Here is a 115343-nt window from a genome sequence, read left to right as displayed (position 1 = left end):
GAAAAAAAGACGAAAACATAAATCCATCGGCGACAGAGTGTTTGACGGCACGCTTTATACTCTGCTGACCGCATTAACCTTGGTGTGTTTTTATCCGATCCTGCATATCCTGTTTGCTTCCGTCAGCGACCCCGGTATGTTGATTGCTCATAAAGGGATTTTGCTGAAACCGCTGGGGTTCACTTTGGATGGCTATAAGCTGGTGTTTAAAGATAACAGTCTGATCAACGGCTATAAAAACACGATTATATATGTAGGGTTAGGCACATTAGTCAACATGATCATGACCATTCTGGGAGCTTATGTATTGTCCAGACGAGGTTTGTATTTTAAAAACTTCATCATGATCCTGATTACAATCACCATGTTCTTTGGTGGCGGGTTGATTCCTTGGTTCTTATTAATGAAGGATATTGGCTTGTACAATAATTTGTGGGCCATGATTTTGCCAAGTGCTTTAAGTACATGGAACATTATTATTTTACGAACTAGCTTTCAAGCCATTCCGCAGGAATTGGAAGAGGCGGCTACTATTGACGGGGCAAGTCAGGCCCATATTTTAACGAATGTGATTCTACCGCTGTCCAAAGCTACGCTGGCCGTAATCTTTTTATACTATTTAGTGGGGAACTGGAACTCATGGTTTAATGCGATGGTGTTGTTGAAGGACAGACAGCTGTTCCCGCTGCAGCTATTAATGAAGGAAATATTAGTAGCTAATGATGCAACCGCAACCTCGATCGGCAGTGCAGGCGGGGTAGTCATCGATAGCGCCCAGAGCCAGACGGCTTTCCGCGAGCTGGTTAAGTATTGCGCGATTGTCGTTTCTACGCTTCCTATATTAATGGTATATCCTTTCTTGCAAAAATATTTTGTTAAAGGTGTTTACGTAGGTTCGATTAAAGGATAGCGGGCAAAAAAACAAGTTCATCTTATATAGAAATTATTTAATAGGAGTGAAGTACACCATGTTGACAGAAGCAAGCAGCACATCCGTTCCACGTCCAGAATATCCAAGACCCCAATTTGCCCGTAAGGATTGGCTTAGCCTAAATGGAGAATGGGATTTTACGTTTGATGATGAAGATGTCGGTGAGGAAGAACAATGGTATCGGGCGGACACAAAGGGTTTATTTTCACAGGTTATTCAAGTGCCCTTTGCGTTTCAGAGCAAGCTGAGCGGAATTGAAGATCCTTCATTTCATGATGTTGTGTGGTATAGAAGAACTTTCGAAGTTCCTGAGGGTTGGAACGGGAAGCGGATTGTCCTCCATTTCGGCGCCGTTGATTATTTGGCAAAGGTCTGGGTGAATGGTCAGCTGGTGGCCGTGCATGAAGGCGGACATACGCCATTTCAGGCCGATATCACTCCTTCGCTGATCAAAGGAAATAATACCATTATACTGCGCGCAGAGGATTTCAGCCGCGATGTCACCTTGCCGCGGGGCAAGCAATATTGGCTGGAGCAGTCTGCTGCCATCTTTTATACCCGCACAACCGGAATCTGGCAGAGTGTCTGGCTTGAACCGCTGTCTGCAGTGCATCTGAGTAAAACTATGATGACACCTGATATAGACCGCAATGAAATCCGGCTTCGGACCTTTCTGCAAGGATTTAAGTCTGCTGATCCGCTCAAGCTGCGCATAACGGTATCGTATGACGGTGAAGTGATCGCAGAGGATCAATATATGATCAAGAATGCAGAGCAGCTGCGGGCTATCGGCTTGGGGGATTTTGCGGATCATGGTCTTGGACGTTTATGGAGCCCTGAGCATCCGAATTTGTATGATATTCAATTCCAATTGCTTCGGAATGAGGAAGTAATTGATGAAGCGGCGAGTTATTTCGGCATGCGCAAGGTGTCGATTGAAAATGGCAAGCTATGCTTGAATAACCGCCCATATTTCCAGAGACTGGTGCTGGATCAGGGGTACTTCCCTGACGGGATACTAACCGCACCTACAGACGAAGAGCTGAAACGTGATGCCCAGCTGACGAAGGAAATGGGCTTTAACGGGGTGAGGAAACATCAGAAGACAGAAGATCCCCGGTTCCTGTATTGGTGTGATAAGCTCGGCCTGCTGGTATGGAGTGAGGCAGCCAATGCTTACGAATATTCCGAGGAGTATGTCCGCCGCTTCACGAAGGAATGGCAGGAGATCATCGAGCGCGACTATAACCATCCTTGTATCGTGACCTGGGTTCCGCTTAATGAGAGTTGGGGGGTTCCCAATGTCCAGATTGATACACGCCAGCAGCAGCACGGATTGGCAATGTATCATTTAACGAAATCCTTGGATGAGATGAGACCTGTTGTGTATAACGATGGGTGGGAGCATATGACTACAGATTTGGTGACTATTCATGACTATGAGAGCCATCAGGAAGTGCTGGAGGATAGATACGCCACGGCTGAATCTTCTGTAAATGCGATGCCGGCCAACCGCAAAATATTTGTCGGTGGAGCTTCGTATCAAGGCCAGCCGATTCTCGTATCCGAGTTTGGTGGAATTGCCTTCAAGAAAAGTGAGTGGGAGGGCTGGGGTTATTCTGGGGCAGAGAACGAAGAGGATTTCCTGATGAAGCTCAAGGCTGTGGTTGACCCGATGTTCACTTCCCCGGTGATCCAAGGTTATTGCTATACCCAGCTGACGGATGTCGAGCAGGAAATCAACGGACTGCTCACCTATGATAGACAGCCCAAAGCTCCGCTTGAAGCGATCCGCAACATCATGATGCATATCAAATAAATAACATTTATTAAAAGGAGTTACACCATGACACAACAAGCAACGCTTCCGCGTCCTGAATATCCCCGCCCTGACTTTGTTCGACCAGAGTGGATCAATCTGAACGGCCAGTGGCAATTCGAAATTGATCATGGCAAAAGTGGGAAGGAACGCGGATACCCTGTTAACGAACATAATCTCTCAGGGACAATTACTGTGCCCTTCTGTCCGGAAAGCAGGCTGTCCGGCGTAGAATACAAAGATTTTATGGCTGCTGTATGGTATAAAAGGGAGTTTACCGTGCCGGAGAACTGGACAAATGGCAGAGTTATCCTTCATTTTGGCGCCGTTGATTATATGGCGGAGGTCTGGGTGAACGGCGTATCCGTAGGTACGCATCGCGGAGGATATACTCCGTTTAGCTTTGATATTACTTCTAATCTTTTAGCGGGCGGTAATGTGATTACTGTATATGCTGAAGACGACGTTCGATCGGGGCGACAGCCGCGGGGCAAGCAGAGTGAACAGTTTCATTCGCACGGCTGCGACTATACACGCACTACAGGAATCTGGCAGACGGTATGGCTTGAGCAAGTGCCTGAGACCTATCTGTCTAATCTGAAAGTTGTCGCTGATCCCGACAATGGCTGTGTGCACCTCGAAATGAAGGTACAAGGGAACGTTGCGGGGGACACGCTTAGCGCTACTGCTCTTTATGGCGGCAAACCCGTCGGGGACAGCAGTGTGATTGTTTCCGGGCCCTCTATAAAACTTACGATTCCACTGTCAGAGATTCACTTATGGGAAGTTGGAAACGCCAGATTGTATGACCTGAAGTTATCCTTGCATTGTCAGGGACGGGAGAGTGATGTGGTCCATTCTTATTTTGGACTCCGCACGGTACGACTGGATGGGATGGCATTCCGGATCAATGGGAAATCCTTATTTCAGCGGTTAGTACTGGATCAAGGTTTTTATCCGGAGGGAATCTATACCGCTCCTACTGATGAAGATCTGCGCAGAGACATCGAAATCTCAATGGGGCTTGGCTTCAATGGCGCAAGACTTCACGAGAAGATCTTTGAGCCGCGTTATCTTTATTGGGCTGACCAATTAGGTTATCTTGTCTGGGGAGAACATGCCAATTGGGGGCTGAATATTACTGGAGCGGATAGCCTGTCTCACTTCCTGCCGGAATGGCTCGAAGGTATGCAGCGTGATTTCAATCATCCCGCGCTGATCGGCTGGTGCCCTTTTAATGAGACCTGGGATCGGGACGGTGTGAAGCAGCATAACGCCGTGCTACAGATTGTTTACGACGTAACAAAACGTATGGATCCAACACGTCCCGTAATTGATACAAGCGGTAACTTCCATGTGGCTACAGATATCTTCGATCTTCATGACTATGACCAGAATCCGCAGACGTTCCGGGACAGATATGAACCTATGAAGCATGGCGGTCAAGTATTCAATACCTTCCCGGATCGCCAAACGTATGAAGGTCAACCTTACTTCATCAGCGAGTATGGCGGAATTTGGTGGAACCCACAGCAGAAAGATGAAAAATCATGGGGGTATGGGGACAGACCGACCTCAGAGCAAATGTTTATCGAACGCTACGAGGGGTTGACGAATGTTCTATTAGATCATCCGCTGATGTTTGGATTCTGCTATACCCAGCTGTACGATGTGGAGCAGGAAGTTAATGGACTGTATACTTATGACAGACAGCCGAAGTTCGATCCTGAGCGTATCCGCCGCATCAATGCGCGTAAGGCTGCAATTGAAGATTAGAGGCGCTACGTAACTATTCATTCGAAAGGAATGTGATAGATTATGAAAGTGAATTTCCGGCAAAAATGTCTGGTAGCCTTAAGTGTTCTTCTTATTCTTCCAATGGGGAAGGTGACCTTAGCTGTCTCTGATCATAATGACTTTTACAACGTGGTTATGCAGGACGGGGCGGACCCATGGGTGTATAAACATACAGATGGCTTCTATTATTTCACCAAAACAACAGGTGGCAATGTTACTCTCTGGAAGTCAGCCCAGTTGACCACTATTGATGCAGCGCCTACTAAAGTTGTCAACACGGGCGGTAGCGGCATCTGGGCGCCTGAGCTACATTATATAAACGGAGCTTGGTATATCTACTATGCGATGGACGACGGAGATAACGTAAACCACCGCATGTATGTAATGGAGAACACAGCGGCAGACCCGATGCAGGGAACTTGGCAGTACAAAGGCCAGATCACAGATTCAAGCAATAAGTGGGCTATAGACGGTACTGTGCTGCAAGTGAACGGCGAGCTGTATTTTATCTGGTCCGGCTGGGAGGGGAATGTTAATGTGCGGCAGAATCTCTATATCGCGCATATGAGTAATCCCTGGACCATTGATTCCGAACGCGTAGAGATTTCAAGACCAACGTATAGCTGGGAAACGATTCATTCCCCAAATGTGAATGAAGGACCGCAGGTGATTATAAATGGAGAAGTCATTAGTTTGGTCTACTCGGCAAGTGGAAGCTGGACCAATGATTATTGTCTGGGACTGATCACCGCAGACATCTCCAGTGATCTGTTGAATCCGGCATCATGGAATAAACGCAATCAGCCTATCTTTTCCTCAGGCAATGGACTTTACGGACCTGGACACCATTCGTTTACTAAGTCTCCTGACGGCCAAGAGGATTGGATCATGTACCATGTCGCCAAATACAACAACGCTGGCTGGAACCGCGAGGTACGGATGCAGAAATTCAGCTGGAATGCTGATCATACACCTAATCTGGGCATTCCCGTTGACCCTAATCTTCCTATAACTTTGCCTTCAGGTGAAAACATGCATACCCGCTACGAAGCGGAAAAAGGGACATTTGGCGGCGATGCCTATGCCTCTTCGAGTCCCAAGGGCTCGGGTGGGCTTAAGGCGGGTCATATTGATACACCGGACAGTTACGTAGAATTTTCGGTTGATGCGGCAGCCGCAGGCGAGTATATTCTTTTGGCTCGAACGGCGAATGGAACGGCTGGCGGGAATTGGTCGAATTTTCAGCTTAGTGTCAATGCAGGACCTTCCGGACCATTCTATATCACCAATAAAGGGTGGGAGAATTGGGGGCTGTCCACAGCCCGGATTCAACTGAAAGCAGGCATGAACAAGCTTCGTTTTACCAAAGGCGAAGGTTACGGAGAAATTGATTTCATTGATATTAAGCCATTGTGAATCGAACAAACCTAAGAGACCTACGAGATGGCTTCCGGTTTTCCGGAGGTCATTTCTAGGTGAAAGGGCCTGTAGTTGTAATTGTTTTTCATCTCATTAAGAAGTAAGATTAGGATAATTATTAGGATACAAGGAGAGCTGATTTGTGCTGGAACTTAGCTTAAACGACCCGGAAAAATTAGTCACAGTAACGCATGCTTTATCAACCCGTTCTAGGGTTGATATACTTCGGCTCTTAAACTCCAAAAACTTAAATATTATTGAAATCGCTGAGAGGCTGAAGCTTCCAGTGTCGACGGTAGCAAGCAATATTAAAGTATTAGAAGCAGCAGAGTTAATTCATACAGAATTGCTTCCGGCTTCACGCGGGGCGATGAAAGTTTGCAGCCGGAATTATGATGATCTTCATATTGCCTTGAATTTAAAAGAGCCGATGCCAAAGGGATTAACTCATGTCTATGAAGTAGAGATGCCGATCGGTCATTATAGCGACTGTGAGGTATCTCCTACTTGCGGAATGGCTAATAGCGAGGGTCTTATTATCAAAGAAGATGAACCGTCGAGCTTTTATCACCCTAAACATGTCAACGCTCAGCTGATCTGGCTCCGCAAAGGATTCCTGGAATATTTGCTGCCTATGGATATCCCCTCCGGAGCACAAATTGAATCGCTGGAATTATCCATGGAGATCTGTTCGGAAGCTCCGAATTATGACCAGAACTGGCCTTCGAACATTTCCGTGTGGGTGAATGGATCGGAGATTGGCATGTGGACCAGTCCCGGTGATTTCGGTGACCGGCGGGGCAAGCTGAATCCGAACTGGTGGTGGGATGGATCCACACAATACGGGTTTCTCAAGACCTGGCGTGTTGACCATGAAAAGACGACACTTGATATGGAGAAGGTGTCGAATGTTTCCTTAAATGATCTTCTGATTAACCGGAGCCCCAAATTGCGGCTGCGCATTGGAATCAATCCCGATGCAGTTCATCAAGGCGGACTTAACCTGTTCGGGCGTCAGTTTGGCGATTATGAACAACATATTATGATGAAGGTGAAATATACCATGGACCAGGATGAAGTAGAACTTTAGCTTAGGAGATGGATAAAGCAAGGCGGTGCCTCGGAAACGAATCTTCGTATCCAGGGAACCGCCTTGCTTTGTTTGTTCTGGATGTAAAATCAGAGTGTGCGGCGTAGGGCGGCACGCTGAAGGGTGATCATCCAGTCAACGGACGGCTCAACCAGCGGGTGAAAGAGCCGTTTAACTGACGGCTGAGCCAGCAATACGGTGAATAATACGGCGGTGAGCAGCAGGACTACTGCCCCAGCAGCATTGCCAATATAGGTGTAAATCCCAGAAACGGCAGCCAGACGAACGATAAAACCATGAAGCAGGAAGACATACAACGTGCGGCGTCCCCAGTCGGTCATGCGGCTCGCTCCGTAAGGTACAAGACCGAGGAAAGCGAGTGAAGCGACAATTTGTAGTCCGTACAGTCCCAGGCGGTATACGCCTGCATACCATACATTGGCATCAAGCTGCATATAGGTCATGTTGCCATATAACCAGCCAAAGGGAAATCCTGCTCCCCATGTAGCCATGATGGCAAGGAGTAGAACGGAGGCTGCTGCTGCAAAGATTTTGATATATTTCTGATAGAGCTTGACGAAGGTTTCGAAGGAGAAATGATAGCCGATAATGAAAAAAGGCAAATATACAAAGGTACGGCTGATGCTAAACCATACACCGTCCAGCTGGAGATATCCCACAGCCACCCCCGCTGTTACAGCGAAGAGGAGCTTAGCGGTTATTGACCATCTGCTCATTCCGAGCATCAGGAGGCGCCAGCAGGCATGACTGGCCAGAAACCATAGGAGCAGATAGGGTGCGAAAATGGAATGCTGGATGTTGCTTACATGAAAGAGGGAAACGTCGAGTGCGGAATATAAGCTTTGAAAAATGAGGTATTGCAATCCAATTTGCAGCAGCATTTTGCGGCCGGTAGTTCCGGCAAGGCTTTTTCTGGCGAAATAGCCGGTCACAAGTACGAATAGTGGCATGTGAAAGCTGAAAATCCACATATATAATCCGTGTATTCCACTCATTTTGTTAATCAGAGGTTCAATTGCATTACCGGCAAAAACAGTGATAATAAGCATAAAACGCAGGTTGAGAAAAAAGGTTTCTCCGCGCGTTTCCAGCGAGTTTTCCCCTACCATGATTTAGCCTCCAAATTATGCTGTATGCAAATTAATTTAATTTTAAAATACTAGATTTTCTTTGATTTAATTGTGAATTAAGTCACAATAGAAAGCGTTATCATGTGTGCGAAATGTGGCGATGTGTTGAAGGTTGTTAGAATAGAGGGATTCCACTATAATTTTTATATGCATTAACATCTGGGAGTGGAACATGTTGAAGAGAAGAATAACTAAGCGTCGCGTCGCTATTTTTGTATTGATTATTTTAGTTGTAGCCGGGTTGCTGTTATGGAAGTATTTAACGCCATATGCACCGGCTCAAGAAGCCGAAACCGCACTGATTTCAAGTGGTGGAGTTACCGTCGAACAGAATGATAATTGGATTTCGTTTGAACCTTCCATTACTAAAGGCGCCTCGATTATATTTTATCCTGGGGCTTTGGTTAAACCGGAAGCTTACTCCCCTCTTGCGAAGAGCGTCGCTGCTGCAGGGCATCCCTTCTACATCGCCAAAATGCCGTTTAATTTAGCCGTAACGAAGGGGGATGCCGCAGAAGAGATTATTCGTGTACATCCGAAGCAATCTTTTGTGCTGGGTGGACATTCACTTGGGGGTGTCATGGCCTCACGTTACGCAATTGAGCATACGGACCAGCTGGAAGGTGTATTTTTCTTAGCCTCTTATCCAGATGAAAAGGGCAGTCTACGAGAGACTACTTTGTCAGTGTTATCGGTTGTGGGTACTGAGGATCAAGTGATTGACAGAGACAGCTACAACAAAGGGCGCTCCTATCTGCCAGATAATACAGTTTATAGTTCAATTGTAGGTGGGAATCATGCGCAATTTGGCAGCTACGGGCCTCAGAAGGGGGACGGCGAAGCCACAATATCCGAGCAAGAGCAGCAGGGTCGCACAGTAAGTGCCCTGTTGGATTGGCTGGGAAATTTGAGGTAGTTACGGGTCATTCAACAGAGGGAGGAAACAATTCATGCCAGTATTACACATTAACGATGAATGCGTTCCCTGCTCTGGAATATTGTTTGATAAAGACGGGACATTACTCGATCTATTAGCCACCTGGGGGAATTGGGCGGAGCTTGTACTGCGCGGACTGGAAGATCAACTAGCGATCATGGGAGCGGGATTTATTGTAGAGCGCAGCAAGGTGCTGGGTACGCAACATGATCCGCAAGGGAAGTTAATAGGGTACGACCCGGCGGGGCCGCTTACTATGGCTACAGAGGAAGAAAGTTACGGTGTACTCGCGTGGCAGCTATATGCAGCAGGAGTTCCTTGGAATGAAGCGCTGACCCGTGTGAAAAGCATAACTAAAAACGCGATGTATGAATTACGCCGACGCCGTATGGCACAGCCTTTAGCGGGACTTCATTCTTTTTTGGAGCAATGCTCTGCGGCATCCCTTAAGCTTGGCGTGGTTACCTCCGACGGGGCAAAGACCACCGGTGAGCATTTGGAATGGCTTAATGTGGCAGGCTATTTTGATTCGGTAGTTACTAGGGACAGGGTAAAAAACGGAAAACCCGCTCCTGAAATGGCTGAATTGGCCTGCCGGGAGCTAGGGCTTTCGCCTGAAGAGACGATTATTATTGGGGACAGTAATGCCGATATGCAATTAGGTAAAGGTGCAGGGCTTCGCCTCGCAATTGGGATTTCCGCCAGTGGTGATGGGGAGCACCTTATAGACGCAGATGTAATCATTTCCGGTTTTAATGAGCTTCGGATCACTTACTGATCAGCTAATAAAAGGAAAGGATGTGCTACTTAGCATGGATCAATTGCAGACACTTGCTTCTTGGATCAAAGAAAGTGACAACATCGTTTTTTTCGGAGGGGCGGGTACGTCGACAGAGAGTGGAATTCCCGATTTCCGCTCCGCAGCTGGATTATATCAAACTCAGCACAATTCACCTTATCCACCTGAAGTGATGCTGAGCCGCACTTTTTTCATGTCCTCACCGGACATTTTTTTTGATTTTTACCGCAGTAAAATGATTCATCCAGAGGCCCGTCCGAATGGTGCGCACCAGCTACTAGCGGAATTGGAACAGCAGGGGAAGCTGAAGGCGGTGATTACGCAAAATATTGACGGCCTGCACCAGCAGGCGGGTAGCCGTAGTGTACTTGAGCTGCATGGTTCGATCCATCGCAACTATTGTATGGACTGCTCACGGTATTACGGGCTGGATCAACTGCTGGAAATGACTGAGATCGTTCCTCGCTGCCCGGAATGTGGCGGAATTATCAAGCCGGATGTGGTTTTATATGAAGAAGAATTGGATCATTCCGTGCTTATGGGCTCTGTCGCTGCGATTGCCTCTGCAGATATGCTTATTATTGGCGGAACCTCGCTAACGGTTCAGCCTGCGGCTAGTCTGGTGACTTATTTCCGGGGCAAACGTACGGTGCTGCTGAACGGAGATCCCACACCTTATGATGACCGGGCAGATCTGCTGATTACAGATCGAATTGGAAAAGTAATGGGCAGTGTCAAGGATCTATTAGGCTAGTAGGAAAAAGCTGTCCTTTGGTTTCTCTTGCCAGATTATTATTACGCTCAGAAGTTTAAAGATAAGGTAGGCTCACAACAGCGTGTAATGAGAGGCAGGGATAAGCAATGGTATATGTAGCAGACGATAAACGGTATGACAACATGCGTTATAATCGTTGCGGGAACTCAGGTCTCAAGCTCCCAGCAATCTCATTAGGATTATGGCAGAATTTTGGTGGGATCGATAATTACGAGAACGGCAGAGAAATGATCACTCGTGCTTTTGATCTTGGAATTACCCATTTTGATCTGGCCAACAACTATGGTCCACCAGCTGGTTCAGCAGAAGAGCTGTTCGGTAAAGTTCTCGCCAATGATATGTTTCCTTATCGTGATGAAATAGTGATCTCTACAAAAGCAGGGTATAACATGTGGCCCGGCCCTTATGGCGAATGGGGTTCGCGTAAATATATGCTGGCTAGTCTGGATCAGAGCCTGAAACGGCTAGGCCTAGATTATGTTGATATTTATTACTCTCATCGTCCAGACCCGGAAACACCGCTTGAAGAAACCATGCAGGCGCTGGATTATGCGGTACGTTCTGGCAAAGCTTTATATATAGGACTATCCAACTATAATGCGGAGCAGACGGCTGAAGCCCTCAGCATTCTAAAAAGCCTGGGCACACCGCTCTTAATCCATCAGCCTAGTTATTCTATGCTCGATCGTTGGATTGAGGGCGGCTTACAGGATGTACTGGAACAAAGTGGTGTAGGGAGCATCGCTTTTACACCCCTGGCTGAAGGTTTGTTAACCAACAAATACTTGAATGGTATTCCAGAGGGATCAAGGGCTGCCAAGCCGTCTGCCGCCTTGAATGAGAGCCGGATTACACCGGAGGTGCAGCGGAGGATTCGCGCACTTAATCAGCTTGCAGTTTCGCGAGGACAGAGTCTGGCTCAGTTTGCACTGGCTTGGACACTCCGGGGGGGCAAGGTTACTTCTGCCCTAATTGGAGCAAGCAGAGTGGATCAGATTGAAGAGAATATAGCTGCTTTAGCTAAGCCTGATTTCAGTCCAGAGGAGTTAGAGCGGATTGAAACGATTCTAAAGACAGAACTATAGCGTATTGAACACAGTAACAGCCCGGTTCCTTAAGTTAAGGAAGACGGGCTGTTGTTGTAAGGTGGATTTATAAATTAAAGGTCAAACTAACGTTCAGGTTTCTCTGCTTGTCTCGTTGTAGTCATCCGGTAAGCCGTCGGTGACTGGGCACAAAACCGTTTGAATTGGCGAGAGAAGTATAAAGCATCGGTGAGCCCCACGGATGCTGCTACCTGTTCCACGGACAGCTCCGGTCGTTCACGCAGCAGCTGTCTGGACTTTTCAATACGCAGCTTCAGCAAGTAGGTCACCGGAGATAATCCGGTCTCTTGCTTAAATACACGGGACAGGTAGGCTCGATTATAACCCAGCGTATCACACATTTGTTCAATAGAGACCGGGTGCGCATATTGAGAAGCCATATAGTGGATCATTTGCTTCACAGTACGCTTAACCTGTGATTCTGTTCCGGGAAGACGGGAGAAGGAAGAGAGCAAATCAGCTGCCTCGCCGACAATGAGATAGAGATACCCAAGCGAAGTCAGATGGGCACTTTCTTTGTTGGCGTTGAAGGCTTGCATGATGCTGGACAGGGCACCTGGAATGAGGCTTTCACCTGTTGTGGTCACCACGGGTTGTTGTGGTGTGAACCCCGTCTGCAGCACCAGATCGTCAGCTTCGCTGCCAGTAAATGCTGCCCAGCGATAGCACCAGGGCTGATCTTTATCAGAGACGTAACTGACTAATTGTCCCGGATGGATCAAGAAGCAGTCTCCTTTACCCAACTCATATTTATGATGTTCTGTACGGAAAACACCCGAGCCAGATTCTATGAAATGCAGCAAATAATAATCATAGATCTTGGGTCCAGCTTGATGCATGGGCAGTGTCTGACTCTGGCCGGCAAACAGTACATGAAGGTTCTGTTTATCGTAATACACGGGATTGGATCCTACGGAATAAGTATGCTCCATTTGGGACAGCCTTTCTTGTGTTAATGTCATTTAATGGATTATAGTTTAGAGAGTAACAGTAATATATGTAATTATTATATTATGGGAAGTCACATTTATCCATACATTACACACATGATTGCATTATCAGAGGATGAGTGAATCTATTATAATGAGTACATAAAGAACGCTTTACTAATTCCCACTGGCTGAAGCAGCGAAAGGATGGAGTGGTATTAATGAGCATGCAGGAACTTAACAACAAATTTATTGAAAAATATGGGGTGAGCGAGGAAGAGGCTAAGGTGTTTTATGCACCAGGTCGTGTCAATCTCATCGGAGAGCACTTGGATTATAACGGCGGATATGTACTTCCCGCAGCTTTGGAATTCGGTACAACGCTGATTGTGCGTCCACGTAGTGACAGCAAAGTGAATTTTGCATCGACTAATTTTCCTTACGAAGCTTCTATTGATTATAGCGAAATTGGCAAGTCCAAAACTGGTGAATGGATTGACTATCCGATTGGGGTAATGGTTGAGCTGGATAAGAAAAGCACCCCGGTATCCAAAGGGTACGATCTGCTGTTCCATGGCGATATTCCGAATGGAGCAGGCTTGTCCTCCTCGGCATCTCTTGAAGTCGTTACTGCTTATGCGTTCCTGACTCTCGAAGGCGGCGATACAGACACTGTTGAGATTGCACTTTTGTCCCAGCGTGCGGAGAATCAGTACGTAGGTGTAAACTCCGGAATTATGGATCAGTTCGCAGTTGCTAACGGCAAACGCGATCATGCAATCCTGCTGATGTGCGACACACTTGAGTACAATTTGGTACCATTCATCACAGGTTCATACAAATTGGTTATCGGCAACACGAACAAACGCAGAGGGCTTGTAGATTCCAAGTACAATGAACGTCGTCAGCAGTGTGATGAAGCATTGGCTATTTTGCAAAAAGAAGTGCCTTCGCTAGCTTATCTGGCACAGCTCAATCGTGAACAGTTCGAAGCACATCAAGATAAAATCACAGACGAAATTGTAAGACGCCGCGCTCGCCATGTCGTGGAAGAGAATCAACGCGTGCTGGATTCCGTTGAGGTATTAAAAAACAATGATCTGAAGCAGTTTGGACAGTTCATGAATGATTCGCATGCGTCCTTGCGCGATTTGTATGAAGTTAGCTGTGCAGAGCTTGATATTATGGTTGAAGAAGCTGGACGTATCCCAGGTACACTCGGTTCCCGTATGACTGGCGCGGGTTTCGGAGGTTGTACAGTATCTTTGGTACATGAAGATGATATAGAACGTTTTATTCGTGAAGTTGGTGAAGCCTATACCACAAGATCTGGTTTGGTTGGCGAGTTCTACGTTTGCGGCATCGGTAATGGTGTCCAAGAATTGAAGGGAGTGTAATCAGATGGCGATTTTAGTAACAGGTGGAGCAGGGTATATTGGGTCTCATACTGTAGCGGAGCTGCTGGATCGTGGCGAAGAAGTGGTGGTCATCGACAATCTGCTAACAGGGCATCGTGAGGCGTTGCTGGGTGGCAAGCTGTACGAAGGTGATCTGCGTGATAAAGAACTGCTGGGTAAGCTGTTCGCTGAAAATGAGATTGAAGCGGTTATCCATTTTGCCGCAAGCTCGCTGGTCGGAGAAAGCATGAAGGACCCTGTAAAATATTACGACAACAATGTATATGGTACACAGTGTCTTTTGGAAGCTATGCAAAAAGCTGGCGTAAACAAGATCGTATTCTCGTCCACAGCTGCAACCTACGGCGAACCGGAAAAGGTGCCGATTGAAGAAACAGATCGCACTGAACCGGCCAATGTGTATGGAGAAACTAAGCTGACCATGGAACGGATGATGGCTTGGTTTGATAAAGTACTGGGCATCAAATATGTAGCATTGCGTTACTTCAATGCAGCTGGCGCACATGCCAGTGGCAAAATCGGTGAAGACCATCGTCCAGAAAGTCATTTGGTGCCGCTGGTATTGCAAACGGCTTTGAAGCAACGTGACAGTATCGCTGTTTTCGGAGATGACTATCCTACAGAAGACGGTACTTGTGTGCGCGACTACATCCATGTCAGCGATCTGGCTGACGCCCATGTCCGTGCGGTAACTTACCTGCGCAGCGGAAGCAGCAGCAATATTTTCAACCTGGGTAATGGACTTGGATTCTCGGTAAAACAGGTGATTGAAACGGCGAAGAAGGTTACTGGACTTGAAATTCCTGTAGTCATTCAAGAACGCCGTGCCGGCGATCCTGCTGTGCTGGTAGCTTCCTCCGACAAAGCGCGTAGCGTCCTTGGATGGAACCCGCAGCATGCAGATTTGGAAGATATCATTCAAAGTGCATGGAACTGGCACTCTGCCAATCCGCAAGGATACGGAGAATAAGGGACTTTAGGTTAGCTTATCTTGAACTTGAGACCCTACTTAAGGAGAATTAAAATGCACAACGAGAATAAGATTACGCCTGCTGGCCAGAAAGCATTACATGCGATTGAGCAGCTTGTTCTGTTCGCACTGCGCCAGCAGCTTATAGCTCCATCCGATGAAGATTATAGCCGTAATGTGCTGCTCGAACAGTTTGGTTTCAGTGAGCCGCTTGTAGGTGACATCGATCAAAGTGCATTGGAAGGGCCGCAGGCTCCACTCGATGCACTGATTGATTATGGTTTTGAAATCGGATTGATCCCAGAGAATAGTGACACTTACCGTGACTTGCTGGACGCCAAGATTATGGGACTTCTCATGGCCCGTCCTTCGGATGTAAATGCTGAATTCTATAGTCTGACTGCTGAAAAAGGCATCTCCGCGGCTACAGACCGTTTTTATAAATTGAGCATTGATTCGAACTATATTCGGATGGATCGGATCTCCAAGAATGTCTACTGGCTGCAGGATTCGCCGTACGGAGACATTGAAATGACGATCAATTTGTCCAAGCCTGAGAAAAATCCGAAGGAAATTGCGATGGCTCGGCTGCTCCCGCCGCCAGTCTATCCGAAATGTCTGCTGTGCCGTGAGAATGTAGGTTATGCCGGACGGATCAATCATCCGCCGCGCCAGAACCTGCGTATCATTCCGCTTAACCTGAATAATGAAAAATGGTTCTTCCAATACTCGCCATATGTTTATTACAATGAGCACTGCATTGTATTCCATCATGATCATGTGCCAATGAAGCTTACCAAGGATACCTTGAAGCGGCTGCTTAGCTTCGTGGAATCATTTCCGCATTATTTTATTGGCTCAAATGCAGACTTGCCGATTGTTGGCGGCTCTATTCTGACGCATGACCATTTTCAGGGCGGACGCCACACGTTCCCGATTCAAAAAGCGCCTAAGGAAGATACATTTACACATGCTTCTTATCCGGGTGTCAGCATTAATATCGTAAAATGGCCGATGTCCGTATTGCGCTTAAATGGTGAAGATCCTGCGGTTCTACTGGAATGCGGAAATGCGCTTTATGAAGCTTGGAAAGCCTACAGCGATCCAGAGGCGGAAGTGCTAGCCTTTAGTGAGGTTGACGGTGAAGTACAACCTCATAATACCGTTACTCCTATCGTCCGCCGGGCCGAGGACGGCAGCTTCGAGATGGATCTTGTGCTGCGGAATAACCGAACTAATGAGCAATATCCTGAAGGGATTTTTCATCCACACCGGGAAATGCATCATATCAAAAAAGAAAACATCGGCTTGATTGAAGTTATGGGACTGGCGATTCTTCCGGGCCGTTTGAAGGAAGAACTTGATTCCATCGCAGGTATTCTTGCAGGAGATCAAGCGCTGTTAGAAGCGGTGAAGAATGACCCTAGTCATTCTCTTGCGCAGCATGCGGCTTGGATTCAGGAGCTGGTGGAGCGATTCGGAACTGCACTGCAACACGAGGAAGCGCTCAAGATTGTGCAGAACGAAGTTGGCATCAAGTTTACGCATATTCTTGAACACGCTGGCGTTTACAAACGGACTCCAGAAGGTCAAGCGGCTTTCCGCCGTTTTGTAACTAGCTTCGGTGCTTTGTAGTAAGTGAATTTAGATTTAAGGATGTCCTCAAGCCTATGGGCTTGGGGCATCTTTTTTTATTCGGAATGACGAAATCCAGCCACCTAATTTGAATGCGGGTAACCAGAGGTTTATAATACGAAGGAGTAAGACATTATGAATTAACTACTGGAGGTTTACACATATGCGTAAATTTGAATTTTATAATCCTACCAAGCTGATTTTTGGACAGGGTACCCTTGAAGCCTTGAAGACGGAGGTTCCTAAGTACGGTAAAAATGTGCTTTTGATGTACGGTGGCGGCAGTATCAAGCGTAGCGGTTTGTACGATAAAGTAGTTGCTGAGCTGAGTTCAATAGGCGCTACAGTGACTGAACTCTCTGGAGTAGAACCCAATCCACGTCTTTCCACAGTACATAAAGGCGTAGAGCTGTGCCGGGAGCATAATATTGACCTTGTTCTCGCAGTAGGGGGCGGAAGCGTATTGGACTGCGCAAAAGCTGTTGCTGTTGGAGCGAAATATGATGGTGATATGTGGGACTTTGTAGAGCGTAAAGCAGCGGCCCAAGACGCGCTTCCACTGGGCACAGTGCTGACAATGGCTGCTACGGGATCTGAAATGAATAACGGCTCCGTAATCACAAACGAGGTTACTAAGGAAAAAATGGGCTGGGGCAGCGTGCATGCCTACCCGGCATTTTCGATTCTTGATCCAGAGAACACTTTTTCTCTGCCACGTGATCAGACCGTTTATGGCATGGTGGATATCATGTCACATGTTCTGGAGCACTATTTCCATACAGACGGCAATACACCGGTACAAGACGGTTTCTGTGAAACTTTGCTGCGCACTGTAATTGAAACCGCGCCGAAGCTTATCGAAGATCTGAATAACTACGAGCTGCGTGAGACCATCATGTACTGCGGTACGATGGCGCTTAACGGAATGGTCAGCATGGGTTTTGCCGGAGATTGGGCGACTCATAATATCGAGCATGCAGTATCGGCTGTATACGATATTCCGCATGGCGGAGGTTTGGCGATTTTGTTCCCGCAATGGATGAAATATAACCTCAGCACAAACCCTGCACGTTTCCGCAAGCTTGCGGTAAATGTGTTCGGAGTTGATCCTGCTGGCAAGACTGATGAAGAAATCGGGTTGGAGGGTATCGAGGCTCTGCGTAATTTCTGGGATTCCATCGGTGCTCCGAAGACACTTGGTGATTATGATATTGATGACAGCGAGATCGGCAGTATGGCTGACAAGGCTGTTCGTTTCGGAGCGTTTGGTAATTTCCGCAAGCTTGAGCGTGAAGATGTAGTTGAGATTTATAAAATGGCTTTGTAAGTAACTCTTCTACGGAAAGAGACCATTTGTCTTTATTCAAGAAGCCGCAATAGAATGTCAAAGAAGCGGATCCTCCGTTAATGGAGGATCCGCTTTTTTGTGTTTATGGTCTAGTGTGACTTGCTCCTCTTGCACAACTTCACTCGCCCACGTCCCAAGTTCCGCTACCGCCGACTGCGCCTCCTATGCTTCTGACCGTAAACTCCGCTGCCGCTGCCCGCGCCTCCGCTGCCGCTGACCGCGCCTCACTGCCGCTGATCGCACCTCAATGCCGTTGACCGTACCTCACTGCAGTTGGCCGCACCTCATCAATCACTGTTCGCACCCGTAATCTAATCCGTCGACCGTCCTCGGGAGTCTTACGGTCCCAGCTGACGTTATTTACGAATTTTCAGCCTTTTGAGCAAGTTTTCGGACACCAGAGACACTACAAATTTTGCTGTTTAGATTAAGTAACTTTCCAACAAAAATCAGCGCCTCAGCAACTATTGGACGGCTTTGAGAACAACCCCATCGTATGTAATAAAACAGTGTCAATGTGCGTATGCTTATCCTCTGAATGGAACTTATTTGGGTGAATATCCAAAGATTGTGAAACCAAGGACCTACTTTGTACGTTTAATGTAATATGACAGTCCTGATTGAAGACAGGAGGAAATAAAAATGCAAACGCTGTATTTAGGCTGCTTGGCGCTAGGCGTCATATTTGCCATAGTCAGCGTCCTGGTGGGCGATGTGATCGGAGATGCCTTGCATGGGGCCTTTGATTTCGTATCTGTAGATTTTCTGAATCCCACCGTGCTGGCAGGAGGAATAACCGTGTTCGGCGGAGCGGGCATTCTTCTAACCCGGTACAGCGCTCTGGAAGCTGGGGCGATCATTGCTTTGTCTTTGTTAGCCGCCGCTTTTTTGGGAGTACTTATGTATCTAGGGGTGGTTAAGCCCATGGAAAAAAGCGAAATGTCCAATGGTTTCTCAATGAGTGATCTGCCTGGTAAGATCGGGGAAATCACAATTCCTGTTCCCGCCACTGGTTATGGTGAGATTATGGTAAAGTTTGGCGCCGGCAATAGCCTGCATACGGCAGCAAGCTTTGATCATGAGCTGCTTCCGGCAGGGATTAAAGTTGTTGTAGTGGAGGTTAGAGAAGGCGTTGCATTGGTGTCAGAATTCGAAAAGAGAAGAGGAGTGGATCTTTAATGTTCGGTATTCCTGAGTATTTGTTAGTCCCTGCTGTTGTCGTTGCTGTTTTGTTTGTGCTAGGTATCGCATTCTGGGCACGTTACAAAACGGTTGGACCCGATGAAGGGATGATCGTAACGGGGTCGTTCTTAGGGAAAAATCATATTTCAGACGATGGTTCTGGTCGTAAAATAAAGATTGTACGCGGGGGCGGTGCCTTTATACTCCCAGTCTTTCAGAAGGCTGAATTTATGTCGCTTCTTTCTCATAAACTCGATGTGACGACCCCGGAAGTATACACCGAACAAGGGGTTCCGGTTATTGCCGACGGCGTAGCGATCATTAAAGTGGGTAGCTCAACGGAAGATGTGGCGACAGCTGCTGAGCAATTTATGGGCAAACCGATTGAAGCACTGAAGAGCGAAGCACAAGAAGTTCTTGAAGGTCATCTGCGGGCCATTCTCGGTTCGATGACCGTTGAGGAAGTATATCGTAACCGTGACCGCTTTGCGCAAGAGGTTCAAGGCGTGGCGGCACGTGATCTTAAGAAAATGGGTCTGCAAATTGTTTCCTTTACCATCAAGGATGTGCGAGACAAACATGGATATCTAGAGGCACTGGGTAAACCGCGGATAGCTGCTGTGAAGCGGGATGCAGAGATCGCTGAAGCAGAAGCAGTGCGGGATGCGAGAATTCAAAAGGCAAACGCAGAAGAGCAAGGGCAAAAAGCTGAGCTGCTGCGGGATACGAATATTGCCGAAGCCTCTAAGGAAAACCAGCTTAAGGTGGCTGCGTTTAAACGGGATCAGGATACAGCGAAAGCGGAAGCCGACCAGGCTTATCATATTCAAGAGGCACGTGCAAAGCAGACCGTTGTTGAAGAACAGATGAAGGTTGAGCTGGTACGTAAGGAACGTGAAATCGATTTGCAAGCCAAAGAAATTCAAGTTCGCGAGAAGCAGTATGATGCTGAAGTGAAGAAAAAAGCAGAAGCGGATCGTTATGCAGTAGAGCAAGCGGCGGAAGCCGATAAGGCGAAGAGAATGCGTGAGGCAGATGCCTTGCAATATAGTATTGAAACGCAAGCAAAAGCGACATCTGAGCAGAAGCGTCTTGAAGGTCAAGCGATGGCGGATGCAGAGCTGGCTAAAGGTACAGCGGATGCTGAGGTTATCCGGTTGCGCGGTCTAGCGGAAGCAGAAGCAAAAGAGAAACTGGCGGAAGCTTTCCAGAAATTCGGCGAAGCAGCGGTGCTCGACATCATCGTCAAAATGCTGCCTGATTTGGCTGGCCAAATTGCGAAGCCGCTGGCATCTATTGATAAACTTACCGTTGTAGATACCGGTAATGGGGAAGGTGCAGCCCGGGTCAGCAATTATGTGACTCAGCTAATGTCCACCGCTCCAGAGATGCTGAAGAGCGTCTCAGGGATTGATGTAGAGGCACTGATCAAGGGGCTGACCACTAAAGCTTCCGGAAGCAAAGGAGCATCAGTTACACCAACCGCACCAGTTGCCCCTGCAACTTATATTCAGCCATCAGTAACATCCAGTGCAGCCAGCGAGACTTTAACTTCTCTGCCTGAACAAAAGGAAAAATAGTTTAATGCAAATTATATTGATTTAATTTACTTAAGGTATGACTGGCAAAGCTGCTGGTCATACCTTAATCTTTATGTTTTGATCTAAATCAGACAACATGATAAAAAGCTCCTGCGTTTACAGGTGATTTTTGATGAAGCTTATAGCTTATCGAAATACCATGGGAATTATTGTATAAATGGACATCGTCGCTTTCACTGGTGTTTAAAGATTTTTTCAGGTAAAATAAAAGCCTTTAAGGCTGTTCACTCTGATCTACTAGCTTAGTAAGGACACAGAGTGTTCTTCTAATATGCAATTCTTGGTGTTATGATGGTAGCAAAGCTTGTATTTATCGTACGATTTCTTATTGCGAATGCTGCTGGAAGTTAGGTGTTTAGAAATAAAAGAGGTGTCAAAAATGAGTAGCATAACAGTGGCGAAGGTGTTAAATAACAACGTTATCATTGCCCAGCATCCTCAATATTCTGAGGTTGTAGTTATCGGTAAAGGGATAGGGTTTAACCGCAAGCTGCGTGATCAGATTAATCTATCCTCCGTGGAGAAGATGTTTATTCTTCGTAGCCAGGAGGAGCAGGAACAATATAAACAGCTTCTTCCCCAAGTGGATGAGAAGTTGATTGAGGTCGTTCAAGAAATAGTATTACATATTATGCATTGTAACCGTCAGCCGCTTAATGAGCATATTCACATTGCACTTACCGACCATATTTCTTTTGCTATCCGTCGTTTTGAACAAGATATCCCAATTCATAATCCATTTTTGTATGAAACTAAGGAGATTTATCCTGAGGAATATAAGATGGCAGAATATGCGATTGGACGGATCAATGAGGCTATGGGCGTGGAATTGCCGGTGGATGAGATAGGTTTTGTGGCTCTTCATATTGTCAGCGCACTTAGTAATAGGCAAATTTCCGAGGTTAGACAACATTCTCTCTTGATTGGAGAGCTGGTTGGGTTAGTCGAGAATTATCTGGACTATCGAATCCCACGGGATTCACTTGATTACTCAAGACTGGTAACCCATCTGCGATTTGTTCTAGAAAGATTACGCCGTGGAGAGGCGGTACAAGAGACCTCAACCCTGGATGGACTCATGAAACGGGAGTATCCTGAGATGTATTCGTTGGCTTGGAAATTAACAAAAATTATCGAACAGCGTGTGCGAATTCCCGTGTATCAAGCTGAGGTAAGTTATTTGACGATTCACCTGCAGCGTATTGCCCAGAAAAAAGTGGACGAACAAGATATGGACAAGAATGGTGAAGCTCCTTAAAGTGCAAAAGTTGTAACAAATCATGGTTTCAAAAAAAACGCTTGCTACTTAAAAAAAACGATGCTACAATGTTCACTGTCATCAACAAAACAGAATATCGAGCGTGTAACTGATTCGATCAGGCATGAGTGAATTACAGTATTTTGGTTGTTAACCCCCTTCTTGGGGCAATCTAACGATAGCGTTAGATTACAACTTCTATACTGTGTTGCTCATGCCTTTTTTGGCATCTGTTTTAGTGAAATTAATGAAAGGAGTAACCTAAATGTTTAAAAAGTTGTTTGGTGTTTTACAAAGAGTTGGTAAAGCTCTGATGCTTCCAGTAGCTATTCTGCCTGCGGCAGGTTTGCTTCTTGGAATAGGAAACATGCTGGTAAACCCAGACTTCCTGCAATATGTTCCAGCACTGGAGAACCATGTTGTTCAGGCTGTTGCCAACGTATTGATGAATTCAGGACAAATTGTATTTGATAATCTAGCCTTACTCTTCGCGGTGGGGGTTGCGATAGGTTTAGCCGGGGGTGAAGGTGTTGCGGGTCTAGCTGCCATTATCGGTTTCCTCGTAATGAACATTACGATGGGTACAGTTATTGGTGTTAATGATTACGTTCTAAGCCAAGGCGACTTCTCGTATGCCAGCGTATTAGGGATTCCAACACTGCAAACAGGGGTGTTTGGAGGTATACTCGTCGGTATATTGGCTTCGGCCATGTACAAGCGATTCTTCAAAATTGAGCTTCCTTCTTACCTAGGTTTCTTCGCAGGTAAACGTTTCGTACCGATTATGACGGCGGTAACAGCTCTAATCTTGGGCTTGTTACTGACAATAGTATGGCCACCTATTCAACATGGTCTGAACTATGTGTCACAAAGTATGATTGATACGAACAAAACGCTTGCAGCGTTTATCTTCGGAACGATCGAACGTTCGCTCATTCCTTTTGGACTGCATCACATTTTCTACTCTCCATTCTGGTATGAATTTGGTACCTACGTTGATAAAGCTGGAGAATTGGTACGTGGTGACCAACGGATCTTCATGCAGCAGCTTCGCGATGGAGTAGACTTCACAGCAGGGACATTTACTACGGGTAAATATCCATTCATGATGTTTGGTCTTCCAGCAGCGGCTTTGGCTATCTATCATGAAGCTAAACCTCAGAATAAAAAGATCGTCGGAAGTTTGATGATTTCCGCGGCATTGACATCGTTCTTGACAGGGATTACTGAGCCGCTCGAATTCTCGTTCCTATTCGTGGCTCCATTGCTGTTCGCTGTACATGCTGTGTTTGCAGGTCTGTCCTTTATGACTATGCATATTCTTGATGTTAAAATCGGCATGACATTCTCGGGTGGTTTTATCGATTTTGTGCTCTTCGGTATTATCCCGAACCGTACAGCTTGGTGGCTGGTTATTCCGGTAGGTCTGGCCCTTGCCTTAATTTATTACTTCGGCTTCCGGTTTGTAATTCGGAAATTCAATCTTATGACACCGGGTCGTGAAGAAGATACGAATGAAGAAGAAGAAGTGAATACGGAGTCTGTCTCCAGAGCCGGTGATGATCTACCGCGGAACATTTTGTCCGCTCTAGGTGGTAAAGAAAACATCACTCATCTAGACGCTTGTATTACCCGCCTTCGTGTTGAAGTTAAAGATAAGGCAGGCGTAGACAAGAACCGTCTTAAGAAACTTGGTGCATCAGGTGTGCTGGAAGTGGGTAATAACGTTCAAGCGATTTTTGGCACACGTTCAGATACGATTAAATCGCAGATTCAAGATGTAATTAACGGAAAGACACCTGCGGCTTCAGCAGCTCCAGTAGTGGTTACTCCAGAGCCAGAAGAAGAACAACAGGCAGGTGAAGCTGGTGAAGCGATTATCAAGGAAGATATCGTATCTCCAGTAAACGGTGAATTGTTGGATATCACAGAGGTGCCAGATCCAGTATTCTCCCAAAAAATGACGGGCGACGGCTTCGCGTTTCTATCCGAAGATGGGAAAATTGCTTCACCGGTTTACGGTAAGGTATTTAACGTGTTCCCGAGCAAACATGCCATCGGTATTATGTCTGACGGAGGCAAGGAAGTGCTCGTTCATATTGGGGTTAATACGGTTAAGCTTAAAGGTCAAGGCTTCACGGTATTAGTTGAAGAAGGCGATCTTGTAGCGGCTGGGCAACCGATTATGGAAGTGGATTTAGAGTATGTAAAAGCACATGCACCTTCTGTAATCTCACCTGTTATTTTCTCGAATTTACCAGAAGGCTCTTCTGTAACATTGAAGAAGCCGGGTAAGGTTTCTATAGGAGACCAAGACATCATTACGATTCAGTAAAAGTGCAAGGGCCGATGCTTCTTTGTTCATACAAGGAAGCGAAGCTTTCACTATAAATTTAAAATACTCTAATAACAGAAAGCGAGTTGGATAATATTATGCAAAAAACATTCAGAATTGTCGATGAAGATGGAATTCACGCACGTCCAGCAACTGCCTTGGTAAATACAGCGACAAAATTCAAAGGTACAGAAGCATTTGCAGAAGCTAAAGGTAAAAAAGTAACTTTGAAATCCATTCTTGGCGTATTGTCATTGGGTCTTGAAGCTGGAGATACTTTGTCTTTGATTACTGAAGGAAGCGAAGAAGCAGAAGCTTTGAACGCTCTTCAAGAAGTAATGATTAAAGAAGGGCTAGGGGAAATCCATGAATAAGATTTCAGGAATCGCGGCTTCAGCAGGGATTGCAGTAGCCCGTGCTTTTATCCTGAAACATCCGGATTATACGATTACGAAGACAGGTATCAGTGATACTGAAGCAGAAGTCGCTAAGTTGAATGATGCACTCGCCAAATCAAGAGTGGAGCTGCAAACGATTAAAGAGCGTACTTTGGCAGAGCTGGGGGAGAAAAAGGCTGAGATTTTCGAATCACATCTGCTTATTCTTGATGACCCAGAGCTGATCAATCCTGTAATTGATAAAATCCGTGAGGAATCGGTTAACGCGGACTATGCGCTAAACGAAGTGGCTACGCAATTCATAGAGATGTTTGAAAATATGAAGAGTGCCTATCTGCAGGAACGTGCAGCTGACATGCGTGATGTTACCAAGCGCTTGCTGAACCACCTGCTGGGCATTCATTATGTAAGTCCTGCAGAAATCAGTGAAGAAGTAATCGTGATTGCTCAAGATCTAACACCATCGGATACAGCACAGCTTAATCGTAAGTTCGTTAAAGGCTTCACAACGAACATTGGTGGACGGACTTCTCACTCTGCAATTATGGCACGTTCTTTGGAAATTCCAGCGGTTGTTGGAACTAAAACGGTTCTATCAGAAGTGAATTCTGGCGATTTGGTGATTGTCGATGGTCTGAACGGAGACGTTCTGATCAATCCTAGCGAAGCTGAAGTGGAAGAGTACACTCGCAAGCAGGAAGCTTACGACTTGCAAATCGCAGAATGGAAGAAACTTCGCGACGAACCAACAGTATCAGCAGACGGTAAACATGTTGAGCTAGCTGCCAATATTGGTACACCAAATGATGTGAATGGTGTAATTGAGAATGGTGGCGAAGGTGTAGGTCTGTACCGCACTGAGTTCCTTTACATGGGTCGCGATAAGCTGCCTTCTGAGGAAATCCAATATAACGCCTACCGTACTGTACTTGAGAACATGAAGGGTAAGCCGGTAGTCGTACGTACCCTGGATATCGGTGGCGATAAAGAGCTGCCTTATCTGGACCTTCCGAAGGAAATGAATCCTTTCCTTGGTTTCCGTGCGATCCGTCTGTGCTTGGATCGTCAGGATATTTTCCGTACTCAACTACGCGCATTACTAAGAGCAAGTGTTCACGGGGATCTTCGCATTATGTTCCCTATGATAGCTACGCTTGGTGAATTCCGTGCTGCGCGTGATCTTTTGCTCGAAGAGAAAGCTAAGCTTCGGGAAGAAGGTAAGGAAGTATCAGACAACATTCAGCTCGGCATAATGGTTGAGATTCCATCAACTGCTGTACTGGCTGACCAGTTTGCTAAGGAAGTTGATTTCTTCAGTATCGGTACGAATGATCTTATTCAATATACAATGGCTGCTGACCGTATGAATGAACAGGTATCTTACCTGTATCAGCCTTACAATCCAGCCATCCTGCGTTTGGTCAAAAATGTAATTGATGCAGCCCATGCAGAAGGTAAATGGACAGGGATGTGTGGTGAAATGGCTGGTGACGCAACAGCTATTCCGCTGCTACTGGGTCTTGGTCTTGACGAATTCAGCATGAGTGCAACTTCCATTCTGCCAGCGCGCAGTCAAATTTCTAAATTGTCGGCTGCCGACATGAAGGATTTGGCTGCAAAAGCTTTGCAGCTTGGCACGGCTGAAGAAGTAGCTGCACTTGTTCAAAGTATCGCTAAGTAACTTTTTACGCATGCATTAATCCGTTTTAGCGTTCTACTGTTTTCCAACTACTATTGCCGACTTCCGATGGCTGGAGGTCGGCTTTTTTATGTTTTTTAATCTATAATTTACTTTAATTCGACCTCATTTACTGTTCACTGTTTATTTTCTTTATTGCGCAGATGTCTATACCGATAGTATTAGTAATGAGCATAAAGTCGATAAGGAACCCAAACCTATAAATATGTCGTACATATAATAGTAAGGATCCATAGAAAGTTTATACTCCATTTGCCGACTTGCAGCGCTGTGCAAGTATTAATATGTAATTAATTGGTAATATATGGACTTATAAGCAACCCCACAGGTTAGGTGGGGAGCCATAGGATGGTGTTAATTCATGAGTAAAAATTATATAAATGCAGAATTGATGATGGAAGTCTATGAGGGTAAGGATTTAGGCTTGACGTATTCAACGGAGTACAGTGTCTTTAAAGTCTGGGCACCTACGGCTCTTGCTGTGTCCCTTGTCCTGTACGAAACAGGTGGTTATCGACTGAATGCTGAGTCACATAAGAGTGTTGTGGACAGTGGTCGAATTGTATATATGCAGCGTAGTAATGGCGGAGTCTGGCAGACCAAGTTATCAGGTGATCTAAAAGGGAAATATTATATGTACCGTGCTGTTTTTGCAGATGGTAATGTGACAGAAGCAGTAGATCCTTATGCAACAGCCGTATCAGCTAATGGTTTAAGATCGGCAATCGTTAATTTGCAGGATACGAATCCAGAACATTGGGATCAGGATGTAGCGCCTCCGTTACAGCATCCTGCCGACGCAGTGATTTATGAACTGCATGTTCGTGACTTTTCCTCACATGAGAGCTCTGGTATGTATTATAAGGGTAAATTCAAAGCATTTACCGAATTTGGATTAAAGGATCCGGCAGGAAATACAGTGGGGATTGATCATCTGGCTGAATTAGGGATTACCCATGTTCATCTGATGCCGGTATTTGATTTTCAGACCGTGGATGAGCTGAAGGTGGTTAATCGGGGTTCCTCCATAGCTAATGTGGACTACAATTGGGGGTATGATCCCCAGCATTATAATGTACCTGAAGGATCTTACAGCACCGATCCTGCCAATCCTGGCTTGCGGATCCGTGAATTTAAAGAGATGGTGCAGGCCTTGCACAGCCGCGGGATCGCGGTAATTATGGATGTCGTTTACAACCACACTTATGCTGTGGAGAATGGACCTTTTGAGCCGCTTGTCCCAGATTATTTCTATCGCCGCGATTTTATGGGACGTTTGTCGAATGGCTCCGGGGTTGGCAATGAGCTGGCTACAGAACGTCCGATGGTCCGAAAATTTATTAAGGACTCCCTATCTTATTGGGCTGCGGAATATCATATCGATGGTTTCCGGTTTGATCTGATGGGTCTGATGGACAGTGTTACCATGCGGGAGATTACGGAAGAGCTCCGTCTAGAAGTGAATCCGAATCTGTTGCTTTACGGTGAACCTTGGACGGGTGGAGATTCTCCGCTGGCCACTAAAACGCTAAAAGGTGTACAACGGGGCAAGGGTTATGCTGTCTTCAACGATAACTTTCGTTCAGCGATCAAAGGGGATAGTGATGGCTTCGGAAGAGGGTTCGTGACAGGCGAATACGGCAAAGAAGGTGCTATTGCAGCCGGAATTAAAGGAGCAATTCATGAGTTTACGGACTCGCCTGTGGAATCTGTGAACTATGTAACTGCCCATGATAATTTGAATTTATGGGATAAGTTGCTTATCGTTCAAGGGGGGAGCCAGAAAGCTGATTTTCCGGTAATCGCCAACATGGATAACGAGGATCTGGAAGATGCAGTGGCCCTTGCCAATCCATACGTGAATGTAGATCCGGAGAACATTCTCGGTAATGAAACTGTACGTCGTTCCTTGCTTGCTAACGGAATTATTCTGACATCGCAAGGGATACCTTTCCTGCATGCTGGAGATGAGCTCCTGCGCAGTAAATTTGGAGATCATAACAGCTACCGAAGCGGTGACGCGATCAACTCGATCCGCTGGAATATGAAAAGCGTATTTAAGCCCGTATTTCAATATTATAAAGGCCTGATCGAGCTGCGGCGCACACATCCGGCATTTCGTCTGCATGGCCGCCAGGAAATTGAACGTTCGTTGGAATTTCTGCGATGTGATGGCGGAATAGTATCGTATCTTCTTAGAGGCCATGCAGGAGGCGATCTTTGGAACAATATAACCGTTATCTTCAATGCTAATAATGATCGAATGACGGTGGCTCTTACTGAGATTTCTAACGGGTGGAGTATAGTAGTAGACCATACCCATGCAGGTACAGAAGCCCTCCGCAGGATCGAAGGCAATGAGGTAGAGGTGGAAGGGTTGTCGATGATGGTCCTTTATGATGAATGTGGTGAGCCAGCCCCACGCTCTAAAATCATCGAAATACACTATGAACGCCCAGATCGGAATTACCAAGGCTGGAATCTTTGGGTTTGGGATACAGGAATCCAGGATGGACAATGCGATTTCCGTTATATGGAGAACGGGCGTGCAGTAGCCCGCATCGAAGTGCTGCCAGATACCCAATCCATCGGATATATTTTGCGGCTTAATGATTGGGAAGAAAAAGATGGAGACGGAGACCGCTTCATTGATTGTTCTACGAATGGAGAGTTAACCAAGGTCTTAGTCCGGGATCGTGAACAGGAGATTGATGGAATTTCAGAGGATCATCTTCGGTTAAGCAGTTAGTGGCAATACAAAAAAAAGCTGTTTCAGGGTTGATTGTATCCTGAGACAGCTTTTTATTTGGTTTTATGGTTTTACAATGGTCTGGTCAGCAAACTCTTCGTCCACAAGCTCATAGTAAAGATTGGCTTTATTGCCACCATGGTCTTTGGAGCGGTACATCGCCAAATCGGCGGCACGCAGCAGTTCATTGATACTGCTTCCATGTTCAGGAAATAAAGCTACTCCGATACTCGCGGAGGTGTGGAAGCTGGACCCGTTATCAACAGACCAAGACTTATTGAACAGTTTAAGTAACCGCTGCAGCGTTTCATCAAGCATCTCTGGAGAAGTGAATCGATGCAGTACAACTGCGAATTCATCTCCGCCGATCCGGAAGGCCTGACCTATTCCTTTGACTGTATGCTGAAGTTCACGGGAGAGGAGCTGAAGAAATTCGTCTCCAGCCAGATGGCCTAAGGTATCATTTAGCTGCTTGAATCTGTCACAATCCAGCAGGGCCAGTGCAATTTTTTGCTTCCGTTCTCCGGGTTGTGTGATAAGGTTCTCCATATACATTTTGAAATGAGCCCTGTTGGGAATCGCTGTTAAATGATCATAGAAGGCTAGCTTATGTAGTCGTTCTTCGTATTGTTTTCGCTGGGTAATTTCTCGAGATAACAGCATGAATTGTGCTGGGAATTTACGGCTGCCGAGAACAGGTGACACCTTAGTTTCAAGCCATACCCATTGGCCTTCTGCTCCGCGCATGCGCAGTTCTGAAATGCGCGGGGTTCCCTGAACCACGCTCTTTAATTTAGCCCAGGCAATCTCCGGTTCACGTATGTAGTTGGATAACGGATCTCCTTTTTTAGGCACATAGCCTAGAATACTGGAGTGTGAGGGGGAAGCGTATAGAATCAACCCGTTAGGATCCGTCAAAATAATGAAATCAGACATGGTTTCACCGATTAGCTGATAAAGTGTTTGTTCTTCCAGCATTTCATTCTGGAGCCAGATGATTTTGCGTCCAAGGTAAATAATGACCAGGAGAAACACAAGTAAGAGGAGCGAATATAGGGAGAACAAAGCGCTTTTTTTATCCTTAAAACCGTCCGTTACTTGCAAGGCGTAGTTGCCAATCAAGTCCTCTGCTTGATCGAGATATGCTCTAGCTTCATTGAATTGCGAGTTTAGGGTGAGCGCAGAATATGAATCCGGATTCCAGCTACTCTTCGTCCGTTCCGTTATTAGCGTATGCCCTGAATTTTTCCACATGACAATAGTAGTTTCAAAGGAGCGCAGCTCGTTTTTTAATTCGGAAAGGATAATTCCACTTTGTTTCATATCACTGTAAGTTTTTTTTATACCGTTGATATTTGCTCTTGCTAGACTTATTCGTTCCTGCGCTTGAAGATTATTATCTATAAACTCCTTAGTGAACTGTTCACCTTCTGCGGCTGTTAGGTTTGGACCCATTGCGATTTGCAAGGCTACAGCAGCTTGATGCAGATCACGATCGGCGCTTAGTATGAGCTTAGAGTTCTGATATATATCATCATAAAGAGAATCTGACAATCTATTAATAGTGTGATTTAAATAGAGGAGCGAGGACACGCTGATCCCGACCAGAAGGACGGAGATTGCAGCGAAGACATAGAATAGTTTGCGTGTTACCTTAAATTCGAAGAACCCTGCCACAGTCATCTTCTCCCTGTATAAGATGATTAAGTAAATCTATTGCTGCTTAAGTAGAACCTGCAGAAGTCAATCTATGGTCAGGCGTAATTTAAATCAGTCACTGATGTTTGAAGGTGCTTTTGGAATAAAAGAGGTGTTGTATACATAGTGGGAAAACATAGGAAAGTGTACGTGTGAGTAAATGGTAGTTTCTAGTATATCAAGTATATAGGACGTGCTGCTTATAGAGCAATCTTTACTCATAATAATCCAAAAGACAAAATTTAAAGTTTAATGTATGGGCCTATTGAATTATCTATATTCAAACCGATGGATCCTATTACCCCACTCGATCATAAATGATACGGCTTACAGCTGCTGAAAAAAACTGCCCTTAGTCATAATGACTACAGGAAAGCTAATCATTCATTATTCGTTACGCAGTGCGTGAATGGGGTGAAGTCGTGCGGCTTTGTTCGCAGGCATCATTCCAAAAATCACGCCTGCCCGCCCCGATGCCAATCCAGCTTGTCAAAACGACAGATTTTGCATATAATAAAGAGACATATCTCTTGTAGTAAAGAGATACCTGACAATTAGCATGAATTGTGAAATGCAGTGATGGAGAAGAGTACACAGTGCCTGACTTACAGGGAGGAGACGCCGCGGATTGAGAGCGTTTCTAAGAAGCAGAGCTGTCGAAGTTCACTCCGGAGCAGTTCCCTGAATTCCTTAAGCTGTCTAATAGGGAAGGGTAGGGGATACCGGTCACAGACCGTTATTTCTGTATAAAGTGAGATAGGTATCTGTCCAGCCAAAAGAGGGAATGAAGCTCTTAAGGGGAACAGATCAGCTTGTCTAACAAGGGTGGTACCACGGTCTTTTCGTCCCTTACCGGGAGGAAAGGCCTTTTTTTGTTGAACTAGACAATGATTGAAGGGGGCTGTACACGGCCATGAAAGAGAAGTTGGAAGCATTGAAGGTTGAAGCGCTGGCTAAGCTGCAGGAGGTTATGGATCCGCAGGTACTAAATGATTTAAGAGTGAAGTATCTCGGTAAAAAAGGTGAGCTTACAGAGGTTCTGCGCGGTATGGGAGGACTTAGTGCTGAGGAGCGTCCGGTAATCGGGCAAGTGGCGAATCAGGTTCGCAGTGCTATTGAGGAGATTATCGGCGCGAAGCAGGAGGCTTTTCAAGAGCAGGAAACCCAGCAACGTTTGCAGGCTGAAAAAGTAGACGTAACCTTACCGGGTCGCCGTTTACAGCAAGGGGGCATTCACCCGCTTAGCAGAGTCGTACAGGAGATTGAGGATATTTTTATCGGCATGGGCTACCGTGTAGCTGAAGGTCCGGAAGTGGAGACCGATTATTATAACTTTGAAGCTCTAAATCTGCCTAAGAATCACCCGGCACGTGATATGCAGGATTCTTTCTATTTAACAGATGACCTGCTAATGCGCACTCAAACCTCGCCAGTACAGATTCGTACTATGCAGGCTATGAACGGTGAAGCTCCTGTTAAAATCATCTGTCCGGGTAAAGTATTCCGCCGTGATGATGATGATGCAACGCATTCCTTCCAGTTCCACCAAATCGAAGGTTTGGTCATTGGAAGTAACATTCGAATGAGTGATCTGAAGGGCACCCTGCAACAATTTGTGCAGGAGATGTTTGGACCGAATACAGGCATTCGTCTTCGTCCGAGCTTTTTCCCATTCACTGAGCCAAGTGTTGAAGTAGATGTAAGCTGCTTCAAATGTGGCGGCGATGGCTGCAGACTTTGCAAGCAAAGCGGATGGTTAGAAATCCTTGGCGCCGGTATGGTGCATCCAAATGTACTGAAAATGGGTGGCTATGATCCTGCTGAATACAGCGGCTTCGCCTTCGGAATGGGTGTAGAGCGGATTGCAATGCTTAAATACGGCATCGATGACATCCGTCATTTCTATAGTAATGATATGAGTTTTGTGAAGCAGTTCAAGGGCGTTTAGTTATTGTGGTGCGCTGGCTGATAGTGGCTGGAGAATGGGTTTTGGAGCATCTGATTTCCTTGTAGGGACCGTCTTTAATAGTGTGTAGCTGAAATTGAGTGCACTTCATCCGTTCTCCCACAGGAAGCAGCACGAACGACAGTGAAATAAATACATCTGAAACATAAAGGAAGTGAGCGGATATGAAAGTATCAACCGGATGGTTGGCTGATTATACATCGATTGAAGGAGTAACCGCCAAACAGCTAGCGGAGAAGATTACCGCTGCCGGCATTGAGATTGACGGCGTAGAGCGCCGCAATAAAGGCATTTCCGGCATCGTAACCGGCTATGTGAAATCAAAGGAAAAACATCCTGATGCCGACAAGCTGAACGTATGTATCGTGGATGCGGGCCAAGATGAGGATCTACAAATCGTCTGCGGCGCAAAAAATGTAGCTGCAGGTCAAACTGTACCTGTAGCACTGGTCGGTGCTAAGCTGCCAGGACTGGATATCAAAAAAGCCAAGCTGCGCGGCGTCCTATCGCAAGGGATGATCTGCTCGGCCAAAGAATTGGGACTGAATGATAAATTGCTTCCAAAAGAGCAACAAGAAGGTATTCTTGTGCTGCCTGAAGGGACAGAGATTGGTCAGGATATTTCCAAGGTCCTCGGCTTAGATGACGAGATTCTGGAATTCGATCTGACTCCGAACCGTTCGGATTGCCTCAGTATGATTGGTGCTGCTTATGAAGTAAGTGCGATTCTTGGGCGTGAAGTTAAATTGCCTGATCCAAAAAGCGAAATTATTGAGATCAGTGGTCCTGCTGCGGATTCCATTTCCGTCAAGATTGAAGATGAAGAATACTGCAGCCATTATGCAGTTCGTTATATTGCAGGTGTTAAACCTGCACCATCACCGCTGTGGATTCAGAATCGTCTGATGGCTGCTGGGGTTCGTCCAATTAATAATATCGTGGACATTACCAATTACGTGATGCTGGAATATGGACAGCCGCTGCATGCTTTTGATGCAGATAAAGTGCAAGGTGGAGAACTCGGCGTTCGTCTTGCCCATGAAGGTGAAGTTTTGGTTACACTTGACGGTCAAGAGCGTAAGCTAGAGCCGCAAATGCTCGTTATCGCTGATGGAGTTAAAGCTGTAGGTCTGGCCGGAGTAATGGGTGGACGGGATACAGAGGTTACTGCTGAGACGGTAAACCTTGTTCTGGAATCTGCTAAGTTTGATGGTGGTACGATTCGTAAAACCTCGCGTCAATTGGGACTTCGCTCTGAAGCCTCCCTTCGTTTCGAGAAGGAAGTGGATCCAAGTGCAGTTATTCCTGCATTGAACCGTGCAGCAGTGCTGATTGCACGTTATGCTGGCGGATCGGTCCATGAAGGCATCGTGCAAGCAGGAACTGACGCTGTTCAAGAGAAGGTTCTCACCTTGTCCTTAGAGAAACTGAATCGTTATCTGGGAACGGATTTGTCCTTGCTGGAAGTGAAGACATTGTTTGGCCGTCTACACTTCAAATGCGGAGATACCGCACAAGGGCTGATTGAAGTTCAAGTCCCAACCAGACGTGGCGATATCAGCTATGATGTTGATCTTATTGAAGAAATTGCCCGCCTGTACGGATATGACAATATTCCAACGACTCTAATTGAAGGAATTACAACGCCAGGAGCACTAACTCACAAGCAAGCGCTCCGTCGTGAACTGCGCCGCTTATTGTCACATGGCGGTTACCAAGAGGTGATGGGTTACTCCTTCATCCAGCCGCAACAAAGCACAATGTTCCCTGCGTTATCAGAAGGAGCAGTAGCGGTGAAGCTGGCTATGCCGATGAGTGAAGAACGCAGCGTACTGCGTACCAGCCTTCTTCCGCAACTATTGGATATTGCCAGCTACAATACCAATCGTCGTCAAAGCGACTTGGCATTGTTTGAAATCGGCAACGTCTTCTTCACGGATGAAGAACAGCTGACTCGCCAACCACGCGAACTGCCAGTGCTGGGGCTGTTGCTTAGCGGAAGCTTAACAGTGAAGCAATGGAATGTTTCGGCACAGCCTGTGGACTTCTTTGATTTGAAGGGTGCGCTGGAAACGGTATTTGCTCATTTAGGGCTGACTGATAAAATCGTCTATGTGGGAGACAGTCCAGAAGGATTTCATCCTGGGCGTTCCGCATCGGTATATTTACTCGGGAACGAGGGCCGTGTGAAGATCGGAACGATGGGGCAGATTCATCCGGATCTGCAAAGACAGCTGGATCTGGTGGATACTTATGCGGCAGAAATTTTATTGCAGCCGTTATATGAAAGTGCGCAAAGCCGTTTGCAATATAATGAGCTTCCGCGTTTCCCGGGAATGGAACGGGATATTGCTGTGGTCGTGGATTCCGCTGTACCAGCGGGCGATCTGCTGGCTTCCATCCGTGATAACGGAGGTACTTTGCTCCAGTCCGTACAGGTATTTGACGTGTACACTGGCGGTAAGCTGGAGAGTGGAAAGAAGAGCATCGCGATCTCACTGCTGTATCGTCATAGTGAACATACATTGACTGATGAAGAAGTAGGAGAGGTGCATGAGAAGGTATTAGCATCTCTTCAACAAACTTTTGGTGCAGAATTAAGAAAGTAGCAGGAATTGTGTAAAGCCGCAGCGAATCCATTTAGAAACTGAGATTCGCTGCGGTTTTTTCTAGGTAGAGTGCAAAGCGGAGAATATCAGCCATAATCTATTGAATATTAGGGATTTTGCCAAATGCTTACCAAAAAAGCTACAATAGAAGAAGTGAAACTAGCTTAGAATCCGCACACATACAAAGGAGGGCACAACTGTGGCTATGGACCGGACACGTGTCGCCGTGGAGATATACGGAACTTCCTATAAACTCGTCGGAAGCAGTACTGAATATATGAAACAAGTGGCCCGTTATGTTGATGAACATATGCGCACGATTTCTAAATCACACACCAGACTGGACACACCGCGTATAGCGGTGCTTGCAGCTGTACATATGGCGGAGCAGGCTATTCAGGTTCAGGACTTCAAAAATGAACTAAACATGATGACAGGTGAACGCAGTGAACTGCGATTGGAAGTATCTCGCCTGCTGGAGGTACAGCGGGAGCGGCAAGAAGAAATTGAGCGACTTGAAGCTGCGGCCAAAGAAGAGGCTGGGCGACTGATTGCTGCTGCTGAGGAAGAACGTAAGCGGCATTTGGAGATTCAGGAGAATGAACGCAAGGTACATGCGGAGCAGCTTCAGGAGGCAGTACAAGCTGTGGAAGTTGCACGCAAGAAGCTGGAAGAAGAATTGCTTGAGCGCGAGATAGAGCTGCAAGAACTGCGGACAAGCTACGAAGAAGAGCGGGCAGCTAGTCGTGAACAACAGCGGCAGGAACTGGCGAAGGCGGAAGCCATCCGCTTGCAGCAGCTGGAGGAGCAGAAGGCTGCTCATCTGCAAGAGCTGGAGAACATCCGAGAGACGCTGACCAAGGAGAAGACAGACACGCTGTCTGCTCTGCAGCTTGAGCTGACCGAGACCAAGTCAACACTGGAGGAAGAGCTTGAGGTTACCAAGTCTACATTAGGTAAAGAACTCGAAGATACCAGATTGACGCTGGGTAAGGAGCTTGAGGATACCAAGTTGACCTTAGGTAAAGAGCTTGAGAGTACCAAAGCGAAGTTGGGCAAAGAGCTGGCGGAAGAACGTGAAGCACTGCAGCGGGAGCAAACCAAGAATAAGGAACTGCGGCAGTCACAAGGCACTCAAGAGCATAGACATAAGCAAAGCATTCAAGAGCTGGAGAAACAGCTGGCGGAGCTTCGTGGTGGGACCGGGCAACTTCAGTCCAGATTACGGGCGGCTGAAGCCAGTCTTAAGAGTGAGCGAGATGCAAGACAGACGCTGCTTGGACAATATGAAGCGATTGTTAAACGTGAAGAACAGCTCAGTGAAGAGCTGCGCACAGCTACTGAGCTGGGCACACTGTTGAATGAGGAGCTGGAAGAGTTACGCCAGCGTTATCAACAGTCACAGAATGAAGCGACAGAGCTAAGAGCGTCTCTACAGGAGACGAGTGAGAATCTGCACCGTGTTCAGGAAGAACTTGCGGGATCAGCAGCAGAGGCGGCTAACTGGCAGGAGCTTTCGGATAAACGTATGGAAGATATTGGTGAACTGGAAATGAATCTGCTGGAGTCTGAGGAGAAATCCGTGTTGCTTCAGAAAGAGATCGACACGCTACGTGGGCAAGCCGATGGATTAGTACAGCAGCTGGATCAGGAGGTTCAGCTTCGTACAGATGCAGAACGCGAAACAGCGGCACTTCGGGAGCAAGGTGTGCAGGTTCAGAAGGAGCTGTCTGCGCTTCGTGTGCGTTATGAGGAATTGATTGCTCAATACGATGATGTACTGCAAGAAGGAGAACGCCTGCAGGAAAGATATCAACTGCTGCAGGAAGAAGGCGAAGAGGCAACACGACGCTTAGAAGAGCTGTCTGAAGCTAGTCGTGAAGCCGCTGCTACTGTTGCTGAGCAACAGGAAGTGCTGAAGGAAGCAGAGGCGTACGGAGCTTCTTGGAAGCACAAGTACGAGGAGCTATCCGATCGGCAGCTGCAGTGGACGGATCTCGAAGCGAAGCTGCGCGAGGAGATCGACATTTGGCAGCAGGAAGCCGGCGAGGCTGAGATGAAGCAGGAAGCTATTGATCGTGAACGTAGCGAGGTGCTTCAGCAGTTAGGTGAAGTTGGTGAAAGCTATGAAATGGTTCAAGGACAGCTTCGTTTGTTGCAGGTCCAGTTTGAAATGCGTCAGGAAGAGCTTGACAAGCTTACGGACGAGCATCGTAACCTTAAAGAGGAATATGCCAAGCTGCAAAATGAATATAATGAATGGATTCAACTGATCGAGCAGGACAGTTGAATGCCGGATGCAAGTAAGAGGGCTGACCTGATGAGTAGAGAGATCTATCTCGGGTCAGCACTCTTTATTAATGAGCTCAGATTAAAAAAACAGCCGATATCAGGGAGAATCCCTAATAATCGGCTGTTTATGTGTAATCTATTCCACGATGATAGTAGCTCTCATTCCGCTATGTCCGGAGCCACACATAATGGAACAGGTCATTTCGAAAGTTCCAGCTTCCTCTGGTACGATCACCTTTGAGGATTTTTTTTCATTAAGCTGCAGCTCGAACTCAGGAATAAGGATACCGTGATTGCCGTCATCATTTTTAAAAATGATTTTGACGGGTACACCCTTTTTTAGATGATATTCTTCCTGATCAAAGCTGTAATTCGTAGCTGTAATTATGAGTTCTGTTTCTGCCTCGATCTCCGGCTCCGATGTGTTAGCATTGCCAGCAGCACTATCATTGCTGTTCCCACAGGCTGTAAGTGCTATAACGAACACCATTGAAAGTAGAATTGCAAATTTTTTAATGATCTAAATCCCCTCCCAAGAAGTCCAAGCATAGTGAAAATGTGACAATTATGTAGACATCATAACTTAAAATTTAAGAAAGCGCTTTGATTAAATGTGAAAAATCTGTGAACAGGCAGACTGTTCAAACTTTGTCGTAAATTGCAAAAAAATGATGAAAATATAACTAAAATTTATTATAATGAAAGCTATTACATTAACGTCTAAAAGTAGGGGATACATATTACAAGTATTAACGATGCGCTAAGTACGGAGGTTTGGCACCGTAGAATCTTAAAAGGCTATTGGATGGTAGTCATTCTTTTATTAATCTCACAGTTGCTGTTTTTGTCGAATATTGACCGACTCCAAATAAAAACAACAATGGACACGAACCTGTGGCATTTATTTATAGCCTGTAATTTACTAATTGTGGTCCTTATGATTACTGCGGAGCTGTGGCTGCGTTATAGTAAACAGTCCCCTAAATATGGGGTGGTTAGCTGTGGTTTTTTAGTGTCCTACCTTATGTATTTTGTATTAGAGCCTTTTGTTGACGGTGCTCAGATGACACTTATGATGCCGATTATGGTTGCTCTTATTTATTTTGATCGTAAGCTCCTGTACATAATGGGGTTATTTAGTATTGTGTTTTATGCTGGGGTATATTTTGGGTTGGAACGGCCATTCCTACATAAACCGCTGCTTGAATTCTTGATGGTTGAGTGTGTATTTTTGGTATTTGTGCTGATGGCTATTGCAGTAATTATTCGTGCTCGTGAAGCGCGTATAAATTTAGAGAGATTAACGAAGGCGGGCCAAGATCTAATGGTGGAGAGGGCTATTTCGGATAAGCTGCTGAAGATTGACGCACTTACTGGACTCTATAATCATAAAACCTTTCATGAATATTTGGATTCATTATTGGAGCAATGTGAAAGCAACAACCTTCAACTGCAGCTGGCTCTTTTCGATATTGATAACTTCAAGCAAGTGAATGATACCTACGGACACAGGGTTGGAGACCTTGTGCTTAAGGTGATAGCGGACAAGGTAGGCGGTATGATTGAATTAAATGATTTTGCGGCTAGGTATGGCGGGGAAGAGTTCGCTGTGATTTTTACAGATAAAAGTTTCTCGGAGTCCTATGAAGCAGTAGAAAAATTACGGAAAAATATTGCTCAAATTGAACATTTGCAGGCTGGGAACAAGCCGATCACCGTTAGCATTGGAATTTGTGATTATCAGCTTGGGGATGGGAAAGAGCTTCTCTTCCGTAAAACAGACAAGGCGCTTTATACCGCTAAAAAGCAAGGCAAGAACAGAGTGGTCAACTGTGCTGAAAGTCATAAAGAGGAGATTGTGTCTTTTGCATAAAAATAACACAGAACCCCTTATTGCCGGAGAAGAACCGGGAATAAGGGGTTCTGTGTTGTGAAGAACTTTTGTTACTTAGCGGCCTCAAATGGAGTGGATACCGGCAGGAACAAGTCGATAATCCCAATGACCAGAGCTGCTAAAATGGCACCCAGAATGGATACGCTGACTCCGCTGACTACGAATTGAGCGACCCAGATAACTACCGCACTGACAATAAAGCCGACGATACCGCGACCGAAAGGCGTTGCTTTTTTGCCGAAGATTCCTTCGACTACCCAGCCGAGTAGCGCAATCACCAGTGCAAGGATTAGAGCGCTCCAGAACCCACCAACCGTGAACTGTGGAACAATCCAGCCAACAACCATCAGAACAAGCGCTGCGACCACAAAACGACCAACATGACTTAAGAAATTCACTGTACTAACCTCCTTTGGCCCATGCTAAGGATATGTGCAGTTCTTATTGTGACCTTATTACGTGATTCTATGCTTAAAAATAAGACCCAAATAGCGAAATTGACCTGAATTCTGTATAATGGAAACATCTATGAAGGGAGCTGTGACTGTAATTGGACGACAAAATTTTGCATACGCTTGAATATCGCAAGATTTTAAATAAATTAATGCAATATACGCAAACCCCCATGGGGAGATTGGCTGCTGAGCAGCTAAGACCCTCCGGCGATTTCGAAGGCGTGAAGAAGCTGCTTCAAGCCACGGATGAAGCGGCTAATGTGGACCGCCTGAAGGGTATTCCTTCGTTCGGCGGGGTAAGCGATATTCGAGCTGCACTAAAACGTGCGTCTATAGGCGGAATGCTGGGAACAACTGAGCTGCTGGCCGTTGGAAATACCATTGGCGGCGCACGCAGAGTCAAACGTTTCCTGGCAGCTATGCATGAGGAAGAAAAGATTGAGCTCCTGTTCTCACTGAGCGACGTTTTATCGGAGCAAAAACATGTGGAAGATGCCATCCGCTTATGTATAGACGAGAATGCTGATGTACTTGATACAGCTAGTTCTGAGCTGGCTAACATTCGCCGTGAATTGCGCGGAGGAGAGACCAGAATTCGTGAGAAGCTGGATTCGATGATTCGTTCGTCTTCTGTAGCAAAAATGCTGCAGGATCAGCTGGTAACCATTCGTGGTGATCGGTTTGTTATTCCTGTAAAAGCGGAGTACCGTGCCCATTTCGGCGGTATCGTACATGATCAGTCTGGATCAGGAGCGACTTTATTTATCGAGCCAGAGTCTATTGTGGCGATGAATAATAAACTTCGTGAAACACGGCTGCGTGAGGAACGGGAAATCGAGATCATTTTACACAGGCTGACGGCACTTGTAGCCGACATTGCGGAAGAAATGACCTACGATATTGATATTCTGGGAGAACTGGACTTCATCTTCTCCAAGGCGCGTCTTGCTCGTGATATGAAGGCTACTCAGCCGCGCATGAATGACCGCGGTTATCTTAAGCTGCGCAAAGGGCGGCATCCGCTTATTCCAGCGGAGCATGTGGTTCCTTTGGACGTGGAGCTGGGCAATCAATACAGCTCAATTATCGTAACCGGACCGAATACCGGTGGTAAGACCGTTACCCTCAAAACCATCGGCTTGTTAAGCTTAATGTCGATGTCCGGCTTGTTTATTCCAGCAGAGGAAGGCAGCCAGATGTGTGTATTTGATGCCATTTATGCTGATATTGGCGATGAACAGAGCATTGAGCAAAGTCTGAGCACCTTCTCTAGTCATATGACTAATATTATCTCCATTCTGCGTAGAATGACTCCTAAGAGCCTCATTCTGCTTGATGAAGTGGGTGCTGGAACCGACCCGGCAGAAGGCTCTGCGCTGGCAATTGCCATTCTGGAGCATATTCACCGGATCGAATGCCGGATGGTCGCAACAACACATTATAGCGAATTGAAAGCTTACGCTTATGAGCGTAAGGGAGTCATCAATGCCAGTATGGAATTTGATGTCCAGACCCTTAGCCCAACCTATCGCTTGTTGATCGGCGTACCGGGACGAAGCAACGCCTTTGCGATTGCTGAGCGTCTAGGCCTGCCTCATGCGATTCTGGAGCATGCCCGCGGCGAAGTGAAGGAAGAAGATCTGCGCGTGGAGCATATGATTGCTTCTCTCGAAGAGAATCGGCTGGGAGCAGAACAGGAGCATGAACGTGCCGAGGGCATCCGCCGTGAAGTGGAGGAGCTGCGCAGCAGACAACAGCAAGAGCTTGAGAAGCTGGAAAGCCAGCGCGAGAAACGCCTCGAGAAGGCAGAGAAGGACGCCAGCGCGATCCTGGACAAAGCGCGTAAGGAAGCTGAGGAAATTATCAGTGATTTGCGCCGCTTGGCTATGGAAGAAGGAGCTTCAGTTAAAGAGCATAAGCTGATTGAAGCGCGGCGACGTCTGGATGAAGCTGAGCCATCACCGCGCAAGAAGGCTGCTACCCGCAAGACTGCCAAGGCCCCACGGACAATTGGTCCTGGAGATGAAGTGAAAGTCGACAGCTTGAACCAAAAGGGCTTTGTGGTGGAGCTAAGCGGTACTAAAGAGGCGCTGGTGCAGTTTGGCATTATGAAGATGAAGGTAAGGCTGGATGATTTGGAATTGCTCTCCTCGAAGGCAACAGCTGCGCCAACGGCCCTTCGCCATGCGACAACCGTCAAACGTTCCCGTGATGAGAACATTCGTAGTGAACTGGATTTGCGCGGCACTAACCTGGAGGAAGCTATCATGGAGACAGATCGTTTTATCGATGAAGCCTTTTTAGGTAATCTGGGCCAAATCGCCATCATTCATGGTAAAGGAACGGGTGTGCTGCGCACAGGAATTCAGGAATATTTGCGTAAGCACAAGCATGTGAAGAGTTATCGGCTCGGGAATTATAACGAAGGCGGCGCGGGCGTAACTGTGGCTGAGCTGCAATAGCGGGATTTCCCGGCAGAAAGAAGGGGAAAGCGTGCAAGAAGATATTGATCTTTTGCTGGGTCATCCGCTAGGTGCCTTGCTTGGCTACTTCGCAGTGGCGATTCTTGGGCTAGTTGTATTTCTGTCTTTTTTTGAAATGGTAACGAAATATAATTGCTGGGAAGAAATACGTAAGGGAAACCTGGCAGTGGCAATGGCCACAGGCGGTAAAATCTTCGGGATTTGCAACGTACTGCGTTTCAGCATTGAAGCTGGTGTTTCAATTTATGAGACCATGAAGTGGTCCGTCGTCGGTTTTTTGCTGCTGCTGCTTGCCTATTTTTTATTTGAATTTCTGACCCCTGTATTCTCTATTGACGAGGAGATCGCTGCGGATAACCGTGCTGTTGGACTTATTGCCATGCTGATCTCGGTATCGTTGTCTTATGTAATTGGTGCGGCTATTTTTTAAATCCGTCCTTATCAGGACACCCTGCAAAGGATTATGATCTGGACAAGCTTTGAAATGAGCAGTCCCACTCTTTGTGGGGTATCTTAGGAGGAAATCATGAAGATTCTCACCCGAGTTCTGTTTCTGTCAGCGATTGCTTTTATAGCAGCCGGTATTATTTATTTAATGATGAATTAAATTTAAAAGTGAAAGTATGAAGGAGATTAAAAAGATGGAAACAACTGTATGCCCTTGGTGTCATACTGAAATTGTATGGGATGAGGAATTTGGACCTGAGGAGAATTGTCCTCACTGTAACAATGAGCTTAGCGGATACCGCACGGTCACTGTTGGGATTGACGGCATCGAAGAAGAAGAAGTAGAGGAAGTCGTAGAAGAACCCAAACAAGAGGTTGTTAATGACGATGATCTTTGGGGAGAGCCTGATAAAGACAGCGTAGTTCCAATTTATAATACGCTTAATCAATTCGGCGATGATTATGATTTGAACAAGTACGAAGAGAGTGTTTCAGCTATTCTAGCCATTCAGGAGGAGGCTCCGGAATGTACTCAATGCCATGAGCTTACGATCCTTGCGGGTAAGCAGCCTGTGAGCAGCTTTGAGCCGTCTGCTCCAGCAACATTAGGTAAATCGGTATTAACCGCTCCATTCTCACTCAATGTTTACGTGTGTCCTTCATGCTTCCATGTTCAGCACAGTCTGGCACAGGAAGATCGTATTCAGCTCGTACGCAATTTGAGCAACGCTCAGGCGTAAGGTTAAGCATATAAAAAAAGGGGCTGTCCCATAAGCTTATAGCTGCTGGGGCGTGCTCCTTTTTTTGGACCTTACTTGACCGTTGTCGAAAGCGTGCGTATATGTAATCACTGACGAATGCGCATAGTAACCCGCAAACGGACACAGCCGACCTTAAGCGCCACATTATTCGATATTTGGAATGCTATCGGACTCCAGTGCAGCTATTGGTCTGAAAAACGCCTAAATATGGGCCTCTTTCCAAGGATAGTATCACTGGAGTCCGAAACCTTGTTTTAAAGGCTAAAAACATGTAAATAACGTCAATTGAGTCCGCAAGCTCCATGGAATGATGGATTTACGATTAAAGCAGGCAAAATTAAAAGCAGGATTGTCCCAAAAGCCGTGAGAGGCTACGTGGGAGAGTCCCTTTTTTATTTTCTATGTTAATCAGCTTTGTTTCATCACGTCCAAATTCTTAGAAGGAGAGGGTTTGGCTGACCGGGTGAGTGAGAATAAATCTAACTCAGGCCGATGTTTGCCGGCAATCGTATCCGTTAACAACTCCGCAGCGATCATACTGTACACAGTCCCATTGCCTCCGTAGCCCTCGATGAAATAACAGTGAGGGAACTTTGGATGGGGGCCGATATATGGGAGTCCATCACGAGTAGAACCGAACACAGCACCCCAGGAGTACTCCAGCTCAATGCCTTTGATTTCTGGAAATAAGGCCTCAAGCTCCTCAAGCAATTTTTGACCTTGAGAGATTACCCGGACCTCACGACGTTCAGGGTCTGTCAGCTGCTCATCCTTGCCTCCCGCAATAATCCTGCCTTCAGGAGTTGTCCGAAAATATAAATAAGGGCGGGCTGTCTCCCATAGCAGGCTACGCTCATGCCATTTTGGAAGATCCTTTAAAGGTTTGGTCATCACTGCATACGTGTTGATCAGCTCAGCGCCCCGGTCTTTTTTGAACTCTTGTGTTTCATAACCCATTGCAAAAATAACATCCTTGGCAATAATCCGGCCATTTTCTGTGTGGCAAATGACGCCATCCTTAGTAAACTCATAATGTTTCGCTTCGCTCTGTTCAAAGACGCGTACACCATTCGACGCTGCCTTGGCGATTAAGCTGTGCACCGTTCGATAAGGATTCGCTTCGGCATCCCCACGTGAATAAAGTCCTGCTGGTTTTGAAAAAGAGTATAGAGCTGCAATCTTTTCCTCTTCCCAGAATTCAGAATCGAAACCATTAGCTGCGAGATTCTCATATTCTTCCCGCAATGCAGGTACATCCTCTGATGTGCTGGCATATAAAAGACTGCTGCGTGGAATGATCTGTGGATCGATATCGAGCTTGTCCGGCAGGTCCAGAATGTTCCTAACCCCAGCTTGGCATAACTGATAAAAGAGCAAACCGTTCTTTTGCCCAAAAGTGTTCATACATGAGGTTAATGATTTATCGTTGGAAATTTGCAGGAGCCCTGTGTTAGCATGCGAGCTGCCGCTACCGACCCGTTTTTTTTCAATCAGAACAGTATCCGCTCCACTTAAGGACAAACGATAGGAAGCCATTGCTCCACCCATTCCCGCGCCTACAACCAGACAATCACAATGAATAGTACCTTCTAGAGTGGGGTAAGTCGGAGGGTTCTGTAAAGTGCTAGACCAAGGTGTGCTTCCACTATTTAAATTCATGAATTGTTCGCTCCTTCATTCGTGCCGTGATTAGTATTGGCGGCAATTTATCGTCTCATTCGCAGCGTGTTCTTATTTCTGTCATAACTCTCTAGTGCTTTTCGGCAAATAAATAGCGCGCTTAAGCGGCATACTAATGCCTGTTTGAATCAACTACAAGGAGGGACTACAACAAATGCAATCAACGCAAATGCAAGCGCTAAGTGGTAAAGAATTGGAATATATCGCTGACTCCATCTCCAATGAGGACTTGCTTCTTAAGCAATGTGCAGCAACGGCTGCGACAACACAGAATCAACAGGTTCGTCAAATTTGTATGCAGCATATGCAAAATCACACCAAGCACATGACTGAGCTCACTCAGTTAATCCAACAACATCAACAATACGCGCCAACAAGCCCACAATAATTGCAATATTAATTCTAAGGAGGTTATTTAATGAACGCGCAAAATACTGGAGCATTTATGCCGGATGAGGATTTACTAAACACCATTTTGTGTGATTTGAAGCGGACCGTACGCGAATATGCTACAGCTGCTACAGAATCAGCATGTCCAGCGGTTCGTAGGGTTTTTAATACTATGACCATGGACACACTGCAACTCCAAGGTGATTTATACACGCATATGTCTCAATTGAATATGTATCCTGCACCTGCAAAAGCATTGCGCCAAGATGTGGACAAGCAGCTTCAAACCGCACAGCAAATGCAACAGCAAACAGGGCAATTCGTTCAACAAAAAACAGGGCAATTTGGCGCATCCGCTCAGAATGCTCATATTCCGGCTAACGGACAACATCAGCCTTCTCATTTAATGTAACCATGATGGTTGGCGAATGAAGCAAATCGCTTCAAGTGTGTGGAGCTAACGCCCGTTTTTACTGGTTAAATCCGGTAGAACGGGCGTTTTTTCTATATTTGTGAGTATGCTCTATATAAACTCAGCCTTTCATGGGAGCTCCTATAGGGTTATTTTGTTTGCAGAGATGCACATTTCATGTCATATTAGTATTAAACTCTTTTCGCGGGGCGACGCATTTATAGCGTACCGTCATTGGCGAACTATCCGGAGGGAAGGCATGAAGGAAATGAACGAGCTTAAGAGGAAAGTGCTGGAACTGCTTAAGGAAGACGCGAGAAGATCTACTGCACTCTTGGCAACGCTGCTTGGCGCGGAGGAAGAAGATGTGAAGACTGCGATTGAGCAGTTGGAGAAAGATCATGTCATTGTAAAATATGCTGCCGTTGTAAACTGGGATAAAGTGGACGATGAGAAGGTAACCGCACTGATTGAGGTGCAGATTACGCCTGAACGAGGGCGTGGTTTTGAAGGAATTGCCGAGCGAATCTACCTGTATCCACAGGTCAAATCAGTTTATCTGATGTCTGGTGCTTATGATCTTCTGGTGGAAGTGGAAGGCCGGAATTTACGTGAAGTGGCCAATTTCGTATCTGAGAAGCTGTCTCCAATCGATTCAGTACTTTCAACCAAAACGAATTTTACCCTTAAAAAATACAAACAGGACGGGATCATCTTCGAAGAGCATGAAGAAGACAACCGTCTGATGATCTCTCCATAAAGGAAGTAATCATATGATCACGAATAAATCGCAGCTAACTGGAGAAGACAGCAAATCAATGGATTCTTATTTGGCCCCGTTGGTACAGCAAATTCAACCTTCGGGTATCCGCAAGTTTTTTGATCTGGCTGCAGGTAGCAAGGATATCATCTCTCTGGGAGTCGGAGAGCCTGACTTTAAGACCCCCTGGCATGTCAGAGAGGCTTGTGTCTATTCGCTGGAAAGAGGGTTTACAGGGTATACATCCAATGCAGGGATGCCTGAACTGCGGGAAGGGATCGCAAATTACTTATACAGCCGTTTTGCTGTGGAATATGATCCTGCCAATCAAATTATTGCAACCGTTGGCGGAAGTGAGGCCATCGACTTGGCGCTACGTGCGCTGATTTCACCGGGGGATGAAATTCTGATTCCGGAGCCTTGTTATATCTCTTACTCGCCGATTACCGCGATTGGTGGAGGGATACCTGTAGGTATTGAAACGGTTGGTGAGAATAACTTTAAACTTACTGCGGAAAGCCTGGAAGCCAAAATCACTCCGCGCTCCAAGGTTCTGATTTTGTGTTACCCAAGTAACCCTACGGGAAGTGTAATGACCCGAGAAGATTGGGAGCCGATTGCTAAGGTAGTAGAGAAACATGATCTTATAGTGATTTCAGATGAGATTTATGCAGAGTTGTCTTATGGCATTAATCACGTCAGCTTTGCCTCTTTACCAGGCATGATAGACCGTACGATTCTGGTTAGCGGCTTCTCCAAAGCTTTTGCAATGACCGGATGGCGGATGGGTTATGCTTGTGGTCACCCGGATCTTATCGCTGCAATGCTTAAGATTCACCAGTACACTGTCATGTGTGCTCCTTCTATGGGACAGGTGGCTGCACTTGAAGCGCTGACCAATGGTATGGAAGAGAAGGACCGGATGGTAGATTCCTATAATCAACGGCGGAGGTTGATCGTCAAAGGCCTACGCGATGCGGGGCTGGAGTGCCATGAGCCGCAGGGCGCCTTCTACGCTTTCCCAAGCGTGCGCAAGACAGGGCTGACTTCTGATCAATTTGCTCAGCGGCTTTTGCTTGAATACAAGGTTGCGGCTGTGCCTGGAAGTGTCTTTGGATTAGGTGGAGAAGGTTACTTGCGCTGTTCCTACGCCACATCAGTATCTCAACTGAACGAAGCAGTAGAACGAATTGGTGCTTTTGTCACAAAGCTTACACGTGAGAGAACGGATTAGTGAAAATTGAACTATAGCCGATCATACAATCCTATGGTATTATTTTACTTTGAGAGTAATTAGCCCCTATAATAGAACTTACAAGGATCCATTTACTCTGGAACTAAGCGTTGCTTTGAAGTTGCTTTATTTAACTTTTATGCTATTTTGCAGCACGCGCTCAATAATACTTTTGGGAGGGATGATTGTGCTTAGCGCCGATTATTACTTACCTTCCTATGGTGGGAAATGTTTCTCTGGAAATGGGAAAATACCCCCCAAGGGTGATGCTTCTGCTCGCATACTCTCTCTGGAAGATGAAATTAGAATACTCCGCAGCAAGATGGAGCAGCTTTTCCTGCAGGAAAAATCATTCACTTCGGATAATGTGATTGAAATTAGCAGTTTATTGGACCTCAAAATAAATGAGTACATGAAGGGGCGTCCGGCTGGAAAATAGTGCTGCTGAATGCTCTTGAGAGGACCCTAGGGTCCTCTTTTTGTGTGCGCCCAGCATGGGCGCTATCTATAGGGTTGAAGTCCCGAATGGCGAAGGCAGTAGTAGCCATTAGCTTAAGGCAAGGGTGTCCACCGCGAGGTGGAATCTGAAGGAAGCCAGCGGCAAATCTCCGGTCTGAGGAATACGAACTTCATACAAGGCTAACGTAGGCTGGATGAGGTTGCACAACAAACCAAAGTCCATACTGCCAAAGGCGTACGAGAGTAAATGAAGCAGATAGATGGAGAGGAAGATAGCGTTCTTACCTGGGGAGATCTGTGTGATAGGCGAGTATACTTCGTAACCCTACTTGTGAGAGTAGGCTGAGTGCACAGAAGTCAGCAGACGCCATAGTACGCAAGCTGTTGCAACAGCTGCGGAAGGGCTGAACATGGAATAGGATTTATACATCCAGGCGTTCAAGATGAGCGATGAATGCAGAAAAAAAAATCCGAAAGGACCTGACTGAAGAAGGAAACGGTGAATCCCGTGGGGGTCTTCAGCAGGGCGGAGTTCATCTTTGGCACAAATGGAAGGTATAAATCACGTAAAGAGAGGTTAAAAAAAAATGTTGGAGCAACTGCTATCACGGGAAAATCTTCTGCAAGCCTTAAAGCGTGTTGAAGCGAATAAAGGAAGTCATGGCGTAGATGGGATGTCCGTAAAATCCTTACGAGAACACATCGTACAAAACTGGCAGACCTTGCGGCATGCCATAGAAGAAGGAACCTATGAACCGAGCCCCGTGCGCCGAGTCGAAATCCCGAAACCCGGTGGCGGAGGTGTTAGGTTACTAGGAATACCTACCGTGACAGATCGAATGATTCAACAAGCAATCGCGCAGGTGTTAACTCCATTGTTTGATCCAGAGTTTTCCGACCATAGCTATGGATTCCGTCCGAAAAGACGAGGGCATGATGCGGTGAGGAAAGCTCGAACCTTTATGAAAGAAGGATATCGATTCGTAGTCGACCTAGACTTGGAGAAATTCTTTGATCGCGTCAACCATGACCGACTGATGATGAAGATTTCGGAGAAAGTGGAGGACAAGAAAGTTCTCCTGCTTATCCGCAAATATCTTCAGTCAGGTGTGATGGAGAACGGGTTAGTAACCCCGACAACGGAAGGTGCCCCGCAAGGCGGTCCACTGAGTCCGTTATTATCTAACATTGTCCTAGATGAGCTCGACAAAGAACTCGAGAAACGTGGGCACCGCTTCGTTCGTTATGCGGATGATTGCAATATTTACGTGAAAACGCTAAGAGCAGGAGAGAGAGTCAAGACAACGGTCACCCGATTCATCGAGACGAGGCTAAAGCTGAAGGTGAACCAAGTAAAGAGCGCGGTAGACCGTCCCTGGAAACGAAAGTTTCTAGGATTTAGTTTTAGTGTGGACAAAGAACCAAAGGTGAGAATTGCGAAGCAGTCCTTACAGAGAGTCAAGGTTCGAATACAGGAGATATCCTCTCGAAAGAGATCGATGAAGATGGAAGAGCGAATCAAGGAACTAAACCACTACCTCATGGGATGGTGCGGTTATTTCTCGCTGGCGGATACCCCAAGTACCTTTCGAGATATGGATAAATGGATACGAAGAAGGCTACGAATGTGCCTCTGGAAGCAGTGGAAGACCCCTAGAACCAAAGTCAAAAGACTTATATCCTTAGGGGTACCTAAGGATAAAGCCTATGAGTGGGGAAATACCCGAAAAGGGTATTGGCGAATTGCAGGGAGTCCAATTCTACAACATGCATTGAATAACCAATATTGGGAAGCCAATGGATTAAAGAGTGTATTGGACAGATACAACTCCTTACGGAATATTTCATGAACCGCCGTATATCGAACGGTACGTACGGTGGTGTGAGAGGTCGGGGGCTAGCCGCCCCCTCCTACTCGATTGTTCACTCTTACTAATGACGGTGTTATTGTGTATACTCTTAATTTGCTATCTTTATTGCCTTCCTTATAGCAGAAAGCTTAAACTATCAGTATGTGATTTCAAGAATGGATAGGAGGCTTAAACCATGGCGATTTATACACGTACGGGTGATGCAGGTCAGACTTCAGTGATTGGCGGCCGGGTCGGCAAGGATGATGTCCGCGTCGAGGCCTACGGAACGATCGATGAGCTGAATTGTTTTGTAGGGCAAGCACGAAGCCTGATGGAAAGTGATAATTTCGACGATGTCCGCGAGCAATTGCTCGAAATACAGCATGAGCTGTTTGATTGCGGCACGGATTTAGCATTTGTTAAACTTGCTGACGGTGGTCAATATATGGTGACAAGTGAGATGGCTCAGCGGCTGGAAGGCTGGATAGATTCTCTACAAGAGGAGAATCCACCACTAGAGAAATTTATCCTGCCAGGAGGTAGTCAGCTGGCTTCGGTTCTACATGTATGCCGCACGGTTTGCCGTCGTGCGGAACGCCGGGCAGTTACCTTAGGGCGAAATGCGGACATAAACCCAGAAGCGGTGATTTATCTCAATCGATTGTCGGATTATTTTTTCGCGTTGGCTAGAACGGCTAATACACGGTCAGGGATTACTGATGTAGAATACATCCGTAGTAAAAAGGTGTTTCGAGACTAATATGACAAGCTATTATTCACCCATTACTTATATCATACCGCCAGAAGAGGATGACTTCCTGCTGAAGACAATCCTGCACAAACGGATGGATGTCTCACGCAAGCTACTCTCCCGGCTGAAGCAGACGGAACAAGGCATTACATTAAACGGTGAACGTGTATACATTAGTGTGCATGTTAAGGCAGGAGATACCGTGCAGATCCGCATGGAAACGGAGACTTCGGATGATATTTTACCGCAGCCGATTCCATTCGAGATTCTATTTGAAGATGAACATCTGCTAGTGGTTAACAAGGCAGCGGGAATTATAGTTCATCCAACACATGGACATTACACCGACACGCTTGCCAATGGCGTGGTTTATTATTGGGCGCAGAAGAATGAACGCTTCCGTTTCCGGCCTGTTCACCGCCTGGATCAGGAAACCTCCGGTGTGTTAGTGATCGCCAAAAATCCATACAGCCATCAGCATATTTCCGAGCAGATGATCGCCGGTACTGTGGATAAGCGTTACGCTGCATTTGTTCATGGGGTTCCTGCGGAGCTATCCGGTGATATCGACGGCCCTATCGACCGTGATCCTGAGGAGCCACATCGGCGTATCGTGACACCGGATGGATATCCTTCCCTAACCCGCTATGAGGTTAAGCAGGTGTATTCGGCCGGCTCCAGAGTTGAACTAAAGCTGGAGAGTGGACGTACGCATCAGATTCGGGTCCATATGACCTCTATCGGCTGTCCACTGATTGGAGACAGCATGTATCGTCATGAGCTGTACAATCTACCAGAATTTACTTCAACGCAAAGCGAGCAGTTGGAGTCCGTTGCAGCACTCGATGCTTCCATACCGCGTCAGGCACTGCACGCAGTGCGTCTGACGTTCAAGCACCCGGTGCTTCTGCAAGAAATGATATTCGAAGCCCCGTTGCCACCTGACATGGCAGTCTTGGAGAAAATATTGGAGCAAGGTCTGACAGCGAATTTGTGATAAAATTATGATTCAGGCGATAGAGTGGCGAAGGGGAAGTTTGGAACTGTAGGAGCGATAGCGACCGCCTTTGTCTGCGGATTTCAACCGTGTTTAACGGTAAAATTGATGAAATCTGTAGACAACAGCGGCCGGAAGTCCAAACATTCCTTGTAGTTACGGTATTATTAGCCGATTATTAAAGGAGCACAGCATGAGCAAATTAAAAGTATATCAATATCCCAAATGCAGCACCTGCCGCAGCGCAGTGAAATGGTTGCAGGGACAAGGTCATGAGCTGGAGCTTCAGCACATCGCAGAGCAGCCACCTACGGTGGACGAGCTGCGTGAGCTGCTCGCGAACAGCGGCCTTGAGCTGAAGAAGTTTTTTAATACAAGCGGTGAAGTATACAAATCATTAGGTCTGAAGGACAAGCTGCCCCAGCTTACGGAACAGGAGAAGTTAGCGCTGCTCTCAAGCCACGGGATGCTGATCAAACGTCCGATTGTCACCGATGGAGTTAAAGTTACGGTGGGATTCAAAGAAGACCAATATGCCGATACTTGGACTAATGTTTAATATCAATACAACGATCAAGGGAGAGGTTTATAAGTGAGAACAGAAACAATGGGCCGGGTAATGCTTGTAGATGGAATGGCTCTGCTGTTCCGGGCCTTTTATGCGACCTCTTATGGAGGATATATTCGCAAGACAAAAGATGGATTGCCAACGAATGCGGTATATGGATTTTTGCAGTATTTTTTTGATGCAGTAAGTACGTTTGAGCCTTCTCACGTCGTATGCTGCTGGGATATGGGCAAAGGAACGTTCCGCACCGAGAAATATGATGGATACAAATCCAACCGGATCGAAGCTCCGCTGGAATTAATTCCGCAGTTTGAACTAGTAAAAGAAGTGGTGGCTGAGCTGGGTGTGCCAAACATTGGTCTTGCCGGCTATGAAGCAGATGATTGCATAGGTACGCTGGCATCCTGTTACAGCGATAATTCTGAGGTTTACATTCTGACGGGTGACCATGATATGCTGCAGCTTATTGATGAGAATGTTAAAGTCGTCATTATGAAAAAAGGACGCTCCAACTATAAAGTTTATGACCTTGCAGAATTGCTTGAGGATAAAGGTCTAACCCCTAGACAGGTTATTGACCTGAAGGGCTTTATGGGCGATACAAGTGATAATTACCCTGGTGTAAAAGGGATTGGTGAGAAAACCGCGCTGAAGCTGTTAACAGAGTACGGTACAGTTGAAGGTGTAATTGAGAATCTTCACTTGCTCCCTAAAGGTGTACGGTCCAAAATTGAAGCCGACCTAGATATGCTGCATCTATCAAGGGAGCTGGCTGAAATCCGTTGTGATGTGCCTGTGGTCTGTGAGCTGGCAGAAGCTTTATGGCAATTACAGCGTGAAACAGCCGCGCGTAAATTTCAAGAACTGGAATTCGGCAGCCTGATGCATTTGATCGCTGAGGTGCAGGACGAACGGGGAATTGTACAGATTGAGTTAGGTGATCTGGGTTAAGGAGAGAGGTTCTCTTCTGATGAAAATGTGAATAAACATAATGGCAGGTCAAGGTTACTATCCTTGACCTGCTTTTTTTGTTGTCGAATTCATGTGGAAATTTATCAATATATGTCTTTTTTTGACTGAATTACAAATTAAGGTTTCTAATCATGGATATTGGTTTAATGAAATTTCAAAGGAAATACATAGGGATTATTTTCCATAGTAGGTGATGATGAGATGAAGATGCTTTTGGTCACGCACAAGTTTCAGAAGATAGTAGGTAATTATTGCAGGCGGACCATGGACGTAGTGAACGAGTCTGAATTAGTCCTTGGAGGTGTTTTGGAGTTTTTGCAAAACATCAATCCTTCTATAGATAGCATATTAATAACAGATGATGCATTATCTCTGAGGATGGAACAGAACAGGAGTGATTTAAATAACCTAATCAATTGGCTCGTAGCTAATCAAAAGTCAAATGTAAAGATTTTAATCCTCACCAGGTACATAAGGAAAGATACAGAATGGGAGAATCTCAGCTATAGATATCCGAATCTCCAAATTAAGAATTACGAATACATACGCATTACACCAGTACTATTTCAGGAAGCTCTTGAGCATTTATCCGATACCAAACCTCAATTGAAACAACATTCCAGACCTCACGACGATAAGAGTAATCACCAAAAGAGTACAGACAGAAAAGGGTCGTTTCTGGATCGCTTTAAACCGAAACCGAAAGCCCCAACTGAATTACAGGCTACGGATACCCTTACTAGGGAGCTTGATAAGATTAGCCGAGGGATTAGTCGTATTGTAGCGATAACCGGGCATAGTGGATGCGGAATTACCAGCACAACTATCAATGTTGCAAGTGAAGCGAGTAAACGGGGGCTGAATGTATTAATCGTGGATATGGATATCGAATATCGAAGTACGAATATGTATTTTAGCAGCTTTCATGAACGAACCAAGCGGGATGAAGATATAAATGCATCTCTCATCCGAACGTTAGCAAGACCTCAGGATTATTTGACTACGGCTTTTCATTTGAAAGAAAACCTATGGCTGGCTGGACTGGGTTACAGCTTTTCCGATCCCAAGTTAATCCAGCAATTTTACACCAGCTCTAAACTTGTCGGTCTGTTGTCCTTACTCCGAAACAAATTTAATTTGATCTTATTGGATCTACCACTGAACTTATTAGACAGATTTCGAGAAGCATTAATCCATATCGACAGCTTTGGCCTCTGTATTCCCAATAATCTATATGCTGTTTTAAGCACTCTGAGGAATGTGGAAGAGACACTGAATAAGGAAAATACGGCCTATTTGAATGCTAAATCAAAAGTAATTGTCACCAAATATAATGACCGTTCCAGATTTCAAGGTGAAATTTTCGTACCAGACAAGGTAAGTGCAGTTGCTACATCCGGTCTTTTAGATAGCTTTACATACGGAATGAAAGTGGCAGGTCATATCTCTTATGACACGGACTTTGATACTCAGATTGAAACCGATGTGCCGCTTGTATATTCAAACAAAGACCATGAGCGGGCATATGGAAATATACTTCTTAGATTACTGGAGGGGAGTAGTTAATGGATTTAAGTGGGCTTAAAAACGCGACACCCAATAAGCAAATGTTCAAGCGGGTTGCAGCATTGCTTTTTAGTCTATTGATCATCGTGGTTTCTTATATGTTCATTACGAAAGCCAGCAAAGATGCCAGCGATGTGGTAGAGGTGTTGCGGGTCAAGCAGAGTGATGGTATTCCGGCTTACGTAGTCATTACGGAGCCTATGATTGAGAAATACAATATTATCAAAAAAGAATACACGGAGGACATGGTGTTGTCTGAAGATATAGATTCGGTGAAGGATAAACTGTCCGCATATTATCTTCGAGAAAACAGCGTGCTCTACAAAGATCAGTTGCTGGATGAAAAACCGCAAAAAAATGAATGGCTGTATCAAGTGAATGAGGAAAATGAGGTCTTGACGCTTCCTTATAATTTTCTGGAGGTTGGTGGAGATATTCTAATGCCAGGAGACCGTGTTCGTATCCGTGTGTCCTATGAGGTAGAGGAGAAGGATGCCCCGGGTGGCAATCCAAACGCTATTTATTCCGAGTCCACGAATACGATCAAAAAAACTGAAGTATTGTTTGAAAGCATTGTTGTGAAGGATATGCTCAACGCAAGTAGTCATTCCATCTACGAAGTATATAAAGAGGTGCAGAAACTGGATGAGGATAAGAAACAAAATGTTATGAAGAGTAAGGATTTCTTAAAGAACATTCAACCTAAAGCATTACTCCTCGAGGGGACGAGTGCACAAATTAACAATTATGCCAAATACAAAGGACTTAATGGAAATTCATTTCTGATTACCATACTGAGCAGAAAAAGTAGTGATGTCATCATTGACCAACTGCCCACTTTGGAGAAAGAGGTGGAATCGTGGATCGGAAAAGAGGATTAGGAATCGACAGCATTTTTCAGAAAATATCATCTAAGGATCTCGTCGGTGCCGAACTTCAAGAGAATAATATGATTTATAGTGTAGTAGGTTTTATACCTGCTTGTGATGGCGTAGATAATGCCATGCTCATAAGCAACTTAGGATATTTGTTATCTCAAAAGGGTCTAAATACTTGTGTGGTTGACCTTAAGGTGTTTTATCCGAACTTATATCAATTTCTAGATGTCCCTGCACATAAGAAGGGGCAAGGATTAATTAAGGTGTTAAAAAGCGACAAGGTAGATTTCCGAGATGAATTGCAGCGGACCAAATACGAGAAGCTGTTCCTGTTATCAGCTAGTCCACAGGATCTAATGGAGGAGTATTTTGATTTTGAGTTTGGAAATTTAGAGCGTGTAATTACTACACTTAAGCAGATGTTTGATATCGTGCTGATCGACATTCCCAACAACCCTCCATTGGAATTTTGTCTGGGTGCCATGAAGTATTGTCACATAGGATTCTTTACGGCAACAGAGAGGATGGAAGCTACCATAAATATGGTGAAGCTGCTGGATTATGCTAAATCGGTGGGGATAAGTACGGCTAAGTTCACCAGTGTGGTGTTGATGAATATTCAGCATATTGAATTTGATTATAAGGTTATGAAGGACATGGGTTTTAACATAGTTTCTGTACTGCCACTTGTGAAGGATGCCGTAGTTCGTGCACATGAGGGCAGGCTGTACATAAAAGATAACCCCCTAATTAATAAATATTTTAAAAAAGAGATCCAAAAGCTGGCCGATCGGTTGGCGGATCAGTAAAGGGGAGAGCGACTTGCTGACACGTGCGAAAATTAGCGATATGCAGCAAAAAGTACTGCATCAGGTAGGGCCGAAGGAGAACATGGAGGATCTGGCTAGTAAATATACGACCATAAGCTTTGATGAGGCTTTGGAGTTATGCCAAAAATATATTACGAAAATAACGACACATGCCTATAGGCGAGAAAACGACCCTGCTCGAAAACGCGAAATGACTAAGGCATACATAAATGAATTTGTAGACGCGCAGAAACCTTCTGTCGAGGGATTTTATGATCTAGCAGAGTTGAAAAACGCACTCACCAATGAAATCACTCACTATGGTCCCATTACCAAGGCTATGGAGGACCCTAGTATAGATGAAATCAGAGCCAACGGGCCTGATCAAATCTTTGTGGAAAGCGGCGGAAGAAGCCTGCAGTGGGATCAAAATTTTACAGATCGTGATCATATGGAACGGATTATCGCCAAGCTTATAGGTATCTCCAAGGTTCGGCTGATTCCAAAGATACCCATGGTAAATGCCAGAACGATTGAGGGATATCGTGTGAATGCCACTCATGCTGAGATCTCACCGTATGATCAACCGGCGTTTGTGATCCGAAAGTTCAGCAAGAAGAGTATTGTTCCAAAAATGCTCATTGAGAATAAATCCTTCTCCTCAAATATGTATAAATTATTGTCTTTGATCCCGAAATCAGACTTATCTTGGATTACAGTGGGACCGACAGGAAGCGGAAAGACAACGCTAAATGAAATTCTTGTGAAGGAGATCAATCCTCTATCAAGGATTATTACCATTGAAAATCCTTCGGAGATGAGATTGATTCAAAGAGAAGATAACAGCGAACACGGTAGAGTGCTGAATGATGTGTTGCAATACGAGTCGGTCCCTGATGATGATGACTCAAGCCCAGCGACTATGGAAAATTTGCTTATTAATGCGATGAGACAGTCACCTCACTGGATTGGACCAGGGGAGCTTCGAACACCCGGTGAATTCGCCACAGCGCTTCGAGCAGCACAGACGGGACACTATTTCTTTTCCACCCTTCATGCAGAGGGGGATAAGGAAGCGATCTTCAGATTTCTAACGGCTTATCTAATGGCCTCTAATGAGCCAGCGGAACTTGCTCTACGAAATATCTGCAGTGCTGTGAAATTTGTAATCTTTCAAGAGAAACTGGCAGATGGTACTCGTAAAGTGACTTCAATTTCAGAGATTTTGGGCTCAGATGGCTTGAATCCACTGATTAATCAAATCTATAGATTTGATTGTGATGATGTTATTGAAGAGATGATTGAAGGCAAGAAGATGATCAAAATTGTTGGCAGACATTTACGTGTAGGAAAGATCTCGGAGAATGTACAGCAGCTAATGCTCAAGGCCGGAATTAAGAAAAGCAGGTTTGAGTTCTTTACCAAGGATCCGTTGGAGGGCGAAACAGAGGTGTACGAATTCGATGAATACAACTTTAATCATTAGTCTACTTCTTGGTATGGCTGCATTTGTACTATTTAACGCCATCTTTGAGGTCAAGTTTTTTCAGGGTTCTGTAAGATATGTTCTCGACGTTATGGATACCCTCGCAGAGTACCTAGGCAAGTATAACACGAAGCGTTATGTTGACCGGATCAAGAAGGAGCGAATCGTCAGGCAGAAGGAAAATATTTATGCGAAATACAATCGAATGGTAGAGGGTTTGATTTTAGACTTTAATATGCCGTTTACGCTGGAGAGCTTTACCTCAATGCTGTGCATTTGCTTTGCGATTATAGCTCTGCTAGTGGTTCTGCTTATGAAAAGCGTTACGCTTTCGCTTGTGATTACGATTTCAATTTTTGTAGGATTGTTTACTTTTTTCGTGATGCAGTCTAGAGCCATCCAAGCAGAACGGCTTGAAAATATAATGGATGCCGAAGATGTGATTTGTCCGTTAGCCCGTGAAGGTGTACTAGTAGCCATTAAAAAGGTGATGGAGAGCGATGAATATATCAGTCCTAATCTTAGGCCATATTTTCAGCAATTTATAGATAATTGCGACAACAACGGCTATTCCTTTAAGCAAGCTATTACGCTATTAAATAGACAGCTTGGTCCCAAATTTGATAATTTCACAAAAAAAGCAGTGGTCTTCGAATATAACGAAAGAAAAGGTATGGCAGACATTTTCCTCGATATTGTAGATGAAAATGCCGTGCTGCGCGAGATTAACTCTAAAAAGGAACGGATTTTTAGAAAGATGAATCGAGATTTTATGTTTAAAACCGGAATCATTGTGCTTTTTTTCTTGTACGCATTAACTGTAAAGGATTTTAGAGAATTTATGCTTGAAAGCAATGTTGGGAAATTGATCAACACGATATTGATTAGTGTCATTTGTCTAAGCTTTGCACGCAGTCAGGTACTCCAAGGGAACGTCGGCATGGGTGGTGAGCGCAAATGATATTCCTAGTTAAGCTGATAGCCATGCTCTCCATCCTTTATTTGATCAAGATATTGTTATACCCCTTCTTCAAGCCTGTGAGCAGAAAACAGAAAAAACGTGCACGTCAATATATCAAGCAGCGTAAAAATGCGGCGCTAAAAGAGAAGTTCAACCAATATAAACGAAGAATTGCAATGAAATATGTTAAAGGGTTATTGGGAAGTGCTGAAAGATTAAGATTCAAGAAAATCATTGACCGACTTGATCTACAAAAGACTCCAGAGGAAATACGGACCGAGCAATTCATGTACACGCTAAGTGCTATTGTGATTATGTTGTTGCTATGGAAGGTGAACATCCTGCTTGGCTGTATCTCTGCCATCTTCATCATGCTGGGCTGGCTCTATCCGGTGGTCGAGTTGGAGAAGATTATCGATAAGAAGAACAAAAATATATCCCTGGATTTCCCAGCCTTTTATAGTATGGTCTATTACCAGTATATAAAGTCGGTTAACATTCATTTCTCAGATGTGCTTAAGGATTACATTCCTAGTGCAAATCCTGATATAGCCGAGGAGCTCGGTGTGATGCTGGACAATATTGATTACGGAGAAGAATTCGCTTTTAAGCAGCTGAAGAAACGGATTCCGATGCATTACGTGATCAAGTTCTGCGACATTATGGAGACGAGGCTTAAAGGATACGATAATGTGTCTCAGATGGCATATCTCAAGAATGAATTAGATGGCTTCAGAATCAGGGCTTTGGAAGAAGAGCTGGAGAGTAGGCAGCGCAGCAGCGCAAGGATCCAGTTTCTACTTATTATAGTGTTGGCTATTTATATCGTTATGTACTATTTGTTTACCATTCTGAGTTCAATGAAGATGTTTCAATAAGCCAAATTTATTTATAGGGGGATATACGAATGAAGACAGATCTTAAGGAATTGCTAGTGGAGGAAAAAGGAGAAGTAGGGATCAAGCAAATTGCCATCACGGTTGGCGTTATTATTTTAATTGGAGTGGTAGTGACCTATCTAAAGGGTGGAGTACTGACAGGATGGGTTGATGATGTTTGGGAATTCTTATTCGATGATTTGATTGGAAAGATGGTTAGCTAATTTGGGGTGAAAACACAATGCAAGGGATAGCAAAGGCAGTATTACTTACCATTCTGACCTCGGTAACGATTTTGCTGTTTGTAAATTTGGCTTTCTTTTTCCCATGGTATTTAACGCTGGTCACAGAGACGTATAGTGTTTCGCAGATTGTAGCTGGTGATAACTACTTGAAGGAATCGTATTATGAGGATGTTATGGAGAGATTACAGGAGCGCCCTATTTACCGAGATAAAGCCGATGATATTGTCATTACGGTCACTAATGCAGATCATGATAATGCGATTGGAAATGATGATGAAACCTCATATTACGATGAAGGGAACGAATGGAATAAACCTTATCGGCAAAGAGGCGAACCGCTTACGGTTGAGATTAAAGCTGTATATCCTTTCTCTATCACTTTATGGGGAAAGAAGCTGGAGCGTGAAATTCCGGTCCACTTCTCCATGTCAACGACAGGCCTGAAACATTATAAGGATCTGGACTACTATATAGATTGATAGGATGACTTTGTGTGAAAAATATTGCAGTAGGAGTATTGTTGATTATTCTAGTGTCAATTGTTGTGGAGCCTTTGGTGGAGATGGGCATTGTATTTAGAGAGAAGGTAGTGCTGAGCACTGCGATCTCTAATGCTTGCCGGGCAGCCAAGGATCGGAGTTTAGAGTATGAACTGCTACGTGGACTGGATGCGGTGATTAACGAGGAGAGGTTCAAAGAATACTTTTCAGATGCGTTCGAAAGTGCTCTAAATGTATCGGAACAGACCGATAATGGCAACGTGCTTACATTTACCTCCAATGATGATAGATACAATGATTTTACGGTAAATTTAGATTTTTCTAACATAGAGAACACCCAAACCAGCCAATGGGTATCAGAAGTTAATGTGAAAGCACAGGCAACATACAAATTTAAAACCAGATACTTAAAGCTCGCTGAAGAAGCAGACAAAGAAGTAGATTATCAGTTAATTAGCGAGAGGAAATATATTCTCTCCGTTAAGAATTGATGAAAGGAATAATCAGAATGGACTATATCATGGTTACTTTTCAAACGGATACAGGTCTAAGAATGGACCTAAAAGTCCCGGTGTTTGTGACTATAGAAGAACTGTTAGACATGTTAACGGAGTCCTTGAGCTTAAAAGAGAGAAGCGGGGCTAAGCTTCAGGCTGAGCCATTAGGCAGAATATTAAGTAATAGTAAAACCTTGGATCAAGAAGGTGTAGCCCAAGGCGCACTGCTCACACTTATCTGAGAAGGGGCAATGAAATGAATGGCAACCTGCAAAGTGGCGGATTAATCCTAAAGGCTGATGAATCTCTTTTTATTACGGATATTAAAAACTATTCAGGAACCTATTCTTTGGACAGAGCGAATGATCAAGCTGTGCCTATTCATTATGAGGGTTTGTTCTGGTTCATGAATGAGGCTGGCAATTTCCTTTATTACAGTGATCAGTTAAAGGGAAATGTGCTCTGTAAGCTTGATATTGTAAAGCAACATTCAGAAGTATTGTTAGACAAACCTTGTTATCAGCTTCAGCGACATGAAGATTGGATCTACTATATTCACGAGGAGGACCATCGATTATATCGCTGTTCTACTAGTGGTAAACGTGATATGAGGCTGATTGATGAGCATGTGGAGAGTTTTCTCTTGTACGAAGGACAAATCTACTATGCTACACCAAATGGGATTAAGAGGAGCACAGAATCCGGTGAGGCAAGTGAAAAGATTAGTGAATTGGTTACAAGTTTACTGATTCGGATAGGAAATAAGCTGTGTTTTTCAGATGCCGAGAATGGACATCGCTTGACGCTACTTGATGTGGAGCGTCATACGGTAACTATGGTAGACAATATAGTTGCCCTTAGTATAAGCACGGATGACAAATATATTTATTGTGCTAACCGATTAAATGACAACAGTATATATCGCGTAGATCCATTGCATGGAGGGAGTATTCGAATATCTGGGGAAAGCGCGGACTATTTACATGTTCTGGACAATGATCTTTATTTTTGCAGTGGTCGTGAATGGCATCGAATCTCTCTATTTGGTGGAGAGGCGGAGACAATAACCTTTATAGGAAGGTAGATCTAATGAGCTATGAATTCAGTCGTCAGCCCCGTTTTCTACCGGATATGCCCCGGGGAGAAATTGATGTTCCTAATCCACCTATGATTAACGAGAAACCAGAGATCTCTTGGTTCGGAATATTGCTTCCACCTATCGTAATGTTGATTATTACCGTATTAATCGCAATGACTTCACAGTCCATCTATTTACTGATCTCAGTTGCGACCACAGTAATGACACTGATTGGCTCATTGACAGGAGCAACTTCTCAGATTCGGAAATATAAGCTAAAGAAGAAGGAACGGGAAGAAAAATATCTTCAATTTATAACCGATGTCCGCAGCGATTTGTCGATAGCTCGCGAACAACAGGTGAAAGCCATGAATGAAATGAGCCCGGATCCTGCGGAATGTGTGCAACGAATCTCGCGCAGGGATAACAAGCTATGGGAAAAAACGCCTTCACATAATGATTTTCTGGCTCTGCGGATCGGGGTGGGAAGTGTACCCCTGGAACTGCACATCAAATACACCAAACAGGCGATCATCCTTGAAACAGACCCGCTGCTGATGGAGCCGCAGAGATTGGCCATGGAATTTGAGAAGGTCCCGAACGTTCCTATAACGGTTAATCTGTTGACTACCGAAATATGCGGGATTGCCGGTGAAAGCGATAAAACAGCTGTGCTAATAAAACTGATGCTGCTACAGCTTGTGACTCATCATGGTTATGACGATGTCAGGGTTATTGTTCTTGCCGCAGAGGATGAATTGGAGAAATGGGATTGGCTGAAATTTGTACCCCACCTATGGGATGACGGTTTTAATATCAGATTTCTTTTATGTGGTAAAGCCATTGCCCATCAGACCTTGTCCGAGATTTATGGCTCTTTGAAGGAGCGGGAGATGAGGTCTTTGAGCGGTGGTGTATTGCCCCATTATCTCTTTATTGTAGAGGACGCTTCCTTACTTGAGAATGAGCTAATCAGTAAATATTTGTACAACGGCAGTGTAAAGCTTGGAGTATCAACCCTTTTTATCGCCAAGAATTCCGCTTATTTGCCCATGAACTGTAAAACGGTTATTCATTTAAACGGAAAAAACGGTGAAATGGCCAATCGATTAACCGGGGAGAAGATCGTATTTACTCCGGATCAGGCAGATATAAAAGATTTAGATCTAGTCGCCAGAAAGCTCGCACCGCTACGAATCAAAAATTCAAGTGCTAATTTCTCACTTCCATCCTCCATCACACTGATGGAAATGCTACAGAACGAAAAGGTATCTGAAGTAAATGTAATGTTGAACTGGACCCGCAACAAAACCTATATGGGCATGAGTGTACCTATAGGGGTGAGGGCTGGTGGAGAAGCTTTATATTTAGACATGCATGAGACGGGGTTCGGGCCCCATGGTCTTGTAGCCGGGACAACAGGTTCTGGCAAAAGTGAATTATTACAAAGTATCATCGTATCCCAAGCCATTCATTACCATCCGCATGATATTGCTTTTGTTCTTATTGATTATAAAGGGGGCGGCATGGCAGATGTATTCAAGGGAATGCCTCATCTGGTCGGTACCATTACGAATTTGGATGGGAATCAAACGACGAGAGCACTGCTATCTATCAAAAGTGAGCTCATGCGGCGGCAACGTGTCTTCTCGGAATATGGCGTGAACAATATTGATAAATACCAGAAATTATTTTATAGCAAAAATGTAAAAGGTGACATGCCAGCCATTCCCCATCTGATTATGATTGCGGATGAGTTCGCGGAGCTTAAGCAGGATCAACCGGATTTCATGAAAGAGCTTGTAAGTACGGCCCGGGTAGGTCGAAGCCTTGGCGTCCATTTGATCCTTGCCACCCAGAAGCCTGCCGGCGTAGTGGATGACCAGATATGGAGTAACTCGAAATTTAAAATATGTCTTAAAGTGCAGGATGAGGCTGACAGTCGGGATGTTATTAAACGTCCTGATGCGGCCATGATTAAGGAACCGGGAAGGGCGTATATACAGGTCGGAAATGATGAGATCTTTGAGTTGTTCCAATCTGCGTATTCTGGTGCTGATTATGATCCGAAAGGCGAACTGCAGAAACAGGAGAACAAGACCAAACGAATCTATAAGGTAGCTCTGAATGGTAGAAGCGAGCAGATCTTTCCGCTTGAGGAAGAGAAATTCTCCCCAAATGAGTCTGCTTCCCAACTGCATGCCATGGTTGAATACATTACAGAAACCGCCAAGCAATATGGGATTTCTCCAATGAAAGGGCCTTGGCTACCGCCACTGCCTGAAGTAGTCTACCTCGATTTATTGCTGCCGAATAGCTTAGCAGATGGTAGATGGCCGCAGCAGCAGAAACTGCTCAGTGTGCCAGTGGGGATCATGGATGATCCAAGAGGACAGAGACAGGAAGCGCTGGAGATAGATTTTGCATCTGAGGGGAATCTGTTTGTCTATGGAACGCCGGGTACAGGTAAAACCGTGTTCCTCAAAACGTTATGTTTATCGCTGGCTCTAATGTATCCGCCGGATGACGTCAATATCTATATTATGGATTTTGGCGGAAGCTCACTCAAAGCTATGGAGAAACTCCCTCATGTCGGTGGGGTAATGACACTGGAGCAAGAAGATAAAATTGACCAATTTATGCGCTTTATGTTCAGGGTTATGGAGGATCGAAGAACGCTGTTTCAAAATAATGGAAGTGAAGGGTTCAATGATTACCGTAGAAGTGGACGAAAACTGCCCGCATTTATAGTCATAGTCGACAACTACTTTGCTTTATCGGAGACCTACGAAGATTTTGACGCTCAAATGGTGCTGCTGGCTCGTGAAGGTTTTAAATACGGTATTTATATGGTCGCTACAGCAACCAATAGTGCTTTGGTCAGATATAAATTTTCGGTTAACTTCAAAATGGCGATCAGCTTCCAGATGACTGAGAAGAGTGAATATGATGGTATTGTAGGACGAACGGAAGGCTTGGAACCCGCTAAGGTTGCAGGCAGAGGATTGGTAAGAGGCAAGCCGCCTTTGGAATTTCAGACTTCGCTTCCTGAATATCAACATACCGCTACCGAGCTCATCTTGAAGAGAATGGAGGCTTTGAATCTAACTGGAGCCGCACCAATTCCGGTGATGCCTTCTACGATTGATCTGCGGCAGCTCAATAATAATACAGAGCAACTGGCAATAGGCTTGGGCAACAATGATTTACAGCCTGTGTTTATAGACCTTGTTGCAACACCAGTGCTGATGATAGCTGGAGAGGCTATGTCAGGAAAGAGCACTTTACTTGTATCGTGGATGAAGCTGCTGAGCGAAAGGGAGGATCTAGAGGTATATGCGCTGGATTCATCTGCTATGGGCATTTATGAACTGATACAACAGTCTTACGTAACGGATTTATCGAACGTGGATGATTTGGACAATTTCATTGATGGGATCAAAGAACAATTGGAAACTAGACGCAGTGAGCTTCTCTCATGCAGAATGTCCGGTGGTGACGTTGGCGCTCTGATGAAACAGTGGAAGCAGATAATCTTCGTTATTGATCGTCTAAGTGAATTTACGAGCGGAGACAAGTATATGCTGCATGAGCTGATTGAACGAATTGTGAAGCAAGAACGCGGCATGAAGGTAGCTGTTCTAGCGACAGATAACACAAATGATCTTACCTCTAATTGGGATTCCTTGGGCAAGACTATCCGAGAAGAACAGACCGGGATCCTGCTAGGTAGAATGAAAGAACAAAATCTTTACAATGTGTCCTTACCTTACGGAATCCAGGAGAAAGATGGGGAGCAAGGTGATGGCTATCTCATTGTAAAGAATAAATATACCGGATTAAGATGTGCCGTATGGAGTAAGGAGAATCGAGTTAATGCGGGAGTAGGAGTTTAGGATGGAGGTGCAGCTAGTGTCAGTTAGTCCATCAGAAATCAGGGGAAACGCTTCACAAATCCATAGTCTAATCAATGAAGTGAACAGTACTTCAAAAAAACTGCAAAGTGATTATACACAATCGGCCAGCTATTGGACCGGTACGGCTTCTAAAGCATTTCAAAGTGAATACAACGAGCTGGATAGCGAAATGAAGACCCTGCTTACAATGCTGGATAGGCTCGAAAGTGGGGTCCAAAGAGTGGCTTCAGAAGTGATCCGTGCTGAACAGGAAAGAGAAGAAAAGCGAAGACTAGCAGAGAAGGCGGCGCAAGAGGCACTGAAACAAAAGCAATTAGAAAAGCAAAAGCAAAGCCAGAAGTAATGACAGGGGTGTTGAGATAGAAATGCTTTGAAAGGAGGTGAATAATGTGGCGGGAAACAATCTTACATTTAATCCGGATCAGGCACTAGGTGTAGCTAAGTCTATTAAAACCAAAGCAAACAATGCAGATACTCTTATCAAACAATTGCAATCTGAAATTCATGCTGTTAGCGGTTGGTGGCAAGGAGAATCACAAACTGCTTTTATACAACAATTCGATGGACTTATGCCTAGTTTTAAGGAAATGGTTCTCTGTGTAGAGAACATCAGTAAGAACCTAACGCAAATTGCTAACATCAAGCAACAAGCCGAGCAAGAAATGGCAAGTAAACTGCGTGGAAAATAATGCTGGCATACATAACAAGGCAGATTTTGAGCTATCTGCCTTGTTAGTATGATTTTAAGTAAGTATGAAGTGAATTTATTTGGGGGGATCTGTAAGTGAAGCTGACCGAACAACAATACATAACACTGGCATCAGTTGTAGAAGCAGCAGACGGTCTCGAACTGACGGATAGTCTGACTTTTGCTGGTGCAGCAGCCTATGCCTATAGAGATGAGCATGATGATAGATTAATTATCTTTACATATAAAGGAAAAGATTGGCTTGCGGATCTGCAGTCTCTGTTAAGCGGTCAGAGCAGCATGCCGGAGGAAGCATCAAGATTTTTATTAAAAAACAAAGGGGAGAAGGATTGCCAGGTTACTGGTTATTCCATGGGCGGTGCCTTAGCTCTTTATGCAGCAGCGGTTAATGAGGGGATTGGTGGTGTGGTATTCGACGCACCAGGTATAGTAAACATTCTGACTGCGGAGCAAAGGGGGAAGCTTCAGGTTAAAAATATTGTGGCTTATAACAGTCTTGTATCCGCGTTAGGCAAACACAACGAAGAGATTGTATTTGCTAAATCGGGTATAGAAGAAACGGAATTTCTAATTCCTGATTCGCTTTGGCAGCGCTATACCTTTGACTCTGAGGGGAATGTGATTATAGGTGAAAAAGGGAATGCCTATGCTTTGCTATCCAAGATTAATATCCTAACGGAAGAGCATACGCCTGTTTTTGATGCTGTTATGAGTGGATTTGGGGATACCGTCGGACTAACAGAATCTGCATCGGATCATTTGGGTTACGTGATATTTACCTTAATAGATCAGTTAGATGTAGGAAAAGTGCGAGGTGCACTGATTGAAATTGCCCACAAATATGAACGAATGTTGGATGCGAAGTTCAGCGAGTGGAGAACCGAAATGAATAATATTCCGGAATCCTTCTTATTCGATGACATCCGTGCGAAATTTGAACAACTATCTGAAGCAGCCATGCTAGAGGCAGCGGGAATAGCAGAAGAGCTTAATGAAATCACGCAAGCTGTCTTATCCATCTTGCTGATTTGCAGTCCGGTAGGGGATAAGCTGATGGACCATGTAGAGGAATGGTTGAATAAACTGACAAATGCCCTCATGGAACGTATGGAGAAACTAACGAACCAAATGACATTACATCTCGATAAAGTGGTTGAAACAACCATGAATCAAATGCTCAAATTTCCAGAATTGAAGCTGGATTTTGAGTTCTGATTACTAACTGGAATCGCGATCAAAAAGGAGTGAAGCCAGCATGAAAAAGATTTATACAAGGAAGGTGTTGACTCTGATGTTGATATTATCAATGTTCAGCTTTATGGGATGTGGCTCTAGAGAGGAGAAAAGTGAAAAGAAAATTTTGAGCTCCTTGCAGGAAAAGTATGGCGAGGAATTCATCCTTGATGGCATAGGCGGCGGTTGGGGAACGATGAACAACAATACTTTGAAGGCGACTGTGCATCCTAAGAAGGATGACACGATTAATGTACGGGTGGAAATCACGAAGGATTTGGAAAAGGTGTATGACAACTATTTAAACCAGGTGGTAGCAAAAAAAGACGAACCAATGATTCAAGCAATCGCTGCTAGCATTTGGCCTGACAGTAAAATTATCGTTGCCAACGAAACGGGGTTGGTTTACCCCAAGCATAACGATACAAAGATTTCCTACGAGCAATTTCTGAAGTTATATCCAACGAATACGCTGGTGATTTCAGTCTATTTAAATAGTGATAACTATGTTGATGGTAATGGAGATATGGACCAAGAGGCAGAAATGAGAAAATATATGGATTTTGCAAAAATACTAGCAGAAAATAAATATGTGAGTAGTCTGATAGGGATAGGATACCTCACTCCAGAGGCCTATGGTCGATTAGAAGAGGTCAAAAAGGCAGAGGAAAGTGTTGACATATATTTTAGTGACGAAACTAAAAAAACAGGAATTATTAATATAGTTACAATGGCTGGATTCAAATTAGGAGTTGATGGAAAGATTGTAGAATCTCAAGACAAGATTAGAGAATTCTTTGATATATGGAAAGAGGACAGAATAAAAAGAATGGAACAAAGAGGGGGATTGTAATGGACGATACGCTTACAGAGGTAGAGTTAAAGCAGATCTCACAACTTGTTTATTTAGATATACTCAACATTAAGGATTTGGAAAAAACATATGCATTATATAAAAAAATCACTCTCGGCGAAGTTCTCAACTTCTACGCTTCTCCCGCAGGTCAGCAACAATTAAAAGAACGCTTTCCTGACGATCTTAACGGAGTCAAAGAATACAAGCAGTGGAATGATCTCATAGAGCAGATGAATATATCTGATTATCAGAATTGGGAAATCTCCAATATCGTCTCTCATAATAAAAAAGAGGAATCAGGTTTTGTTGCATTTACAGTAGATACCAAGAACGGGGCAAAGGTAGCGGCGTTCCGGGGTAGTGAACCAATGGATAACCCGCTTTACCATAATGACTGGAAAAACAACGGAACAACTGCATATGCCCTTGAATCTTTACAACAGGCGGAAGCTAAAGAATATATGGATAATTTCAAAATAGATGCGGGTTATGAATTGTTTCTGACTGGGCACTCGCTAGGAGGTAATCTAGCCCTATATTCCTCTTTTATATTACCTGAGAATTTACGGAATCAGCTAACTTCCGCATCAACGTTTAATGCACCGGGATTTAATGGAACCTTGCTTGATAAACACAGGGCCACTATAGATGAATTGAATGAGAATGACAAAATTAAAGAGTTCAGAAATAAAAATGACATCGTTCCGGCCTTATTTCAAAATCCATCAGCAGGTATTTACATTGACACTGAATCTGAAAGGAATACCGTGCTGCCACATCATTCCTTATTCTCACTGAAGATCGACGGGAACAATGAGTCCTTTCAACGTTCAGAGTCACAGACTCGGGCTTTGGTTCCTAACCTTGTGCATAATATTACAGTTGGTTTAGAAATTGTGCCGGGGCCACTAAAGGAAGCATTGGTTGAAGGGATTTTTAAAGTATTGGATGGGGAAGTAGATCTGCGGCCATTAGCGTTTGCGGGAATAGCCGTAGTTGGGCTTTTAATGGTGACTGTTGGGCCCGTTGCAGTTGTTACTGCGGCGATTACTGCAGCGTTAGCTGCGCTCGTTGTCACTATAAAAGCTCTGGTTGCGCTTTATGTGATTGGTTTTGTAATTGACAGTGTGATTCCCTGGATTGAGCAAAAGGTGGAGGATATCAAGGAGAGAGTGGTCTCCTTTTATAATCAAAGTGTTGAATTTGTAACGAATATGGTGACAGAAGCTGTCCGAGTGACTAATTTGATCGGTGATAAAATTGAGGAGTTTTCACAAAAGGTAAAGCACGCAGTCTCTGATTTTATGACGAAATTAAAAGAGGGCTTTAATCGTTTTGTAGAGAATGCCATTCAGTATATTGAAGCTCAGAAGGAATATTGGATTAGTGTAAAAGACAAAGCAATGAAGAAAATGGGGGATATATTCCAAAGTGTAAAATCTAAAATTAAGAAAACTAAGGAAGAATTTATCGCTGGCGTACGCACGATTAAAGATTCAGCGATCAGCAAAGTCAAATCGACCGTAACGAAAACCATAACGAAGATTGCAGTTGCATCTGCTAGTGTCATTCAAGGAGCCAAGATTTTGGCGAATATGGATAAACTGGAGAGTCTGCAGAAAAGTCTGGTGCGTAAGGAAGAGAGCATTGCTGAAGCCGTCGAGAGGATATTATCTATAGCTTCAGGAGTCAGTTCTAACGTGGGCAGGACTTACAGTGAATCTTATGTTCAAGCTCAATTAAGAGAAGTTCAACGTTTAAGCAATGAAGTCCGGACACAGAAAAATCGTGTAACAACAGCGATTAACGGAAAAACTGCAGGTTTAAGATACACAGTTACAAAATATCGAGAGGTTGAATCCAAAATTGTTGCAGCTGCCCGTGCAAGTACTACCTCAATACATCTTAACTAATTATATCAGGAAATAGAAAGATAAATTGAGAGGAGTAATTATATGAAAAAATTAATCAGTTCTCTACTTTTATTACTAATGGTATCCCTGATGACTTCTGCATTTTCAGGTTTTGCAGCAAGTCTTCCATTGAGGGTAGTAGTAAATGGAGAAAAAGTTATTTTTCCAGACGCCCAGCCTTTTATCGATGCGCAGCAAAGAGTACAGCTACCCGTGCGTTTTATAAGTGAAGCGCTTGGAGCTAAGGTGTTATGGGACAGTAAGGCCAAAAAGGCAACAATCTCGCTTGAAGGCAAAACAATGGGTGTCTATATCGGGAAAAAGAGTTATGAGCTCAATGGAAAAACAAAACAAATGGACACGGCAGCATTGTTCAAACAGTCAAGAACCTTTGTCCCACTTCGATTTGTATATGAAGGACTCGGTGTAAACGTGAAATGGGATGATGCTGTGAAGACGGTCTACATCACTACTCCTTCAGGTGAAATAGCTACCTCTGATAAGCCTGCTACGGGAGAATCAACGAATGGAGCGAAGACGGTAACGATTCATGGGTTTGAAATCCCGTATACTCAATTGGGGGCCAATCTAGAGTCGACTTATATTACCGATTCACAGCTGACAGTATACAACAATGATGATCGGAAAGCAGGTCAGTATCTTTTTCAAATCACAATTACATTTACTAATATAGGCTCTGACCCTGCACTGGAAGCGAAGGAAGCGGAGAATATTCTTAGACAAAACATTGAGGGCGATGTCGTAGATTCGATTATGAAGTATGTTAGAACAAAAACAAAAAGAATGGATGAGCTAGATTATAAAGTCTTCCAAAGCAAAGATTATAAAATTGATGTAGACTCTCCTGGTATGGGGGATATAGGAATCGCAGTATGGCCGAAGTAGGAGAGGTGAAGGTATGAAAAAATCGATATGGCTTAGTATAGTGACAATATTCTTATTCCAATCTATAGCTTCTTCAGTTTTCTCTGAAGAGTCAGTGAATGATACATCTAACAATCTTCCAAAAACAGCGACAGCTGTTATCGAGAAGATCAATAAAGATATGGCGGAGCTCTATAAAAAATCTAATTATTACACAATGGAGACTAATAAAGGAAAGTTAAGAGAGGATTTGTTGCAAAACCAGATAAAATCTAACAATAGTAATTTTGAGATTGTTTATGGTGGAAATCATGAATGGCTGGAGCATAGCAATATGTTTGCTTTTTCCGGGTATTCGATTGATGGGGACTCGGTCTCAACTGAGGGAGCTCCATGGTATGCTGGATGGAGCGGGATTCAAATTCAGAATTTTAATATGATTAAGGAACCTTGGAAGGACTCTGGCGTAAAATCAAGCTACAAAATTAGAAAAAATGATTTTGATGCATTTGTAGGTCGGGATATTGAGTATCTAGCAAATTCCGGCGGGACTTTTGAGCAGGCGATTCTTACTGGACTAAACCTGAGCTATGCCGGTAAGAAATATGAACGGTTCATCTATAACAATCAAGACAAGGAGTATAAAGACAGGGTTGTATACACTCAGAATACTACACCGTCTAAGGGAGGGCGATGGATAGATTATGTTCACGTCTTGCAACCGCCTACCTATCTGTCTTGGGGATCAGGCAGGATTTACATCCAAGGTTCCAACGGAAATATTACTTACTTAGGCATTCCTATCGCACCGTTTATTTTGCAGGTAAATGATTTATCCCCTCATTTCGAAACTTTGCCAACCGGCGCGGTAGCTGGACAAGAGGTAACCGTTGGAATCAGACTCAGATCCAGCTTCGCCACGCAGAAAACAACAGATTACGCTTGGAAGATCACGAGTAACGGAAAGGAAATCCCTGTAAGATACCATGGTCATGCGTCAACGTTAGCAGGTGAAATTATGCTTGCGGCTAATACGGCTGACAATATTCTTTTCGCGACATTTACAATGCCTGATGAGGACGTATACATCCAGTTTAATCTGAACAGGTTGAAGTCACCTAATGAAGTCTTTTACGGAAATAATGAGATTTACGGATGGATTAAGAAGGTCAACTCGATGCCAACAACTAAAGGCTCCTTCGATCTGGATTATAATGTGTTATCGAAAAAAGTGAAATTCGGGTTAGCCGATGGTGCTGCTATAAAGGCTGTTCTACAACCGCAATATTCTGATTTTACTTGGAGTGGGAATGCTACAGGCGCTTTGGAAGTAATCAATAATTCGGATACTATCTATCGTTATTTCCGTGTGGAGAATAATCCGCTGGTTAACGATGCCGCCAGTACTATAGTTAGGCAACCTGACATCATAGCTAGTCTACAGCGTCCTGATTTTGGTGATGATCCTGTTAACGGTAAGTGGTACATTAATCCGGCTCCGTATACACCTAATCAAAAGTCAGGTAATATCAGTTTCCAGGGTACTGTGAGCAGAAATTTCACTCGTAATTATCAGGTGTGCAGCACAACTAAGAACGGGCAAGGTAAAGATGTTGAATCTTGTCAAACGTATACGGAGAGCGGCAGCACTTCAGCTCCGTTTACACCAGGTGAGGATGTCAAAACCATTCGGACCTATATTTATAACGGGGCCAAACAAATAGCACCTAAGCTGTACAAGAATTCAATAGACAAGAATAAAGCGGATTCTTTGATTCGAAAGCTCCTCTGGACAAGTGAGCCTTACAATTATAATGTAATCCGCTGGATGGCTCATGAAGATGAGAATAAGAACTTACAGGATTGGACGAAAGTAAAGGGGCAATTCGAACGAATCTTCACACAACAGGCAAGCGGAGACATCGGTTGGAAGGTAGAGAATAGCATGGCTCAAGCTTATAAGAAAGCCAGAGCTACCGCTAAAAAAATGCTTAACGACAAATCTAATTATGATACCGCCGTGTTTGCGACGGATAAGCAACTTCAAGGGTATGATTATCCGATTAAATCCGGATATTATTTTAATCCTGTTGGAACGTATACCTTTACACTGGAGACAGTTACGTTTAAAGATACGGATAAAGACACGAAGGACCATAAGGATCTTGTTGAGGAACTTACGAATTCTTTCCGATATGAAACTGATCTTATGTATATCAATAATGATAAAGTTGCGGTCAATCTGCGGAATGAACCACTGAGCAAAAACGGGAATAACTTTGCAAGAAAGCCAGCAGCTTTATCCGTAGAGGATAACACCGGAGTGAATGATGCGAAATTGTTGACGGTGGAGAACAGCTTTACTAAAGATGTGGAAGAGATCCCATATTCACAAGAAAGAGAAAGTGATAATGGCACCCATGAATTCTGGAAGAATATATTAGAGGGTTACTCACAGTCTAGTACACTGGGAAGCTTCGACAATTTCAAATACCGTGAATATGTGGGCTTGAATCAGAATATGTACAAGATCACGGAAAAGTCTACGGTGACGATTACGATTAATAAGGACCATATTCCTGTCTATACTACAGCTGAAATGCCAGATGGGAAGTACTATGTTAAGGCTTGGTTGGCAGATGTGGAGCTCTCCAAGAGTACCAACGCATACAAATCACTGGGCAAGCTTGTCGGCATTAAGCCGCTGGATCAAATTGAGGTTACGGTAAAAGGCTCTATGTTTGATGACTTAAATAATTAAACAATAATAAAACTCCCTTCATGCAAAATTGCATGAAGGGAGTTTTATTATTGTGATAGCGCTTCATCCAACGTATAATAAGGGCTGTTGATTGTTTTATTTTATATTGTTTTTTTATTTTCACACTGGATGGCGGATTATTGCTTATTGGAGAAGGGAGATAGTTGCTATGAAGTTATTGGGAGCGATTGAAGCAGGCGGAACGAAGTTTGTATGCGGGATTGGTTATGAGGACGGTACCATTCTGGACCGAGTTAGCTTTCCGACAACAACACCGGAAGAAACGATGGGACTCGTAATCGACTATTTTAATGGGAAGAATGTAGAAGCTTTTGGTATTGGATCGTTTGGACCGATTGATCCCGTGCTGGACAGCCCTACTTATGGTTACATAACAACGACACCAAAACCTCACTGGGGACAATATAATCTGGTAGGTACAATGGCTGAGCAATTTAACGTGCCGATCGGTTTTGATACGGATGTGAATGGTGCAGCGCTTGCGGAAAGTAAATGGGGAGCGGCTAAAGGTCTGGACAGCTGCCTTTATATTACGGTTGGGACAGGTATTGGAGCGGGAGCAGTTGTTGGAGGTCAGATGGTGCATGGATTGTCTCATCCTGAGATGGGACATATTCTAGTTCGCAGACATCCAGAGGACACGTTTGAGGGCTACTGCCCTTATCATGGCGATTGCCTTGAAGGGTTAGCCGCAGGTCCGGGGATTGGCAAACGCTGGGGACAACCAGCAGGCGAGCTGCCTGTTGACCATCCAGCTTGGGATATGGAAGCTCATTATCTTGCACATGCACTTATGAATTACGTGCTGATTCTGTCTCCCGAAAAAATCGTAATGGGCGGTGGGGTCATGAAGCAAAGCCACTTGTTCCCGCTAATCCGTACCAAGCTGCAGGAGCTGCTTAAAGGTTATGTTCAGCATCCAGCGCTCAATACCGATATTGATAATTACGTTGTGCCACCGCAGCTTGGAGATAATGCAGGACTTGCAGGTGCGATTGGACTGGCAACCTTAGCTTTGGCAAGAAACTAGTATAAAAAGATATTGACTGTTAGGAAATATATGGTATTGTAGGATCTAACAGTATAGCATTTAATGAGGGAGCACCTCTTTCACGTTTATCGTGAGAGTGGTGCTTTTTTGCGTTTTCCGAGTCTGACAGTGTGGGATTCACACCAGCGAAGAGTAGTTCAGACCCGGTAGGTATAGTGCTTGCTGAAGACTAGAAAGGCAGGGATGAATATGCAAATTGTATTTATGAATCGCTTATCCAGAATATCTGGGGTGGATCAAGAGGTGTTCGCTCAGCTATGGATTGGAGAGGAAGAAGGAGTGTGGAGCCTGGGCTGGCGTGATTTTTCAGACGGTGAGGAGACGCAGGAGCATTTGTGGTATGCGGGTGGTTCTTGGAATGAAATGCTCTGTGTTTACAGGCATGAGCTGGCGGTGAAGATGGGGGATGGCTATCGGCCGTTGATTGATGGCGTATTTCATGAAGAAGACGGCCTTACTGGGCGTAATCAGGAGCAGCTAAGGCTGCAATATTACAGTGAATATAATGGGAACGAAGCTATTTATGAGGAGTTATGTGCTTGGCGCCGCAGCCGAGCTTCTAGTGAACGGAAAGCCCCTTACATTCTTGCCAGCAATCGTTTGTTACGTTTGATAAGCACTTTCTTGCCGCATACACCAGAGGAGCTGCTGCAGATCCCTGGTGTAGGGGAAGGAAAGGTAGCCCAATATGGCACGGATTGGTTGGCTATAACCTCTACGGCTGCAAGGGAACATTCCTTTCCTTTGAATTGGGTTCACCAAGAAATTGAGGAGGACTCTTTTGTATCCTGGCTCTATAAACAGAAAGAGGTCAAATATAAGAAACAGCTAGAAAGACTGCGATTACGGCGAATTCTGCTGCAAGGGATCGAGAATGGGTTAGGGTTAGAACAGCTTAAGGTGAACAGTGGAGTGAACCGTCGCGAACTGATTGAAGCGGTAGAGGAGCTGGAAAGAGAAGGTTATTGCGTGGAGAAACTGATCGAGGTAGAACTGGAAAATATGCCGCAGAATGAACAGGAAGCGATATGGAATGCCTATCTAGAGGCAGGAGATCTTTTTCTAAAGCCAGTGCTGCATATGGTGTATGGGGAGGATTTTTCAGCAGCAGAAGGGCTGGACAGCTATTATGAACGTCTGCGGCTGATCCGCATTCGTTTCCGGCGGGAGCAAGCTCCTAAAGTGGGCGTGGCGACCAGTTTCTAGTAGCTTTTCCTCATATCAAAAAGACGAAGGCTTCCTTACACCATAGGGTTAAAGGGCCTTCGTCTTGCCTATTCGTCCGTTTATTTTCATAGCCATTCTTTCTTGCGGAATACATACAGCATCCCACAGCCTAACGTCAACATTAGACCTATAACGGCAAAATAGCCGTATTTCGTATGCAACTCAGGCATATGATCAAAGTTCATCCCATAGATTCCGGTAATTACGGTCAAAGGCATGAATATCGTTGTAATCGCGGTAAATACTCTCATAATTTCATTGGCGCGGTTGGCGATACTGGATTGGTAGGCCTCACGTAAGTTGCCCATGAGATCGCGGTACGTCTCAAAGGTTTCGGATATTTTAACTGCATTTTCATAAATGTCGCTAAAATACTTCTGCAGCTGATCATCAATCAGACGGAGGTCTTTTTTGTTCAGGGTATTGATAACCTCTTTCTGTGGTCCCAGCATCTTCTTTAACCATAAGATCTCACTTCGCAGACCGATAATCTCACTCAGATGAGATTTCTTGGTATGCATTAAAATATCCTCTTCAAGCTTCTCAATCCGGGCTTCAATTCGGTCACCTACGGAGAAATAATTATCTACGACAAGGTCGATAAGCAGGTAAAGGAATTGGTCGGGTTCGCTAACCTCTTGCTCCCATAACATGGGCTTCAGGATGCGCAGCTCGTGGATCTTTTGTTTCGTTACAGTAATAATATAATGTCTGCCCAAGAATATATTGAGTGCCCGCAGGAAAATTTCCTCATCATCAAAGCGGATGCTGTTTACAACAATAAAGTAATGACTTTCGTATATTTCGATCTTTGGACGTTGATCCTCTTCACTAAGGCAATCCTCAACAGCGAGATCATGCAGGTTGAACAGGGGCTGAAGCAGCTCCAAATCCTCCACATCTGCATCAATCCAATAGAACCCTTCTGTTGGGGGTGTCAATGTTTCATCAATTTCATCAATAGGTGTAAAAACCCCTGCATTCACCAGCCGGATTTTCATCTGATTCCACTCCTTCTATCCCCGGGTCTTCACCAGGGACTGCTAATTAAGCACAGAGAAAAAAATCAGCTTGGCCGGCGTTACAATCAATACAAGAGGCCGAATGACGATTCGAGGGCATGAAGAAGAACTGCTCCCGCCGCCGGCAAGCTGATGATTATCCTGTGTGGTTGCTCATTTTGTACACTTAATTGCGAGCTCGGGTCGCCTTCCATTCTTCTTCTCACCTCTTCTTTTCGTTCAGGTATGAAATACTTGTCTAGTATAACAACGGAGTATGCCTCTTTCAAGCAAATTTATTGTTACTTTAAGGCTACTTCAGCATTGTATGGACTTGACGAAAAGGAGGTTCATGATTTAAAGTAAATTTTAAAGAAATTTAATTGAATACAGCTAAATCTTATCAAGAGCAGGTGGAGGGACTAGCCCTATGAAACCCGGCAACCGGCGTGTGAACGCACGGTGCTAATTCTTGCGGAACTTTGCTGACGACTAAACCCCGTCCAAAAGTTTCTGGCAGATGAGAGAGGCGCATATGACTGTAGATATGACCTTTCTCGTTTTCCGAGAAAGGTCTTTTTATTGTTCAGAAAGCCGCGATGTGACAACATAACCTAAATACAGTTAAGGAGTGGAAAGACAATGCCAATTAAAATTCCCGACAGTTTACCAGCAAAAGAAGTACTATCCGGAGAAAATATTTTTGTGATGGATGAAAGTTTGGCTTTCCATCAGGATATCCGTCCACTAAGGATTGCTATTCTGAATCTCATGCCGACTAAAGAAACGACGGAGACTCAATTGCTGCGTTTAATAGGAAATTCACCGCTGCAAGTTGATGTTACCTTGCTGCATCCACGCTCACATACTTCTAAGAATACTTCTGCTGAGCATTTGAGAAGCTTTTACAAAACTTTTGACGAGATCAGCCACCGCCGTTTGGATGGCCTTATTGTTACAGGAGCACCCGTAGAGCAAATGGAGTTTGAGGAAGTATCCTATTGGGAAGAGCTAAAAGAGATTTTTGAATGGAGCAAGGATAATGTGACCTCGACCATGCATATCTGTTGGGCGGCACAGGCAGGGTTGTATCATCATTTTGGTGTTCGTAAAGTGGCATTGCCTGAAAAATGTTTTGGTGTATTCTCCCATACGATTAATCAAAATAACATTAAATTGCTGCGCGGTTTTGACGAGGTATTCCATGTACCGCATTCCCGTCATACCGATGTCTCCCGCGAAGATATTGAGAGCAATCCAGATCTGCAGATTCTGGCAGAATCCGAAGAAGCTGGTATGTATCTAGTAGCTACGACCGACGGCAAACAAATATTTGTGACCGGACATTCCGAGTACGATCCTCTATCCCTGAAATGGGAATATGATCGTGATTTGGAGAGGGGCATGGAGATGGCCTTGCCGAAACACTATTTCCCTAAAGATGATCCAGAACGGACACCTCCTGCAGTGTGGCGTGCACATGCCAACTTATTATTCTCTAATTGGCTCAATTACTATGTATATCAAGAGACACCTTACGATATCGACCCGATTGTTTATTAAGATCAGCGCTACATTATAATTTAGGAGGCATTTATCATGGACGACAAACTTAGGATTGAAAGCAGACTGGCACAAATAGGTTCACAAGAAGATCCGGCTACCGGAGCCATTAATTTTCCTATCTATAATGCTACGGCATTCCGTCACCCGAAGCTTGGGCAGAGCACAGGTTTCGATTATAGCCGTACCAAAAGTCCGACCCGTTCCGTACTGGAGAATGCGGCTGCGGAATTGGAGTCTGGTGATGCAGGTTTTGCCTGTAGCTCTGGGATGGCGGCTATTCAAACCATATTTACCCTGTTTGGGCAAGGCGATCACTTGATCGTTTCGCTGGATCTTTACGGCGGGACCTATCGTTTGTTGGAACGAATTATGTCCAAGTTTGGAATCACTGCTTCCTATGTAGATACGAATGATTTGGATGCGCTTGGGGCTTCCCGTCTTCCAAATACAAAGGCGATATTTATTGAAACGCCAACGAATCCTTTGATGATGGTTACGGATATTGCAGCCGTTGCTACTTGGGCTCGTCATCATGGGCTGCTCACAATTGTAGACAATACACTGCTGACTCCATTTTTCCAGCGTCCTCTGGAATTAGGTGCGGATATTGTAGTCCATAGTGCTACCAAATATTTGGGCGGACACAATGATGTACTTGCTGGTCTTATTGTATCTAAAGGGGCTGAATTATCCGCTGAAATAGCGATTCTACATAACTCTATTGGCGCTGTGCTTGGGCCAACAGACAGTTATCAGCTGATGAGAGGCATGAAGACACTGGCTCTGCGTATGGAACGGCACGAGAGTAATGCACTAGCAATTGCCCGCTATCTACAAGAGCACCCGGCGATTGCGGAAGTGTTCCATCCAGGCCTGCCGGATCATCCGGGATATGAAATTCAGAATCGCCAGTCCTCGGGCAATACCGGAATTTTTTCTTTCAAATTAAAAGATGCCAGATACGTAGAACCTCTGCTTCGTCATATTCGGCTTATAGCCTTCGCGGAGAGCCTCGGCGGGGTTGAATCGTTAATGACCTATCCTGCAGTACAGACGCATGCGGACATTCCTGTGGAAATTCGGAATGCGGTGGGTGTAGATGATCGGTTGCTGCGCTTCTCGGTGGGCATTGAACATGCGGAGGATCTAATTGCTGATCTGGGTCATGCTTTGGAGGCTGCGCGGGCGGAAATCGAAACGAAGTAAAAGTAACGGCAACCCAGATCGGCACCGAATTGCTGGAAAATATCGAGGATCTAACTCACCGTTGATTTAGAGCTGGTGTTAGACTGAGGATGAAATAGAGCTGTCTCATAAGCCGGGAATTGGCTGCTGGGATAGCTCTTCTTTTTGGACTTTTTGCTATTGGACACAGCTGACCTTAGATACAGCATTATTACACATTTGGAATGTTAACGGCCTCCACAGCAGCTATAGCGCTAAAAAACAGCTTTCATGAGGCTCTTTTCATGGAATAGCATCACTGGAGTCCATAACTATGCTCTAAAGGCTAAAAACTTGCAAATAACGTCATCTGTGTCCGACAGCCTCAGGGAATTTTGATTCAACGGGTGCAGGCAGCAATGTAAGGACTCTTTCTGCTGGATGGTATCTTGCTGAGAAAGTAAAAAGTTTTTCAAGCTGTTCAGATTGTGATACGATGAGGAAATGAACTGTTCATTTATTAAAATATAAGGTATAAGTTACATACTATACTTTATCCTTATGTTACTACGAGAAACGGTTGTTATCTCTAAAGGACGACAACGTTATTTTTTCTTGTGATTTTGTGAATCTACCATATCCCTAAGGGTTTAAAAGGAGGATGCGAACGATGAGTGCGATAGATCTTATTTTGGATAAAGCCCTGCGGGGCGACCGTCTCCAATTGGAAGATACCATCCGACTATTCGAGAGCAACGAAATTGAGAAAATGGGTGCTGCTGCAAACACTATTATGGAACGCTGGCACCCGGACCCGTTAGCCACTTTTGTAATTGGCCGTAATATTAACTATACGAATGTATGTGATGTGTACTGCCGTTTTTGCGCTTTTTACCGCAGACCAGGCTCGGATGAAGGCTATGTGCTGCCAGATGAGGCGATTTATCAAAAAATTGCTGAAACAATTGCTGTTAATGGTACAGAAATTCTTATGCAAGGTGGAACTAATCCTAACCTTCCATTTAGCTACTATACAGATATACTGCGCGGAATTAAGCAACGGTTCCCTGAGATTACAATGCACTCCTTCTCTCCTGCGGAGATTATGAAGATGAAAGAAGTATCAGGATTACCACTGGAACAAGTGGTTCGTGAAATTCATGCTGCGGGTCTGGATTCATTGCCAGGTGGAGGCGCAGAAATTCTTGATGACCGTACACGCCGCAAAATCAGCCGACTAAAAGGCTCGTGGCGCGAGTGGATGGATGTAATGCAGACGGCACATAAAGTGGGTATGAATACCACAGCGACAATGGTGATTGGGCTTGGGGAAAGTATGGAGGAACGTGCTTTGCACTTACTACGTGTGCGTGAGGCTCAGGATGAGTGTATTGCCAACAAATATGATTCTGAAGGTTTCTTGGCCTTTATCTCATGGACATTCCAGCCGGACAATACCAACCTGAAGCTGGACAGACAAACGCCTGAGGAGTATCTGAAGACGGTGGCGATCAGCCGCCTTGTGCTGGATAATATTAAGAACTTCCAATCTTCTTGGGTCACTATGGGGCCAGAGGTCGGCAAGCTCTCCCTGCAATATGGCTGCAACGATTTCGGCAGCACAATGATTGAAGAGAACGTAGTATCTTCGGCGGGTGCGACTTACAAGGTAAACATCGAGTCGATTACTCAGCTGATTCGCGAAGCAGGCAAAGTTCCAGCGCAGCGGAATACACGTTATGATATTCTGCGGGTGTTCGATGATCCTAATGCGAAGATTGATAATGATTTTGTAATGCAGAACTAATATATATTAATTAATCAACGCTTGATGCTTGTTAATCCTTCAGTGGATTAATGAGCATCAAGCGTTTTTTTGTAAGATTAGGATTACGATCATTTGCAAGCCTCATTGCAGAACACAACTGAATCTTCGCTTGTTATATCATCCGCTATGCGTACGGACCCAGTGGATCTTATTCGCAGACTCAGCGCCTTTTGAGTCGGGATTCGGACCCCAGCGACGCTATTCCTTGAAAAAAGCCTCATATAGGCTGGTTTTTAGTGCAATAGCGACTGTGGGGTCCGATAGGATGGGGAAATCAGAAAATGATACGTATAAGAGCATCAGTGTCCGATAGAGCTGCAGTATATGAAATATGAACAGAAAAGCATTTTTAATTTCTTTTTACCTATTCACATTATTATCCAAAAGTGATATCATAATCATATCAAAAGAATATCTAGTGGGGGTGCTTTTATGAAAGAGAAAACGCTTCGTCCTGTCAGTGGATTTTGGGTTCTCGCATTGATTGCAGTTTGTTTAGCTGGAGGAATTTATGGTGCTGTTCAGGAGTATGTCGCAGTGCCAGTCATTCTGTTCGTTGTAGCTGGGGTATTATGTACAAGTGTTACGGTTGTGCAGCCCAATAAGTCGGTCGTAGTTACCTTTTTCGGGCAATATGTAGGGACTATCGTGACAAGTGGCTTGTTTGCAGTCATTCCGTTCAGTTTGCGCAAGACGGTTTCCCTCCGCGTACGTAACTTTAACAGTGTCAAGCTGAAGGTTAATGATGTGGAAGGGAATCCGATTGAAATTGCTGCAGTTATCGTATTTAAGGTAATTAACTCTGCAAAAGCGCTTTTTGATGTAGATAAATATATGGCGTTTGTGGAAATCCAAAGTGAAACAGCGCTGCGTCATGTAGCCAGTAAATACCCGTATGATAACTTCAATGAATCGGGCATGTCCCTGCGGGCTAATGCAGATGAGATTGCTAAAGAATTGGCAACCGAGCTGCAAGAACGTTTGTCGATATCTGGTGTCGAGGTCATTGAAGCGCGGCTTACACACTTGGCTTATTCCACAGAAATTGCCAGTACAATGTTGCAACGTCAGCAAGCATCTGCAATTCTGTCCGCTCGTCAAATCATTGTTGAAGGCGCCGTAGGCATGGTCGATATGGCGATTAAACAGCTTAAAGAAAGCGGCGTAGTTGAGCTTGATGAGGAACGCAAAGCGGCGATGATCAATAATCTGATGGTTGCGATCGTGTCGGAGCGCGGAGCGAGTCCGGTCATTAACGCCGGCTCGTTGTACTAAGGCGGTGCATCATGGCGGCCAAGAAAAGCTTTCCACTGCGGATCGATCCGGATCTGCATGAGGCGCTGGAACGATGGGCGGGAGAGGAATTTCGCAGCGTAAACGGACATATCGAATACTTGTTGCGTGAGTCTTTGAAACGTGCAGGCCGCTTACCTGAAAAAAAACGGCGAGAGGAATAACCACAAAAGGATTGTTTCGGTATCCATGTATTGGCTGCCAGAACAGTCCTTATGTGTGTCTTCTGCCTGAGTTTCTATCATTTTGGACCCTTTTCTGACTTGACTGTCAGAGAGGACAGATTTATAATTACTCCATAATTCACGTTAACAGCATTGACGAAGATATGAGTTGATTGTTCTGGACCGTTCAGAGAGAGGAAACTTAGGCTGAAATTTCCTCCGGCATCCTGCTTTCGATTTACCCCTTTGTAGCTGCCTTTTTGAACTCCCTGCAATGGGATAGTAAGAACTGCCGGTTCATGGTCGTTACTCCATGCTTACGAAGGATTCTATCTTCACTCCGCTTGAGGTTTCAAGGGAGGCTAGAGAGAATCGAATTTGGGTGGAACCACGGGTGTAATCGCTCGTCCCTTTGCGGGACGGGCGTTTTTTTGTGTGCGTGGATATTATTGTTCCGCAAAGGTTAAAGGGCCGTTAGGCTTAATTATATGAAGGAGGAATTAGCAATGTCAGTAAGTATTAAGCTTCCGGACGGTTCTGTCCGTGAATACGCAGAGGGTAGCAGTATTGATGATGTAGCAGCTTCTATTAGCAGTGGCCTGCGCAAAAATGCAGCAGCGGGGAAAATGAACGGTATCGTTGTAGATTTATCTACTCCCCTTGAAGAGGGCGCACTGGTAGAGATCGTAACTTTGGATTCACCTGAAGGTCTGGAGGTTATGCGTCACAGTACAGCTCACTTGATGGCTCAAGCGGTCAGACGTTTGTTCGGAACAAAAGAAGTTAAGCTTGGTGTAGGTCCGGTCATTGAAGATGGCTTCTACTACGATATGGATCTGGAACATCCTCTAAATCCTGAAGATTTGCTCAAAATCGAAAAGGAAATGGACCGCATAATTTCGGAGAACCTGCCGATCGTGCGCAAAGAAGTTAGCCGCAAGGAAGCACTTGAAATTTTCGGTGAGCTAGGTGATCCTTACAAGCTGGAATTGATCGAGGCATTGCCTGAAGATAGCGTGATTTCTATCTATGAACAAGGTGAATTCTTCGATCTATGCCGCGGACCGCATGTGCCGTCGACTGCCAAGATCAAAGTCTTTAAATTGATGAATGTAGCTGGTGCTTACTGGCGAGGCGACAGCAAGAATAAGATGCTTCAACGCGTATACGGCACAGCTTGGATTAAAAAAGCTCAGCTTGATGAGCATCTTCGCCTGCTTGAAGAAGCGAAGAAACGCGACCACCGGAAGCTTGGTAAAGAGCTTGAAATCTTTACATTTAATCAATTGGTAGGACAAGGCTTGCCAATCTGGTTGCCTAAGGGTGCCAAATTGCGCAGTATTCTGGAGCGTTATATCGTAGATCTGGAAGCAAGTCTTGGCTATCAGCATGTATACACACCAGTTCTGGGTAATGTTGAACTGTACAAAACTTCAGGACACTGGGAGCACTATCAAGAGGATATGTTCCCTAAGATGACTATCGACAATGAAGAATTTGTTCTTCGTCCAATGAACTGCCCGCATCACATGATGATTTATAAGAGCTCGATGCACAGCTACCGTGATCTGCCGATCCGTATTGCTGAGCTTGGTATCCAGCACCGTTATGAAATGTCAGGCGCATTGACTGGCTTACACCGTGTACGTTCGATGACTCTTAATGACTCCCATATTTTCTGCCGTCTGGATCAAATTAAAGGCGAGTTCATTCGTGTAATCGAATTGATTAAACAGGTATACAGTGACTTTGGTATTAATGACTACCGTTTCCGGTTGTCCTATCGTGATCCTAAGGATACAGAGAAATATTATGCGAATGACGAAATGTGGGAAACTGCACAGCGGATGTTGCGTGAGGTAGTAGAGGAAGCAGGACTGCCGTTCTACGAAGCAGAAGGCGAAGCTGCATTCTATGGTCCTAAACTTGATGTGCAAATTAAAACTGTATTAGGTAAAGAAGAGACTCTGTCTACTGTACAAATCGACTTCTTGCTGCCTGAACGTTTTGAACTGGAATATATCGGTGATGATGGTCAAAAACACCGTCCAGTCGTTCTGCACCGCGGAATCTTGGGTACTATGGAACGTTTCGTTGCCTTCCTGTTAGAGAACTTTGCGGGCTCGCTGCCGCTTTGGTTATCTCCACAGCAGGTTAAAGTAATTCCTGTATCGACAGCGTTCGACGATTATGCCAAGGAAGTTACAGACAAGCTGCGTCGCCGTGGTATCTCTGCTGAGGCAGATCTTCGCAATGAGAAGCTGGGTTATAAGATCCGCGAAGCTCAGCTTGAGAAACTGCCATACATGTTCGTAGTTGGCGAGAATGAGATGAACGCTCAGACGGTCTCCATCCGTAAACGCGGGGAAGGCGACATTGGAGCTAAGCCGCTTCAAGAAGTGATTGAGCTCTTGTCTCAGGAAATTGCTGATCGTGTGATTTCCTAATTTCTTGTAATTAACAACACCAAAATTACGTCTAAATAAGACCTCTGTTATATGCCCATGAGGATCAACTTCTGATCTTCATGTATAAAATTTTGTGAATCGGGAAACCTTCGCTAATAAGGGGGAGGTTTATCACATGAACAAAATGGGCATATTTCAGAGGTTTTGGTGTCTTTTTGTCACCATCGTTTTGCTATTGACCGCTGCTGGAATCATTCCAGAATCTAAGCAACAGGCAGTAGGGGCCATTGGGACAGGAGACACTTTACAGCACACGGGTATTAACAAAACGCTATCGAACGAGTTGCAATATACCAAGGCTAATTCTGTGTTTATGAGAACCACAGATGATAAGGTCGTTCTTGCGACTGGCCGCGCCACACTAATGTCAAACGAGGCGCATTCCGTCGCACCTGTATTACCTGCAACAACAAAAAATAAACCAGCAGCGACAAAGGCACCGCAGAGCACCAAAGCTCCAACCACTAAAACAAATGGTGGCAGCGGATCTTCAAAACAGTTACCAAATTCTATTCCTGTAGCCGCTCCCGCGGAAGACCAGATTATTACTTCAATGAAAGTAATGGCGACTGGCTATACTGCGGGTTATGAATCTACAGGTAAGACATCTAAGCATCCCGAATATGGAATCACTTATTCAGGTGTAAAAGTGCGCAGAGATAAGAATACAGTCTCAACCATTGCTGCTGACCCTAAGGTTTTGCCGCTGGGTAGTATTCTTTATATACCGGGCTATGGATACGCCATAGTTGCTGATACGGGCTCGGCTATTAAAGGGCGGAAGATTGATCTGTATTTTGCTACTACGAAACAGGTGTATAAGGAATGGGGCAAAAAATCGGTTGTAGTTCAACTCATTAAGCGTGGTAACGGGACTTGCACGGAAGTCATGCTGAAGAAGCTGAGCCAAGCGATTGAGACTTACAAAGCAGTGCCGCAATCCCTACTCGAAGAATCCATTTAATGGGATTGAACTTATTTTCACTTGGTCATGCATAATAGTGACATCACCTTGCCATAATACGGACTGGGGCAAAGCAATTGCCTCTTCCGAGATGTTCTCTTAGTAAGCATATTCTATGCTGCATAAGAGAAAAGGAGGTGAATTCCGTGGCCAATAACAAGAAATCTAAAGTACAAGAAAATTACAAAACACCAAATGAAAAATACAATGCTGAGTTTGCTGTTGAGAATGACGGCGCTACTAAGCAAAGTGGAAATACTTCTAAACCAGCTCAGAAACCGCAACAATAATGCGCTAACTGAAGCAGAAGACTGCTGAAAAAAAGAGACTGTCCAAATCAGTTAATTACTGAGGGACAGTCTTTTTTCATATATAATGAAGTAAATAGAATTTTATCCCATTCATCTCAGTCTAGAGACTGAGGGGAAGTTCCTTCTCTCGCCGCTGTTTCTCAGCACTTCATTCCTGTAGACTAAGGCTATAAGATTGAAGAAGAGAGCGTTCCACTACTTTAAAGGGGAAATGAGTCATGAAAAGAAGGTTCACCAGCCAGGTTTTAGGCGGCCTGATCCTGATAGGGATTGGAGCTATGTTTCTACTGAGACAATTGGGTTACACTGATTTCAGCTTAGGTTACCTGATTTCGAATTATTGGCCGGTTATCTTGATCCTAATGGGAATGAAACGGCTTTTAGGTACAGGGGAGGAGCAATCAAAAGGTTCTTCACCTATCGGCGGCTTTTTCTTTCTGGCGATCGGAGTGTTTTTCCTTGGACGGAATTTAGATTGGTTTGATATTTCGGCCGGGGATTTTTTCAAAATGTTCATTCCAGTCATGTTGATTGGCGGCGGACTTTATGTGATTTTTAAACCACGCGGTTCAGTACCACCTGTGCCACCAGCTCCACCGTCACCACCAGATCACTTTCCTTCAGGAAAAAGCTCACTAGATGTGGAGCCGCCCAAACCGCTGGATTCCACACTTGATGAACAATTTGAGCAAAAATTCGGCAAGGCTTCTGGTCAACGCGACTGGAAGGACTATCTTCAAAAAGATGAAGAAGACGATGAGGACGAAACAGGATCTTATAAGTCCGGCGCTGAAGCACGTTGGCAAGAGAAGCAGGAACGACACGAGCGCAGACGTCAGGAACGTCATGAGCGTCATGCTCGTAGACATGGTGAATGGCATGAGGAATTCCATGAATCAAATAATCAAAAGGAATCGACCAATCGCTCTGCTTTTATCGGAGATGTCCACATGGGGCGCGAGCATTTCCAACTGAAGAACACGAATATCTCGCAGTTTATCGGCGATACCGTACTGGATCTGACGAATGCACAAATTGCTTATGGCGAAACGAGGATTAATATTTCCGCTTTTATAGGCGACATTAAAGTGTACATTCCGAATGATATGGATCTTGGCATCTCGGTGAACAGCAGTTCTTTTATCGGGGATATGGAAGTTCTGGATCAGTCTCGCAGTGGGTTTATGAGCAGTGTACAGTGCAAGACTCCTTATTATAAAGAAGCAGGCAAAAAAGTCCGTATAAATGTAAGTGCATTTATAGGTGACATTAAAGTTAAAACGGTGGGTTAGATGGGGACAATCTTCAGTAATACCAAATGGTTGCTGTTGTTTTACTTTTTGCTCACTGGAGCGGTAAGCGCTGGATTGATGTATGCAGGCACTTGCCTTGGTTATATCGAAGTGAAGGATTATCGGATGTGGCTGTACTTATGTCTCGGGATTGTGTTGTTCACTGTAGTTATCGGCTACATGGCAGGCCAGCGGATTCAGCGCCGGATTGATCATCTGGATCTGAATATGCTGCAGGTAGCCAAAGGAAATCTGTCCGTACGGATGCCAGAAAGTGACGATCAGTCTTTTGCCCGAGTGTATCACGAGTTTAATGTCATGATGGATACGGTTGAGAATAAGATGCAGCTTCTACAGCGATTGGGTGAACAAGAGGTTATTGAGAAGGAACAGGCAGCGGAGAGTGCGGTGTTGGAGGAAAGAAGGCGTATGGCCCGGGATCTGCATGATACGGTGAGCCAACAGCTTTTTGCCATCCATATGTCCGCTTCTTCGCTGCCTAAAGTTCTGAAGGTCAATGAAGCTCAAGGTCAAATGGTCATGGACCAGTTGATTACAATGTCTCAGATGGCACAAAAACAAATGAGAGCATTAATTGCACAACTGCGTCCAGTGGAGCTGGAAGGTCGAAATCTGTTCGAGGCGCTGGAAAAATGGTTTCCCGATTATTGTCGCCAGAATGGCTTAAAAGGAATGAAGGAGCTCGAACTTCAGGGCGAGTTATCGGAAGCGATCGAACATCAGCTGTTCCTAATTATTCAAGAGGCGATGGCGAATATTGTGAAGCATGCTGAAGCTAGACTGGTCAGCCTATCACTGCGTGAAGGATCAAGACAAGTTGTGCTGAGTATTAGTGATGACGGTCAAGGTTTTGAACATGTGCAGCAAAAACAAGGCTCCTACGGTCTCACCACCATGCGCGAACGCGCGGAGAAACTGGGTGGGCAAGTGGAGATTATTAGCCGCAAGGGTGCGGGAACGACGATCCGTGTACATATTCCTAAGTTTGTTCAAGGGAACCCAGAATTAGAGCAGAATAGATCGTTAGGAACAGATACACAGGACGAGGAGGAGTAGAGCATGAGTGTCATAAAAGTGTTGCTCGTAGATGATCATGATATGGTACGGATGGGCCTCAAAACTTATCTAATGCTGGAGCCTACATTCGAGGTCATCGGTGAGGCGGCGAATGGACAAGAGGCGCTGGAGATGCTGCGTGCTGGTGGACATGAAGGTCTGCCTGACCTCGTGCTGATGGATTTGATGATGCCTGTGATGAATGGTGCCGAGACCACAAGAGCAGTGCTGGCTGAATTTCCTGGCCTCAAAATCGTGATCCTCACCAGCTTTCTGGAGGATGATCTTGTTGTAGATGCTATAGAGGCTGGTGCTGTCAGCTACGTGCTCAAAACAGTGTCGGCAGAAGAGTTAATCTACGCACTGCAAGGGGCTTACCGCGGCATGCCCGTCATGACGGGTGATGTGTCACAGGCGCTGACCCGTGGTATACGCCAGCGCACCGTGCAAGGTGATTCCTCCGGTTTAACAGAGCGTGAGAAGGAAGTCCTGCTGCTTATAGCTGAGGGCAAGACCAATAAGGATATCGGTGAGGAGCTGCATATCAGCATCAAGACAGTGAAGACGCATGTCAGCAATCTGTTGATGAAATGCGAGCTTGATGACCGTACCCAGTTGGCTATTTACGCTCATCGAAAGGGCTGGGCTCAGGGGTAGGACTTGTAGACTAAGGTGCATTACTATTTGAAATGGTTTTAGAAGCTCGGGCCGCGACCTTTTTCGCGCCCGAGCTTCTTTTTTCTGCTTCCCTGTATAATCTCCTCCCATTTGCCTATATCTTTTATCTGCGCTTAAATTGTTTTTAATGTGACCTTAAGGTTTAAAGTACAAAATAAGAATATGAAAACAAATTAATCCTTGTCACGGCGACAGGAAGCAGGAGGAAAGATAAACATGGACGATAACAAAAACAACTTCAATCGCGACAATGGACCAGCACCAGATCGGGAATGGGACAATAATAACAATAGCAGCAATAATAATACTTCATCTGAAACAGGATCATCATCCTACTACTATTCTTACGGACCTTTTAAATCTTTGAACAAAGATGAGAATAACGCTGACGGAGGCGCGCAGCACTACAATCGGATGGAGCCAGAACGGGTCGAGGTTACACCTCCACAGCCTGTAAAGCCCTTACCATATAACACATCACTTCGTACCACTGGCTATGATGGCAATGGTGGTGGCCGCGGAGGAAATGGCGGTGGCGGTTCTGAAGGTGGCGGCGGCTGGCAATATAATAAAAAACCAAAAAGCTCGTTAAAAACAGTGCTGGTATCATTCCTAGCCGGTATGGTCGTTCTCTCGGGCTCAATGTATATGGCAGACAGAGGTAACTGGTTTACGGGAGATACAGCTACAACGGTTGCTACTAGCTCCGGAACGAATGGAACGGCGAAGACAACGGGCGAGAGTGCAGGTGTTGCGCCTTCTACTTCTACTACATCCTTGGTGACTGGATCTCGTGATGTGACAGGTGTTGTTGATGCAGTGGGACCAGCAGTCGTTAAGATTGAGACATTAGTGAAAACTAATTCGCGTAATGGAAGCTCATCCAGCCCGAATCTGAGTGATCCCTTCTCACAATTTTTCTTCGGGGATCAATACAGTGGAAATGGTTCTTCACAAAATGAACAGGATTCCAAATCAGGATCGGATTCTTCATCACAGCTTATCCCTTATGGAATTGGAACAGGCTTCATTTATGAGAAATCCGGCTATATTTTGACCAACCAGCACGTAATTGACAATGCTGATGTAATCCAAGTAACCGTCGATGGCGTAACCAAGCCTTATGAAGCGAAGCTGCTAGGTTCTAGCAAAGATCTGGATTTGGCTGTGCTTAAAATTGAAGGAGATAGTGATTTCCCTACCGTAGCACTTGGAGATTCGGATAGCATAAAGGTAGGTTCAGAAGTGGTTGCTATCGGTAACCCACAAGGCTTCGACCATACTGTAACTTCCGGTGTTCTTAGTGCAAAAGGACGCAGTATTGATATTAACGAAGAAGATGGCAGTGGAACTCGTAATTACAAAAATCTGCTGCAAACCGATGCTTCTATCAACCCGGGTAACTCAGGTGGGCCGTTGCTCAACATGAATGGACAGGTAATCGGGATGAACGTAGCCGTCAGCACGGATTCTCAAGGTATTGGTTTCGCAATCGCTGTGAATACGATTAAAGAAGTCGTAGATAAACTGGAAGCCAACCAAGCCATTCCGAAAGAGCCGGTACCTTTCATTGGTGCAACTCTTATGACGATTACAGATGAGGTTGCTAAGCAAATGGGTACGGATATTAAAGAAGGTTCTGTGGTTGCAGATATCATCTATAAATCCCCAGCGTATACCGCTGATCTGCGCCCTTACGATATCATTACCGGTGCGAATGGAACGAAGTATTCAACCAACCAAGATCTGATTACCTTCATTCAAACGTTAAAAGTTGGTGATAAAGTAACATTAAATGTTGTGCGCGACGGTAAAACCATGGATCTTTCAGTTACCATCGGTAACAAAAATGATTTTGATACAACGACTACACAACAAAGTCAGCAGCAATAATACCGGACGGTAAGTCACACGGAAGGGGCGACCCTTCCGTTTTTGTCTAATTGTGATGTAAACTGCTACAATATATAAAAAGAACTGAACAATGGGGGCTGCTTGATGCGACCGAATATTCTAATTATTGATGATGACGAAAAGATTATTTCTATGCTGCGTAGAGGTTTAGCTTTTGAAGGTTACGATGTGAAAACAGCGGTGAATGGAGCGGATGGATTACGGGCAATCTTGAGCAGTGATCCGGATGTGGTAATTTTGGATGTAATGATGCCTCAGGTGGATGGCTTTGAAGTATGTCGCCGCCTGCGGGAAGGGGGCAGTAATGTTCCTGTTCTCATGCTTACCGCGAAGGATGAAATTGAGCACCGTGTAAAAGGGCTTGATCTGGGTGCGGACGATTATCTGGTTAAACCTTTTGCCTTGGAAGAACTGCTTGCACGTGTACGTGCGCTGCTTCGGCGTAAGAGTGAGCAAAGTGAAGGTGGAGAGCAAGCGGTTTCTTATGAAGATATTACGCTGGATGTGGATTCACGTGAGGTTACCCGTGCCGGTAAAAGACTGGAGCTAACAGCGAAGGAGTTTGAGCTGCTTCATCTTTTTATGCAAAATCCGAAACGTGTGCTTTCACGGGATCTGATCATGGATAAAATATGGGGTTATGATTATAGCGGTGAATCTAATGTGCTTGAGGTATACATAGCTATGCTACGTCAAAAGACGGAGGAGCATGGCGGTAAACGCCTCATTCAAACGATCCGGGGTGCCGGTTACATTCTAAGAGGTGACAACTAACATGTCTATAAGATTGCGGCTGACTGCTTGGTATTCAGGGATTTTGGCCGTTATGCTGCTGGCCTTATCAGCCGCAATTTACGGTTTTGTTTATTTTAATACTTATGGGGACTTGAAGAATCGCCTCCAGGTGCAAGCTGAGCAGACCATTCCATTTTTCAGTATCAATTTATACAGCGGTGAACTAATGATGGATGGGGTCAGAACTCCTGAGAATTCTAATACGTATACACAGATCTATGTTTATGATACTAAGGTTATGCAGCGAACGACAAACATGAGAAATGGTAATCTTGCATTTGATTATCCCGAGCGGGATAAAATTGTACAGGGATTTCGTAATGTTGTAATTGAAGGCAATCAATTTCTGATTTATGAACGGCCAATTCTATTGGAAAATTATAAAAATAATCCTGCTGCTGTGTTACAAGTGGCTACCTATGTAGGTGAACAGAATAAGCTCTTGGAGCGTTTAAAAACTATCCTGCTCGTAGGTTCTTTTGCTACCCTGATCGCGGCATTTACCTTCGGCTTGTTCCTAGCGCGCAAATCCATGAGTCCAATCGGCAAAGTAATTGAAGCTGCGAATGGGATTCAGACGGGGAATGATTTAAGCTCGCGTATTGAATACGATGGGCCGCCAGACGAGATAGGAAGACTTATTGAGACCGTTAACAGTATGCTTGGGCGTATGGAAGGATTCTACACAGAGCTGGAGGATTCGTATGCGGCTCAGCGCCGTTTCGTTTCAGATGCTTCACACGAGCTTCGGACACCGCTCACTACGATTCGCGGAAATATTGATCTGCTGCAAAAGGTTTGGGAGATGGAACCCGGAGAAGGGAAGATGAGTGAAGCTGAGATTCGCCAGCTATCGCTTGAATCGGTGCAGGATATCGCAGACGAGTCTAAGCGTATGAGCCGCTTGGTAGCGGATATGCTCTCGCTCGCGCGTGCGGATACTGGACGTACTTTTGATATAGAGCCCGTGGCACTGGAACCGATGATGAATGAGATTGCGCGCCGCGCCTCTTTCCTGCCGCGTCAAGCCGAGTGGGTTACAGGTGATATGTCAGTCTTAAACGGCAAATATATAGTTGGGAATAAAGATTATCTACAGCAAATGCTCTTTATTTTTATTGATAATGCCTTTAAGTACACGCCTTCTGGCATCGTGAGTTTGGATACCCTTTTCTATCAGAATCAGGTTGGTATTCGGATCACTGATACAGGTATTGGTATGGATAAAGATGAGGTTCCATATATCTTCGATCGTTTCTATCGTGCGGATGAATCGCGTGGAATTACGGAAGGGATTGGGCTTGGTCTATCCATTGCTAAGTGGATTATTGACGAGCATGGTGGGTCTGTGGAGGTTGTTACACGCCAAGGTGAGGGTACTACTTTTGTCATCTGGTTGCCGCTTCTCTTTGCTCCGCCGCTGGAATAGGGTATAATTTAGAAGTGTCCTATTACAGAGGTCAATGAAAGCAGAAAGCTGGTGAACTCATGGAAGTCATTAAAATCTCTCCCCGGGGATATTGTTACGGAGTTGTCGATGCAATGGTTATGGCACGGCAGGCTGCGCAAAATCTCGATCTTCCCCGGCCGATTTATATACTGGGTATGATTGTTCATAACAGTCATGTCACGAATTCGTTCGAAGATGATGGCATTATTACTTTGGACGGACATAATCGTCTGGATATTCTGGATAAAGTGGATAGTGGGACTGTTATATTCACTGCACACGGGGTTTCTCCTGAGGTGCGCAAGATGGCAAGGGACAAGGGTCTGACTACGGTCGACGCCACCTGTCCTGATGTCACGAAGACCCACGATCTTATTCAGGAAAAAGTAGATGATGGTTATGAGGTCATTTATATCGGCAAAAAAGGCCATCCGGAACCAGAGGGTGCTGTGGGTATTGCCCCTGAGCATGTGCATCTGATTGAAAAAGAAGATGAGATTGCTACGTTATCCATCCCTTCTTCACGTATCGTCATTACGAATCAGACTACTATGAGCCAGTGGGATATTAAACATATCATGAAAAAGCTTCTGGAGACCTTCCCAGGTGCTGAAGTGCATAATGAGATATGTATGGCTACCCAGGTACGTCAAGAGGCTGTAGCGGAACAAGCAGGGCAATGTGATCTGGTGATTGTTGTCGGTGATCCGCGAAGCAACAACTCTAATCGTCTGGCACAGGTGTCGGAAGAAATCGCTGGGGTTCCTGCCCATCGTATTTCTGATGTGTCTGAACTCCAAACAGAATGGTTAGAGGGTGTGAATATCGTCGGGGTCACTTCTGGCGCATCCACACCTACACCTATCACCAAAGAAGTGATTAACTACTTAGATCAGTATGATTCGGCTAATCCGGAGACGTGGGAGATTAAACGTACTGTGAATATGGCGAAGCTGCTGCCACCGGTTAAGAATAAGAGTGCAAGTACTACTTAATGTAATGGGCTAGGCTCGAACTTATATATTATGAACGCTGCAACAAGAGCGCTTAACTTCGTCAGTCGAGGTTAAGTGCTCTTTTTTATCGAAAGAACGCTTCCAGCATAGGAATCTAGAATATAGATTGACTATAATCGCTTTTTGAGGTAGAATTGCTTTAGTGATTAAAAGCATAAAAGCTTAAAAGCGAACACGCGTCGTAGCGCGATAGTATCTAGCGGAATTATTATAAATTTTAAGTGTAGAGAGGGAGTTATAAATATGATCGTCATTACATCAAATCAAACACCGGAAGAGCAGGTTAAAGATATAATTGCCGTAATCGAAAAAGAAGGTTTGCAGGTGCATCTCTCCAGAGGAGCAGATCACACGGTGATAGGTTTAGTGGGAGGCGTCACTCCTAAGCTCGCCGAGCATTTGCGGCAAATGAAGGGTGTAGAGAACGTCGTGAAGATCTCCAAATCCTACAAGCTGGCCAGCCGGGATTTCCATCCTGAGGATACGATTATTGATATCAAGGGTGTGAAGATTGGTGGAGAAAACCTGGTGATCATGGGCGGACCTTGCGCCGTTGAGTCTCCAGAGCAGATTGATGAGATCGCCCGGCTTGTTAAAGCGTCTGGTGCTCAGGTACTTCGTGGAGGCGCGTTTAAGCCCCGCACAGGACCGTACAGCTTCCAAGGCGTAGGTGTGGAAGGTTTGACTATGATGGCTGAAGCAGGAAAGCGTCATGGCCTGTTGACGATTACAGAGGTTATGACACCGGAGTATGTTGATATCTGTGCGGAGCATGCGGATATTCTGCAGGTGGGTACACGGAATATGCAGAACTTTGATTTGCTGCGCAAGCTGGGTACCTGTGGCAGACCTGTTCTTCTAAAACGTGGCTTCAGTGCGACCTATGATGAGTTGCTCAATGCAGCGGAGTACATTTTGGCAGGCGGTAATAAGGATGTAATGCTCTGTGAGCGCGGTATTCGCACATTTGAGACCTACACTCGTAACACACTGGATCTATCGGCTATTCCAGTTCTACAAAGCTTAAGCCATCTTCCAGTAATCTCTGACCCAAGTCACGGAACCGGTCGTCGTGAGTTAGTTGAGCCTATGGCCAAAGCTTCTGTTGCTGCTGGTGCAAACGGGCTAATTATCGAAATGCACACAGATCCGGACAATTCCATGACAGGTGATGGTGTTCAATCGTTATTCCCTGATCAGTTTGATAACCTGCTTAAAGATCTGGAAAAGCTGGCTCCAATTGTTGGACGTAAGTTTTCTACTTCGCCAGAAACGGTTTCGGCGCTATAAAATTCAATCTAAGAGCTTCCTCGGAAGCCCTCTTAACCCGCGACCTAGTGGGAAAAGAGGGTTTTTTTGGAGTTGAATAAAATAAATGTGACATGAAAATATGCGAAAATAACAGATTTCACGAAAGCGTTAGAATATCTTACATTGCTGAAAGAAATACCTGACATAAGCATTGACGATGTTAGGTATGAGATTTATAATTACGACAGCAAAAAAAATTAAAACAAGAACATTTGCATACTGTGAGCGGCCTAATGTTCGGAACTTGGGGGAGGAAAAATTCATGTCGGTTGAAAAAGTGTTGCAAACAATTAAAGAGAACAATATCGAGTGGGTAGATTTTCGATTCGTAGATTTAGGTGGTCGTGCCCACCACATCTCTCTGCCAGCTTCTGAAGTGGAAGATGAAACTTTTGTAAATGGGGTAGCATTCGACGGTTCTTCCATCAAAGGTTTCCGTGGTATTGAAGAATCAGACATGGTTATGATGCCTGATCCGAATAGTGTGTTCATAGATCCGTTTACAGCTCATCCAACGCTGAACGTGATGTGCGACATTTTCACTCCTGATGGCGAACGTTATGAGCGCGATCCTCGCGGTATTGCTGTGAAAGCAGAAGAATTCCTGCAAAAAAGCGGAGTAGGTACATCTGCATTCTTCGCACCTGAATCAGAATTCTTTATCTTTGACGATGTTCGTTACGAAAGTGGCATGAACAGATCCTCATTCTTCGTAGATTCTGAAGAAGCGGCTTGGAATACGGGTCGTAAAGAAGAGGGCGGCAACTTGGCATTTAAAGTTGGCGTTAAAGGTGGATATGTTCCTGTAGCACCAGTTGACTCCCAACAGGATATCCGTAGTGAGATGTGCCGTCTGCTTGCTGAAGTTGGACTACGCATTGAACGTCATCACCATGAAGTAGCCACTGCAGGTCAAGCGGAAATTAACTTCCGTTTTGATACCTTGAAGAAAACTGCTGATAATCTCATGACTTATAAATATATTGTACAAAACACTGCACGTCAGTATGGCAAGGTAGCGACCTTCATGCCAAAACCGCTGTTCGGAGATAACGGTAGCGGAATGCACGTGCATCAATCCATCTTTGACGGAGACACTCCTTTGTTCTACGAAAAAGGCGCTTATGCTAACTTGAGCGAAATGGCTCTTCATTATATCGGTGGTATTTTGTACCATGCACCAGCATTGATCGCTTTGACTAACCCAAGCACCAACTCCTTTAAACGTCTGGTTCCTGGCTATGAAGCACCGGTTAACTTGGTTTACTCCAAAGGAAATCGTTCTGCAGCAGTTCGTATCCCAGTAGCAGCTGTGACACCAAAAGGCTGTCGTATCGAATTCCGCACACCGGATTCCACAGCTAACCCTTACTTGGCATTCTCCGCAATGCTGATGGCAGGTCTGGACGGAATTAAGAACAAGATTAACCCGCAAGAACTGGGTTATGGTCCTCTGGATAAGAACATCTATGAATTGTCTGATGCAGATAAAGAAAAAATCCGCAGCGTTCCAGGCAGCCTGAGCGAAGCGCTTGATTCTTTGGAAGCTGATTACGAGTTCCTAACAGAAGGCGACGTATTTACTAAGGACTTCATCGATAACTATATTGCTCTGAAACGTTCTGAAGCACAAGAGGTTGCGATTCGTGTTCATCCACATGAATACGCCCTGTACTTCGACCTATAAGATTCCTGCTATTATAATCTTTATAATAAAAGAAGCTGTCTCAAAAGTAGAGAATTCTACTTGGGGCAGCTTCTTTTTTTGTGAATCAGGAAAAGTAATGGATTTTACTGTGCCCTATGACTATATGCTACGCGTAGTGTTCTAAGCTATGAGTAGTGTTCCATGCTATGAGTAGTGATCTATGTTATGAGTAGTGTTCCATGCTATGAGTAGTGTTCCATGCTATTGGGGTGGTTGGCGGGTGACTGCTATGTGTGATTTCCGTTCGGCTTGCAGTATATGATTTGTGGTATCTGTGACGCTGGACTATGTACGGTGAGCGATATGCGTTCTGTGTTTATGTGATGTACAAAGTGGATTTAAACTAATTAGGGAAAAACTCCCTAAAAATAGCCGATATTTGCTCTAAATGAACGAAATCAGGGAATTCCTCCCTAATAATCAGGGTGATTTCTTTATTAGTTACTGAATAGGCCAAAATTCAGGGAAGTTTTCCCTAATTATAAGTCCGATGAACAGAAATCTCTGATTTTTAGGGAGAAATTCCCCAATTATTCTATAAGTGCTTCACTTATTGCATCATCCGGAGCAACACTAGGTGCGCCCATAGAATCCATTTGGACATTAAGTAGTGTTAAGAACATAAAAGAGGCTGTCACCAAGCCATAAAATGGCTGCTTGGGACAGCCCCTTTTTGCTATTCGTGTATTCTCCGAGAAAGGCTACACTAGCCCCCGTTCAGGAGCGCCGCAGGACTCTCTAATGATAAGCTCTGGTTCTACGCTGAAAGAACTCGTACCTGATTGGTTGTTTATTAGATCATACAGCATTAGTGCTGCTAGGCGACCGATCTTATCTTTATTTTGGCGGATGGTAGTCAATAGGGGTGTTGTATAATTGCAGGCCTCAATATCATCACAGCCAATAATTGCAACAGTTTCAGGAACAGCGATAGAAGCCTCTTTAAGGGCACGCATCGCTCCTATAGCAAGCTGATCGGACGCTGCGAAGATCGCTCTAGGTAAATTTCCATTCTCAATCATTCTACGCATCGTCTCATACCCACTAGCCTCAAAGAAGTTACTTCCGTTTAAGAACCAACTCTCGTTAATAGGCAGCCCCAAATCTTCAAGAGCTTTGCGATAACCACTTTCGCGCATATTGGAGATGTCTGAATCTGAGGAGCTGCCAATGTAGCCAAGCTCACGATAGCCCAGTAAATAAAAGTGTTCTACCACTTTGGAGGACATTTTGAAATTATCCGACATGATAAAGCCAGAGTTGTCACCCGTTAGTTTTAAATCTACGCCGATACATGGAATAGCACTGTTGTCTAATTCGCTGATAGAGGTTTCTAGCTCCTGTCCGGATAGAAGCACACACCCATCTACATTAAAATGCTGACAACGGGCAAGATAATCGTTAGTATCGCCACTTTGGAATTTTTCATTGGAAAAAAAGATAAGGTCGTAACCTAGTAGTCCCATTTGTTTTTTAAATGAATTTAGCACCTCGATGAAAAAAGGGTGGGTAAAGTCGACATTCAGCATTCCGGCAAAAATCACTCCGATTAGATTGGATGATTTCGTAGCCAATGTTTTAGCTGAATTGGAGGGGGTATATCCAGTTTCTTTTATAATTTGTTGAACCCTTGTCTTGGTATCTTCCGAAATATCACTGTAGTTATTAATGATTTTGGATACTGTCGAAACAGAAACTCCAGCAATTTTCGCTATATCTTTGATGCTGTAGGCCAAATTAAGTCCCCCTTATAGTGAAAAATGTTCCGTAATATATGTTTAAAATCTACTCAAGGCTATTTTTTTATGACTTGAATTTATGATTTACGAAATAGTTTCGTTACTTATTTTATAGTTCAATAAGATTATAGTCAATGGAATGTTTACTCTTAAACTAGGATTATGCTTGATATTAAAGGTTTTTTTGAATGATTGGTTCAAAAAACGTTCAAAAATGAACAATGAAAAAAGACTTTACAAAGACAAATAACGATGTAATAATGAAAACACCGAAACCGCTTTCTGTGATATCATCCTTACTGTTTCGTGATTTTCAGAAATTAGCATGTGGTTTCGTTAAAGGGTCATAACAAATTATCTGGGGGGTAACAAAATGGTAAAGAAGCTTTCTGCGGTATTGTTGAGCTCAGCGCTAGTGCTCTCATTAGCAGCATGTGGAAGCGGCAATAACAACGCGAATGGTGAGGCTACTCCGGGCAGCGGAACAAACAAGCCTGCATCTGGTGATAAGAAAGTGATTAAGATCTTACACTGGAAACAAGAGAATATTAACAAGGTCATTACAGAAATTAATAAAAAGTTTGAAGAAAAATATCCGGAATACAAAGTAGAGTACACAACCACTGGTCCGGATGATGAATTCAAACAAGCACAAAGAGCAAGAATTACAGCTGGTGACGTAGATGTACTTGCCGATCTATCCGGTATGAGATTGTCTCCGAAAGATTGGACACCAGGTGCGAAAGTGCCAGACTGGCAACAATGGATTGATTCCGGGCTGATTGCTGATCTGAGCGGCGAAGCTTTCGTTAAAAACTACAATGCGAATGATATTGCTAAAGCCGGCACTTATAAAGATAAAGTGTATGCAATCCCAACCGGTAAAGTAGCGATGTCAGGATTCTTCTATAATAAAGAAATTTTTGAACAAAACGGGCTGACTGTACCTACAACTTGGACAGAGTTCATTAGTGTTCTAGATACATTGAAAGCTAAGAGTATTGCTCCAATCGTAGTGGCTGGTAAGGATGTATGGCCATTGAAATTGCCAGTGTTCGGTTTGCAAGCCAAGATTCTGGGTGGCGGCAACCAACAACAATGGATTGAAGGGGTTTGGAAGGGAACTTCGGCGTTTAACGATGCTGAGGCTGTAGAAGTATTGGAGAAAATGAAGACGCTTCAAGATAACTACATCATCGACGGTTTCTTGGGTATCGACTATGCAACAGCACCTTCGTTTTTCGCAACAGGAAAAGCAGCTATGATTGCTGACGGAACTTGGGATGCTCCTACGATCGCGGCAGCAAATCCAGATGTGAAATTTGGTTACTTCCCAATCCCAGCTACAGAAGATGCTGCTAAGAATAATTCTCTTGTCGGTAAATACGATGTAACTTGGTATGCAGCAGAAAAAGGCCCGAACAAAGAAGGCGCTTTGAAATGGCTGGAATTCTTCTCTGAACCAGAAAACTACACAGAATATGTTAAAGCAGCTGGATTCTTGCCTACACAAGACAATATTGCCACTGAAAGTGACTTTATTGACAAAGAACTTGCTCCATACATGACTGGAGATTTCGAACTTGCTTATGAAATTATGATGATTAACCGTGATAACGTTGGTGAGCACATTGCAGCTGAAGGCGTTCACACTGAATATTTGGCACCAGGTGGCGAGTTTAAAACCGCTAAAGAGCTTGCAGATGTACAACAAAAAGAATGGGAAGCAGCAGCACCTAAATAAGTAGCTATCCCGATAAATAAAAAGAATCTACAACATACTGTACACCAAACATGTTTTACAACTTCGGGGTCTGTTTTGTGCAGGCCCCGATCATTTTATTGAATTAGGATTGGGTAGGTGAGAGAAATGTATCCGTTCGGGAAAGGTATTAAACGATATATACCGCTTCTGCTGCTAATGATTCCATTATCATTGTATGTAATTTTCTATTTTGGCCCATCTATGATGACGGTTATCTATTCATTTACAGATATCACTAACGTTCCTGGAAGCAAGATGAGTTTTGTAGGCCTTGACAATTATTATGATGTATTTTACTCAGGAAATTCAGGCGAGCGTTGGGATTCCATTATACGTACTATTTATTTCATGGTCATTGTAACCATTGTACAGAACGGTGTCGGTCTGCTTATGGCCGTAGTTATCAATCAGAAGCTGAAAGGCGATTATTTCTATCGCGCGGTATTCTTTTTACCGGTTGTGCTTGGTGTAGCGGTAGTTGCACTGGTATGGGGCATGATGTTCGATCCGCTGAGTGGTCCGGTTAACCAACTGTATGATTCTTTGTTCGGTTATAAAGATATGTTCTTTGGAAGCTTCACTCATGCGTTCGGTTATATTATATTTACGCAAATTTGGATGTATATGGGTTATTCGATGTTGATTTTCCTTGCGGGACTACAATCCGTACCGAAAGATTTGTATGAGGCTGGATATATAGACGGAACTACGAAGTGGCAATCTTTTAAAAATATCACATTCCCACTTATCGCTCCATCCTTTACGATTAACATTATTTTGTCTATTATCGGTGCGATGTCCACCTTTGATATTATTCTCGCAACTACGGACGGTCGCTTTAACACAAGAACGATGGCATATGACGTTTATAAAGAGACGTTCCGTGGTTCTCTACAGATGGGACTTCCTTCCGCGCTTTCCGTGGTTCAATTCCTTATGATTCTGGTGTTTGTAGTATTTGCAGTGAAACAAATGCGTAAGAGAGAGGTGGAATATTAATGAAGGATTCCAAAACCGCCAAAACTCTCTCTTATATTCTGATTGCAGTGTTGCTTGTTTTATATATCATGCCGTTGTTATTTGTAATCAATATTTCATTCAAGTCCTTTACAGAATATCTGTTAGATCCTATCGGTCTCGTAAAAAGTATTCAATGGGATAATTATAAAGAAGCTTGGCTACAGGGTAATTTCTCTAATTATTTCTTAAACAGTCTGCTGTATACAGCTGTGGCAACAGTGCTGACCCTAATTGTTTCGTTATTCGGGGCCTTCCCGGTGGCGAGAAATTATGTGAAGTGGAGCGGATTTATTTATTTGTTCTTCTTAATGTCTCAGTTCCTGCCGAATCCAATGGTCGCACAGTTCAAGCTGATGCTTACCATGAAACAGGAGCTAGGATTTGTAGGTTATGACACGAAGCTGGGTTACATTCTCCTTAAAACAGGCGGAACGGGTATCGTGTTCATGATGTTTGTAGGTTACATCAAAGGAATTAGCCGGGAGATGGATGAAGCAGCAGGTATGGATGGCGCTGGATATATGCGTTATTTGTTCCAGATCATCATGCCACTTATGAAACCAGTAATTGCTACAGGTGTTATTCTAACAGCAATTAGTATCTGGAATGACTTCGTGGGGCCGGTCATGTATTTACCGAGTCCAGAAAACTATCCAATCACCTTCGGGCTTAAAGAATTCCGCGGTCAATACGGGAACAACTGGCCTATGTTGGCGTGCGGGATCATGATCGTATCTGCACCGCTTATCATCCTATACACCTTCATTCAAAAGTATATCGTTGACGGTGCATTGGCAGGTGCGGTTAAAGCTTAAGTAGTTGTGTAAATGAGAGGATGGAGAGAATGGATCGTAATAAAATTCATGGCTTCGAATTCACCGGAAATGATGGGGAATTCAGGCTTCAGCAACCGGATCGCAGCAGTTTTCTATATTTCCCTCTAGTGAATGAAGGGGGAATGATGTCGACGGTAACTCCAAAACTTCATGGTCAGGTTACCACAGGTCATAATACATTTTTGACACCGCCATTATCTGTTGAAGATTTGCATAATTCGCGGGCTTCCCGTAACTTCTGGGTATACGTAGAAGGCAAGGGAGCTTGGTCGGCAGTGGGGAACTCCGCTAAGCAAAATGCCGATTTCTATACATCGTCTACTGATGAAGCAGTACTAGAGGCTGGTTTCCTGTGGCAACGCGTAACGCGTTGTAACGCAGAGATGGGTGTTAAAGCTGAAATCACCAGCTTTGTGCCAAGCGGTAATGATAAGGTCGAACTAATGAAGGTTACGTTGACGAATACAATAGCAGAGGTTATTACGCTGACACCGACAGCGGTAGTTCCGATCTACGCGCGTTCGGCAGATGATCTGCGCGATCATAGACATGTAACCTCTTTGCTTAACCGGATCTATACTTCACCTTATGGTGTTGAGGTTCAGCCTGCGCTCTCCTTTGATGAGCGGGGACACCGCATCAATCACACTTCTTATGGAGTATTTGGTGCAGAGGGTGACGGCAATCAACCTGCTGGTTTCTTTCCAGTGCAGGAGGAGTTCATTGGAGAAGGTGGAAGTCTGGATTGGCCAGAAGCTGTTATCCTGAACAACACGCCGGAGATTGGCAAGGGTGGAGGTGTACAAAGAGAGGGATATGAGGCTATCGGGGGTCTTCGTTACGAGGCGCTTAATCTGTCTCCTGGTGACAGCCATTCTTATATAGTAGTTATGGCGATCCATAATGAGAGAATTGACGTGGATGCCTTGATGAACAAATATGGTACATCTGAAGCTTTTGATCATTTGCTTGAGGAAACTAAAGCCTTCTGGGCAGATAAAGTGAATATGGTAGAATTTCATACCGGTGATTCAGATGCTGACCAATGGATGAAATGGGTTACGATTCAACCCGTGCTGAGAAGACTTTATGGTAACTCCTTCTTGCCTTATCATGATTATGGAAGAGGCGGACGTGGCTGGCGGGATCTTTGGCAGGATTGTCTAGCACTCCTTATTATGGAACCGGCTGAAGTACGCAGCTTACTGCTGAACAACTACGCCGGGGTAAGAATAGATGGTAGTAATGCCACTATTATCGGTCAACAGCCTGGTGAATTTATTGCCGACCGTAACAACATCCCGCGGGTGTGGATGGATCATGGAGCTTGGCCGTTCTTAACGACTATGTTATATCTGGATCAGAGTGGTGATCTTGATTTCTTATTGCAGGAACAGACGTATTTCCGCGATACCTTTATGAGTCGCTGTAAGGAACGCGATAATTCATGGGATACCTCGCTGGGAAGTGATCTCAGAACTACTTCTGGTGAGGTTTATAAAGGTACGATTCTGGAGCATATCCTGCTGCAAAATCTGGTTCCGTTCTTTAATGTTGGAGAGCACAATAATATCCTGCTGGAGGGCGCAGACTGGAATGATGGTCTTGATATGGGCGCAGACCGGGGTGAGAGTGTAGCTTTCACAGCATTCTACGCAAGTAACTTATTGGATATTTCTCGTGTGCTACGTACGCTAAAGACTTCTAAAGGGCAAGAGACAGTTGAATTGGCAGAAGAAATGAAACTATTGCTAGATTCGCTTGGTGAGCAAGTGGATTATGAATCTGTATCAGGCAAGCATGAAAGACTTAATCAATATTATGCTGCCGCTCCGAACAAAGTCAGCGGTATTCGTGTAGGACTCGACATAGAGACAGTAGCGGACGATCTGGAACAAAAAGCAGAGTGGATCTTTAATCACTTGCGCCGCAATGAGTGGGTGGAAAGTGAACACGGTGGAGGCTGGTTTAACGGTTATTATAATAATGATGGGGAACAAGTGGAAGGGGAATTCGCAGAAGGCGTTCGAATGACGCTTACGGGTCAAGTATTCCCGCTGATGGGCCATGCAGCTGCACCAGAGCAAATTCCGCATATCATTGCCGCCGTGGATCGTAATCTACTGGATGACAAAATTGGGTACAGACTTAATTCCCGTTTCGGAGGGATCCAGCAGAATCTGGGTCGTGCCTTTGGCTTTGCCTTTGGACATAAAGAGAACGGTGCTATGTTCAGTCACATGACCATCATGTATGGCAATGCATTGTATAAACGCGGATATGTGAAAGAAGGACATAAAGTATTAGAATCTCTGTATAGCTTAAGTACTGACTTTGCAAAAGCCCGCATATACCCAGGAATTCCTGAGTATATTAACGAGCAAGGCAGAGGGATGTATACGTATTTAACAGGATCAGCAAGCTGGCTGCTGTTAACTATGGTTACTGAAGTATTTGGTGTAAAAGGTAAGCTAGGTGATCTTTTGTTGCAACCGAAGCTTGTTAAAGAGCAGTTTGATTCCGAGGGAAAAGCCTCTATTAAGACAATCTTCGCGGATCGCGAGTTTGAAGTGGTCTATAAAGCCACAGGAAGCTTAAACTACGGGGAGTACCAAATACACTCTGTTACCCTGAATGGCAGCGAGGTGACGCTGCAGCGCGGCTCAGGAAGTGCGATTATTCCGCGTGAAGAGTTGCTCTCTCTGCAGACAGAGAAATGCCACTTGATTGAAGTGACATTGGCGTAGCTTTATACGATATTTTAAGACGTCTGCACCGTTATTCATAGCGGCTGCAGACGTTTTTTTCAATAATGAATATTTATTCATTGTAACAATGAACGAAAGGGCGCGTTAGGTATGGGTTGCAGACTGTCAAATGGCATATTAACTGTCGATATCGCTGATATCGGAGAGTATAAGGGCACTCGTTTTGACTGGACAGGATTTATTACACAGGTGACATTAGAAGAGGGGAAACATACGTTTTGTGTGCCGGAAAGCTTGAAGCCAGGCGAAGGAACTGGAGGCAAGGGGCTTTGTAATGAGTTTGGCATTTCCCGGGCAATTGGATATGATGAAGCGCCAATCGGAGGCTGGTTTCCAAAAATCGGAGTCGGATTGTTACAAAAAGGAAATTCCCCATTATACAGCTTCAATGAGGAGTTCCCTTTAACCTCTTTTAGTAAGGATGTCGAAGCAGGGAATGATGCGGTCACATATACGATCCACCCAATGGAAAGCAACGGATATGCTGTGCAGCTAACCAAAACGATTTCTTTACAGGGGGATCAATTAACAATTGCATATGAATTGCATAACAAAGGTCAAAAGCCTTTCCATACGGAGGAATATATTCACAATTTCATCGGAATCGATGGGTTGAATATTGGGCAGGATTTTGAACTGCGTCTTCCGAGGGAACTCAAGGTAGTAGAACCAGAATCCTCCTATACGAAAGAATTGCTAGAGGTATCCGGGAATACTCTTACTTGGTCAAAGGAACCGGATAAACCCTTTTATTGCAAGTTGAGCGGTTGGGAAGGTCAGGAAAATGAGTTCACCTGGGAGTTGGTTCATAAGCCTAGTGGAACGGGCGTGCGAGAGAGTGGGGACTTTCCAGTAGAACGTATGGCCCTGTGGGGAGAAGGTCATGTAGTCTCTCCTGAAGTATTTGTGAACATTAGTCTTTTACCGCGTCAAAGCAAGAGCTGGCGCCGATCTTACCGGTTTTTCACTGCGAAATGAGTACCGTCTTAACCTTTTATGTGAATAATTATACTTGCTGGTGCGGGAGAATATTGCTATCATAACCATATCCATATTGATAGGAGAGAAAGGGTGGGGAGCAGTTTTGAATAAGAGAGCATACAATTTTAATGCCGGACCGGCAGCATTGCCGCTTACGGTACTGGAACGCGCACAAGCGGAGTTTGTTGATTTCCGGGAAAGTGGAATGTCTATCATGGAGATGTCGCACCGTGGTGCAATTTACGAATCCGTGCATAATGAAGCGCAGGAACGTCTGCTTTCGCTCCTCGGCAATCCGAAGGGCTATAAGGTATTGTTCGTACAAGGCGGAGCAAGCACACAGTTTGCAATGATCCCTATGAACTTGATTTCCGAAGGCCAAGTAGGTAGCTATGTAATGACAGGTAGCTGGGCGGATAAAGCTTATAAAGAAGCCAAATTGGTAGGAGGCGCTCATGTTGCTGCTTCTTCCGAAGATAAGAAATTCTTGGCTATACCTGAATTAAGTTCGATCAAAGCTGCGGAGAATGCTGCTTACCTTCATGTTACTTCCAACGAGACCATTGAAGGAACGCAATATGCAGAATTTCCGGATGCAGGCTCGATTCCGTTAATCGCGGATATGTCTAGTGATATACTTTGCCGTCCAATCGATGTGAACCAATTCGGAATGATCTATGCCGGAGCACAAAAGAACCTTGGACCTTCAGGCGTGACTGTAGTTATCGCGAAAGAAGAATTGCTTGCAGAATCACCTTCTAACATTCCTACTATCATGCGTTACAGCACTCATTATAAGAATAACTCTCTTTACAATACACCTCCATCTTTCTCTGTATATATGGTGAACGAAGTATTAAAATGGATTGAGGAGCAAGGCGGCTTAGCTGGCATCCATTCCAAGAACCTTGAAAAATCGGGTCTGTTATATGATCACATCGATGGAAGTGACGGTTTCTACCGTGGCGTTGCAGAACAAGGCAGCCGCTCTATTATGAACGTTACTTTCCGGATGCAATCAGAAGAACTCGAAAAGCAGTTTGTCAAAGCTGCTGAACTGGAAGGTTTTGTCGGCTTAAAGGGTCACCGCAGTGTTGGGGGCTTGCGTGCTTCCATCTACAATGCAGTTCCTTACGAAAGTGTAAAAGCACTGTCCGATTTCATGAACCATTTCCGGCAAACTCAAGGTTAATGAATTCTATCTATAACCTTCCGCCTTCTTGGTGGAAGGTTTTCAGTTTGTTTGGAGAAGCTATGGTTAGGCACTAGAGTAAAACATCTGGCTATTAAGCCTTTAGAGAGGAAGGAACCATATAATGGCACTCCATATCGTATTAGTCGAGCCGGAAATTCCGGCCAATACTGGCAACATTGCGCGTACTTGCGCCGCTACAGGCACTCATCTTCACTTGGTTCGTCCACTCGGATTCCGTACAGACGATGCTACATTAAAAAGAGCAGGATTAGACTATTGGCATGCTGTTACTATTGAATATCACGACTCCTTTGCTGAGGTTTTGGAGAAATATAACGAGGGGCGTTTCTTTTACGCAACGACGAAAGCAGAGAAAAGATACAGTGACTTTGAGTTCCAAGATGGCGATTTTTTTGTTTTTGGCAAGGAAACGAAGGGGCTTTCTGCAGAGATTCTAGAAGCAGGTAAAGAAACAAAAATGCGCATGCCAATGAGTGATGCTGTGAGATCTCTGAATTTATCCAATTCGGCAGCTATTATTGTGTACGAGGCGCTTCGACAATTGGATTTTCCTAATCTTATTTAAAAAAAGACAAATTTTTTATTTTTTTCAGCAGGATTCGACAATTAGGTAACGAAATATATTGAAAGAGCCGAAATAAGTAGTAGCTACTAAATAATTTTTCTTGAACAGGAGAGGTGTACGTTAGTTATGAAACCTGCTGGTGTAGTTCGCAAAGTGGATCAGTTGGGTAGAATTGTTCTGCCTAAGTCCCTGCGTAAAAGGTATCAGATGAATGAAGGCGACCCGGTTGAAATTTTGGTACAGGGTGACCATATCATCTTGGAGCGTTACCGTCCAAAATGTGTTTTCTGTGGATCAATGGATGGTGTAAGCGAATATAAAGATCGTTATATTTGTTCTGCATGCCTTTCGGAAATGACTCAATTGCCAAGACATGCCTAAGAAGTACATATTTTGAATTTTGACAGCCAAGAGCTTATAAAAAAACTGTCCTCTTCGTAGAACTCTTCTACTTGGGGGCAGTTTTTTTATGTATACGAAAAATGCCCCCGCACCAAGTGGCTGCAGGGACATATCGGCTTTATAGGCCTTTTGTTTTGTCGTCGTTGTAAGATGAGGTAAGGATGCCGACCGTAAATAACACAAATACGAACATTACGATCCAAAAGGTTAATGAGAACGACATACTGGCACCTCCAATAGCGAATGTATTCGTTATCAAGATTATAACCTGCAATTTAATAAAAATAAACGCAAATGTGATATGTTACATAGACAATTTACTATATTATTTAAAAAACAGGAAATTCGTTGGCACAGCTCTTAGATTTCCATCGGATGGTTTATTGATAACTCTTCCGTTAAAGATCAATGAGGAAGAGCCACCACCATCTAAATTATAAGCATCTACGAGGCCCATATTCGATAATTTGTTCTGAATCTCCTCCAGCTGTGCACCAGAGCTGCCATACTCATTATATCCATCTGCTACAAAAAGCAGGATCTGATCATCTTTATATTTGCCGATCACGGTACGTGGTGCCCGATTAGGGGATGTTTTCCACTTTTCGGGTATGGGTGTTTTAATGTTGTTTTTAAGGAGGACAGGCACAAAGGTGGCGCCGAATACCGGATCTAGCTGATCTAATTGTGCGCGACTGTAGAATTTCCCGCCGATTAATTGCCCGGATTTGTTCAGCCCAACAAAACTTAGGTCCTTGTACGTTGGCTCAAAACCGTATAAATACTTTCCATCCACTACAGTTGTGCTTAAGGGATAACGTTTTCCGGATTGATCTGCAAAACCGCCCGCATTAATACCAGCAATGGCACCATTACGCTGTACGGCATGCATAGTAGTTTCCGCACCGGAGGCTGTCTCCGCCAAGCTCATCTTCATAGCGGTCGGGTCCTTCAATTTGATTTTCAACGCATAAGCTTTGTAGTTTCCTGGATTCAATCGATATAACTCAACTCTTATACGGTCGCTGGTAACAATCTCTGAAGGTATACCAAGCTTGGCTGAAATCCTGCGGTTATAGATCAGTTCAGGCCGGTTCGCCTGAGTCTTTGCTGTTTCGACCAGCTTATTCATCGTAGTGGTAGTCTCTTTATATAGCTTGGCACTAGCGCTGACAGCATCAATGGTGTAAGCTGCGGAGGCCTCTGCCAGAGTCAGCTCTTTTTTTAAGGAAGCTGTTTCATTCACTGGCCCAGCGCTTGGTGTGAATTGTCCTACATCAAGGTCTAGCTGTAGCGGTGGTCGATACCACGACATACATATAAACAAGCCTATGAACGGTGCAGTTAGAAGCATGAAGAAGCGATTTACTCTTTTGACTGGCGTCATCATTTGATCAGATCCATTTCTTTCTTCAAAGCTTCTAACTGTTTGCTTACCTCACTCAATTGCGTATATAGCTTGTTGCTGTTATCTGTCTTGGCACTAGCATTATCTTTAGTGAAGGTTAATAGTTCGTTAAAGCTTTGCACTGTATTCTGCAATTCCTTCACTTCTTCAGAGAGAACGGCAATTTTTGCTTCATAGTCGGTCTTTAAAACGGTAAGCTGCTGCTGGCTCTGAGTACTAAGTTCGGTTAGCACTTGTTGCTTCAGATGGTTCGTGTAGCTGTATACAGCATATACGCCGAGTCCGATCATCATAATCCAGAACAGTAAAAACCATTTTACGGAAGGGCCGTTTCTCGCAGTAGTAGAGCGCGAGCGTACCGGGGACGTTTCCGCTAGCGGTTGCATTTTATCACCTCGGGTTGGTCTTTTTTTCAAGTCCCCATTCTATCAGACTTTGACAAGATTCGCAAAAATGTAAGAGAGTATGAAAACTAGAAAAAGTAATTGCATCCTATTAAACTACTGCGATACAATTTCTATAGATTGGAATTCTGATAGACGTACACAAGGTAACCAGCTAGAGATTATACAGACAAGTCATCATACAGCCTTGCTTGCGTTTTAACCGGAAACGCTGCGGCGCTTTCCTTTCTAGATGATTATATATAGAGCAGGGGGTCAGGGCATTAATGATGAAGGTTTGGCAGGTGGTCATTGTGGGGTGTCATCCTACAAGTATGCTGGGGACAAAATTGATTTTGGAAGAGGAAGAGGGGCTTAAGGTTCTGGGAATGTATTCCACTTGGGACGAAGGCGCTACCATCGTAAGGGAAAAAAATCCCGAGCTAGTGCTAGTAGATTATCATATGCCTGAGGGGAATATTGAGAGTGTGCTGTTAAATATGAAAAAAAGCTCACCAAACTCACATTTTGTCGTGATGACAGACGAAGACGGGCGAGAACTGCTTCAGCCCCTCGTAGAACTAGGAGCCAGCGGGATATTCTCGAAGGGAGCTTCTCCCCGTCAGCTTTTACAGCTGATCCTGGGTTTACGGGAGGGTTTTCTTTCAATGCCGTTGGAATGGATTGAAAAAGGAGCTTGGCCGATTTCGACATTTAAAGGATTAGATGATGTTCTGCAACTGACGGAGACAGAGATGTTTATCATGGAGCGAATCGTTCAAGGGATTACCTACGATAAAATTGCGCTTGAAATTGCGGTAAGCCGTCGGTCCATTGATAATTATTTGCGCAAAATCTATGTAAAGCTCGATGTTTCGACCCGGGCACAAGCGATTGAGAAATTCGCGCTCTTCTCAAGACAAAACAGGCAAATCTACGCCTAACCCACGCTTTACGACATAATGACGTATGGGGTGGAATATTCTTGGAGTAGAAGTAAGAATATCATGTTGAATGGGTAACCATCCCGTCCTTGGATGAGGATGACGAAGCCGTTTCTACTTGGTAACAGGGAAGGGGGATTTCGCATGATTTACGAATTTTCTGCTCGCGCACACACATTGTTGTCGTCATCGCTTCTTAGTATCCGCACCCAAACACGGAGAAGCTCCATGATATCGCTAGCTGAAGAATTACCAGCGGAAGAACTATTCCCATTGTCACTGCTTGCTGAAGCAGCATCTACGGTGATTTCAGCAGATGCGGGAGCACTGCAATATGGTGATCCTGCCGGGTACGGACCGCTTCGGGAGTGGCTTGCTGGGGATTGGCTTAAAGAAAAAGGGGTAAATGTTGTTGAGGGTGGAGTTCTGCTAACAACGGGTAGCCAGCAAGCCATTGATTTGTTGTCGCGGGTATATATTGATCCAGGAGATCGTGTATTAGTAGAAAATCCGACCTCTCCAGGATTTTTGCAGACTCTTCGGATGCAGGGGGCCGTTATTATTCCCGTACAGGGTGATTTGGACGGGCTTGATCCGGAGCATTTGCGGAGCCAGATCGAGCTGCATAAGCCGAAAATGCTGTTCGCAACCCCTAGCTTTACCAATCCAAGCGGCATTTTATGGAGTTTGGAGAGACGCCGCGCAGTATTGGATTTATGTATCGCATATAACATCTTGATTGTGGAAGATGATTCTTATGGGGATTTGCACTTCCAGAAGCAGGGTGAACACAAGGCCAAAAGATATCCGTCTTTGTATGCATTGGAAAATATCAGCGATGGCGGACATGTGCTTTATATCGGTTCGTTCAGCAAGACCGTTGCGCCCGCGCTGCGGACGGGCTGGGCGGCAGGCAGCCGAGTCTTGATCAGAATGATGTCTGCGGCTAAGCAGATGGCCGATTGGCAGTCGAGCGCATTAAATCAGCGGCTGCTGCATCATTTATTGGATGTGTCTGCGTTTGATCTGCGTGAGCATATCGCGCAGCTGAATCGAGAGTATAACACCCGTCTGAAGCTTATGGTGGAACTGCTCAAGCGGCCTGCTTGGAAGGGCAGCTCCTATGATCTTCCATCAGGAGGCATGTTCCTGTGGGTCGCACCACCAGAGGGAATGGATGTTATGGCATTGCTCAAATGTGCGCTAGGTAAGGGAGTGGCTTTTTTGCCGGGTCCGTTATGTAGTGTAGATGGAGTCAGCAATCACCTTCGCCTTAACTTCAGCCATCCCGGCCGGGATGAGCTGCTGCTTGGCATGAACCTGATGAGCGAAGCGGTTAAGGAGTTCACGGCACGGAGTTAGGTAGTGGAATGAAAGTTGGGAATGAAATGATTGAAATGATGAAAACACAAGACACTCTTAGAGCTAAAACACGGACAGAATTACAAGTCGGGCAAGACGAAGTGCGTGATGTGAGATTAATTAGGGAAATCCTCCCTAAAACTGGTCGATTTGAACTCTAAAATGGACTGTTTAGGGAATTTCTCCCTAAAAAATCAAGGGATACCCCGTTTTAGGGGGTAATCTGGCGAAAATCAGGGAGTAATTCCCTAAAATGCGGTTTTTAGCGTGTGAATCGAAGAATATTAGGGAGGATTTCCCTAATAACTTAGTGTGCCTTTTTCGGAATGGTGTTTTTAAAGCTTATTTTGCTTTGAATGATTTAGTATTAGTGGATGTTGAATGTAGCATAGGGGTTCTAATGTGAATAAATCAGCAAGAGTAGCATGTTTAAGCAAGAGTAGAGAAAATAGTAAT

Annotated in this window: 96 protein-coding genes, 1 riboswitch and 1 other annotated feature (1 of these 98 running past the window's edge); of the genes, 86 read left to right on the top strand and 10 right to left on the bottom strand. The window is 44.7% G+C overall.

Features of this window, described 5'->3' with window-relative positions; all coding sequences use genetic code 11:
- From MHH49_RS01915 to MHH49_RS01895, 5 genes are all read left to right on the top strand, one after another.
- On the top strand, positions 1-910 hold the 3' portion of the coding sequence (locus tag MHH49_RS01915) for a carbohydrate ABC transporter permease (RefSeq protein WP_036680976.1). 26 nt of this gene lie to the left of the window's left edge; only the last 910 of its 936 coding nucleotides appear in the window; the start codon falls outside the window, past its left edge; its stop codon occupies positions 908-910.
- Between the two features lie 58 nt (positions 911-968).
- Positions 969-2750, top strand: coding sequence for a glycoside hydrolase family 2 protein (locus MHH49_RS01910; RefSeq protein WP_038569528.1), 1782 nt, complete (start codon positions 969-971; stop codon positions 2748-2750).
- A gap of 27 nt (positions 2751-2777) precedes the next feature.
- Entirely contained in the window at positions 2778-4526 is a 1749-nt protein-coding gene (locus MHH49_RS01905; RefSeq protein WP_036680978.1) for a glycoside hydrolase family 2 protein, read from the top strand.
- A gap of 42 nt (positions 4527-4568) precedes the next feature.
- Positions 4569-5963: a family 43 glycosylhydrolase gene (locus tag MHH49_RS01900; RefSeq protein WP_036680980.1), complete on the top strand. Its 1395-nt coding sequence runs from the start codon at positions 4569-4571 to the stop codon at positions 5961-5963.
- A gap of 145 nt (positions 5964-6108) precedes the next feature.
- Entirely contained in the window at positions 6109-7056 is a 948-nt protein-coding gene (locus tag MHH49_RS01895) for an ArsR/SmtB family transcription factor (protein WP_036680981.1), read from the top strand.
- 89 nt (positions 7057-7145) lie between these two features.
- Here MHH49_RS01895 and MHH49_RS01890 read toward each other — a convergent pair whose 3' ends face one another.
- A complete protein-coding gene (locus MHH49_RS01890) occupies positions 7146-8186 on the bottom strand; it encodes an acyltransferase family protein (protein ID WP_036680982.1) in 1041 nt (346 codons plus the stop codon).
- A gap of 193 nt (positions 8187-8379) precedes the next feature.
- Here MHH49_RS01890 and MHH49_RS01885 point away from each other — a divergent pair, with 193 nt between their 5' ends.
- The 4 genes from MHH49_RS01885 (at position 8380) to mgrA (ending at position 11803) form a co-directional block, all read left to right on the top strand.
- Positions 8380-9123, top strand: a complete 744-nt coding sequence (locus MHH49_RS01885; RefSeq protein ID WP_036680984.1) for an alpha/beta hydrolase — start codon at positions 8380-8382, stop codon at positions 9121-9123.
- A gap of 34 nt (positions 9124-9157) precedes the next feature.
- Positions 9158-9922: an HAD family hydrolase gene (locus MHH49_RS01880; RefSeq protein WP_036680986.1), complete on the top strand. Its 765-nt coding sequence runs from the start codon at positions 9158-9160 to the stop codon at positions 9920-9922.
- Between the two features lie 34 nt (positions 9923-9956).
- On the top strand, positions 9957-10697 hold the full coding sequence (locus MHH49_RS01875) for an NAD-dependent protein deacylase (RefSeq protein WP_036680987.1): 741 nt from the start codon (positions 9957-9959) through the stop codon (positions 10695-10697).
- 107 nt (positions 10698-10804) lie between these two features.
- Positions 10805-11803, top strand: a complete 999-nt coding sequence (gene mgrA, locus MHH49_RS01870) for an L-glyceraldehyde 3-phosphate reductase (RefSeq protein ID WP_036680989.1) — start codon at positions 10805-10807, stop codon at positions 11801-11803.
- Positions 11804-11889: 86 nt separating this feature from the next.
- Here mgrA and MHH49_RS01865 read toward each other — a convergent pair whose 3' ends face one another.
- On the bottom strand, positions 11890-12756 hold the full coding sequence (locus tag MHH49_RS01865) for an AraC family transcriptional regulator (protein WP_036680991.1): 867 nt from the start codon (positions 12754-12756) through the stop codon (positions 11890-11892).
- Between the two features lie 218 nt (positions 12757-12974).
- Here MHH49_RS01865 and MHH49_RS01860 point away from each other — a divergent pair, with 218 nt between their 5' ends.
- From MHH49_RS01860 to pulA, 11 genes are all read left to right on the top strand, one after another.
- On the top strand, positions 12975-14150 hold the full coding sequence (locus MHH49_RS01860; RefSeq protein WP_036680992.1) for a galactokinase: 1176 nt from the start codon (positions 12975-12977) through the stop codon (positions 14148-14150).
- Between the two features lie 4 nt (positions 14151-14154).
- A complete protein-coding gene (galE, locus tag MHH49_RS01855) occupies positions 14155-15141 on the top strand; it encodes a UDP-glucose 4-epimerase GalE (RefSeq protein ID WP_036680993.1) in 987 nt (328 codons plus the stop codon).
- A gap of 54 nt (positions 15142-15195) precedes the next feature.
- Positions 15196-16776, top strand: coding sequence for a UDP-glucose--hexose-1-phosphate uridylyltransferase (locus MHH49_RS01850; RefSeq protein WP_036680995.1), 1581 nt, complete (start codon positions 15196-15198; stop codon positions 16774-16776).
- 163 nt (positions 16777-16939) lie between these two features.
- A complete protein-coding gene (locus MHH49_RS01845) occupies positions 16940-18103 on the top strand; it encodes an iron-containing alcohol dehydrogenase (RefSeq protein ID WP_036680996.1) in 1164 nt (387 codons plus the stop codon).
- Between the two features lie 663 nt (positions 18104-18766).
- Positions 18767-19303, top strand: coding sequence for a hypothetical protein (locus tag MHH49_RS01840; RefSeq protein ID WP_036683577.1), 537 nt, complete (start codon positions 18767-18769; stop codon positions 19301-19303).
- Complete coding sequence (locus MHH49_RS01835; RefSeq protein WP_052096883.1) at positions 19303-20886, top strand: flotillin family protein; 1584 nt, start codon at positions 19303-19305, stop codon at positions 20884-20886. The genes MHH49_RS01840 and MHH49_RS01835 overlap by 1 nt, the downstream gene beginning before the upstream one ends.
- A 400-nt stretch (positions 20887-21286) precedes the next feature.
- Positions 21287-22165: a glucose PTS transporter transcription antiterminator GlcT gene (glcT, locus tag MHH49_RS01830; protein ID WP_036683575.1), complete on the top strand. Its 879-nt coding sequence runs from the start codon at positions 21287-21289 to the stop codon at positions 22163-22165.
- A gap of 265 nt (positions 22166-22430) precedes the next feature.
- Positions 22431-24500, top strand: a complete 2070-nt coding sequence (gene ptsG, locus MHH49_RS01825; protein WP_036683572.1) for a glucose-specific PTS transporter subunit IIBC — start codon at positions 22431-22433, stop codon at positions 24498-24500.
- A gap of 98 nt (positions 24501-24598) precedes the next feature.
- The gene (locus tag MHH49_RS01820; protein WP_036683569.1) at positions 24599-24874 is read left to right on the top strand and encodes an HPr family phosphocarrier protein; all 276 of its coding nucleotides are present in this window, start codon (positions 24599-24601) and stop codon (positions 24872-24874) included.
- Positions 24867-26579 carry a phosphoenolpyruvate--protein phosphotransferase gene (gene ptsP / locus MHH49_RS01815; RefSeq protein WP_341137844.1) on the top strand — a complete coding sequence of 571 codons (1713 nt, stop codon included), beginning with the start codon at positions 24867-24869 and terminating at the stop codon, positions 26577-26579. Before MHH49_RS01820 ends, ptsP begins: the two co-directional genes overlap by 8 nt.
- Before the next feature lie 379 nt (positions 26580-26958).
- Positions 26959-29346, top strand: coding sequence for a type I pullulanase (pulA, locus tag MHH49_RS01810; RefSeq protein WP_341137843.1), 2388 nt, complete (start codon positions 26959-26961; stop codon positions 29344-29346).
- A 63-nt stretch (positions 29347-29409) separates the two neighbouring features.
- Here the strand turns inward: pulA and MHH49_RS01805 are convergent, their stop codons facing one another.
- Entirely contained in the window at positions 29410-31023 is a 1614-nt protein-coding gene (locus MHH49_RS01805; RefSeq protein WP_341137842.1) for a sensor domain-containing diguanylate cyclase, read from the bottom strand.
- 588 nt (positions 31024-31611) lie between these two features.
- Positions 31612-31897: a binding site (T-box leader), on the top strand.
- Between the two features lie 60 nt (positions 31898-31957).
- Between MHH49_RS01805 and pheS the strand changes: the two genes are divergently transcribed.
- The 3 genes from pheS (at position 31958) to MHH49_RS01790 (ending at position 37909) form a co-directional block, all read left to right on the top strand.
- Positions 31958-32992 carry a phenylalanine--tRNA ligase subunit alpha gene (pheS, locus tag MHH49_RS01800; RefSeq protein ID WP_038569531.1) on the top strand — a complete coding sequence of 345 codons (1035 nt, stop codon included), beginning with the start codon at positions 31958-31960 and terminating at the stop codon, positions 32990-32992.
- 182 nt (positions 32993-33174) lie between these two features.
- A complete protein-coding gene (pheT, locus tag MHH49_RS01795; RefSeq protein WP_341137841.1) occupies positions 33175-35619 on the top strand; it encodes a phenylalanine--tRNA ligase subunit beta in 2445 nt (814 codons plus the stop codon).
- A 199-nt stretch (positions 35620-35818) separates the two neighbouring features.
- Complete coding sequence (locus MHH49_RS01790; protein ID WP_076101561.1) at positions 35819-37909, top strand: hypothetical protein; 2091 nt, start codon at positions 35819-35821, stop codon at positions 37907-37909.
- Positions 37910-38047: 138 nt separating this feature from the next.
- On the opposite strand, the gene MHH49_RS01785 is transcribed toward MHH49_RS01790, so the two are convergent.
- Positions 38048-38401 carry a cupredoxin domain-containing protein gene (locus tag MHH49_RS01785; protein WP_235219496.1) on the bottom strand — a complete coding sequence of 118 codons (354 nt, stop codon included), beginning with the start codon at positions 38399-38401 and terminating at the stop codon, positions 38048-38050.
- Between the two features lie 315 nt (positions 38402-38716).
- Between MHH49_RS01785 and MHH49_RS01780 the strand changes: the two genes are divergently transcribed.
- A complete protein-coding gene (locus MHH49_RS01780; protein ID WP_038569534.1) occupies positions 38717-39784 on the top strand; it encodes a GGDEF domain-containing protein in 1068 nt (355 codons plus the stop codon).
- Between the two features lie 71 nt (positions 39785-39855).
- Here MHH49_RS01780 and MHH49_RS01775 read toward each other — a convergent pair whose 3' ends face one another.
- Entirely contained in the window at positions 39856-40203 is a 348-nt protein-coding gene (locus MHH49_RS01775) for a phage holin family protein (protein ID WP_036683548.1), read from the bottom strand.
- A 152-nt stretch (positions 40204-40355) separates the two neighbouring features.
- On the opposite strand from MHH49_RS01775, the gene MHH49_RS01770 reads away from it, so the two are divergent.
- From MHH49_RS01770 to MHH49_RS01760, 3 genes are all read left to right on the top strand, one after another.
- A complete protein-coding gene (locus MHH49_RS01770) occupies positions 40356-42722 on the top strand; it encodes an endonuclease MutS2 (RefSeq protein ID WP_036683546.1) in 2367 nt (788 codons plus the stop codon).
- Between the two features lie 31 nt (positions 42723-42753).
- Positions 42754-43173: a DUF350 domain-containing protein gene (locus MHH49_RS01765; protein WP_036683543.1), complete on the top strand. Its 420-nt coding sequence runs from the start codon at positions 42754-42756 to the stop codon at positions 43171-43173.
- A gap of 211 nt (positions 43174-43384) precedes the next feature.
- Complete coding sequence (locus MHH49_RS01760; RefSeq protein ID WP_051491295.1) at positions 43385-43930, top strand: hypothetical protein; 546 nt, start codon at positions 43385-43387, stop codon at positions 43928-43930.
- 429 nt (positions 43931-44359) lie between these two features.
- Here the strand turns inward: MHH49_RS01760 and MHH49_RS01755 are convergent, their stop codons facing one another.
- Positions 44360-45610 carry an NAD(P)/FAD-dependent oxidoreductase gene (locus MHH49_RS01755; protein ID WP_076101563.1) on the bottom strand — a complete coding sequence of 417 codons (1251 nt, stop codon included), beginning with the start codon at positions 45608-45610 and terminating at the stop codon, positions 44360-44362.
- 175 nt (positions 45611-45785) lie between these two features.
- Here MHH49_RS01755 and MHH49_RS01750 point away from each other — a divergent pair, with 175 nt between their 5' ends.
- From MHH49_RS01750 to MHH49_RS01600, 31 genes are all read left to right on the top strand, one after another.
- Positions 45786-46019 (top strand): spore coat protein, encoded by a 234-nt coding sequence (locus MHH49_RS01750; protein WP_036683535.1) that lies wholly within the window; start codon positions 45786-45788, stop codon positions 46017-46019.
- Positions 46020-46049: 30 nt separating this feature from the next.
- The gene (locus MHH49_RS01745) at positions 46050-46433 is read left to right on the top strand and encodes a spore coat protein (RefSeq protein ID WP_036683532.1); all 384 of its coding nucleotides are present in this window, start codon (positions 46050-46052) and stop codon (positions 46431-46433) included.
- A gap of 259 nt (positions 46434-46692) precedes the next feature.
- Positions 46693-47193: an Lrp/AsnC family transcriptional regulator gene (locus tag MHH49_RS01740; protein ID WP_036683529.1), complete on the top strand. Its 501-nt coding sequence runs from the start codon at positions 46693-46695 to the stop codon at positions 47191-47193.
- A 13-nt stretch (positions 47194-47206) separates the two neighbouring features.
- On the top strand, positions 47207-48427 hold the full coding sequence (locus MHH49_RS01735) for an aminotransferase class I/II-fold pyridoxal phosphate-dependent enzyme (protein ID WP_341137840.1): 1221 nt from the start codon (positions 47207-47209) through the stop codon (positions 48425-48427).
- 250 nt (positions 48428-48677) lie between these two features.
- On the top strand, positions 48678-48866 hold the full coding sequence (locus tag MHH49_RS01730; protein WP_232061510.1) for an aspartyl-phosphate phosphatase Spo0E family protein: 189 nt from the start codon (positions 48678-48680) through the stop codon (positions 48864-48866).
- A gap of 607 nt (positions 48867-49473) precedes the next feature.
- Entirely contained in the window at positions 49474-50736 is a 1263-nt protein-coding gene (ltrA, locus tag MHH49_RS01725; RefSeq protein WP_036681916.1) for a group II intron reverse transcriptase/maturase, read from the top strand.
- Between the two features lie 196 nt (positions 50737-50932).
- Positions 50933-51499, top strand: coding sequence for a cob(I)yrinic acid a,c-diamide adenosyltransferase (locus tag MHH49_RS01720; protein ID WP_036684514.1), 567 nt, complete (start codon positions 50933-50935; stop codon positions 51497-51499).
- A gap of 1 nt (position 51500) precedes the next feature.
- The gene (locus tag MHH49_RS01715) at positions 51501-52487 is read left to right on the top strand and encodes an RluA family pseudouridine synthase (protein WP_036684512.1); all 987 of its coding nucleotides are present in this window, start codon (positions 51501-51503) and stop codon (positions 52485-52487) included.
- A 193-nt stretch (positions 52488-52680) separates the two neighbouring features.
- Positions 52681-53046, top strand: coding sequence for an arsenate reductase family protein (locus MHH49_RS01710; RefSeq protein WP_076146949.1), 366 nt, complete (start codon positions 52681-52683; stop codon positions 53044-53046).
- 48 nt (positions 53047-53094) lie between these two features.
- A complete protein-coding gene (locus MHH49_RS01705) occupies positions 53095-54006 on the top strand; it encodes a 5'-3' exonuclease (RefSeq protein WP_076146972.1) in 912 nt (303 codons plus the stop codon).
- A gap of 222 nt (positions 54007-54228) precedes the next feature.
- On the top strand, positions 54229-55593 hold the full coding sequence (locus MHH49_RS01700) for an AAA family ATPase (protein WP_341137839.1): 1365 nt from the start codon (positions 54229-54231) through the stop codon (positions 55591-55593).
- Complete coding sequence (locus MHH49_RS01695; RefSeq protein ID WP_036684504.1) at positions 55593-56474, top strand: hypothetical protein; 882 nt, start codon at positions 55593-55595, stop codon at positions 56472-56474. The genes MHH49_RS01700 and MHH49_RS01695 overlap by 1 nt, the downstream gene beginning before the upstream one ends.
- Complete coding sequence (locus tag MHH49_RS01690; protein WP_341137838.1) at positions 56453-57280, top strand: hypothetical protein; 828 nt, start codon at positions 56453-56455, stop codon at positions 57278-57280. Before MHH49_RS01695 ends, MHH49_RS01690 begins: the two co-directional genes overlap by 22 nt.
- 13 nt (positions 57281-57293) lie before the next feature.
- Entirely contained in the window at positions 57294-58766 is a 1473-nt protein-coding gene (locus MHH49_RS01685; RefSeq protein ID WP_036684499.1) for an ATPase, T2SS/T4P/T4SS family, read from the top strand.
- Positions 58744-59727: a hypothetical protein gene (locus tag MHH49_RS01680; protein WP_036684498.1), complete on the top strand. Its 984-nt coding sequence runs from the start codon at positions 58744-58746 to the stop codon at positions 59725-59727. Before MHH49_RS01685 ends, MHH49_RS01680 begins: the two co-directional genes overlap by 23 nt.
- Positions 59724-60605: a hypothetical protein gene (locus tag MHH49_RS01675; RefSeq protein ID WP_036684496.1), complete on the top strand. Its 882-nt coding sequence runs from the start codon at positions 59724-59726 to the stop codon at positions 60603-60605. The genes MHH49_RS01680 and MHH49_RS01675 overlap by 4 nt, the downstream gene beginning before the upstream one ends.
- Positions 60606-60634: 29 nt before the next feature.
- Positions 60635-60829 (top strand): hypothetical protein, encoded by a 195-nt coding sequence (locus MHH49_RS01670; RefSeq protein WP_036684494.1) that lies wholly within the window; start codon positions 60635-60637, stop codon positions 60827-60829.
- Between the two features lie 17 nt (positions 60830-60846).
- Positions 60847-61329, top strand: a complete 483-nt coding sequence (locus MHH49_RS01665; protein WP_036684493.1) for a hypothetical protein — start codon at positions 60847-60849, stop codon at positions 61327-61329.
- 14 nt (positions 61330-61343) lie between these two features.
- Positions 61344-61841 carry a hypothetical protein gene (locus MHH49_RS01660; protein WP_036684491.1) on the top strand — a complete coding sequence of 166 codons (498 nt, stop codon included), beginning with the start codon at positions 61344-61346 and terminating at the stop codon, positions 61839-61841.
- A 17-nt stretch (positions 61842-61858) separates the two neighbouring features.
- The gene (locus MHH49_RS01655; protein WP_162164278.1) at positions 61859-62089 is read left to right on the top strand and encodes an EsaB/YukD family protein; all 231 of its coding nucleotides are present in this window, start codon (positions 61859-61861) and stop codon (positions 62087-62089) included.
- Between the two features lie 14 nt (positions 62090-62103).
- Positions 62104-62931, top strand: coding sequence for a DUF5050 domain-containing protein (locus MHH49_RS01650; RefSeq protein WP_036684488.1), 828 nt, complete (start codon positions 62104-62106; stop codon positions 62929-62931).
- A 5-nt stretch (positions 62932-62936) separates the two neighbouring features.
- Positions 62937-66821: a type VII secretion protein EssC gene (gene essC, locus MHH49_RS01645; RefSeq protein WP_341137837.1), complete on the top strand. Its 3885-nt coding sequence runs from the start codon at positions 62937-62939 to the stop codon at positions 66819-66821.
- 16 nt (positions 66822-66837) lie between these two features.
- A complete protein-coding gene (locus MHH49_RS01640; RefSeq protein ID WP_162164277.1) occupies positions 66838-67185 on the top strand; it encodes a WXG100 family type VII secretion target in 348 nt (115 codons plus the stop codon).
- A gap of 46 nt (positions 67186-67231) precedes the next feature.
- Positions 67232-67531, top strand: coding sequence for a WXG100 family type VII secretion target (locus MHH49_RS01635; RefSeq protein WP_036684485.1), 300 nt, complete (start codon positions 67232-67234; stop codon positions 67529-67531).
- A 95-nt stretch (positions 67532-67626) separates the two neighbouring features.
- On the top strand, positions 67627-68766 hold the full coding sequence (locus MHH49_RS01630; RefSeq protein WP_076271937.1) for an Mbeg1-like protein: 1140 nt from the start codon (positions 67627-67629) through the stop codon (positions 68764-68766).
- Between the two features lie 40 nt (positions 68767-68806).
- Positions 68807-69637 carry a hypothetical protein gene (locus MHH49_RS01625; protein WP_076103994.1) on the top strand — a complete coding sequence of 277 codons (831 nt, stop codon included), beginning with the start codon at positions 68807-68809 and terminating at the stop codon, positions 69635-69637.
- Positions 69637-71553, top strand: a complete 1917-nt coding sequence (locus MHH49_RS01620) for an Mbeg1-like protein (protein WP_341137836.1) — start codon at positions 69637-69639, stop codon at positions 71551-71553. The genes MHH49_RS01625 and MHH49_RS01620 overlap by 1 nt, the downstream gene beginning before the upstream one ends.
- Before the next feature lie 42 nt (positions 71554-71595).
- The gene (locus tag MHH49_RS01615; protein WP_076101575.1) at positions 71596-72459 is read left to right on the top strand and encodes a copper amine oxidase N-terminal domain-containing protein; all 864 of its coding nucleotides are present in this window, start codon (positions 71596-71598) and stop codon (positions 72457-72459) included.
- 13 nt (positions 72460-72472) lie between these two features.
- The gene (locus MHH49_RS01610; protein ID WP_076297590.1) at positions 72473-75199 is read left to right on the top strand and encodes a hypothetical protein; all 2727 of its coding nucleotides are present in this window, start codon (positions 72473-72475) and stop codon (positions 75197-75199) included.
- A gap of 169 nt (positions 75200-75368) precedes the next feature.
- Entirely contained in the window at positions 75369-76250 is an 882-nt protein-coding gene (locus MHH49_RS01605) for an ROK family protein (RefSeq protein WP_051491338.1), read from the top strand.
- Between the two features lie 210 nt (positions 76251-76460).
- Entirely contained in the window at positions 76461-77477 is a 1017-nt protein-coding gene (locus MHH49_RS01600; RefSeq protein ID WP_339811351.1) for an HRDC domain-containing protein, read from the top strand.
- A gap of 86 nt (positions 77478-77563) precedes the next feature.
- On the opposite strand, the gene corA is transcribed toward MHH49_RS01600, so the two are convergent.
- Complete coding sequence (gene corA / locus MHH49_RS01595; RefSeq protein WP_038569550.1) at positions 77564-78499, bottom strand: magnesium/cobalt transporter CorA; 936 nt, start codon at positions 78497-78499, stop codon at positions 77564-77566.
- A 397-nt stretch (positions 78500-78896) separates the two neighbouring features.
- Positions 78897-79026: riboswitch (SAM riboswitch) on the top strand.
- A gap of 115 nt (positions 79027-79141) precedes the next feature.
- Between corA and metA the strand changes: the two genes are divergently transcribed.
- From metA to glnA, 17 genes are all read left to right on the top strand, one after another.
- A complete protein-coding gene (metA, locus tag MHH49_RS01590; RefSeq protein WP_036684477.1) occupies positions 79142-80062 on the top strand; it encodes a homoserine O-acetyltransferase MetA in 921 nt (306 codons plus the stop codon).
- Positions 80063-80098: 36 nt separating this feature from the next.
- Entirely contained in the window at positions 80099-81271 is a 1173-nt protein-coding gene (locus MHH49_RS01585; RefSeq protein ID WP_076101579.1) for a PLP-dependent transferase, read from the top strand.
- Positions 81272-81899: 628 nt separating this feature from the next.
- On the top strand, positions 81900-83036 hold the full coding sequence (gene mqnC, locus MHH49_RS01580) for a cyclic dehypoxanthinyl futalosine synthase (RefSeq protein ID WP_036684474.1): 1137 nt from the start codon (positions 81900-81902) through the stop codon (positions 83034-83036).
- A gap of 453 nt (positions 83037-83489) precedes the next feature.
- Positions 83490-84332 carry an SPFH domain-containing protein gene (locus MHH49_RS01575; RefSeq protein WP_036684473.1) on the top strand — a complete coding sequence of 281 codons (843 nt, stop codon included), beginning with the start codon at positions 83490-83492 and terminating at the stop codon, positions 84330-84332.
- Between the two features lie 11 nt (positions 84333-84343).
- The gene (locus MHH49_RS01570) at positions 84344-84514 is read left to right on the top strand and encodes a toxin-antitoxin system HicB family antitoxin (RefSeq protein ID WP_036684471.1); all 171 of its coding nucleotides are present in this window, start codon (positions 84344-84346) and stop codon (positions 84512-84514) included.
- A gap of 506 nt (positions 84515-85020) precedes the next feature.
- Positions 85021-86961, top strand: a complete 1941-nt coding sequence (gene thrS, locus MHH49_RS01565) for a threonine--tRNA ligase (protein ID WP_036684469.1) — start codon at positions 85021-85023, stop codon at positions 86959-86961.
- A 385-nt stretch (positions 86962-87346) separates the two neighbouring features.
- Positions 87347-87946, top strand: coding sequence for a 3D domain-containing protein (locus MHH49_RS01560; RefSeq protein WP_170914212.1), 600 nt, complete (start codon positions 87347-87349; stop codon positions 87944-87946).
- A gap of 146 nt (positions 87947-88092) precedes the next feature.
- A complete protein-coding gene (locus MHH49_RS01555; protein ID WP_156113077.1) occupies positions 88093-88236 on the top strand; it encodes a hypothetical protein in 144 nt (47 codons plus the stop codon).
- 239 nt (positions 88237-88475) lie between these two features.
- Positions 88476-89549: a cell wall-active antibiotics response protein LiaF gene (liaF, locus tag MHH49_RS01550; RefSeq protein WP_036684468.1), complete on the top strand. Its 1074-nt coding sequence runs from the start codon at positions 88476-88478 to the stop codon at positions 89547-89549.
- Complete coding sequence (locus tag MHH49_RS01545) at positions 89550-90626, top strand: HAMP domain-containing sensor histidine kinase (RefSeq protein ID WP_036684466.1); 1077 nt, start codon at positions 89550-89552, stop codon at positions 90624-90626. It begins immediately after the preceding gene.
- 3 nt (positions 90627-90629) lie between these two features.
- Positions 90630-91283, top strand: coding sequence for a response regulator (locus MHH49_RS01540; RefSeq protein ID WP_036684464.1), 654 nt, complete (start codon positions 90630-90632; stop codon positions 91281-91283).
- Between the two features lie 237 nt (positions 91284-91520).
- Positions 91521-93197, top strand: coding sequence for a S1C family serine protease (locus MHH49_RS01535; RefSeq protein WP_339811343.1), 1677 nt, complete (start codon positions 91521-91523; stop codon positions 93195-93197).
- 105 nt (positions 93198-93302) lie between these two features.
- Complete coding sequence (locus MHH49_RS01530; RefSeq protein ID WP_036684461.1) at positions 93303-93992, top strand: response regulator transcription factor; 690 nt, start codon at positions 93303-93305, stop codon at positions 93990-93992.
- Position 93993: 1 nt separating this feature from the next.
- Positions 93994-95442, top strand: coding sequence for a sensor histidine kinase (locus tag MHH49_RS01525; RefSeq protein WP_036684459.1), 1449 nt, complete (start codon positions 93994-93996; stop codon positions 95440-95442).
- Between the two features lie 59 nt (positions 95443-95501).
- Complete coding sequence (locus MHH49_RS01520) at positions 95502-96458, top strand: 4-hydroxy-3-methylbut-2-enyl diphosphate reductase (RefSeq protein WP_036684457.1); 957 nt, start codon at positions 95502-95504, stop codon at positions 96456-96458.
- A 264-nt stretch (positions 96459-96722) separates the two neighbouring features.
- Positions 96723-97769 (top strand): 3-deoxy-7-phosphoheptulonate synthase, encoded by a 1047-nt coding sequence (gene aroF, locus MHH49_RS01515; RefSeq protein ID WP_036684456.1) that lies wholly within the window; start codon positions 96723-96725, stop codon positions 97767-97769.
- Between the two features lie 283 nt (positions 97770-98052).
- Positions 98053-99477, top strand: coding sequence for a type I glutamate--ammonia ligase (glnA, locus tag MHH49_RS01510; protein WP_036684454.1), 1425 nt, complete (start codon positions 98053-98055; stop codon positions 99475-99477).
- 722 nt (positions 99478-100199) lie between these two features.
- On the opposite strand, the gene MHH49_RS01505 is transcribed toward glnA, so the two are convergent.
- On the bottom strand, positions 100200-101234 hold the full coding sequence (locus tag MHH49_RS01505) for a LacI family DNA-binding transcriptional regulator (protein ID WP_036684452.1): 1035 nt from the start codon (positions 101232-101234) through the stop codon (positions 100200-100202).
- 376 nt (positions 101235-101610) lie between these two features.
- On the opposite strand from MHH49_RS01505, the gene MHH49_RS01500 reads away from it, so the two are divergent.
- The 8 genes from MHH49_RS01500 to MHH49_RS01465 all read left to right on the top strand — a co-directional run bounded on the left by MHH49_RS01500 (position 101611) and on the right by MHH49_RS01465 (position 110769).
- Positions 101611-102981: an ABC transporter substrate-binding protein gene (locus MHH49_RS01500; RefSeq protein WP_076316697.1), complete on the top strand. Its 1371-nt coding sequence runs from the start codon at positions 101611-101613 to the stop codon at positions 102979-102981.
- Positions 102982-103107: 126 nt separating this feature from the next.
- Entirely contained in the window at positions 103108-104001 is an 894-nt protein-coding gene (locus tag MHH49_RS01495; protein WP_036684449.1) for a carbohydrate ABC transporter permease, read from the top strand.
- Positions 104001-104837, top strand: a complete 837-nt coding sequence (locus tag MHH49_RS01490; RefSeq protein WP_036684447.1) for a carbohydrate ABC transporter permease — start codon at positions 104001-104003, stop codon at positions 104835-104837. The genes MHH49_RS01495 and MHH49_RS01490 overlap by 1 nt, the downstream gene beginning before the upstream one ends.
- Positions 104838-104866: 29 nt before the next feature.
- Entirely contained in the window at positions 104867-107605 is a 2739-nt protein-coding gene (locus MHH49_RS01485; RefSeq protein ID WP_036684445.1) for a GH36-type glycosyl hydrolase domain-containing protein, read from the top strand.
- A gap of 111 nt (positions 107606-107716) precedes the next feature.
- Positions 107717-108604, top strand: a complete 888-nt coding sequence (locus MHH49_RS01480) for a hypothetical protein (protein WP_036684443.1) — start codon at positions 107717-107719, stop codon at positions 108602-108604.
- Between the two features lie 106 nt (positions 108605-108710).
- Positions 108711-109799 carry a 3-phosphoserine/phosphohydroxythreonine transaminase gene (serC, locus tag MHH49_RS01475; protein ID WP_036684441.1) on the top strand — a complete coding sequence of 363 codons (1089 nt, stop codon included), beginning with the start codon at positions 108711-108713 and terminating at the stop codon, positions 109797-109799.
- Between the two features lie 124 nt (positions 109800-109923).
- Positions 109924-110388, top strand: a complete 465-nt coding sequence (gene trmL, locus MHH49_RS01470) for a tRNA (uridine(34)/cytosine(34)/5-carboxymethylaminomethyluridine(34)-2'-O)-methyltransferase TrmL (RefSeq protein ID WP_036684439.1) — start codon at positions 109924-109926, stop codon at positions 110386-110388.
- A gap of 126 nt (positions 110389-110514) precedes the next feature.
- The gene (locus tag MHH49_RS01465; protein ID WP_036684437.1) at positions 110515-110769 is read left to right on the top strand and encodes an AbrB/MazE/SpoVT family DNA-binding domain-containing protein; all 255 of its coding nucleotides are present in this window, start codon (positions 110515-110517) and stop codon (positions 110767-110769) included.
- Between the two features lie 346 nt (positions 110770-111115).
- Here MHH49_RS01465 and MHH49_RS01460 read toward each other — a convergent pair whose 3' ends face one another.
- Complete coding sequence (locus MHH49_RS01460) at positions 111116-112180, bottom strand: phosphodiester glycosidase family protein (RefSeq protein ID WP_111503170.1); 1065 nt, start codon at positions 112178-112180, stop codon at positions 111116-111118.
- The gene (locus MHH49_RS01455) at positions 112177-112584 is read right to left on the bottom strand and encodes a hypothetical protein (RefSeq protein WP_036684435.1); all 408 of its coding nucleotides are present in this window, start codon (positions 112582-112584) and stop codon (positions 112177-112179) included. Before MHH49_RS01455 ends, MHH49_RS01460 begins: the two co-directional genes overlap by 4 nt.
- A gap of 284 nt (positions 112585-112868) precedes the next feature.
- Here MHH49_RS01455 and MHH49_RS01450 point away from each other — a divergent pair, with 284 nt between their 5' ends.
- The 3 genes from MHH49_RS01450 to MHH49_RS01440 all read left to right on the top strand — a co-directional run bounded on the left by MHH49_RS01450 (position 112869) and on the right by MHH49_RS01440 (position 115048).
- Positions 112869-113525 carry a response regulator transcription factor gene (locus tag MHH49_RS01450; protein WP_036684433.1) on the top strand — a complete coding sequence of 219 codons (657 nt, stop codon included), beginning with the start codon at positions 112869-112871 and terminating at the stop codon, positions 113523-113525.
- A 144-nt stretch (positions 113526-113669) separates the two neighbouring features.
- Positions 113670-114887 carry an aminotransferase-like domain-containing protein gene (locus MHH49_RS01445; protein WP_036684431.1) on the top strand — a complete coding sequence of 406 codons (1218 nt, stop codon included), beginning with the start codon at positions 113670-113672 and terminating at the stop codon, positions 114885-114887.
- A gap of 8 nt (positions 114888-114895) precedes the next feature.
- Positions 114896-115048: a hypothetical protein gene (locus tag MHH49_RS01440; protein WP_169744751.1), complete on the top strand. Its 153-nt coding sequence runs from the start codon at positions 114896-114898 to the stop codon at positions 115046-115048.
- Positions 115049-115343 lie beyond the last annotated feature (295 nt).

Source organism: Paenibacillus sp. FSL F4-0122 (assembly GCF_038002845.1).
GTDB lineage: Bacteria > Bacillota > Bacilli > Paenibacillales > Paenibacillaceae > Paenibacillus_AQ > Paenibacillus_AQ odorifer.
This window is presented reverse-complemented; position numbering and strand designations above follow the sequence as displayed.

Excerpts from the sequence above, each read along its gene's own strand:
- MHH49_RS01910 (WP_038569528.1), top strand. The coding sequence starts at position 969 with ATGTTGACAGAAGCAAGCAGCACATCCGTTCCACGTCCAGAATATCCA.
- MHH49_RS01905 (WP_036680978.1), top strand. The coding sequence starts at position 2,778 with ATGACACAACAAGCAACGCTTCCGCGTCCTGAATATCCCCGCCCTGAC.
- MHH49_RS01900 (WP_036680980.1), top strand. The coding sequence starts at position 4,569 with ATGAAAGTGAATTTCCGGCAAAAATGTCTGGTAGCCTTAAGTGTTCTT.
- MHH49_RS01890 (WP_036680982.1), bottom strand. The coding sequence starts at position 8,186 with ATGGTAGGGGAAAACTCGCTGGAAACGCGCGGAGAAACCTTTTTTCTC.
- MHH49_RS01885 (WP_036680984.1), top strand. The coding sequence starts at position 8,380 with ATGTTGAAGAGAAGAATAACTAAGCGTCGCGTCGCTATTTTTGTATTG.
- MHH49_RS01880 (WP_036680986.1), top strand. The coding sequence starts at position 9,158 with ATGCCAGTATTACACATTAACGATGAATGCGTTCCCTGCTCTGGAATA.
- MHH49_RS01875 (WP_036680987.1), top strand. The coding sequence starts at position 9,957 with ATGGATCAATTGCAGACACTTGCTTCTTGGATCAAAGAAAGTGACAAC.
- mgrA (WP_036680989.1), top strand. The coding sequence starts at position 10,805 with ATGGTATATGTAGCAGACGATAAACGGTATGACAACATGCGTTATAAT.
- MHH49_RS01865 (WP_036680991.1), bottom strand. The coding sequence starts at position 12,756 with ATGGAGCATACTTATTCCGTAGGATCCAATCCCGTGTATTACGATAAA.
- MHH49_RS01860 (WP_036680992.1), top strand. The coding sequence starts at position 12,975 with ATGAGCATGCAGGAACTTAACAACAAATTTATTGAAAAATATGGGGTG.
- galE (WP_036680993.1), top strand. The coding sequence starts at position 14,155 with ATGGCGATTTTAGTAACAGGTGGAGCAGGGTATATTGGGTCTCATACT.
- MHH49_RS01850 (WP_036680995.1), top strand. The coding sequence starts at position 15,196 with ATGCACAACGAGAATAAGATTACGCCTGCTGGCCAGAAAGCATTACAT.
- MHH49_RS01845 (WP_036680996.1), top strand. The coding sequence starts at position 16,940 with ATGCGTAAATTTGAATTTTATAATCCTACCAAGCTGATTTTTGGACAG.
- MHH49_RS01840 (WP_036683577.1), top strand. The coding sequence starts at position 18,767 with ATGCAAACGCTGTATTTAGGCTGCTTGGCGCTAGGCGTCATATTTGCC.
- MHH49_RS01835 (WP_052096883.1), top strand. The coding sequence starts at position 19,303 with ATGTTCGGTATTCCTGAGTATTTGTTAGTCCCTGCTGTTGTCGTTGCT.
- glcT (WP_036683575.1), top strand. The coding sequence starts at position 21,287 with ATGAGTAGCATAACAGTGGCGAAGGTGTTAAATAACAACGTTATCATT.
- ptsG (WP_036683572.1), top strand. The coding sequence starts at position 22,431 with ATGTTTAAAAAGTTGTTTGGTGTTTTACAAAGAGTTGGTAAAGCTCTG.
- MHH49_RS01820 (WP_036683569.1), top strand. The coding sequence starts at position 24,599 with ATGCAAAAAACATTCAGAATTGTCGATGAAGATGGAATTCACGCACGT.
- ptsP (WP_341137844.1), top strand. The coding sequence starts at position 24,867 with ATGAATAAGATTTCAGGAATCGCGGCTTCAGCAGGGATTGCAGTAGCC.
- pulA (WP_341137843.1), top strand. The coding sequence starts at position 26,959 with ATGAGTAAAAATTATATAAATGCAGAATTGATGATGGAAGTCTATGAG.
- pheS (WP_038569531.1), top strand. The coding sequence starts at position 31,958 with ATGAAAGAGAAGTTGGAAGCATTGAAGGTTGAAGCGCTGGCTAAGCTG.
- pheT (WP_341137841.1), top strand. The coding sequence starts at position 33,175 with ATGAAAGTATCAACCGGATGGTTGGCTGATTATACATCGATTGAAGGA.
- MHH49_RS01785 (WP_235219496.1), bottom strand. The coding sequence starts at position 38,401 with ATGGTGTTCGTTATAGCACTTACAGCCTGTGGGAACAGCAATGATAGT.
- MHH49_RS01780 (WP_038569534.1), top strand. The coding sequence starts at position 38,717 with ATGGTAGTCATTCTTTTATTAATCTCACAGTTGCTGTTTTTGTCGAAT.
- MHH49_RS01760 (WP_051491295.1), top strand. The coding sequence starts at position 43,385 with ATGGAAACAACTGTATGCCCTTGGTGTCATACTGAAATTGTATGGGAT.
- MHH49_RS01755 (WP_076101563.1), bottom strand. The coding sequence starts at position 45,610 with ATGAATTTAAATAGTGGAAGCACACCTTGGTCTAGCACTTTACAGAAC.
- MHH49_RS01750 (WP_036683535.1), top strand. The coding sequence starts at position 45,786 with ATGCAATCAACGCAAATGCAAGCGCTAAGTGGTAAAGAATTGGAATAT.
- MHH49_RS01745 (WP_036683532.1), top strand. The coding sequence starts at position 46,050 with ATGAACGCGCAAAATACTGGAGCATTTATGCCGGATGAGGATTTACTA.
- MHH49_RS01740 (WP_036683529.1), top strand. The coding sequence starts at position 46,693 with ATGAAGGAAATGAACGAGCTTAAGAGGAAAGTGCTGGAACTGCTTAAG.
- MHH49_RS01735 (WP_341137840.1), top strand. The coding sequence starts at position 47,207 with ATGATCACGAATAAATCGCAGCTAACTGGAGAAGACAGCAAATCAATG.
- ltrA (WP_036681916.1), top strand. The coding sequence starts at position 49,474 with ATGTTGGAGCAACTGCTATCACGGGAAAATCTTCTGCAAGCCTTAAAG.
- MHH49_RS01720 (WP_036684514.1), top strand. The coding sequence starts at position 50,933 with ATGGCGATTTATACACGTACGGGTGATGCAGGTCAGACTTCAGTGATT.
- MHH49_RS01715 (WP_036684512.1), top strand. The coding sequence starts at position 51,501 with ATGACAAGCTATTATTCACCCATTACTTATATCATACCGCCAGAAGAG.
- MHH49_RS01710 (WP_076146949.1), top strand. The coding sequence starts at position 52,681 with ATGAGCAAATTAAAAGTATATCAATATCCCAAATGCAGCACCTGCCGC.
- MHH49_RS01705 (WP_076146972.1), top strand. The coding sequence starts at position 53,095 with ATGGGCCGGGTAATGCTTGTAGATGGAATGGCTCTGCTGTTCCGGGCC.
- MHH49_RS01700 (WP_341137839.1), top strand. The coding sequence starts at position 54,229 with ATGAAGATGCTTTTGGTCACGCACAAGTTTCAGAAGATAGTAGGTAAT.
- MHH49_RS01695 (WP_036684504.1), top strand. The coding sequence starts at position 55,593 with ATGGATTTAAGTGGGCTTAAAAACGCGACACCCAATAAGCAAATGTTC.
- MHH49_RS01680 (WP_036684498.1), top strand. The coding sequence starts at position 58,744 with ATGAATACAACTTTAATCATTAGTCTACTTCTTGGTATGGCTGCATTT.
- MHH49_RS01675 (WP_036684496.1), top strand. The coding sequence starts at position 59,724 with ATGATATTCCTAGTTAAGCTGATAGCCATGCTCTCCATCCTTTATTTG.
- MHH49_RS01670 (WP_036684494.1), top strand. The coding sequence starts at position 60,635 with ATGAAGACAGATCTTAAGGAATTGCTAGTGGAGGAAAAAGGAGAAGTA.
- MHH49_RS01665 (WP_036684493.1), top strand. The coding sequence starts at position 60,847 with ATGCAAGGGATAGCAAAGGCAGTATTACTTACCATTCTGACCTCGGTA.
- MHH49_RS01655 (WP_162164278.1), top strand. The coding sequence starts at position 61,859 with ATGGACTATATCATGGTTACTTTTCAAACGGATACAGGTCTAAGAATG.
- MHH49_RS01650 (WP_036684488.1), top strand. The coding sequence starts at position 62,104 with ATGAATGGCAACCTGCAAAGTGGCGGATTAATCCTAAAGGCTGATGAA.
- essC (WP_341137837.1), top strand. The coding sequence starts at position 62,937 with ATGAGCTATGAATTCAGTCGTCAGCCCCGTTTTCTACCGGATATGCCC.
- MHH49_RS01625 (WP_076103994.1), top strand. The coding sequence starts at position 68,807 with ATGAAAAAGATTTATACAAGGAAGGTGTTGACTCTGATGTTGATATTA.
- MHH49_RS01620 (WP_341137836.1), top strand. The coding sequence starts at position 69,637 with ATGGACGATACGCTTACAGAGGTAGAGTTAAAGCAGATCTCACAACTT.
- MHH49_RS01615 (WP_076101575.1), top strand. The coding sequence starts at position 71,596 with ATGAAAAAATTAATCAGTTCTCTACTTTTATTACTAATGGTATCCCTG.
- MHH49_RS01610 (WP_076297590.1), top strand. The coding sequence starts at position 72,473 with ATGAAAAAATCGATATGGCTTAGTATAGTGACAATATTCTTATTCCAA.
- MHH49_RS01605 (WP_051491338.1), top strand. The coding sequence starts at position 75,369 with ATGAAGTTATTGGGAGCGATTGAAGCAGGCGGAACGAAGTTTGTATGC.
- MHH49_RS01600 (WP_339811351.1), top strand. The coding sequence starts at position 76,461 with ATGCAAATTGTATTTATGAATCGCTTATCCAGAATATCTGGGGTGGAT.
- corA (WP_038569550.1), bottom strand. The coding sequence starts at position 78,499 with ATGAAAATCCGGCTGGTGAATGCAGGGGTTTTTACACCTATTGATGAA.
- metA (WP_036684477.1), top strand. The coding sequence starts at position 79,142 with ATGCCAATTAAAATTCCCGACAGTTTACCAGCAAAAGAAGTACTATCC.
- MHH49_RS01585 (WP_076101579.1), top strand. The coding sequence starts at position 80,099 with ATGGACGACAAACTTAGGATTGAAAGCAGACTGGCACAAATAGGTTCA.
- mqnC (WP_036684474.1), top strand. The coding sequence starts at position 81,900 with ATGAGTGCGATAGATCTTATTTTGGATAAAGCCCTGCGGGGCGACCGT.
- MHH49_RS01575 (WP_036684473.1), top strand. The coding sequence starts at position 83,490 with ATGAAAGAGAAAACGCTTCGTCCTGTCAGTGGATTTTGGGTTCTCGCA.
- MHH49_RS01570 (WP_036684471.1), top strand. The coding sequence starts at position 84,344 with ATGGCGGCCAAGAAAAGCTTTCCACTGCGGATCGATCCGGATCTGCAT.
- thrS (WP_036684469.1), top strand. The coding sequence starts at position 85,021 with ATGTCAGTAAGTATTAAGCTTCCGGACGGTTCTGTCCGTGAATACGCA.
- MHH49_RS01560 (WP_170914212.1), top strand. The coding sequence starts at position 87,347 with ATGTCAAACGAGGCGCATTCCGTCGCACCTGTATTACCTGCAACAACA.
- liaF (WP_036684468.1), top strand. The coding sequence starts at position 88,476 with ATGAAAAGAAGGTTCACCAGCCAGGTTTTAGGCGGCCTGATCCTGATA.
- MHH49_RS01545 (WP_036684466.1), top strand. The coding sequence starts at position 89,550 with ATGGGGACAATCTTCAGTAATACCAAATGGTTGCTGTTGTTTTACTTT.
- MHH49_RS01540 (WP_036684464.1), top strand. The coding sequence starts at position 90,630 with ATGAGTGTCATAAAAGTGTTGCTCGTAGATGATCATGATATGGTACGG.
- MHH49_RS01535 (WP_339811343.1), top strand. The coding sequence starts at position 91,521 with ATGGACGATAACAAAAACAACTTCAATCGCGACAATGGACCAGCACCA.
- MHH49_RS01530 (WP_036684461.1), top strand. The coding sequence starts at position 93,303 with ATGCGACCGAATATTCTAATTATTGATGATGACGAAAAGATTATTTCT.
- MHH49_RS01525 (WP_036684459.1), top strand. The coding sequence starts at position 93,994 with ATGTCTATAAGATTGCGGCTGACTGCTTGGTATTCAGGGATTTTGGCC.
- MHH49_RS01520 (WP_036684457.1), top strand. The coding sequence starts at position 95,502 with ATGGAAGTCATTAAAATCTCTCCCCGGGGATATTGTTACGGAGTTGTC.
- aroF (WP_036684456.1), top strand. The coding sequence starts at position 96,723 with ATGATCGTCATTACATCAAATCAAACACCGGAAGAGCAGGTTAAAGAT.
- glnA (WP_036684454.1), top strand. The coding sequence starts at position 98,053 with ATGTCGGTTGAAAAAGTGTTGCAAACAATTAAAGAGAACAATATCGAG.
- MHH49_RS01500 (WP_076316697.1), top strand. The coding sequence starts at position 101,611 with ATGGTAAAGAAGCTTTCTGCGGTATTGTTGAGCTCAGCGCTAGTGCTC.
- MHH49_RS01495 (WP_036684449.1), top strand. The coding sequence starts at position 103,108 with ATGTATCCGTTCGGGAAAGGTATTAAACGATATATACCGCTTCTGCTG.
- MHH49_RS01490 (WP_036684447.1), top strand. The coding sequence starts at position 104,001 with ATGAAGGATTCCAAAACCGCCAAAACTCTCTCTTATATTCTGATTGCA.
- MHH49_RS01485 (WP_036684445.1), top strand. The coding sequence starts at position 104,867 with ATGGATCGTAATAAAATTCATGGCTTCGAATTCACCGGAAATGATGGG.
- MHH49_RS01480 (WP_036684443.1), top strand. The coding sequence starts at position 107,717 with ATGGGTTGCAGACTGTCAAATGGCATATTAACTGTCGATATCGCTGAT.
- trmL (WP_036684439.1), top strand. The coding sequence starts at position 109,924 with ATGGCACTCCATATCGTATTAGTCGAGCCGGAAATTCCGGCCAATACT.
- MHH49_RS01465 (WP_036684437.1), top strand. The coding sequence starts at position 110,515 with ATGAAACCTGCTGGTGTAGTTCGCAAAGTGGATCAGTTGGGTAGAATT.
- MHH49_RS01460 (WP_111503170.1), bottom strand. The coding sequence starts at position 112,180 with ATGATGACGCCAGTCAAAAGAGTAAATCGCTTCTTCATGCTTCTAACT.
- MHH49_RS01455 (WP_036684435.1), bottom strand. The coding sequence starts at position 112,584 with ATGCAACCGCTAGCGGAAACGTCCCCGGTACGCTCGCGCTCTACTACT.
- MHH49_RS01450 (WP_036684433.1), top strand. The coding sequence starts at position 112,869 with ATGATGAAGGTTTGGCAGGTGGTCATTGTGGGGTGTCATCCTACAAGT.
- MHH49_RS01445 (WP_036684431.1), top strand. The coding sequence starts at position 113,670 with ATGATTTACGAATTTTCTGCTCGCGCACACACATTGTTGTCGTCATCG.
- MHH49_RS01440 (WP_169744751.1), top strand. The coding sequence starts at position 114,896 with ATGAAAGTTGGGAATGAAATGATTGAAATGATGAAAACACAAGACACT.